At 56.3% G+C, this 114,956-nt stretch carries 99 protein-coding genes, 2 rRNA genes and 10 pseudogenes (2 of these 111 cut by a window edge); 61 read left to right on the forward strand and 50 right to left on the reverse strand.

The features are described from left to right. From AC3IUA_RS03915 to recD, 5 genes are all read left to right on the forward strand, one after another. Nucleotides 1–659, forward strand: a 23S ribosomal RNA gene (locus AC3IUA_RS03915); it begins 2,232 nt to the left of the window's first position. Nucleotides 660–822: 163 nt separating this feature from the next. Beyond that, nucleotides 823–938, forward strand: a 5S ribosomal RNA gene (gene rrf / locus AC3IUA_RS03920). Nucleotides 939–1,158: 220 nt separating this feature from the next. Continuing rightward, nucleotides 1,159–4,611: an exodeoxyribonuclease V subunit gamma gene (gene recC, locus AC3IUA_RS03925; protein WP_489359211.1), complete on the forward strand. Its 3,453-nt coding sequence runs from the start codon at nt 1,159–1,161 to the stop codon at nt 4,609–4,611. After that, complete coding sequence (gene recB / locus AC3IUA_RS03930) at nt 4,608–8,300, forward strand: exodeoxyribonuclease V subunit beta (protein WP_489359212.1); 3,693 nt, start codon at nt 4,608–4,610, stop codon at nt 8,298–8,300. Before recC ends, recB begins: the two co-directional genes overlap by 4 nt. Then, nucleotides 8,297–10,384 (forward strand): exodeoxyribonuclease V subunit alpha, encoded by a 2,088-nt coding sequence (gene recD / locus AC3IUA_RS03935; RefSeq protein WP_489359213.1) that lies wholly within the window; start codon nt 8,297–8,299, stop codon nt 10,382–10,384. The genes recB and recD overlap by 4 nt, the downstream gene beginning before the upstream one ends. A 127-nt stretch (nt 10,385–10,511) precedes the next feature. Here the strand turns inward: recD and AC3IUA_RS03940 are convergent, their stop codons facing one another. The 4 genes from AC3IUA_RS03940 to AC3IUA_RS03955 all read right to left on the reverse strand — a co-directional run bounded on the left by AC3IUA_RS03940 (nt 10,512) and on the right by AC3IUA_RS03955 (nt 14,926). Beyond that, the gene (locus AC3IUA_RS03940) at nt 10,512–12,053 is read right to left on the reverse strand and encodes an amino acid ABC transporter permease/ATP-binding protein (RefSeq protein WP_489359214.1); all 1,542 of its coding nucleotides are present in this window, start codon (nt 12,051–12,053) and stop codon (nt 10,512–10,514) included. A gap of 108 nt (nt 12,054–12,161) precedes the next feature. Then, nucleotides 12,162–12,959, reverse strand: a complete 798-nt coding sequence (locus AC3IUA_RS03945) for an ABC transporter substrate-binding protein (protein ID WP_489359215.1) — start codon at nt 12,957–12,959, stop codon at nt 12,162–12,164. A gap of 44 nt (nt 12,960–13,003) precedes the next feature. Further along, nucleotides 13,004–14,062 (reverse strand): isopenicillin N synthase family dioxygenase, encoded by a 1,059-nt coding sequence (locus AC3IUA_RS03950; RefSeq protein WP_489359216.1) that lies wholly within the window; start codon nt 14,060–14,062, stop codon nt 13,004–13,006. A gap of 12 nt (nt 14,063–14,074) precedes the next feature. After that, a complete protein-coding gene (locus AC3IUA_RS03955; RefSeq protein WP_489359217.1) occupies nt 14,075–14,926 on the reverse strand; it encodes a sugar phosphate isomerase/epimerase family protein in 852 nt (283 codons plus the stop codon). 458 nt (nt 14,927–15,384) lie between these two features. Here AC3IUA_RS03955 and dgcN point away from each other — a divergent pair, with 458 nt between their 5' ends. Next, on the forward strand, nt 15,385–16,653 hold the full coding sequence (gene dgcN, locus AC3IUA_RS03960) for a diguanylate cyclase DgcN/YfiN (protein WP_489359218.1): 1,269 nt from the start codon (nt 15,385–15,387) through the stop codon (nt 16,651–16,653). 22 nt (nt 16,654–16,675) lie between these two features. On the opposite strand, the pseudogene AC3IUA_RS03965 reads toward dgcN, so the two are convergent. Then, nucleotides 16,676–16,816, reverse strand: a pseudogene (locus AC3IUA_RS03965) (LysR family transcriptional regulator); the annotation flags it as partial. A gap of 41 nt (nt 16,817–16,857) precedes the next feature. On the opposite strand from AC3IUA_RS03965, the gene AC3IUA_RS03970 reads away from it, so the two are divergent. From AC3IUA_RS03970 to AC3IUA_RS03985, 4 genes are all read left to right on the forward strand, one after another. Then, nucleotides 16,858–18,336: a tyrosine-type recombinase/integrase gene (locus tag AC3IUA_RS03970; protein ID WP_489359219.1), complete on the forward strand. Its 1,479-nt coding sequence runs from the start codon at nt 16,858–16,860 to the stop codon at nt 18,334–18,336. A 156-nt stretch (nt 18,337–18,492) separates the two neighbouring features. Next, on the forward strand, nt 18,493–18,777 hold the full coding sequence (locus AC3IUA_RS03975) for a hypothetical protein (RefSeq protein WP_489359220.1): 285 nt from the start codon (nt 18,493–18,495) through the stop codon (nt 18,775–18,777). Nucleotides 18,778–19,123: 346 nt separating this feature from the next. Then, on the forward strand, nt 19,124–19,657 hold the full coding sequence (locus AC3IUA_RS03980) for a hypothetical protein (protein ID WP_489359221.1): 534 nt from the start codon (nt 19,124–19,126) through the stop codon (nt 19,655–19,657). A 527-nt stretch (nt 19,658–20,184) separates the two neighbouring features. Next, the gene (locus AC3IUA_RS03985) at nt 20,185–20,550 is read left to right on the forward strand and encodes a hypothetical protein (RefSeq protein ID WP_489359222.1); all 366 of its coding nucleotides are present in this window, start codon (nt 20,185–20,187) and stop codon (nt 20,548–20,550) included. 247 nt (nt 20,551–20,797) lie between these two features. Here the strand turns inward: AC3IUA_RS03985 and AC3IUA_RS03990 are convergent, their stop codons facing one another. Further along, complete coding sequence (locus tag AC3IUA_RS03990) at nt 20,798–22,585, reverse strand: ATP-dependent nuclease (protein ID WP_489359223.1); 1,788 nt, start codon at nt 22,583–22,585, stop codon at nt 20,798–20,800. Between the two features lie 651 nt (nt 22,586–23,236). Between AC3IUA_RS03990 and AC3IUA_RS03995 the strand changes: the two genes are divergently transcribed. Further along, on the forward strand, nt 23,237–24,460 hold the full coding sequence (locus AC3IUA_RS03995) for a lysozyme inhibitor LprI family protein (protein WP_489359224.1): 1,224 nt from the start codon (nt 23,237–23,239) through the stop codon (nt 24,458–24,460). A gap of 461 nt (nt 24,461–24,921) precedes the next feature. Then, a complete protein-coding gene (locus tag AC3IUA_RS04000) occupies nt 24,922–25,866 on the forward strand; it encodes an abortive infection family protein (RefSeq protein ID WP_489359225.1) in 945 nt (314 codons plus the stop codon). Between the two features lie 267 nt (nt 25,867–26,133). On the opposite strand, the gene AC3IUA_RS04005 is transcribed toward AC3IUA_RS04000, so the two are convergent. Beyond that, nucleotides 26,134–27,081: a LysR family transcriptional regulator gene (locus AC3IUA_RS04005; protein WP_489359226.1), complete on the reverse strand. Its 948-nt coding sequence runs from the start codon at nt 27,079–27,081 to the stop codon at nt 26,134–26,136. Nucleotides 27,082–27,243: 162 nt separating this feature from the next. On the opposite strand from AC3IUA_RS04005, the gene AC3IUA_RS04010 reads away from it, so the two are divergent. Then, nucleotides 27,244–28,770 (forward strand): CoA-acylating methylmalonate-semialdehyde dehydrogenase, encoded by a 1,527-nt coding sequence (locus tag AC3IUA_RS04010; RefSeq protein WP_489359227.1) that lies wholly within the window; start codon nt 27,244–27,246, stop codon nt 28,768–28,770. Between the two features lie 14 nt (nt 28,771–28,784). Beyond that, entirely contained in the window at nt 28,785–29,672 is an 888-nt protein-coding gene (gene mmsB / locus AC3IUA_RS04015; protein WP_489359228.1) for a 3-hydroxyisobutyrate dehydrogenase, read from the forward strand. Between the two features lie 256 nt (nt 29,673–29,928). On the opposite strand, the pseudogene AC3IUA_RS04020 reads toward mmsB, so the two are convergent. Continuing rightward, a pseudogene (locus tag AC3IUA_RS04020) lies at nt 29,929–30,072 on the reverse strand (cupin domain-containing protein); the annotation flags it as partial. Nucleotides 30,073–30,144: 72 nt separating this feature from the next. Here AC3IUA_RS04020 and AC3IUA_RS04025 point away from each other — a divergent pair. From AC3IUA_RS04025 to AC3IUA_RS04040, 4 genes are all read left to right on the forward strand, one after another. After that, entirely contained in the window at nt 30,145–31,434 is a 1,290-nt protein-coding gene (locus AC3IUA_RS04025; protein WP_489359229.1) for a tyrosine-type recombinase/integrase, read from the forward strand. Nucleotides 31,435–31,442: 8 nt separating this feature from the next. Further along, nucleotides 31,443–33,119: a hypothetical protein gene (locus AC3IUA_RS04030; protein WP_489359230.1), complete on the forward strand. Its 1,677-nt coding sequence runs from the start codon at nt 31,443–31,445 to the stop codon at nt 33,117–33,119. After that, nucleotides 33,116–35,137, forward strand: coding sequence for a hypothetical protein (locus AC3IUA_RS04035; RefSeq protein ID WP_489359231.1), 2,022 nt, complete (start codon nt 33,116–33,118; stop codon nt 35,135–35,137). The genes AC3IUA_RS04030 and AC3IUA_RS04035 overlap by 4 nt, the downstream gene beginning before the upstream one ends. Nucleotides 35,138–35,228: 91 nt before the next feature. Beyond that, nucleotides 35,229–35,570: a hypothetical protein gene (locus AC3IUA_RS04040; protein WP_489359232.1), complete on the forward strand. Its 342-nt coding sequence runs from the start codon at nt 35,229–35,231 to the stop codon at nt 35,568–35,570. Between the two features lie 929 nt (nt 35,571–36,499). Here the strand turns inward: AC3IUA_RS04040 and AC3IUA_RS04045 are convergent. Further along, a complete protein-coding gene (locus AC3IUA_RS04045; protein WP_489362226.1) occupies nt 36,500–36,754 on the reverse strand; it encodes a helix-turn-helix domain-containing protein in 255 nt (84 codons plus the stop codon). A gap of 113 nt (nt 36,755–36,867) precedes the next feature. Here AC3IUA_RS04045 and AC3IUA_RS04050 point away from each other — a divergent pair, with 113 nt between their 5' ends. Together AC3IUA_RS04050 and AC3IUA_RS04055 are read left to right on the forward strand one after the other, a co-directional pair. Further along, nucleotides 36,868–37,458, forward strand: coding sequence for a hypothetical protein (locus AC3IUA_RS04050; protein WP_489359233.1), 591 nt, complete (start codon nt 36,868–36,870; stop codon nt 37,456–37,458). Continuing rightward, the gene (locus AC3IUA_RS04055; protein WP_489359234.1) at nt 37,455–38,843 is read left to right on the forward strand and encodes a DEAD/DEAH box helicase; all 1,389 of its coding nucleotides are present in this window, start codon (nt 37,455–37,457) and stop codon (nt 38,841–38,843) included. Before AC3IUA_RS04050 ends, AC3IUA_RS04055 begins: the two co-directional genes overlap by 4 nt. Before the next feature lie 147 nt (nt 38,844–38,990). Here AC3IUA_RS04055 and AC3IUA_RS04060 read toward each other — a convergent pair whose 3' ends face one another. Beyond that, a complete protein-coding gene (locus AC3IUA_RS04060) occupies nt 38,991–39,293 on the reverse strand; it encodes a histidine kinase dimerization/phospho-acceptor domain-containing protein (protein ID WP_489359235.1) in 303 nt (100 codons plus the stop codon). An 87-nt stretch (nt 39,294–39,380) separates the two neighbouring features. On the opposite strand from AC3IUA_RS04060, the gene AC3IUA_RS04065 reads away from it, so the two are divergent. The 10 genes from AC3IUA_RS04065 (at nt 39,381) to AC3IUA_RS04110 (ending at nt 46,107) form a co-directional block, all read left to right on the forward strand. Beyond that, a complete protein-coding gene (locus tag AC3IUA_RS04065; RefSeq protein WP_489359236.1) occupies nt 39,381–39,776 on the forward strand; it encodes a hypothetical protein in 396 nt (131 codons plus the stop codon). Between the two features lie 104 nt (nt 39,777–39,880). After that, nucleotides 39,881–40,288 carry a hypothetical protein gene (locus AC3IUA_RS04070; RefSeq protein WP_489359237.1) on the forward strand — a complete coding sequence of 136 codons (408 nt, stop codon included), beginning with the start codon at nt 39,881–39,883 and terminating at the stop codon, nt 40,286–40,288. Nucleotides 40,289–40,506: 218 nt separating this feature from the next. Next, complete coding sequence (locus tag AC3IUA_RS04075; RefSeq protein ID WP_489362228.1) at nt 40,507–40,701, forward strand: DUF2933 domain-containing protein; 195 nt, start codon at nt 40,507–40,509, stop codon at nt 40,699–40,701. Next, nucleotides 40,698–41,384 (forward strand): methyltransferase family protein, encoded by a 687-nt coding sequence (locus tag AC3IUA_RS04080; RefSeq protein ID WP_489359238.1) that lies wholly within the window; start codon nt 40,698–40,700, stop codon nt 41,382–41,384. Before AC3IUA_RS04075 ends, AC3IUA_RS04080 begins: the two co-directional genes overlap by 4 nt. Then, on the forward strand, nt 41,381–41,650 hold the full coding sequence (locus AC3IUA_RS04085) for a DUF5676 family membrane protein (protein WP_489359239.1): 270 nt from the start codon (nt 41,381–41,383) through the stop codon (nt 41,648–41,650). The genes AC3IUA_RS04080 and AC3IUA_RS04085 overlap by 4 nt, the downstream gene beginning before the upstream one ends. Before the next feature lie 25 nt (nt 41,651–41,675). Beyond that, a complete protein-coding gene (locus tag AC3IUA_RS04090; RefSeq protein WP_489359240.1) occupies nt 41,676–43,859 on the forward strand; it encodes a heavy metal translocating P-type ATPase in 2,184 nt (727 codons plus the stop codon). Further along, nucleotides 43,856–44,074 (forward strand): hypothetical protein, encoded by a 219-nt coding sequence (locus AC3IUA_RS04095; RefSeq protein ID WP_489359241.1) that lies wholly within the window; start codon nt 43,856–43,858, stop codon nt 44,072–44,074. Before AC3IUA_RS04090 ends, AC3IUA_RS04095 begins: the two co-directional genes overlap by 4 nt. Before the next feature lie 156 nt (nt 44,075–44,230). Continuing rightward, nucleotides 44,231–44,539 (forward strand): DUF2933 domain-containing protein, encoded by a 309-nt coding sequence (locus tag AC3IUA_RS04100; RefSeq protein WP_489359242.1) that lies wholly within the window; start codon nt 44,231–44,233, stop codon nt 44,537–44,539. Nucleotides 44,540–44,844: 305 nt separating this feature from the next. Then, nucleotides 44,845–45,771: a universal stress protein gene (locus AC3IUA_RS04105; RefSeq protein WP_489359243.1), complete on the forward strand. Its 927-nt coding sequence runs from the start codon at nt 44,845–44,847 to the stop codon at nt 45,769–45,771. A gap of 3 nt (nt 45,772–45,774) precedes the next feature. Continuing rightward, nucleotides 45,775–46,107: a hypothetical protein gene (locus tag AC3IUA_RS04110; RefSeq protein WP_489359244.1), complete on the forward strand. Its 333-nt coding sequence runs from the start codon at nt 45,775–45,777 to the stop codon at nt 46,105–46,107. A gap of 140 nt (nt 46,108–46,247) precedes the next feature. On the opposite strand, the gene AC3IUA_RS04115 is transcribed toward AC3IUA_RS04110, so the two are convergent. From AC3IUA_RS04115 to AC3IUA_RS04135, 5 genes are all read right to left on the reverse strand, one after another. Next, complete coding sequence (locus AC3IUA_RS04115; protein WP_489359245.1) at nt 46,248–47,477, reverse strand: MFS transporter; 1,230 nt, start codon at nt 47,475–47,477, stop codon at nt 46,248–46,250. A gap of 116 nt (nt 47,478–47,593) precedes the next feature. Further along, nucleotides 47,594–47,848 (reverse strand): heavy-metal-associated domain-containing protein, encoded by a 255-nt coding sequence (locus tag AC3IUA_RS04120; RefSeq protein WP_489359246.1) that lies wholly within the window; start codon nt 47,846–47,848, stop codon nt 47,594–47,596. 190 nt (nt 47,849–48,038) lie between these two features. After that, the gene (locus AC3IUA_RS04125) at nt 48,039–48,536 is read right to left on the reverse strand and encodes a TPM domain-containing protein (RefSeq protein WP_489359247.1); all 498 of its coding nucleotides are present in this window, start codon (nt 48,534–48,536) and stop codon (nt 48,039–48,041) included. A gap of 2 nt (nt 48,537–48,538) precedes the next feature. Beyond that, nucleotides 48,539–49,378, reverse strand: coding sequence for a TPM domain-containing protein (locus tag AC3IUA_RS04130; protein WP_489362230.1), 840 nt, complete (start codon nt 49,376–49,378; stop codon nt 48,539–48,541). A gap of 5 nt (nt 49,379–49,383) precedes the next feature. Continuing rightward, a complete protein-coding gene (locus AC3IUA_RS04135) occupies nt 49,384–50,016 on the reverse strand; it encodes a LemA family protein (protein ID WP_489359248.1) in 633 nt (210 codons plus the stop codon). Nucleotides 50,017–50,554: 538 nt separating this feature from the next. Here AC3IUA_RS04135 and AC3IUA_RS04140 point away from each other — a divergent pair. From AC3IUA_RS04140 to AC3IUA_RS04155, 4 genes and pseudogenes are all read left to right on the forward strand, one after another. Then, nucleotides 50,555–50,890: a DUF2790 domain-containing protein gene (locus AC3IUA_RS04140; protein WP_489359249.1), complete on the forward strand. Its 336-nt coding sequence runs from the start codon at nt 50,555–50,557 to the stop codon at nt 50,888–50,890. A gap of 217 nt (nt 50,891–51,107) precedes the next feature. Further along, nucleotides 51,108–52,433, forward strand: coding sequence for an OprD family porin (locus AC3IUA_RS04145; protein ID WP_489359250.1), 1,326 nt, complete (start codon nt 51,108–51,110; stop codon nt 52,431–52,433). Between the two features lie 542 nt (nt 52,434–52,975). Continuing rightward, entirely contained in the window at nt 52,976–53,461 is a 486-nt protein-coding gene (locus tag AC3IUA_RS04150) for a hypothetical protein (protein WP_489359251.1), read from the forward strand. A 462-nt stretch (nt 53,462–53,923) separates the two neighbouring features. Then, a pseudogene (locus AC3IUA_RS04155) lies at nt 53,924–54,205 on the forward strand (TraU family protein); the annotation flags it as partial. A 13-nt stretch (nt 54,206–54,218) separates the two neighbouring features. On the opposite strand, the gene AC3IUA_RS04160 reads toward AC3IUA_RS04155, so the two are convergent. From AC3IUA_RS04160 to AC3IUA_RS04220, 13 genes are all read right to left on the reverse strand, one after another. Further along, entirely contained in the window at nt 54,219–54,545 is a 327-nt protein-coding gene (locus AC3IUA_RS04160; RefSeq protein WP_489359252.1) for a DUF6957 family protein, read from the reverse strand. Between the two features lie 251 nt (nt 54,546–54,796). Then, nucleotides 54,797–57,952, reverse strand: coding sequence for an efflux RND transporter permease subunit (locus tag AC3IUA_RS04165; protein ID WP_489359253.1), 3,156 nt, complete (start codon nt 57,950–57,952; stop codon nt 54,797–54,799). After that, nucleotides 57,949–59,424: an efflux RND transporter periplasmic adaptor subunit gene (locus tag AC3IUA_RS04170; RefSeq protein WP_489359254.1), complete on the reverse strand. Its 1,476-nt coding sequence runs from the start codon at nt 59,422–59,424 to the stop codon at nt 57,949–57,951. The genes AC3IUA_RS04165 and AC3IUA_RS04170 overlap by 4 nt, the downstream gene beginning before the upstream one ends. Next, nucleotides 59,421–60,677: a TolC family protein gene (locus AC3IUA_RS04175; RefSeq protein WP_489359255.1), complete on the reverse strand. Its 1,257-nt coding sequence runs from the start codon at nt 60,675–60,677 to the stop codon at nt 59,421–59,423. The genes AC3IUA_RS04170 and AC3IUA_RS04175 overlap by 4 nt, the downstream gene beginning before the upstream one ends. Nucleotides 60,678–60,778: 101 nt before the next feature. Further along, nucleotides 60,779–61,114 (reverse strand): hypothetical protein, encoded by a 336-nt coding sequence (locus AC3IUA_RS04180; protein WP_489359256.1) that lies wholly within the window; start codon nt 61,112–61,114, stop codon nt 60,779–60,781. 248 nt (nt 61,115–61,362) lie between these two features. Then, on the reverse strand, nt 61,363–62,232 hold the full coding sequence (locus AC3IUA_RS04185) for a sterol desaturase family protein (protein ID WP_489359257.1): 870 nt from the start codon (nt 62,230–62,232) through the stop codon (nt 61,363–61,365). Nucleotides 62,233–62,300: 68 nt separating this feature from the next. After that, nucleotides 62,301–63,047, reverse strand: coding sequence for an AraC family transcriptional regulator (locus AC3IUA_RS04190; RefSeq protein ID WP_489359258.1), 747 nt, complete (start codon nt 63,045–63,047; stop codon nt 62,301–62,303). Nucleotides 63,048–63,229: 182 nt separating this feature from the next. Beyond that, complete coding sequence (locus AC3IUA_RS04195; protein ID WP_489359259.1) at nt 63,230–63,697, reverse strand: DUF411 domain-containing protein; 468 nt, start codon at nt 63,695–63,697, stop codon at nt 63,230–63,232. After that, a complete protein-coding gene (locus AC3IUA_RS04200) occupies nt 63,687–64,502 on the reverse strand; it encodes a c-type cytochrome (RefSeq protein ID WP_489359260.1) in 816 nt (271 codons plus the stop codon). The genes AC3IUA_RS04195 and AC3IUA_RS04200 overlap by 11 nt, the downstream gene beginning before the upstream one ends. 9 nt (nt 64,503–64,511) lie before the next feature. Further along, nucleotides 64,512–65,567, reverse strand: a complete 1,056-nt coding sequence (locus AC3IUA_RS04205; RefSeq protein WP_489359261.1) for a copper resistance protein B — start codon at nt 65,565–65,567, stop codon at nt 64,512–64,514. Continuing rightward, entirely contained in the window at nt 65,539–65,811 is a 273-nt protein-coding gene (locus AC3IUA_RS04210; RefSeq protein ID WP_489359262.1) for a hypothetical protein, read from the reverse strand. Before AC3IUA_RS04210 ends, AC3IUA_RS04205 begins: the two co-directional genes overlap by 29 nt. Before the next feature lie 12 nt (nt 65,812–65,823). Beyond that, complete coding sequence (locus tag AC3IUA_RS04215; protein WP_489359263.1) at nt 65,824–67,677, reverse strand: copper resistance system multicopper oxidase; 1,854 nt, start codon at nt 67,675–67,677, stop codon at nt 65,824–65,826. Nucleotides 67,678–67,897: 220 nt separating this feature from the next. Then, nucleotides 67,898–68,104: a co-regulatory protein PtrA N-terminal domain-containing protein gene (locus AC3IUA_RS04220; protein ID WP_489359264.1), complete on the reverse strand. Its 207-nt coding sequence runs from the start codon at nt 68,102–68,104 to the stop codon at nt 67,898–67,900. 176 nt (nt 68,105–68,280) lie between these two features. Here AC3IUA_RS04220 and AC3IUA_RS04225 point away from each other — a divergent pair. After that, nucleotides 68,281–68,474 (forward strand): annotated as a pseudogene (locus tag AC3IUA_RS04225) (metal-sensing transcriptional repressor); the annotation flags it as partial. A gap of 49 nt (nt 68,475–68,523) precedes the next feature. Here the strand turns inward: AC3IUA_RS04225 and AC3IUA_RS04230 are convergent. The 6 genes and pseudogenes from AC3IUA_RS04230 to AC3IUA_RS04255 all read right to left on the reverse strand — a co-directional run bounded on the left by AC3IUA_RS04230 (nt 68,524) and on the right by AC3IUA_RS04255 (nt 72,599). Beyond that, entirely contained in the window at nt 68,524–68,724 is a 201-nt protein-coding gene (locus AC3IUA_RS04230; protein WP_489359265.1) for a heavy-metal-associated domain-containing protein, read from the reverse strand. Between the two features lie 112 nt (nt 68,725–68,836). Then, a pseudogene (locus tag AC3IUA_RS04235) lies at nt 68,837–70,940 on the reverse strand (copper-transporting P-type ATPase). A 117-nt stretch (nt 70,941–71,057) separates the two neighbouring features. Further along, nucleotides 71,058–71,195: pseudogene (locus AC3IUA_RS04240) on the reverse strand (hypothetical protein); the annotation flags it as partial. Between the two features lie 2 nt (nt 71,196–71,197). Beyond that, complete coding sequence (locus tag AC3IUA_RS04245) at nt 71,198–71,449, reverse strand: DUF2933 domain-containing protein (protein ID WP_489359266.1); 252 nt, start codon at nt 71,447–71,449, stop codon at nt 71,198–71,200. 97 nt (nt 71,450–71,546) lie between these two features. Beyond that, entirely contained in the window at nt 71,547–72,080 is a 534-nt protein-coding gene (locus tag AC3IUA_RS04250; protein WP_489359267.1) for a cupredoxin domain-containing protein, read from the reverse strand. Between the two features lie 165 nt (nt 72,081–72,245). Then, entirely contained in the window at nt 72,246–72,599 is a 354-nt protein-coding gene (locus AC3IUA_RS04255; RefSeq protein WP_489359268.1) for a co-regulatory protein PtrA N-terminal domain-containing protein, read from the reverse strand. Between the two features lie 208 nt (nt 72,600–72,807). Between AC3IUA_RS04255 and AC3IUA_RS04260 the strand changes: the two genes are divergently transcribed. The 4 genes from AC3IUA_RS04260 to copD all read left to right on the forward strand — a co-directional run bounded on the left by AC3IUA_RS04260 (nt 72,808) and on the right by copD (nt 76,584). Then, entirely contained in the window at nt 72,808–73,497 is a 690-nt protein-coding gene (locus tag AC3IUA_RS04260) for a heavy metal response regulator transcription factor (protein WP_150644475.1), read from the forward strand. After that, nucleotides 73,494–74,882 carry a heavy metal sensor histidine kinase gene (locus AC3IUA_RS04265; RefSeq protein ID WP_489359269.1) on the forward strand — a complete coding sequence of 463 codons (1,389 nt, stop codon included), beginning with the start codon at nt 73,494–73,496 and terminating at the stop codon, nt 74,880–74,882. The genes AC3IUA_RS04260 and AC3IUA_RS04265 overlap by 4 nt, the downstream gene beginning before the upstream one ends. 343 nt (nt 74,883–75,225) lie before the next feature. Continuing rightward, a complete protein-coding gene (copC, locus tag AC3IUA_RS04270) occupies nt 75,226–75,609 on the forward strand; it encodes a copper homeostasis periplasmic binding protein CopC (protein WP_489359270.1) in 384 nt (127 codons plus the stop codon). Nucleotides 75,610–75,612: 3 nt separating this feature from the next. Then, nucleotides 75,613–76,584 carry a copper homeostasis membrane protein CopD gene (gene copD, locus AC3IUA_RS04275; protein WP_489359271.1) on the forward strand — a complete coding sequence of 324 codons (972 nt, stop codon included), beginning with the start codon at nt 75,613–75,615 and terminating at the stop codon, nt 76,582–76,584. Nucleotides 76,585–76,664: 80 nt separating this feature from the next. Here copD and AC3IUA_RS04280 read toward each other — a convergent pair whose 3' ends face one another. The 3 genes and pseudogenes from AC3IUA_RS04280 to AC3IUA_RS04290 all read right to left on the reverse strand — a co-directional run. Then, nucleotides 76,665–77,678, reverse strand: coding sequence for an IS30 family transposase (locus AC3IUA_RS04280; protein WP_033900015.1), 1,014 nt, complete (start codon nt 77,676–77,678; stop codon nt 76,665–76,667). Between the two features lie 613 nt (nt 77,679–78,291). Further along, the gene (locus AC3IUA_RS04285) at nt 78,292–78,636 is read right to left on the reverse strand and encodes a cupin domain-containing protein (protein ID WP_489359272.1); all 345 of its coding nucleotides are present in this window, start codon (nt 78,634–78,636) and stop codon (nt 78,292–78,294) included. 261 nt (nt 78,637–78,897) lie between these two features. After that, nucleotides 78,898–79,098, reverse strand: a pseudogene (locus AC3IUA_RS04290) (cupin domain-containing protein); the annotation flags it as partial. A 301-nt stretch (nt 79,099–79,399) separates the two neighbouring features. Between AC3IUA_RS04290 and kynB the strand changes: the two are divergent. The 3 genes from kynB to AC3IUA_RS04305 all read left to right on the forward strand — a co-directional run bounded on the left by kynB (nt 79,400) and on the right by AC3IUA_RS04305 (nt 83,959). Next, nucleotides 79,400–80,065, forward strand: coding sequence for an arylformamidase (kynB, locus tag AC3IUA_RS04295; protein ID WP_489359273.1), 666 nt, complete (start codon nt 79,400–79,402; stop codon nt 80,063–80,065). Then, entirely contained in the window at nt 80,062–80,916 is an 855-nt protein-coding gene (gene kynA, locus AC3IUA_RS04300) for a tryptophan 2,3-dioxygenase (protein WP_489359274.1), read from the forward strand. The genes kynB and kynA overlap by 4 nt, the downstream gene beginning before the upstream one ends. A gap of 184 nt (nt 80,917–81,100) precedes the next feature. Continuing rightward, on the forward strand, nt 81,101–83,959 hold the full coding sequence (locus tag AC3IUA_RS04305; protein WP_489359276.1) for an RHS repeat domain-containing protein: 2,859 nt from the start codon (nt 81,101–81,103) through the stop codon (nt 83,957–83,959). Nucleotides 83,960–84,077: 118 nt separating this feature from the next. On the opposite strand, the gene AC3IUA_RS04310 is transcribed toward AC3IUA_RS04305, so the two are convergent. The 4 genes from AC3IUA_RS04310 to antA form a co-directional block, all read right to left on the reverse strand. Continuing rightward, nucleotides 84,078–85,481: an amino acid permease gene (locus AC3IUA_RS04310; RefSeq protein ID WP_489359277.1), complete on the reverse strand. Its 1,404-nt coding sequence runs from the start codon at nt 85,479–85,481 to the stop codon at nt 84,078–84,080. A 79-nt stretch (nt 85,482–85,560) separates the two neighbouring features. Beyond that, complete coding sequence (antC, locus tag AC3IUA_RS04315) at nt 85,561–86,583, reverse strand: anthranilate 1,2-dioxygenase electron transfer component AntC (protein WP_489359278.1); 1,023 nt, start codon at nt 86,581–86,583, stop codon at nt 85,561–85,563. 18 nt (nt 86,584–86,601) lie between these two features. Continuing rightward, nucleotides 86,602–87,093, reverse strand: coding sequence for an anthranilate 1,2-dioxygenase small subunit (gene antB, locus AC3IUA_RS04320; RefSeq protein ID WP_489359279.1), 492 nt, complete (start codon nt 87,091–87,093; stop codon nt 86,602–86,604). Between the two features lie 2 nt (nt 87,094–87,095). Further along, a complete protein-coding gene (gene antA, locus AC3IUA_RS04325) occupies nt 87,096–88,484 on the reverse strand; it encodes an anthranilate 1,2-dioxygenase large subunit (RefSeq protein WP_489359281.1) in 1,389 nt (462 codons plus the stop codon). Between the two features lie 493 nt (nt 88,485–88,977). Here antA and AC3IUA_RS04330 point away from each other — a divergent pair, with 493 nt between their 5' ends. Beyond that, nucleotides 88,978–89,991, forward strand: coding sequence for an AraC family transcriptional regulator (locus AC3IUA_RS04330; protein WP_489359282.1), 1,014 nt, complete (start codon nt 88,978–88,980; stop codon nt 89,989–89,991). 6 nt (nt 89,992–89,997) lie between these two features. On the opposite strand, the gene AC3IUA_RS04335 is transcribed toward AC3IUA_RS04330, so the two are convergent. Continuing rightward, on the reverse strand, nt 89,998–90,873 hold the full coding sequence (locus tag AC3IUA_RS04335; protein ID WP_489359283.1) for a LysR family transcriptional regulator: 876 nt from the start codon (nt 90,871–90,873) through the stop codon (nt 89,998–90,000). A 137-nt stretch (nt 90,874–91,010) separates the two neighbouring features. Here AC3IUA_RS04335 and AC3IUA_RS04340 point away from each other — a divergent pair, with 137 nt between their 5' ends. The 8 genes from AC3IUA_RS04340 (at nt 91,011) to AC3IUA_RS04375 (ending at nt 98,489) form a co-directional block, all read left to right on the forward strand. After that, nucleotides 91,011–92,159 (forward strand): muconate cycloisomerase family protein, encoded by a 1,149-nt coding sequence (locus AC3IUA_RS04340; RefSeq protein ID WP_489359285.1) that lies wholly within the window; start codon nt 91,011–91,013, stop codon nt 92,157–92,159. 12 nt (nt 92,160–92,171) lie between these two features. After that, nucleotides 92,172–92,462, forward strand: coding sequence for a muconolactone Delta-isomerase (gene catC, locus AC3IUA_RS04345; RefSeq protein WP_007936026.1), 291 nt, complete (start codon nt 92,172–92,174; stop codon nt 92,460–92,462). A gap of 52 nt (nt 92,463–92,514) precedes the next feature. Then, nucleotides 92,515–93,444 carry a catechol 1,2-dioxygenase gene (catA, locus tag AC3IUA_RS04350; RefSeq protein ID WP_489359286.1) on the forward strand — a complete coding sequence of 310 codons (930 nt, stop codon included), beginning with the start codon at nt 92,515–92,517 and terminating at the stop codon, nt 93,442–93,444. Nucleotides 93,445–93,713: 269 nt separating this feature from the next. After that, a complete protein-coding gene (locus AC3IUA_RS04355; RefSeq protein WP_489359287.1) occupies nt 93,714–94,667 on the forward strand; it encodes an AraC family transcriptional regulator in 954 nt (317 codons plus the stop codon). Nucleotides 94,668–94,811: 144 nt separating this feature from the next. Then, nucleotides 94,812–96,170, forward strand: coding sequence for a benzoate 1,2-dioxygenase large subunit (gene benA, locus AC3IUA_RS04360; protein ID WP_489359288.1), 1,359 nt, complete (start codon nt 94,812–94,814; stop codon nt 96,168–96,170). After that, nucleotides 96,170–96,658, forward strand: coding sequence for a benzoate 1,2-dioxygenase small subunit (gene benB, locus AC3IUA_RS04365; protein ID WP_489359289.1), 489 nt, complete (start codon nt 96,170–96,172; stop codon nt 96,656–96,658). Before benA ends, benB begins: the two co-directional genes overlap by 1 nt. 10 nt (nt 96,659–96,668) lie before the next feature. After that, nucleotides 96,669–97,682, forward strand: coding sequence for a benzoate 1,2-dioxygenase electron transfer component BenC (gene benC, locus AC3IUA_RS04370; RefSeq protein ID WP_489359290.1), 1,014 nt, complete (start codon nt 96,669–96,671; stop codon nt 97,680–97,682). A gap of 27 nt (nt 97,683–97,709) precedes the next feature. Further along, entirely contained in the window at nt 97,710–98,489 is a 780-nt protein-coding gene (locus AC3IUA_RS04375; protein WP_489359291.1) for a 1,6-dihydroxycyclohexa-2,4-diene-1-carboxylate dehydrogenase, read from the forward strand. A gap of 140 nt (nt 98,490–98,629) precedes the next feature. Here the strand turns inward: AC3IUA_RS04375 and AC3IUA_RS04380 are convergent, their stop codons facing one another. Further along, nucleotides 98,630–99,103, reverse strand: a complete 474-nt coding sequence (locus AC3IUA_RS04380) for an Lrp/AsnC family transcriptional regulator (RefSeq protein WP_150642429.1) — start codon at nt 99,101–99,103, stop codon at nt 98,630–98,632. A 220-nt stretch (nt 99,104–99,323) separates the two neighbouring features. Here AC3IUA_RS04380 and kynU point away from each other — a divergent pair, with 220 nt between their 5' ends. Both kynU and AC3IUA_RS04390 read left to right on the forward strand, forming a co-directional pair. Next, the gene (gene kynU, locus AC3IUA_RS04385) at nt 99,324–100,574 is read left to right on the forward strand and encodes a kynureninase (RefSeq protein ID WP_489359293.1); all 1,251 of its coding nucleotides are present in this window, start codon (nt 99,324–99,326) and stop codon (nt 100,572–100,574) included. A gap of 45 nt (nt 100,575–100,619) precedes the next feature. Next, on the forward strand, nt 100,620–102,032 hold the full coding sequence (locus tag AC3IUA_RS04390) for an amino acid permease (protein ID WP_489359294.1): 1,413 nt from the start codon (nt 100,620–100,622) through the stop codon (nt 102,030–102,032). A gap of 85 nt (nt 102,033–102,117) precedes the next feature. On the opposite strand, the pseudogene AC3IUA_RS04395 reads toward AC3IUA_RS04390, so the two are convergent. Both AC3IUA_RS04395 and AC3IUA_RS04400 read right to left on the reverse strand, forming a co-directional pair. Beyond that, nucleotides 102,118–102,243 (reverse strand): annotated as a pseudogene (locus AC3IUA_RS04395) (NAD(P)H-dependent oxidoreductase); the annotation flags it as partial. Between the two features lie 66 nt (nt 102,244–102,309). Beyond that, entirely contained in the window at nt 102,310–103,194 is an 885-nt protein-coding gene (locus AC3IUA_RS04400; RefSeq protein WP_489359295.1) for a LysR family transcriptional regulator, read from the reverse strand. Between the two features lie 130 nt (nt 103,195–103,324). On the opposite strand from AC3IUA_RS04400, the gene AC3IUA_RS04405 reads away from it, so the two are divergent. Further along, complete coding sequence (locus AC3IUA_RS04405) at nt 103,325–104,089, forward strand: sulfite exporter TauE/SafE family protein (protein ID WP_489359296.1); 765 nt, start codon at nt 103,325–103,327, stop codon at nt 104,087–104,089. Here the strand turns inward: AC3IUA_RS04405 and AC3IUA_RS04410 are convergent. Then, nucleotides 104,079–104,393 carry a putative quinol monooxygenase gene (locus AC3IUA_RS04410; protein WP_489359297.1) on the reverse strand — a complete coding sequence of 105 codons (315 nt, stop codon included), beginning with the start codon at nt 104,391–104,393 and terminating at the stop codon, nt 104,079–104,081. The two genes, AC3IUA_RS04405 and AC3IUA_RS04410, sit on opposite strands and share 11 nt — an antisense overlap. A gap of 201 nt (nt 104,394–104,594) precedes the next feature. Between AC3IUA_RS04410 and mdaB the strand changes: the two genes are divergently transcribed. The 3 genes from mdaB to AC3IUA_RS04425 all read left to right on the forward strand — a co-directional run bounded on the left by mdaB (nt 104,595) and on the right by AC3IUA_RS04425 (nt 107,295). Next, on the forward strand, nt 104,595–105,185 hold the full coding sequence (gene mdaB, locus AC3IUA_RS04415; protein WP_489359298.1) for an NADPH:quinone oxidoreductase MdaB: 591 nt from the start codon (nt 104,595–104,597) through the stop codon (nt 105,183–105,185). A 200-nt stretch (nt 105,186–105,385) separates the two neighbouring features. After that, a complete protein-coding gene (locus tag AC3IUA_RS04420) occupies nt 105,386–106,297 on the forward strand; it encodes a LysR substrate-binding domain-containing protein (RefSeq protein WP_489359299.1) in 912 nt (303 codons plus the stop codon). 104 nt (nt 106,298–106,401) lie between these two features. Next, the gene (locus tag AC3IUA_RS04425) at nt 106,402–107,295 is read left to right on the forward strand and encodes an NAD-dependent epimerase/dehydratase family protein (protein ID WP_489359300.1); all 894 of its coding nucleotides are present in this window, start codon (nt 106,402–106,404) and stop codon (nt 107,293–107,295) included. A gap of 90 nt (nt 107,296–107,385) precedes the next feature. Here AC3IUA_RS04425 and AC3IUA_RS04430 read toward each other — a convergent pair whose 3' ends face one another. Then, the gene (locus AC3IUA_RS04430) at nt 107,386–108,885 is read right to left on the reverse strand and encodes a SulP family inorganic anion transporter (protein ID WP_489359301.1); all 1,500 of its coding nucleotides are present in this window, start codon (nt 108,883–108,885) and stop codon (nt 107,386–107,388) included. Nucleotides 108,886–109,028: 143 nt separating this feature from the next. Continuing rightward, nucleotides 109,029–109,415 carry a lysozyme inhibitor LprI family protein gene (locus tag AC3IUA_RS04435; protein ID WP_489359302.1) on the reverse strand — a complete coding sequence of 129 codons (387 nt, stop codon included), beginning with the start codon at nt 109,413–109,415 and terminating at the stop codon, nt 109,029–109,031. A 137-nt stretch (nt 109,416–109,552) separates the two neighbouring features. Here AC3IUA_RS04435 and AC3IUA_RS04440 point away from each other — a divergent pair, with 137 nt between their 5' ends. Together AC3IUA_RS04440 and AC3IUA_RS04445 are read left to right on the forward strand one after the other, a co-directional pair. Further along, nucleotides 109,553–111,010: an N-acyl-D-amino-acid deacylase family protein gene (locus AC3IUA_RS04440; RefSeq protein ID WP_489359303.1), complete on the forward strand. Its 1,458-nt coding sequence runs from the start codon at nt 109,553–109,555 to the stop codon at nt 111,008–111,010. Between the two features lie 209 nt (nt 111,011–111,219). After that, a pseudogene (locus AC3IUA_RS04445) lies at nt 111,220–111,369 on the forward strand (glyoxalase superfamily protein); the annotation flags it as partial. A gap of 166 nt (nt 111,370–111,535) precedes the next feature. On the opposite strand, the gene AC3IUA_RS04450 reads toward AC3IUA_RS04445, so the two are convergent. Both AC3IUA_RS04450 and AC3IUA_RS04455 read right to left on the reverse strand, forming a co-directional pair. Then, nucleotides 111,536–112,399 (reverse strand): methyl-accepting chemotaxis protein, encoded by an 864-nt coding sequence (locus AC3IUA_RS04450; protein ID WP_489362232.1) that lies wholly within the window; start codon nt 112,397–112,399, stop codon nt 111,536–111,538. Nucleotides 112,400–112,441: 42 nt separating this feature from the next. Further along, nucleotides 112,442–113,455 (reverse strand): annotated as a pseudogene (locus tag AC3IUA_RS04455) (methyl-accepting chemotaxis protein); the annotation flags it as partial. Nucleotides 113,456–113,770: 315 nt separating this feature from the next. Here AC3IUA_RS04455 and pmrG point away from each other — a divergent pair. After that, a complete protein-coding gene (pmrG, locus tag AC3IUA_RS04460; protein WP_489359304.1) occupies nt 113,771–114,454 on the forward strand; it encodes a lipopolysaccharide core heptose(II)-phosphate phosphatase PmrG in 684 nt (227 codons plus the stop codon). A gap of 26 nt (nt 114,455–114,480) precedes the next feature. Next, nucleotides 114,481–114,956, forward strand: the 5' portion of a protein-coding gene (locus AC3IUA_RS04465; protein ID WP_489359305.1) for a phosphatase PAP2 family protein. 358 nt of this gene lie beyond the right edge of the window; only the first 476 of its 834 coding nucleotides appear in the window; it begins with the start codon at nt 114,481–114,483; its stop codon lies off the right edge, out of view.

The raw sequence follows: 114,956 nt of genomic DNA on the forward strand, positions 1-114,956 counted from the left end.
GACTGGGGCGGTCTCCTCCTAAAGAGTAACGGAGGAGTACGAAGGTGCGCTCAGACCGGTCGGAAATCGGTCGTAGAGTATAAAGGCAAAAGCGCGCTTGACTGCGAGACAGACACGTCGAGCAGGTACGAAAGTAGGTCTTAGTGATCCGGTGGTTCTGTATGGAAGGGCCATCGCTCAACGGATAAAAGGTACTCCGGGGATAACAGGCTGATACCGCCCAAGAGTTCATATCGACGGCGGTGTTTGGCACCTCGATGTCGGCTCATCACATCCTGGGGCTGAAGCCGGTCCCAAGGGTATGGCTGTTCGCCATTTAAAGTGGTACGCGAGCTGGGTTTAGAACGTCGTGAGACAGTTCGGTCCCTATCTGCCGTGGACGTTTGAGATTTGAGAGGGGCTGCTCCTAGTACGAGAGGACCGGAGTGGACGAACCTCTGGTGTTCCGGTTGTCACGCCAGTGGCATTGCCGGGTAGCTATGTTCGGAATAGATAACCGCTGAAAGCATCTAAGCGGGAAACTAGCCTCAAGATGAGATCTCACTGGGACCTTGAGTCCCCTGAAGGGCCGTCGAAGACTACGACGTTGATAGGTTGGGTGTGTAAGCGCTGTGAGGCGTTGAGCTAACCAATACTAATTGCCCGTGAGGCTTGACCATATAACACCCAAGCAATTTGCTGACTCGAAAGGGCGCCAGATTGCGGTGTGTGAAGACGCAACAGTCGAAAGTTTGCAGCACTCACAAAAGCAGCACAAATCTATTACATACCCATTCGCTGGAGCGTGATCTCGCAAGAGAAGACGACCCGGCTACCGAATTTCTTGACGACCATAGAGCATTGGAACCACCTGATCCCATCCCGAACTCAGCAGTGAAACGATGCATCGCCGATGGTAGTGTGGGGTTTCCCCATGTGAGAGTAGGTCATCGTCAAGATTGAATTCCGAAACCCCTATCTGCATCTGCAGGTAGGGGTTTTGTTTTTGCGCGCGATTCGTAGGCGCTGCCGCCAGGCTGCGATAAGGCCGGAACGGCCTTCAAAATAGAGCCGGCATCAGAGATCTACAGTCGATCCGCATTTCTCCCGGCTACTCCTTCCTTCTGCCGACGGTGTTAAAGTCCCTCCCTCGCTTTTGCATTTTTCAAGGAAGCCGTTATGCCGGATGCGACGTCACTCAATGCTGCTTTTATGGTGGTTCAAAGCAACAGCCTGGAAGAACTGCGCAGTCTGGTGATCAACGTAATGCGGCGGTATCCGCTGGCCCCCCTGGAAAATGAAATCGCTCTGGTGCAAAGCAACGGCATCGCCCAGTGGCTGAAGCTGGCATTGGCTGAAGACCCGGAAGCCGGGGATACGGGCGGCTGCGGCATCGCGGCGGCGATTGATGTGCAGTTGCCGGGCAGCTTTATGTGGCAGCTCTATCGCATGGTGTTGGGGCGTGATGAGATTCCGGCCAAATCCCTGCTGGATAAAGCCCCACTGACTTGGCGGCTGATGCGTTTGTTACCCGAGCTGATCGATCAGCCGCACTTCGAACCCCTGCAACGCTTCCTCAGCCACGACACCGACCTGCGCAAGCGCTACCAACTGGCCGAGCGCCTGGCGGATCTATTCGACCAATACCAGGTGTATCGAGCCGACTGGCTGGAAGACTGGGCAGCCGGTCGCCATCAGCTGCGCAATGCCAGGGGCGAACCCAAGGCGCTGACGCCCGCCAACTGCTGGCAGGCCGAATTGTGGCGCGCACTGTTGCTGGATGTCGGTGCAGAAGGCATGGCGCAAAGCCGTGCCGGAGTTCACCAACGCTTCATCGAGCGAATCAACAGTCTGCAAGCAGCGCCAAAAGGCTTGCCCTCCCGAGTGATCGTTTTCGGCATTTCTTCACTGCCTGCTCAAGCCCTCGAAGCGCTTGCCGGGCTGGCACGTTTCAGTCAGGTTCTACTGTGCGTTCATAACCCATGTCGGCACCATTGGGCGGACATCGTCGCCGATAAAGATCTGTTACGGCACCAATACAAGCGTCAGGCGCGCAAGGCCGGAATGCCTGTGGTCCTCGACCCGCAAAGCCTGCATCAACACGCCCATCCCTTGTTGGCTGCCTGGGGCAAACAGGGGCGTGACTACATCAATTTGCTCGACAGTTATGACGACCCCAGTAGCTATCGTTCGGCTTTTCGCGATGGGCGAATCGATCTGTTCAGCGAAAATCAGCCACAGAACATGCTCAACCAGTTGCAGGACGATATCCTCGAGTTACGTCCACTGAATGAGACCCGCGAGCTCTGGCCTGCGATTGATCCTGCACAGGACCACTCGATCCGATTTCACATTGCCCACAGCGCCCAGCGTGAAGTGGAAATCCTTCACGACCAACTGCTCGAGCGCTTCAGCGACGATCCACACTTGAACCCTCGCGATGTGATCGTGATGGTTCCGGATATCGACAGTTATGCGCCGCATATCCGTGCGGTATTTGGCCAGATCGAGCGAGATGACCGACGCTTCATTCCCTTTACTCTGGCCGACCAGGGCCAGCGTGGCCGCGATCCGCTGCTGATCGCCGTGGAGCATCTACTGAAGCTGCCGGACAGCCGTTTCCCGGTCAGCGAGATTCTCGACCTGCTGGATGTTCCGGCCTTGCGCGCTCGCTTTGGCGTCGAGGAGCGCGACCTGCCGACCTTGCATCGCTGGATTGAAGGCGCCGGTATTCGCTGGGGCATGAACGCCGAACAGCGCGCCGGGCTCGGTCTGCCGGATGAGCTGGAGCAGAACAGCTGGCGGTTCGGCCTGCGCCGGATGCTGCTCGGTTATGCCGTAGGCAGCGGCGCTGCGTGTGACGGCATCGAACCTTACGATGAAATCGGCGGTCTGGACGCGGCATTGATCGGCCCGTTGGTGGCCTTGCTCGATGCATTGCAGATCGCCCATCAGCAACTCGCGTTACCTGCACCTCCACAGCAATGGGGCGAGCGTCTGCAGGCGCTGGTTCAGGTGTTCTTCCTGGCCAGTAATGAACATGACGACTACCTCCTGGGTCAGCTCGAAACGTTGCGCGAAAGCTGGCTGGATACCTGCGAGTCAGTCGGCTTGCAGGACGAGCTGCCGCTGACCGTGGTCCGTGAGGCCTGGCTGGCCGGTCTCGACCAGGGCCGGCTGTCACAACGCTTTCTGGCCGGTGCGGTGAATTTCTGCACCTTGATGCCGATGCGCGCGATTCCTTTCAAGCTTGTGTGCTTGTTGGGCATGAATGACGGCGACTATCCGCGCGCGCAGCCGCCGCTGGACTTCGATCTGATGGGCAGCGATTACCGTCCCGGCGACCGTTCACGGCGCGAGGATGATCGTTACCTGCTGCTCGAGGCTTTACTCTCGGCGCGAGATCAGCTGTACATCAGTTGGGTCGGACGGAGCATTCGCGACAATAGCGAGCGTCCGGCTTCGGTGTTGATCGGCCAGTTGCGCGATCATCTGGCCAGCGGTTGGCGGCTGTCCGATAGCGATGAATCGCTGCTTGAAGCAATGACCCAGGAACATCCACTGCAACCCTTCAGTGCACGCTACTTCCATGAAGGCGATGCGCTGTTCAGTTACGCTCGAGAGTGGCAGTTGCTTCATCAGCCATCGGCACCGGCCAGCGAGCTTCCAGCGCTGGCGGCCTACCACCAGGAGGAGCCGCTGAGCCTCGGTTTGTTGCAGGATTTCCATCGAAACCCGGTGCGACATTTCTTCAGTCAGCGGCTCAAGGTGTTTTTCGAAGCTGCCGAGGTGCCGCTGGCGGACGAGGAACCCTTTGTCCTCGATGCGTTGCAGCGCTATAGCCTGAGCGACAGCTTGCTGGAAGCCGCTCTTGGCCATACGGATCAACCGGACCGGGCGTTGGCAGCCCAGGCAAAACGCCTGCAGGGTTGCGGTCTGTTGCCAATGGCCGGGTTCGGTGAACGCCTGCAACTGGAACTGATCGAGCCTTTGCCGGATTTACTGCAGCGCTATCAGCAGCTGTTGGCGTTATGGCCGACACCTCTCAACAGTGCTTTGCCAGTGAGCCTCGAACTGCACGGGATTGCTCTTGAAGGCTGGCTCAGTGGTCTGCATGAACGCAGTGATGGCGGACTATTGGCTGTCACCACGATCCCCAACAGCATCGGTTCGATCAAGACCCGCAAATGGCATCGGCTGAGCCGCCCTTGGGTCAATCATCTGGCGGCCTGTGCCAGCGGGTTGTCGATGACCACGGCGCTGGTGGCCAGTGACGACACCTTGTTGTTGCCTCCCCTGGAAAAGAGCGCAGCCCTGAAAACCTTGGGCGATCTGTTGCAGGCCTGGCAATCCGGCATGCGTCAGCCATTACCGGTCGCGGTAAAAACCGCCTTCGCCTGGCTGGGCCAGACTGATCCGCTCAAAGCCGAAGCGGCCGCGCGCAAAGCCTATGAGGGTGATGGTCAAACCACCGATGGCGAGCGCCGCGAAAGCCCGGCCCTGGCCCGGCAATTTGCCGATTACAACGCTCTGGTTGCAGACGAAACCTTCGCCAACTGGTGCGACGCGCTTTATCGTCCGTTGCTTGAAGCCCCGTGGCGATCATTGGCCAGCGAGGAGGCTCGCTCATGAGCACCAAGACACCTCTGGCACTGGCTTTCCCCCTGCGTGGCAGCCAGCTGATCGAAGCCAGCGCCGGGACCGGCAAGACGTTCACCATTTCGGCGCTCTATTTGCGTCTGGTGCTCGGCCACGGTGGTGAGTCCACCGGTTTTGGCCGCGAGTTGCTGCCACCGCAGATTCTGGTGGTGACCTTCACCGATGCCGCGACCAAGGAACTGCGTGAGCGTATCCGCACCCGGCTGGCCGAAGCGGCGCGGTTTTTCCGCGATGAAACGCCGGCACCGGATGATCTGATCAACCAGTTGCGCGAGCAGTACAACCCGGAGCAATGGCCAGGCTGCGCCAATCGCCTGGACATCGCGGCGCAATGGATGGACGAGGCGGCGGTGTCGACGATTCACAGTTGGTGTCAGCGCATGTTGCGCGAGCACGCCTTCGACAGTGGCAGCCTGTTTACCCAGACCCTGGAAACCGACCACAGCGACCTGCTGGGTGAAGTGCTGCGCGATTACTGGCGGCTGTTTTGCTACCCGATGCAAGGTGATGCACTGAACTGGGTGCGTGCCAACTGGGGTGGCCCGGCTGCTTTGTTACCGCGCGTCCGCGCCTTGTTTGCCAGTGAGCGCGACAACGCCCACGGGAAAGCCCCGGCCGAGCTGATTGCCGATTGCCTGCAAGAGCGACGCGCGGCTCTGGTGCAACTCAAGACGCCCTGGCTGCAATGGGCGGCCGAGCTGCGTGATATCTGCCTGCAAGCGGTGGCCGACAAGGCCGTCGATGGACGCAAAATGCAGGCGCGTTACTTCGAGCCCTGGTTCGAAAAACTCAGCGCCTGGGCCGCGGATGAATCTCAGGAACAACTGGATATCGGCACCGGCTTCAGTCGCCTGACGCCGGACGGCATGGCCGAAGCCTGGAAAGGCCAGGCCCCGAGCCATCCAGGGCTGGAGGCGATGCCCGGGCTCAAAGCCAGCCTGGATGCCTTGCCGACCCCGGATGCCGCAGTCCTGCAACATGCCGCGCAGTGGGTCGGTGCGCGCTTTGAAGAAGAGAAGCGCCGTCGCGCCGAGATGGGCTTCGACGACATGTTGCTGCGCCTCGACGCCGCACTGCAAGCCGACGGTGGCGAGCGCCTGGCGAGCTTGATCCGCGAGCAATTCCCGGTCGCGTTGATCGATGAGTTCCAGGACACCGACCCGGTGCAGTATCGGATCTTCGAGAGCATCTACCGCATCGAGGACAACAATCCAGAAAGCGGGCTGTTCCTGATCGGAGACCCGAAGCAGGCGATCTACGCCTTCCGTGGCGCCGATATCTACACCTACCTGCGCGCGCGCCAGGCCACCAGTGGCCGCTTGCACACCCTGGGCACCAACTTCCGCTCCAGTCATGGGATGGTCAAGGCGGTGAACCACGTGTTCGAGCGCGCCGAGTCCCGTGAAACGGGGCGTGGTGCGTTTCTGTTCCGGGAAAACAGCGGCGAGAACCCGGTACCTTTTCTGCCCGTTGCCTCCCAGGGACGCAAAGAGTTACTGCAGGTCGATGGCCAGCCGCTGCCTGCACTGAACATCTGGCAGTTGTCCGCCGAACAGCCATTGTCCGGTGTGGTTTACCGACAACAACTGGCCGCCGCCTGCGCCAGCGAAATCGTCGCGCTGCTCAATGGTGGTCAGCAGGGCCGAGCGGGGTTTGTTCGAGACAGTGATGAGTCGCGCGGCCTGCTCCCGGCCGATATCGCGATTCTGGTGCGCGACGGTAAAGAAGCCCAGGCGGTCCGTGCCGAACTGTCCGCTCGAGGCGTACGCAGCGTCTACCTGTCGGACAAGGACTCGGTATTCGCCGCCCAGGAAGCCCATGATCTGTTGGCCTGGCTCAAGGCCTGCGCCGAGCCGGATGTCGAACGGCCGTTACGTGCGGCATTGGCCTGTATCACCCTGAACCTGCCGCTGGCCGAGCTGGAGCGATTGAATCAGGACGAACTGGCCTGGGAAGCGCGGGTCATGCAATTCCGTGGCTATCGGGCAATCTGGCGCAGCCACGGGGTGTTGCCGATGCTGCGGCGTTTGCTGCATGACTTCCGGTTGCCTCAAGCATTGATTGCTCGCAGCGATGGCGAGCGGGTGCTGACCAACCTGTTGCACCTGTGCGAATTGCTGCAGCAAGCCGCCGCTGAACTCGATGGCGAACAAGCCTTGATCCGGCATCTGGCCGAGCATCTGGCATTGTCGGGGCAGGCGGGCGAAGAGCAAATTCTGCGGCTGGAAAGTGACGAGCAACTGGTCAAGGTGGTCACCATCCACAAGTCCAAAGGCCTCGAGTACCCCTTGGTGTTTCTGCCGTTCATCTGCTCGGCTAAACCGGTGGATGGCAGTCGCTTGCCGCTGCATTACCACGACGCCGCGGGCAAGGCGCAGGTGTCGTTGAAACCAACCACCGAGCTGATTGCCCAGGCGGATGAGGAGCGTCTGGCGGAAGACCTGCGCTTGCTCTACGTGGCACTGACTCGTGCGCAACATGCTTGCTGGTTGGGCGTCACCGACCTCAAGCGCGGCAATAATAACAGTTCAGTCCTGCACCTCTCGGCATTGGGTTATCTGCTGGGGGGTGGTGCTCCCCTGACCGACTCGGCCGGCTTGAACCGCTGGCTGGAAGACTTGCAGCAAGGCTGCGAGGCGCTGAGCTACCGCGAAATGCCGCAAGCCACCGATGAGTGCTTCCATCCGCCGCGCAACGAAGCGCGCTTGCTCGCGCCGCTGATCCCCAAACGCAAGGCTGCCGAGAACTGGTGGATCGCCTCCTATAGCGCCTTGCGCATTGGCGAGAGCATGAGTGCCGGCAGCGCCGAAGCGCCGGAAAGCCCGCAAGCGCAGAAGCTCTTCGACGATGAACGACTCGATCCGGATGCACCTCGGGAAGTAATTGCCAGCGGTGGCGATATCCACCATTTCCCCCGTGGACCGAACCCGGGGACCTTTCTCCACGGCCTGCTCGAGTGGGCCGGTGACGAAGGTTTTGCCGCGGATCGGCAAAGTATCGAAGACGCCATTGCCCGGCGCTGCAACCGTCGTGGTTGGGAAGGCTGGATCGGCACCTTGAGCGACTGGCTGCAGCACCTGCTGCAAGCGCCATTAGCGATCGGTGCCGGACAGCCGCCCGTGGTGTTCGAACAATTGACCCAGTACCGGGTCGAGATGGAATTCTGGTTCGCCAGTCATAAAGTCGACGTGCTCAAGCTCGATGAACTGGTGCGCCAATACACCCATGACGGCGTGGCCCGGGTGGCGGCCGAACCGGTGTTGCTCAATGGCATGTTCAAGGGCTTTATCGACCTGACGTTCGAGCACCAGGGGCGTTACTACGTCGCCGATTACAAATCCAACTGGCTGGGCGTCGATGATTCGGTCTACACCGGGCAGGCAATGGAACAGTCGATTCTCGACAATCGCTACGACCTGCAATACGTGTTGTACCTGCTGGCCCTGCATCGCCAGCTCAAGGCGCGGCTGGCCGATTACGACTACGAGCGGCACATGGGCGGGGCGCTCTATCTGTTTTTACGTGGCACCCAGGCCGCGAGCCGGGGCGTGTACTTCAGCCGTCCGCCCAGGGAATTGATCGAACGTCTGGACCGGCTGTTCCAGGGCAAACCGGAACAACCCAAGGCCGAACCCGCCTGGGAACAGGGAGAACTGCTATGAATCGTTCCTTTGCCGATTTGCTGCCGACATCGCTGGCCGCGCAGAGCCTGGCCGAGCTGGCGCCCTTGAGTCGAGCCGACGACCTGTTGCTGTTGCTGGAGCGCTGGGTCGAGCGCGGCTGGCTGAGGGCTCTGGACAAAGCCTTTGTCGCCTTCCTGCATGAACTGGATCCCCAGGGTGACCCGCTGGTGTTGCTGGCGGCGACGTTGACCAGCCATCAACTGGGTCACGGGCACGTCTGCCTGGATCTGTTCGAGACCCTCAAGGAGCCGGACTTCGCCCTGTCGTTGCCACCGGAAGGCGAGGTGCCGAGCGCTGCCATGTTGTTGCCTTCGCAACTGCTCGAAGCGTTGGAAGGCGCGCACTGGTGCAAGGTCCTGGCGTTGAGCAAATTGGTCGCGCTGGCCGTCGATGTCAGTGAAGACGCGCAGCAGCGGCCGTTGGTGTTGTCCGGCAAGCGATTGTATTTGCGCCGCTACTGGGCTTACGAACGGCGCATCGATAGCGCCCTGCGCCAGCGTCTGGCGGCCGACGAAGCTACACCCGATGATCTGCCGGAACGTTTGAGCCGCTTGTTTGGCGTGACCGCTAGCGAGGCGCCGATCGACTGGCAGAAACTCGCCTGCGCCCTGGCCACTCGCGCAGCCTTCAGCATCATCACCGGTGGCCCCGGCACCGGCAAGACCACCACCGTGGTGCGTCTGCTGGCACTGCTGCAGGCGCCGGCGGTGGAATCCGGCAAACCGTTGCGCATCCGCCTCGCCGCCCCCACCGGCAAGGCCGCCGCACGGTTGACCGAATCCATCAGCCAACAGGTTCGTACCCTGGCCGTCCCGCAAAACGTGCGGGACAAGATTCCCACGGAAGTCACTACCGTGCACCGCTTGCTCGGCAGCCGTCCGGGCACCCGGCACTTCCGTCACCATGCCGGCAACCGCTTGCCGCTGGATGTGCTGGTGGTCGACGAAGCCTCTATGATCGACCTGGAAATGATGGCCAACCTGCTCGACGCCTTGCCGGCCCATGCCCGGTTGGTCTTGCTCGGCGACAAGGACCAGTTGGCCTCGGTGGAGGCCGGTGCGGTGCTCGGTGATTTGTGCCGCGATGCCGAGGCCGGTTGGTACAGCCCGCAGACTCGCCAATGGCTGGAGTCGGTCAGCGGTGAAAGCCTGAGTGCCAGCGCTTTGCATGAAGACACCGAAGGCGCTCATCCGTTGGCCCAGCAAGTGGTGATGTTGCGCCACTCCCGGCGATTCGGTGAGGGCAGTGGCATTGGCCAGCTGGCTCGCTGGGTCAACCAGCAACACGCCGACGAGGCCCGCAAACTGCTGGCCGCGCGCAGCCATGCCGATGTGTTTTCGCTGGCGCTCAAGGGCGAGCAGGATCGCGCTCTGGAGCAACTGGTGCTGGAAGGACAGGGCGAAGGCCCGCAGGGTTATCGGCATTACCTGAGCCTGCTGCGCAGCCAGCGCCCTGCAGTCGACACCGCGCTCGAGAATCCGCGCTGGACCGAATGGGCGCGCGAGGTGCTGCAGGCGTTCGACCGGTTTCAGTTGTTGTGTGCAGTGCGCAAAGGACCTTGGGGCGTCGAAGGCTTGAATCTGCGCATCACCAGCGCGCTGCTCAAGGCCCGGCTGATCGACAGCGACCAGCAGTGGTACGAAGGTCGTCCGGTGCTGATGACCCGCAACGATTACGGCCTGGGGTTGATGAATGGTGATATCGGCATCGCCCTGAAACTGCCGGAACGCGATGGTCCACAGGCGGGTCGTCAGGTGCTGCGTGTGGCATTCCCGCGCAACGATGGTCAGGGCAGTGTGCGTTTTGTCTTGCCCAGCCGGCTCAATGATGTGGAAACCGTGTTTGCCATGACCGTGCACAAATCCCAGGGGTCGGAATTCGCCCATACTGCGTTGATTCTTCCTGACGCACTGAATCCGGTGTTGACCAAAGAGTTGATCTACACCGGAATCACCCGTGCCAAGGACTGGTTCAGTCTGATCGAACCCCGGCCGGGAGTGTTCGAAGAGGCGGTGCGGCGCAAGGTCAAACGCCTGAGTGGGTTGATGCTGGAGTTAGGGTGATATTAGGTGCCGGGCACATAACCTGTGGCGAGGGAGCTTACTGTGGCGAGGGGGCAAGCCCCCTCGCCACAGGGTATGTGCCCGACCCCTAGAGACAAAGTGAGAGCTTGCCTCCAAACCTGGCGATCTACCCCGCCAACGCCAGCGGCATTTCAGTCGCAGCGGGCAGCCCCATAAAGCGTCGGACCCGCTCCCCCTCTTGCTCATTGCGTATGGCGTAGGGGCTTGCATCCAGCTGAATATGCCCGCCTTCCATGAAGATGACCCGATCGGAAATCGACATCGCGAAGTCCATCTCGTGGGTCACGATCAGCATGGTCATGCCTTCCTTGGCCAAATCGCGGATCACGTTCAATACGTCGCCCACCAGCTCCGGATCGAGGGCTGAAGTCGGTTCGTCGAACAGCATGATTTGCGGCTCCATGGCCAATGCCCGGGCAATCGCTACGCGCTGCTGCTGGCCACCGGACAGCTGATGCGGGTATTTGTGGGCGTGGGCGAGCAAGCCGACTTTATCCAGCAGCGCATAGGCCCGTTGTTCACTCAAGGTTCTGGCACTGCCGTGGAAGCGCGGCGCCAGGGTGATGTTGTCGAGAATGCAGCGATGGGGGAACAGGTTGAAGCTCTGGAAGACCATCCCGATATGCCGCACGCCCTGACGGATTTTACTGCTGTTGAGGGTGTCACCGGCGTTGATGAAGCTTTCGCCGAACAACATGATTTCACCTTGATCGATGCTCTCAAGGCCATTGACGGTGCGAATCAGCGAGGTCTTGCCCGAGCCGGAAGGACCGATGATCGAGACCACCTGGCCGCTGCCGATCTTCAGGTCGATGCCCTTGAGCACTTCATGATCGCCGTAACTTTTATGAATGTCCTGCAGGTGCAGGATCGAGTCCGCTCCAGAGTCAGTCTGTGTGCGAGCCACAGTGACCTGCGACGAAATGGCCGACTTGAGTTCCGCCACAGCAGCGTCGTCGAGGGTTTTCGGTTTGCGTTGGTTCAAGTCCAGTGAGTGTTCCAGGCGCTGCAACAGCCAACCGAATACGCTGACGATCAGCACGTAGTACACCGCCACCGCCGCCAGGGTTTCCATCACCAGGAAATTTTGCGCGTACAGGCGTTGGCCGACAGTGAGCAGTTCGGTCAGGGAAATCACCGAGACCAGCGACGTCAGTTTCACCACGGTGATGTATTCGTTGATCAGCGTTGGCAAGGAAATACGAAAGGCCTGGGGAATCACGATCAGCCGTTGCAGCCCGAGCAGACCAATACCCAGGGCACGTCCGGCTTCTTTCTGGCCCTTGGCGACCGAGATCAGACCGCCGCGATGGATTTCCGCCATGTACGCCGCTTCGGTCACCACCAGGGCGAACAGTCCGGAATAGAACGGGTTGGACAACACCGAACCGGTGGCCGGGAACAGCTGCGGCAGGTTGTAGACAAAGACCACCAGCACCAGTAGCGGAATACTGCGAAAGAACCAGATGTACACCGACGCGGGTGTCCTGAGCCAGGCAGCGCTGGACAGCTTGGCCGACGCCAGCAAAAAGCCCAGAAGCATACCGATGAACCACGCCAGGGCGCTGAGTTCAATTACCGTGACACAGGCGTGCCAGAAGCTCGACATTGAGAACAGGGAAAAAAAGTAAGACCAATCGAATTGCATAAACACCTCAAGCCGCCGTATGTCGCTGAAGTCGTGGCGCGCGGGCAAGCCACGCTCCCACAGGTTGGGGACAGTCCTTGTGGGGGCGGGCTCGCCCGCTATAGCTCGTCAGTCAGCTATGGGTTCCAGGTTGTACTTGCTCAGGATCGTCGCGTACTCGCCGCTTTTCTTGACTTCTACGAAGGCCTTGAGCAGCGCCTGATAGGCCGCGTCGTTACCTTTCTTGACGAAGATCCCGAGGGTCTGCTGATAGATCGGGTGTTTGGTGGTCACCACCACTCGACCATTGGTGCGCTCGGCGATCATCTTCGCGGCGCCGGCGATTTCCACCTGGGCCTGGATGTTTTTCGACAGCAGCGCCTGAGTGACTTCCGGTGCCGACGGGTATTCGCTCACGCTGATGGCGCCCTTGTTGTTCGGCACGCAGTAGTTGGTCGAGAGCTTCTGCAATTCGCCGACCCAGGTGGTGCCCTGTTCCAGTCCGACTTTCAGGCCGCAGAGGTCTTCCGGGGTTTGCGGATTCAAACCGCTGTCTTTCGGGGCCATGATTGCCGCGCCGGTTTTCGCGTAGGCAATGGTCATCGCCTGAGTCTGGCGCTCTGGAGTGATGTACATGCCGGAGATGATTGCGTCATAGCGCCCGGCATTCAGGCCAAGGATCAGGCTAGGGAATTTTGTGTCGACGAACTCGGCTTTCGCTTGCAGATGTTTGGCCAGGGCGTGACCGAGCTCCGGGTCGGAACCGACGACGTTTTTCTCGGCATCGTAGGACTCGAAGGGTGGGTAGGTGATTTCCATGCCGATCTTCAACTGGCCCGGGGTTGCGGTCGTGGCAAGGCTGGCAGTGGCGCAGAGCAGGCCGGCGGCGAGGAGGGTCAGGCGCGATGCGGTGTTTTTAGTAAACATGTTCAGTGACTCCAGTGTAGGGACGTAGTGGCCGACGACAGGTTTCAGGAAGGCTGCGCCTGGTTTTTCAAATGGCCGAAGCTCGATGGCTTGCGGGCTTTTTCCGGAAGGCGGATTTCGCCGTTTTCGACCCGCTTGCGCAGGTATTGGTAAGTCTGCAAAGCCTGGCCGTACATGTGTTCGCCGATAGCGATCTGTTCATAGTCGTGTTCGGCTTTGGCAAAGCTGGGCAGCGGTTTGATCTGGGTATGAAAGTCGCAGGCGTAGAACAGCGGGAAGGAGTAGCGTTCTTCGCTCACCGTGCGCACGCGGTGAGCGGTCGCCACGAAGGTGCCCGCGGTCATGACTTCGAGCATGTCGCCGATGTTCACCACGAAAGCGTCTGGAACGGGCGGCGCATCAATCCATTGGCCAAGGTTGTTCATCACCTCCAACCCTGGTTTGTCAGCCAGCAAAATGGTGAAACACTCATAGTCGGTGTGCGCGCCAATCCCGGGTGCGTCCTGGACTGTGTCGTCGAAAGGGTAGTGGATCAGCCGCAGCTTCGATGGCGGGCGGGTGACCATGCTGTCGAAATAGTCTTCTTCCAGACCCAGTGCCAGGGCAAAGCCACTGAACAGCCGGCGACCGAGGGCGAAGATCGCCGTGTAGTAGGCCTGCACCGCTTCCTTGAAACCGGGGAGTGGCGGCCATTCATTCGGTCCGAGCAGCGGGGTATTGGCCAGCACCAGCGGGTCGTTTGCCGGGACTTCGAAGCCGATATCGAAGGCTTCCTTGTGATCCGGCTTGCCCTTGGCGTAAACCTCTTCACCCTCCGGGACATACCCTTTATGCGTCTTCGAAGTGCCGATGTAATGCTGCATCTTGGTGTCGAAGGGCTGAGCGAAATAGTCCTTGGCGGCCTGACGCAAGTTGGCGATCAGCTGCGGATCAATGCCGTGGCTGGTGATATAGAGAAAGCCGACATCGCTGGCAGCCAGCCCCAGCTGCTCGGCGACGGCCAGTCGATGTTCCAGTTCGATGCTGAACAAGCCGGCGATATCCACCACCGGAATGCTCTTGAAGTTGGCTTGGGCCGGACTGTCATTGATCTTCTCAGGCATGACGCAAAAACCTCACAGGCGGGTTGAGTGGTTGAAGCGATCGAAGTGTTCGCGCTCGGTCCTGGCCATCCAGACATTCAGCGACCACAGGTCGGCGACCGGCACATTGGTGAAGGGCAAGTGATGCAAATAGCCATCGGCGCCGAACTCCGGCGTCAGGGTGCTGACCTGATAGCCGCGAGCCTGCTGGGAGCGCCAGATGGCTTCCCAGTGCTGTTGATGAAAGGCCAGTTCCCGGGCGTATTCCGGGGCGGCGGGATGGGGAACCTGCGGGCCCTGGTCATAACCGACCCGGGCCTGGATATGGTGCACGCGCTCGACGAAGGCGCTCAGGTCATCCGCCGGGTCATTCAACAGGCGTTCGCAGGTGACCACCCAATGGCTGATGTCGCTGGTGAAACGCAAGTCGGGCAGCTGGCGGATCAGCTCAAGGGTCAGCCAGGGGTTGAACAGCGAGCGCGAACGGTGAGTTTCGAAGCTGCAGAACTGCCCATGCTTGCGCGCCAACTCCATGGCCTGCCCGAAGAACTCCACCTGCTGCGCCAGTGGCCAGCGGTCATTGCCGGCCAGCACATTGACGAAGCGTGGGTTGAGCTCGGCGGCCCAGGCGAGTTTTTTGTCCAGATCAAGGAGGTGTTCGGCAGGCGCTGCGGATTGTTCCGGCAGCACGTCATAGGCGGTAAACACCGTGCTGATATAGCCGACTCGATTGGCCTGTAAAAAGGCCCCGAACTCGGCTCGCTCGCGGGTTTCCAGTGGCAGGCGGGCTTCCATGCCGTCGAAGCCGGCTCCCAGCAACTCATCGAGTGCCTGAGCCTTGCTCGCGGTATAGCCCCAGAGGGTACGGAATATTTCAAGTTTCATCGGCGAACCTCCACGATTCCTTCAGCTACTCAAGGCTCGACGGCGGTCCATGACCGAGTCGGGCTGTTACGGCAGTAGTCAAAGGTTTCCATGAGCCGGATCTCTGGGTATCCGTGCTCAATCGATCGTTGTTAATTTTTATTGTTATCAGGGCCGCTGGCGGCCGCAGGTACGTTGGCGCCGATGGTAGGCAGGACGCACGGCCGGGAAGAATAGGAAACTCAAAATTGTTACTTCAGACTTTTCTAAACAGTTAGCCACCTATCCATGAGCGCAGTTTCGTGAAGGTTTCAGCGGCTGTGCTACCGTTTCGGCATCGCCCTGACAATTGAAGAGAATCCCTGCATGGACCTGGCTGACTCGACGACAAAGCGAATGTTCCTCGACTCGGTGGCCCGCAGCTCTGCGCGCATTCTCCCCAGCGATCTGCAGCTATCCCTGCGCCCAGCGGCGGTCTCATGAAGCGCTTGCGCCAGCAAAGCCGTCCCACCCTGTACTCGGTCATTGGCCGCGGGCGTCGGATCGTTGCGTTGGTGGCGGTGGCCATGGCCAGCCTGTCCTTGAGCCTGCTCGGCGTTCTGGCCTTGCGCGTCCATGCCGATCACAACCTGCATTTGATTGCCCGCTCGATCAGCTACACCGTCGAGGCCGCAGTGATGTCCGACGACAAGGTCGCGGCCACTGAAGCGCTGGCGTTGATCGCCACTACCGAAGAGGTCGCGCAGGCCCAGGTCTTCGATGCGCGCGGGCGATTGCTGACGCGTTGGCAGCGCCCTGAATCCGGACTGCTCTTTGATCTGGAAACGCAGATCGCCCGGGCCTTTCTGGAAAAACCGATCACCCAGCCGATCCTTCATCAGGGCCGGGAAATTGGCAGCATCCTGCTCACTGGACACGGCGCCAGTCTGCTGCGCTTATTGCTCAGCGGTCTGGCCGGCATTTTGTTGTGCACCGTCGTGAGTGCGTGGGTTGCGTTGTATCTGGCGCGCCGTCAGCTTCGAGGCATCGTCGCTCCGCTGCGTCAGTTGGCCAGTGTCGCCCACTCGGCGCGCATCGAACGAGCCTTTGACCGGCGCGTGCCAGCGGTCGAGATTGCCGAGCTCGATAGCCTGGGCAACGACTTCAATGCCTTGCTCAATGAGATGGAAACCTGGCAGACGCACCTGCAAAACGAAACCCGGTCACTGGCTCACCAGGCCAGCCATGACAAACTCACCGGCCTGCCGAACCGGGCGTTTTTCGAAGGCCGACTGATCCGGGCGTTGCGCAATGCGAAGAAGTTCGACGAGCGGGTCGCGGTGTTGTTTCTCGACAGTGATCAGTTCAAAGGCATCAACGACAATTTCGGCCACGCAGCCGGTGATGCGGTACTGGTAGCTGTCGCCACGCGAGTCAAAGCGCAGTTGCGCGAAGAGGATCTGGTGTCGCGTCTGGGCAGTGACGAGTTCGCTATTCTGCTGACGCCCCTGCACAAGAACGAGGACGCCGAGCGCATTGCCGAGAAGATTATTGCCAGCATGGACCTGCCGGTGCAGCTGTCGGGCAGCACCTCAGTCCTGACCTCTCTCAGTATCGGCATTGCCATCTACCCCGACCATGGCGCTTCCCCGGGCGCGCTGCTCAATGCCGCCGATGCGGCGATGTATCAAGCCAAATGCCTTTCCCGAGGCGGGCAACACACTGCGGGGGCGGACCTGCAGGCTATCAATGTTCAAACCAGGGGCTAATCCCCCTCGTGGTGAGCGCAGATTAGTCGGCGAACACCATCGACCGGGTTTCCCCCATCAGCAGCCCGCGATTCTGCTCGGTCACGCTGCGGATATAGTCCCACAACAGGGTAATCCGCTTGAGCTTGCGCAGGTCCTCGCGGCAGTACATCCAGAACTGCAAGTACGTAAGGGTTAACCCAATGAATACAGGGGCTAACCGCCATGAACACCCTTACAGAGCGCTTTACTGTCACAAGTCTTGTGGTTCCTTTGAGGCCGACCACAAGGCTCGCTAAGCCCTATCACTACAGGCGTAACGGCATTTACTATCTGCGCCTTCGAGAGACCGGTAGCACGCTTCAAGCCGCTTCAGTTTCACTCAAGACCACCGACAGAAAGGCCGCTATGGACGCTTCACGACGACTTGCCGAGACCATTAAGGCGTTCCACTTGGATCACCCTCAGGCGACTTGGCTTGAGCTTCGAGAGCATTTGCTTTGGGTTGCTGAGGAGCTCTTGTCATCTGCCCACGATGTTCACTCTCTCCGTGACTGGGGCGACCTCTACGAAGACGTTAGGACGAACCTGACTGAGATCGCAGCAACGATGCCGCTCAGCGTCGATCAGCATGAACACGTAGCGAGAGCGAGGCAGGTGATGGCTGCTGCTCAGGTGCGGCTACAAGGCGACTCAGTGCCATTGGTGACCATCATTCGGGATCTTGAGGGCGACAAAACGAAGCCTGGAGAGAGTGTCCCTTTGTCCCTATCTGTTTTAGTTCCACCGATGACCTTTGAGGTTCTCTCGGGGCTCTACTTGGCTGACCGTGGGCAAGACCAGAAGGCTTCGACACTGAAGGAAACCAAGCTGTGTCATGGCACGCTCTCCGCGCAATTGGGCGATCTTGATCTACGGAATCACTCAAGGGCTGACCTTGTTGCTCTCCGAGATCGCCTGTCGGAAGGTCGGATGTCTTCAACGGTTAACAAGCTGATTGTGAAGCTCTCTGCTGTGTTCGCTTGGGCTGTCGAGAATGGTCATCTGGTTAAGACATATGACAAGAAGCTGAAGCTTACCAAGGGCCTTGAGTCGACCCGTAAGGCGTTCTCTCAGGCTCAAGTGGTCAAGGTGATGGAGTACGCGAGCAACCTCCCAGAGACCTCATGGAAGCGCTGGCTGCTCAGCCTTGGTGTTATCACTGGCGGGCGTCTTAACGAAATCTCTCAGCTAACCACGAGTGACATTCAGACCCTTGGGTCCAGCATTACGGCCATCCATATCAACGAGGCTGGAGAAGGCAAGTCCATCAAGAACAAGCGCAGCGAGCGACTGGTGCCGTTGACCGATGGTGCTTACGGATTCGACCTCGCGGCGTTCCTGCGATACGTCGAGTCATGCAAGCTCAGTGGATCAGAGTCGTTGGCTCAGATCGGATACAAGACAGCGGGTGACTGGGTTAACCGTCAAGCGATCCCTGAGGCTCTTGGAGATGACCACAAGGCAGGCCTTACCTTCCACTCTCTCCGTCATTCCTTGGCTTCACTAATGCAGGTAAAAGGCGTTCCTACAGTCCACGCTCAGGCGGTTATGGGGCACGCCTCGGGAACCATTACATTCGACACGTATGGCTCCGGTGTTCCCGTTGAGGTTATCGCTGAGATGCTGAGTGGTTTGCTTGGCGGGCACCTTGAAGACTGCTGAGTCAATCCTTGGGCATTCGTCGGGCTTGATCAGTAACGACTTATTGGGGCGCGAGTGCCGTGCGGGTGGGGCTGATGGCTGAGGCTCTGAGGAAAGCCTTTTCTGTCCATCGTCAGTCTGCTTTACTCGCAGTTCATTTAATTGTAGGAGCAAATCATGAACGATAAGACTGTCCAGATAACACTGTCGGGTGGGGATGTTGTCTCTTTCGAAGACACGGAGTATTCGTTAAATATTCCAGCCGCTGATCTTTACACTTCTGCTGACGGCTTACAGAGTTACGTGCTGAAGACCGGTACATTCTCTATTCGGACACCCGAGTTCAAAGGCTGGTATGGAGCTGAGGGTGTTACGGTAGAAGGTGTCTTCTACGAGGTAAAAAGGAACTTTAATAATCCACAGCAGAATGGAGAGTGGCTCGTGTACCCAGTTGGGCAGTAGCTCAATATTCGGCTTGAATGGCCTGTGGCTTTTCAAACGTCAGTTTATGGGCATCCAGTTCGATGCCATCGTGGTTCAATCTGATATGAATCCCTGTCTGTCTACACTTTCCAGCCGCTGAGCTTCCTAAATATGTCACTGAGGCGGTCGCTACGGAGATCCGTAAGTACTGCGCAATCTCTGCGCGTTTTTACATGAAATCTGATCGACTCGGTGGGCCCTGGCCTTGGAGATTTCAAGTGGCGCGTCATTCTGGAGTCTCAGAGGTTACTCCGCGGTAACCTTAAAAACCCTCACTATGGCTACAGGTACTCCTGCTTGTTGCTCAGCCATAGGGGGGCCGTCAATGACCATCGTTTCAAATCGACTTCGCACCGTCATCGACACCATCACCAACCATGAATTGACTGTCGACACCCAGACCGGCGAAGTCCTTATGTGCCGAAAGGAGATCATAAAGAAACACGGCATCACCACCGACGTGGGCAAACAATGCCGACATCCAGTCGATGCTCGTAGCTCTGAGGAACTCGCTGAGATCCTTTCCGTTCACGATCACTGGGCTGACAATCTGACCGTCGAGGCCGACAAGCTGCTGGACCTACTGGAGACAGGGGAAATCACACCGGGCGCCGTCAAGTTGTTCCGGCAAATCCTCCTTGGATTGGCTGGTCGGAATATTTGGTTTGGCAAGCTGGCCGACATTGGGACCAGGCGGGAAATCGGAGACTTGAGCCGGGCGGACTTAATCCGTGTGACTCGACAGGGGAAGACACTTCCGACCAAGGTAACCGTTCATCCGTGGTACGGCTGGCGTGGCGACCTGACCAGTCGGCAGTCCTACATTGGCGGCTGGATCAACATCGCCAGCGAGGATTGAGGTCAAGGTTCCGAAACTGTTACCAACACATGGCTGGAGACCATATCCCCCGTGGGCTCTCGAATCCACCTATATATATAAAAGACCAACTTGGAGGACCCATGAGAATGCCCGGTAAGACGGAGGGGAGTGATGATTATCACCCTCCATCGAAAAGGGAATCCTTAGGGAACCCCGCCCGCTTCAACTCAACGAGCCCAATTCTGGGCAGATTGAATTCTCATGCCCGTCGCTGGGCAATTAATCAAACAGAGTCTTTCTGATTGTTACCTGTGCCACTCGCGAGAACCCTTGTCGTGGGTCTCTGTGCTGGCCGGTGGGAGCGAACTCAGGGAGCAATTAAAAGGAGTAACGACATCGATGACAATCGACATTAAACACAAGCACGCCGGGCATCTCATCATCATCGAAGACCAAGCATTCAGGCAAACGACGCAGGAATGTGGAACCTGACCGACATTTGACAGACCCTGAAGTTACCCAAGACGAAACGACCAAGCCGGTGGCGTGACAAGGATGCGAAGGCTATGGAGCGTATCCACAATTTGGACACGGTAGGCGATGGATCCACTCGGGTAACCAAGGCAACCAAAAGGGCAGCGCGGAAGTACACCGCATGGGTCTCCCAAGAATTCGAGACAATGGTCTATGACGCCTTCGAGGCTATCCTTGAGATGCCCGAGGTGGTCCTACTGGTGGCCGAGAAGATGCGCAGCATGGGTAATATACACAGCGCTGCAATCCTTGAACGTCATGTCTTCAATGGCCGCTGCGACTGGAAGGCCTTCAAGGGGTTACGCAAGAACACCCAGAAGGACCTACGCGCTGCCGTAGCAAAAGGCAATCTGACCGCTGCAAGGGCCGTTGAGCTTGGTCTAAAGACAACCCATTAAGTGGTGAGTTCTGCCTTTTATGCCATCAAGAAGCTTCCCCAGCTTCCCCTGAGCTCTGCCGACAAGACGCGCCAGCATCTGAATCGACTGGCCTACAGAAAGTTCGAAAGAGGCCGGTGAGGCCGTCCGACCAAACCTAATTGTCGAGTTACAGGGTTCTGGGAATAAAACGTTAGCTGCTTTATTCAGGGACTTAACCCACGTCGAGTGCATCAACATGACACAAGGACGTGTGTCCGTTCCCACCTTAGTTTCCTTCCAGAATTCGAACTATTTCTTCAAATATCATCCGTAGTGGTTCAAGAGTTTCTGGTTCCGCGTCTGCTATGCTAACAATCCAGTTAGCGAACTGGACCTTATAATCTTCGTGTGTTGTGAGAATATTAAAGTGATTAAGGTCTTCTCGTGATGTGAGATACGGTTGGATGCGGACAAAGTGCTCTGGGGAAATTATTTCAGCATGGGGAGACTCGGTGAGTTTTAAAGCTCCAGATTCCAATGCGCGATTTCGTATCGTAGGACTAAAAAGATTTTCAAGGCTTCCAGGCCAGATTGTGTTAGGTAATCCGATTCCCTTCATAAATCTCTCAAACTCTGGAAGGAAGGGTAGTCTGCACCAATACACTTTATTTGAGTTGTGTTGTACCCATCGGCCTCCTTTGTTGAGTCGTGCATTGCTATAGAGCGCTCGACCTTCAGTGTCATTGTCTACAAGTGCAAATATTTTTCGTGCAGGGGCTAAGCCTGACAAGACCTTCCCATCACGCGCAAGACTCTCCATCTTTGTGGTGCCACCTGCTGGCTCAAATCGAAACGGCATCTCACCACCAATAAGAACTTCCCATGCTTTAGTGAAGATTGTCACATCAGACACACCTTCGACAAATATGACTGATTGATTATGCATGTCCAACATTTGCGAAAGTGCAAGTCTGTCCTTTTCTTGTTGGAGTATCCTTTTATGTGCATCTCTTAGATAAACACTAATTACGGGAAGGTGAGGCGTTTCTCCCATTAACTCGCTGGGCAAAGGGTCAGATGGGCCGCCAATCTTAACTATGGAAGAGTTAAGTCGTCCCTCGATTGTTTGTGAGCGCGTTACAAAGTATCGAGAGGTGTCATCTTGCTCTAATGAGAAAAAGGCAGGGCTGTGACTTGTTAGAAAAATTTGCTTGTTGGATTGCTGTCCAAAAGAGCGAAATCTTTCGGCTTCCTCAATTGCATTCGCCAGCTCCAATGAGTTTTCCGGCTCTTCGAATGCCCATATATGGAAGTCTTCTGAACTATGGTCGGCGAGAAATGAAAGAATAGGAGCTATGTGACGTACCTGTACTCCATCGCCCCGCTGCAAAGTCAGACTGTACGAGTCGCCAGCTTCTGATGTCGTTTCGAAGTCGAGCGAGCGGAACAGATCAGTAAGATCCTTGGGGGTCGTTACGACACTCGTAATTTTGAGGTCATCAAGAAGTTGCTGGCTTAAATCTTGAGTTCTTTCGCGCAAGGCATTCGTAAAGTCAACTAACGATCCGGAGAATTCTACGTTTTGCGAAATAACTTTATAGATGTTGGCTTGAAGGCTCTCGAAGATTTTTCGATCTTTGATGGCAGGGATGTAATAAAGACGTATATTGTTTAAAAGGCGTGTCAGATAGTGGCGCTTTATCTCTGGAATAGAGCTGGTTATTTGAGCTTCAGATCCGAATGAAATGCTCCACTGCTTTTTAACCCAAAACCGATTCCCTAATGATGGCCTCCATGTTCGCGGTGTATTAAACCAGATTTTCACATAAACAAATTTCCGGATGTCACCATCTCCGCCTGCTTCAGCCCGACGAGAGTGGTTAAAGTCCTGAGGGAAATTGAAGTCAAGGTCGGGGCTGGTATTATTGTTGAAGAAGAGATTCAATGCTCTGAGTATATTGCTTTTTCCGGAATCGTTTCGACCAAATATAATATTGGTGTCGGCGCAGTTATTCAAACTGTCTTTGTAGATTGATCTAAAGTATGCAACTTCGACTTGGTCAATTAAGCGCATTTTAACTCCGTGTAGTGTAGTGTTTCGCAGTATTTTGTTCTTTTGGTCTGTATTACGGACTCAATTGTATTTAGCTGCCAAAAATTGAATGATGATCTTTTCTGATTGCAAACCGTAAATTAAAGCAAAATGCCATCATAACAGCCTTTCTCTTGTATTCTGTAGATTCGCTTAACGGAAAGCTGACAGAAATTCCCGAGACATAACCTCATCATTCATTCCCTCGCAGGTTTACCCCGTAGGCCCTCGCGCAGGTGCTCAATCTGACGCCCTAATGGAGCCTGTGGGTATGCACAGGGTGAAAGTCCGGTGGCTGCTCGAAAGGCTACAAGCGCGCCCAAATAGGGCTCCCTTTGGTGGACTGGAAAAGCATGTGACTGGGTCAGGTATGGTCACCTTTAGCACCCATTTAAAGCACCTATTATAAGCAGTGGGGTGCCCCTACAGCCTCACTTGAAGGTGACTCTGTGTCTGTCTGGTGATGAATATCCATGACCGGAAAAAATCATCAGATGAGCTTTGCGATGATGTCGTGTGTGTTTTACTTGGTGGCTGTGACGCTGACCTTGTTGCGCTACTGACGCTGTGCCAACGTCTGGTAATCGGGTAGCCTCCTCAGTCAACCACTCCCAAGGAAGGAACAGCCAGACCATGGCAGTCCCGAATGATCTTTTGCCTACCATCACTGCAATCCTTCAATCACCTTGGTTTACGATTGTTTTGTTGCCTATGGGCTACGGCGTAGGCCGTTTAATTCAGCACGCAATCACACGAAAAATGGAAGGGAAGCCTGAAAGCGAAAAGCTGGATCAATACCATAAATTGGTCGATCTCCACGAAAAGCTTCAAAAGGCCGGGGCGTCTATGGCCGATCTTGATGCTCTCCGTGCGCATGCTTTCGGCGAGGTGGCCGATAACGCAATCACCTTAGCGCAAACGTACACAACTTTTGCCCAACGATTGGTCTCTGACTACGAAACTGCACGGGACAATGACGTAGGCTTACTTGATGGGGCGGATAGCGAGCTTACTCAGACAGAAATGAATTTGCTGTCCAGTAAAAAGGCAGCACAGGCAGACGACGAGCTTGCTACGGTAATCGCAACAAAAATTAGGCGAATGGATCAACAGACAAGCCAAGCACTACTTCAGTCGCAAGCCGCTTGGGACTCTTTCCGCCAAAAGGAAGCATTGAGAGAGTCACTACGATGGGAAGGGGGTTCTATAAGTCCCCTTATGGCTAACTCAAGGTATGAGGCGCTTACTCGGGAGCGAATAGCCATGCTCTCTTCGGAAGAAGAGGGTGGAAATGGGCAAACTGATATTGCCGTCGTTTTTTCTAAAACGCCGCGTAACCTCTTTGAAATCGTTGAGTTATCAGTGCCTTTCGAAAAAGTCCGAGAGTGTTTGGGGCCTCCCAGCTATCAGCATGGCCGCAGTTGCCAGTATCGGTACGAAGAAACGCAGGTCGAGATCTCATTTAATGACAACAATGCGGTCAAGGAGATGGTCGTAGCGCTAATACATGGGCAGGTTTATGAGGGCTCATCACCAGCCTACGCAGTGGGTGCTCCTCTCGGCACATTGACCTTACATGATGTGCTGGCTATTGATGAGAGCTTGGTCGTCGAGCACTTCTTTAGCGCGAGAACAGAAGAGGTTTCGGTGCGAGGGAGAATGGGCCCGTCGGGAGCATGGACACCATTTCGTTTTGGAGCGCTTAAAGTTTTCAGTGGAGCAGGACTACTTCAGGACACCGAGTTCGAATGGGATTACGAGTCCGAAAAACTGCTGACTGATCCGAAAAAGGTGCTCATCAACTGGATGGCCTTCGGTTCTGAGGAGTTTACGGGGTTCAGCTGGTTCATTAAGTAGCCTGCTCCCTCCATCGAGGTTCTGACAGAAAAATCTGAATGATCACCCACTACATATACGTGCGCAGATTCCCTGTAGACCCTCGCGTCTGAGCCTTATCGCGTGCCTGCTTGGCCTTGACCGATGACGCAGATCACCTGGGTCGACCTACAGGACCCGGAAAGGCGACTCGACGATGACCGGCATTGGCTTTTTGGGGATTATCTTTAGGCCCCACACTGCAAAAGCTCATACATATGCGATGACTACTCAATAGAAGGGTGGGATGCTGTGATCACTCCGGTGACCCAACGTGCTATCTATCGATTGGTCTTGTTACTTCGGGAGTTGCTCAAGGTGGTCCTTTCGTCGAAGGCCTTGGGGATGTCGTCTGCGTTCTGCTTGGCGGCTGTTCTGGGTGACCTTGCGGGATAGCTGTATGATGCCAACACGATGAATCAAGCTCGGGGCGGAAAATGGGAGTGTTTGACTTGTATTCAAAACGTCAGAAGCGACTGCGCGGCGAGGTTGTTGACGTATACGTCTACGATACGTTGCCCGTCACGCTTCGAGTGCAATTCTCATTTATGATCAAAGAGCTTCTGGGTGATGAGAAACACTATCGTCAATACGATCAGCCCAAGCGGGTTTACAATGAGATTGTCAAAATTTTAAAAAAGGAATATGGGCAGCAAGCCTTAATGCCTGGGTTAAACAAACTTAATTACGACGGTGCATATGACGAGCTGCACGATTTCCTTCTGCTTGAGCCGGACATTGAACGGTGTCTTGACGCGGTAGAATTATGTTATTCAGTTGGTGATGCTTTCGCTCGAAAGCATTCTTATATGAGTAAAAATGGCGCCGATGCACATGTTACTGAGTGTTTGCAGGAGCTGAATGAAAGATTTAAAGAGGCAGGGTGTGGCTACGAATTAGTCGACGGGAAAATTATTCGCATTGATTCGCAGCTTCTACATTTGGAAATCGTAAAGCCTGCCATTGGGTTCCTCAATGCTGACGTGTATTCAGGTCCACGCGATGAGTTCTTGGGGGCGTATGAGCACTACCGCCATGGCAACCACGAAGAGGCGTTGGTCGATGCCCTCAAGGCCTTTGAAAGCACCATGAAGGTCATATTGACCGCCAACGGAAAACCCTATGGTGCTGGCGACACCGCTTCGAAGTTGATCTTGGCGTGCAGGGATGCTGAACTCATGCCCGCGTACAACGAAGCGCAACTCCAAGCCTTGGTCAACGTACTCACCAGCGGCATACCGACGCTGAGAAACAAGAACGCTGGACACGGGCAGGGTGAAGAGATCAGAACTGTAGAACCAGAGATTGTCGCCTATGGATTGCACTTAACGGCTTCCGCAATAGTCATGCTGGCGGGTCTTGAGTCAAAACGCAGATTGGCTGTTTGAGAATCTGACAGAAAAATCTGAATGACCACCTCACTACCTGTACACGCGCAGGTTCCCCCGTACGCCCTCTCGCCTTAGCCTTAACGTGTGTCCGCGTGTGTCCGCGTGTGTCCTTAGCGGGCTCGCGGGCTGCTCTGGAGGATGGCTTTTCGGCATGTGTGGGTTTGTAGCGAGGTGTCACAAGTTCTGTCATAACCCCTGTCACAAGTCGTTGCAATGGTGTTCCCGATCTCGCTACGATGGAGCTCCCTTACTCCTTGTGGACTCTCAGTCTGCAAACCGAAGATCCCGCGTCTCACCCAGCAACAACGGGCGATTCAGCTCAGTGACCTCCCTGATATAGTCCCACAGCAGGGTGATCCGCTTGAGCTTTCTCAGGTCCTCCCGGCAGTACATCCAGAACTGTCGGGTGATGTTGATCTCTTCTGGCAGCACCGGCAGCAGGCGCGGGTCCTGAGCGGCCAGAAAACACGGAAGGATCGCCAGTGAGCGGCCCTGTTGCGCGGCGACATACTGGGCGATCACGCTGGTGCTGCGCAGGGTGGCGCTGGCGCCGGGCAGTACGTTGGCCAGGTAAAGCAGCTCGGAGCTGAATGCCAGATCGTCGACATAGCTGATGAACTGATGTTTGCCCAGGTCTGCCGGGCGGCGTATTGGCGGGTGTTTGTCGAGATAATCCTGGGTCGCGTACAGCTGCAACCGGTAGTCGCAGAGTTTGCAGCACACGTAGGGGCCGTGCTCCGGACGTTCGAGGGCGATGACGATATCCGCCTCGCGCTTGGACAGGCTGATGAAGTGCGGCAGCGGCAGGATGTCCACCGAGATCGCCGGGTAGGTGTCGACGAAGTGGCTCAGCTGCGGGGTGATGAAGAAGCTGCCAAACCCTTCGGTGCAGCCCATGCGCACATGGCCCGAAAGCGCCACGCCAGAGCCCGAGACCTGCTCGCAGGCCATGTGCAGTGTGCTTTCGATCGACTCGGCATAGCCCAGCAGACGCTGGCCTTCGGCGGTCAGCACGAAGCCGTTGGTCCGCGATTTTTCGAACAGCAAGGTACCCAGCGCACCTTCCAGTGAACTGATGCGTCGCGACACAGTGGTGTAATCCACCGCCAGGCGCTTGGCGGCCGTGCTGGCCTTGCGGGTACGGGCGACCTCGAGGAAGAACTTCAGGTCGTCCCAGTTCAAAGAGCTTAAAGACGTAATGTTTTTTTGCATGTTGGACCGGCTTTTATGTGCGTTCTTATTAGAAGTTTGCACATCTATACTCCAAAAACAGTCCGATAACCAATTCGAGACGCACCCTCATATCAAGGCGACGACACGCCTTGGCTGTCTGCCTCACCACTCTCTTCAATAACAAGAAGCCAGGAGACCATCATGAACGCATCTCTCACGCCAGACGAAACCACCCTGCAACGGGTCAAGCTGCTGATCGACGGCGAATGGGTCGAGTCGCAGACCACCGAGTGGCACGACATCGTCAATCCGGCCACCCAGCAAGTGCTGGCCAAAGTCCCCTTCGCTACCGCCGCTGAAGTCGACGCCGCCATCAGCGCCGCCCATCGCGCCTTCCAGACCTGGAAGCTGACGCCGCTCGGCGCGCGGATGCGCATCATGCTCAAGCTCCAGGCGTTGATTCGCGAACACTCCAAGCGCATTGCCGTGGTCCTCAGCGCCGAGCAGGGCAAGACCATTGCCGACGCTGAAGGCGATATTTTCCGTGGCCTGGAAGTGGTCGAGCACGCCTGCTCCATCGGCAGCCTGCAAATGGGCGAATTCGCCGAGAACGTCGCCGGTGGCGTCGATACCTACACCCTGCGTCAGCCGATCGGCGTCTGCGCCGGGATCACCCCGTTCAACTTCCCGGCAATGATTCCGCTGTGGATGTTCCCGATGGCCATCGCCTGCGGCAACACCTTCGTGCTCAAGCCTTCCGAGCAGGACCCGATGTCGACCATGCTGCTGGTGGAACTGGCAATCGAGGCCGGGATTCCACCGGGCGTGCTCAACGTGGTGCACGGCGGCAAGGACGTGGTGGATGCGCTGTGCACCCACAAGGACATCAAAGCCGTGTCGTTCGTCGGTTCGACCGCGGTCGGTACCCATGTCTATGACCTGGCCGGTAAACACGGCAAGCGCGTGCAATCGATGATGGGCGCAAAAAACCACGCGGTGGTGCTGCCTGATGCCAATCGCGTACAAGCGCTCAACGCTTTGGTCGGTGCCGGGTTCGGCGCTGCCGGCCAACGCTGCATGGCGACTTCGGTGGTGGTGCTGGTGGGCGCGGCCAAGCAATGGCTGCCGGACCTCAAGGCACTGGCGCAGAAACTCACCGTCAATGCCGGCAGCGAGCCAGGCACCGATGTCGGTCCAGTGATTTCGAAAAAGGCCAAGGCACGTGTGCTGTCGCTGATCGAAGCGGGCATCAAGGAAGGCGCGAAGCTGGAACTCGACGGTCGCGATGTCAAGGTTCCGGGGTTCGAACAGGGCAACTTCATTGGCCCGACCCTGTTCTCCGGGGTGACCACCGACATGCAGATCTACACCCAGGAAATCTTCGGTCCGGTACTGGTAGTGCTGGAAGTCGATACCCTTGATGAAGCCATTGCGCTGGTCAACAGCAACCCGTTTGGCAACGGCACTGGCCTGTTCACCCAGAGCGGTGCGGCAGCGCGTAAATTCCAGACAGAAATCGATGTTGGCCAGGTCGGTATCAACATCCCGATTCCAGTGCCGGTGCCATTCTTCAGCTTCACCGGCTCCCGTGGTTCCAAGCTCGGCGACCTCGGCCCGTACGGCAAACAAGTGGTTCAGTTCTACACTCAGACCAAGACAGTCACCAGTCGCTGGTTCGACGATGAAAGCGTAAACGACGGTGTTAACACCACCATCCATCTGCGCTGATCGAGGAGAAGAACATGAAGATTGCATTTATCGGTCTGGGCAACATGGGCGCGCCGATGGCGCGCAACCTGATCAAGGCCGGTCACCAGCTGAACCTGTTCGACCTGAACCAGGCGGTGCTCGCCGAACTGGCTCAGCTGGGTGGCACCATCAGCACTTCACCTCGTGAAGCGGCTCAGGGCACCGAGTTGGTCATCACCATGTTGCCGGCCGCCGCCCATGTGCGCAGTGTCTGGCTGGGTGAAGACGGCGTGTTGGCCGGGATCGCCAAGGGTGTGCCCGCAGTGGATTGCAGCACCATCGACCCGCAAACGGCTCGCGATGTAGCGCAAGCTGCTGCCAGGCAAGGCGTGGACATGGCCGATGCCCCGGTCTCCGGCGGCACCGGTGGCGCCCAGGCAGGCACCCTGACCTTCATGGTCGGGGCGACGCCGGAGCTGTTCGCCACCTTGCAACCGGTGCTGGCACAAATGGGCCGCAACATCGTCCTTTGCGGTGAAGTCGGCACCGGGCAAATCGCCAAGATCTGCAACAACCTGCTGCTGGGGATTTCCATGGTCGGCGTCAGCGAAGCCATGGCGTTGGGCGACGCCTTGGGAATCGACACCCAGGTGCTGGCCAGCATCATCAACAGCTCGACCGGGCGTTGCTGGAGTTCGGAGATGTACAACCCATGGCCGGGCATCGTCGAAACGGCGCCAGCCTCGCGCGGTTACACCGGCGGTTTCGGTGCCGAGCTGATGCTCAAGGACCTGGGCCTGGCCACTGAAGCCGCGCGTAAGGCGCACCAGCCGGTGGTACTCGGCGCAGTGGCCGAGCAGCTGTATCAGGCAATGAGCCAGCGTGGGGAAGGTGGCAAGGACTTCTCGGCGATCATCAACAGCTATCGCAAACCCCTGTAGCTGCCACAGGTTCGGGCCGCGTTCGGACGATCTTTTCGCAGGCAACCCGGTAGCAATCTTCCGAGAGCCCACATAGGGTGGGCTCTCGGATTTTTTGTGTTTGATGAGGCACTGATCCCTCAGTAGCAGCTGCCGAAGGCTGCGTTCGGCCGCGAAGCGGTCGCCATTCTGAATGTCATATCCATCTGACTAACTGTGGTCTCAGGTTTTACGACCGCTTCGCGGCCGAACGCAGGCTGCGCCAGCTGCTACAGGATTAGGCAAACACAAAATACTTGCGCACGGTCTCGACCACTTCCCATGTGCCAGTCATCCCCGGTTCGATAACAAAAATATCACCCGCCCGCAGATGGATCGGCGCCATGCCGTCCGGGGTGATCACGCAGTAGCCTTCCTGGAATACCGGCTTCATACCACCTATTGACACCTACCGAATTCATGCCAGCCTATGGACATTCATAGGAGACCGCGCATGGCCCGAATTGAGTACATCAGACTCAGACTCAGACTTAGAACCACGGTGAAAACGAACTCGATCTTCGTTGCGCACTCGGCTAGCTCAGAAAGTTTTGAAGTAGTAGAAAACGTCCCCCAAGCCTACTGGATTGATGGAGCGCCCTGGCATGAAGCAAACCTTTGGTTTCTTCATCTAGTTCGAGCGGTTCAGCTACGAATGAACTCGATTGCAACCGCGCACGCTTATGCCACATCTTTAAAGCTCTACATGGCTTTTCTAGAAGAAGAAAAAGTTGAATGGTGGTGCTTTCCGAAGCAATGGAGCGATAACGTGCTCCTTCGCTATCGTGGATATCTTATAGGCCTGCGACAGGAGGGTAAGTTAGCATCGTCCACTACCAAAAGACGTATGAATGACATTATAGTTTTTTATAAGTGGATTATGGCAAATGACCTGATTAATCCCGAGTCCGCTCCGTTTGAAGAGGAAATTGTACATAAGCGTATCGAATCCTGTGCGGGATTTAAGAAAACGTTAACAATCCGGAAAAGTCGCATATCAATCCCAGATGTACGGGATCGTAACGGATTGGAGGATGGGTTGCTACCTGTTACTAAGCTGCAGAAAGGGCGGATTTTAGACGTTGCTAAAAACTACTCGAGCGTAGAACTTTATCTAATGCTGCTGCTGGCATTTTCTACTGGTTTGCGCTTAGGGTCTGTCTGTGATTTAAAAGAAAAGACTATTCATGATGCTTTAAAAATTGCTGGCGAGAACGACCTGTTTGCTTACTTGCATGTAGGGCCAAATGTCAAGGGGGCACCAGTCAAGACCAAATTCGATAAAGAAGGAAGGGTAATAATTCCAATAGAGGTATTACGTGCGCTTAAAGATTACATCGCCTCGGTGAGGCGAATTGAGCGGCAGGCCAAAGCCAGTGATGCAAACAAAAGTATCGTTTTTCTAAATCGCTTCGGCCGGCCTTATGTTCGTGGTGGAAAAGATAAAAGCAGTGTGGTCAATGTAGAGATTTTACGCCTCAAGACACACGCGAGGTTACTCGGTTTCAATTTCGATGATTTTAAATTCCATCGAGCGAGAGCGACCTTTGCTAGCGAAGTAGCTGCAACGGGACTCTCCGTCTTCGGAGTGAAAAGAATGCCTTTGGTTATTGGTCTGGTTCGAAAACTTTTGATGCATAAAAAAGAGGAAACTTCATTAGCGTACGTAAGCTTTGTTTTGGAGGACAACCTCCTCGAAGAGTGGGCAAATGAATATTTTGCGAAGCACATCATGGCTGAGTAATAGAATTAATGACTAGTGTGATTCCTGATTTGACATTTCCCATGATGCGCTACAGCTCTCTTCATGTTCCGCACGACCTACGGGTTTTTCTCTATGTTGGAGCTTCAAGCTTGACAGAGAGAGAAGCTCATCGGCAGTTGTCGGAGGGCGTACTAGAAGATCTTTCAGTAGAACGATTAGAGCTAGTCGAAGGCCTGCATGATTTTTTGTCTTGTATTGTTATTGGGGGGCGCTCAGAACGGACATTTAGAGCCCACTACAAAAGCTTAAAGGGGTTTTTCGCATATGTTGATGTCGGAGGTTATCAAGTAAATATTTATAATGTTGAAGGAGTATTCATCGCTTGGGCAAATGGAGTTTCTCAGCGTCTACAGCGATCGGAGATATCTAAAAATACTGCTAGTTACTGGGTTTCAAAAGTTGCTAAATCTCTTGAGGATATTTTAAGTATAACTTCAACGGCGCTTTTGAAGAAGACTCGGCTAGGCAAAACAAAAAGCCAAGATAGTAATTTCTCTGTATCAGCGAAGCATAAAACATTCGATGAGACTCGAGAGTTTGTATCAGATTTGTTGGATCTGATAGCGCTGTTATCACAAGGCGAAGCGCTATCAACGCTGCCGCTCCGATTGACAACAGCACTTAGTGATAAGGTTGATTTCAATCGCGGTGGTAGTGGACGTAACTTTACTGCAAACAAGGGCAGCGAGTCAGAGCTGGTGTTGGAGATTAAGGAGGGCAACTCGAAGAGTGAGCGTACATTCATGAATCTGCGGTTGTTGTGTGAGCTTCACTACTTTATTTTTTATACAGGAACAAATCTCGAGGATGCCAAAAAGCTAGATTTGGCTAACATAAAAGGATGGACAGAGGAAAGTGGAAGGCGCTATCGTACTTACAAAGAGCGCAAGGGAGGGTCAGTTAATTATAAAGTATATGAAAAGTTTGTAGCCCATTTTGAGGCTTTTTTAGAATTTCGATCACGCGTTGTCTTTAGGCGTCCGTCATCAAGACTTTTTCCTTTTATTAAAGATGATAATGTAAACCAGTCTGATGTATTTCATGCTTCCTCGTTGCGTTTGTTGTTGCAACGTTTGGGTCGTCCGTATATCTCGCCCAGTGCGATTCGTACGTACTTACTCAATGATGTCTTCGAGTATGCGGAGAGTGCCAAGCTTGCTGCAGGTGTGGGTCAGCATAATGTGCACACTTTTGTTAAGTCATATATGCGACCGAAGTTGGAGGTGGCCGCTACTCAGTGGACCCAATTTTTCGCTACAGTGGAAGAAGAGTTGAACGCCATCGCGCCTGGTCGTTGTAGCTCATCGATACCAGTTAAAATAGTGACGCTGGAGCATCTAGGCGCTGAACCAAATTGCTCTAATTCGGCCGGCTGCTTATTTTGTGAACAGTATCGGGGTGTGACAAGTTTTGATTATATATGGTCGTTATTAAGTTACCGTAAGGTAAAAAATAATGAAGGGTTTGTTGATGTTGGAATGGCATCTAATAGCGCGTTGTCTTCGGTTCAGGCTGTCCTGTTAAGAATCGATCAGATCGTAGAAGAGTTTCGAAGAGTTAGCAGTGCGGCTGAGGAGTTTTACTTAGATGCTTTGTCCCGGTGCGCGGACAGCGATCATCACCCAAAATGGGCAGGATATTTAGAAATTATGGACTTAGTATGAAGCTTGAATATTTTAGCAATATCCTTCATGAAAGTATCGATGAAGCTAATCCTAGCTACAAGCTCACAACTTTTCCGCCGTCTAATGATTTTCCAATGGCGACTGATTTGAGCGGGAAAGTGATCAGCAGATACGGTGACGATTACTATGATCACTCAATAACCTGTGGTCGGCCAGTATTGATCAGCATAGCAAATGGAACGCGTCATAAATATCCAATCTCGCGTAAAAATCAAGATGTTCTTAGAGTGTTCGCAGCTTATATGCAGTTCGGCGACTTGGGGAATCTATCGCCGAGAACGATGAAGAATCATGTGGATTGTCTAAGACAGATACTCTACTTTTGTCAGCTGAAGTTTGTTGAGGTTCAAGACTTGCAGCGATATCCGCTCGTTCAGCATGAATTGGTGAAATGGTTTTCAGATAAGTCGCCGTCTAGAATGAAAGTTTTTAAAAGCGTATTTCGGGAAATAAATGACGGACGTCAAATGCTGGGGTTTAACATCTTTGACTCCGAAGAATTGGCGAGATTTGAACTTTACATCAACGATGAACACGAGACGGTTCAGACTGCCTATATTCCATTGAGAGTTTGGAATTATCAATTAGGCCGATTGAGTTATTTTCTCCAGAGATATCTTGATCATCAAAGCGTGTTCGAGCAAATGTTTGAGGAGTTTCTTGCTGCTTATCTGACCAACTGTGGGAGTATTGAGGCCGCCACAAGGTCAGGAGCACTCGGAAATAAATCCCCCTTTAAAAAAAGCAAACGTAAAAATATTGTCTATCTTGGGACATTTTCAAAATATGCCGAAAAAATGGAAGTCTTAGATGTTATCTCAGAGCTCATTTATGCCCAACCATCGGGCGAGATATCTGTGAAGGCTGGGGCTAAGCCGTTCGGGAGATACTTAAATGCGTTGTGCTTCATAGGTCAAATTTTCCTAATTAATTTTAGTGGTGTACGTGTCTCTGAGGCTGCTGGATTGCGCAGTAACGCTTTCTTCAAAGATATTATTGGCGGCGAAACTGTTTACTTTCTTAAGGGGGCTACGAAAAAAACGTTAAGGGATGACAATGCGTTATGGGTCACATCTCCAGTTGCGGAAATGGCAGTTCGTGTCATGACTTCGATAGCTAAAATGAGGATGAAGGTTGCGTCCTTAGATTCTAGAATTAATATGTCACCAGAAGAGATAGATAATCCCTATCTGTTCGTTTATGGAATAGAGCCTTGGTTGCCATCAAAAATTGATATTTCTGAAAGGCCTGTAAGTATTCGAGCTTGGATGTCATACGGCCAGTGGCGTGAGAGATGTGCTGGTCTATTCGATGAGAAATGTATAGCGATAACTCCAGAGGATCTTAATAAAGCATTGCTTGCAACTCCAAACCTAGACCCCGAAAAATACGCTGTTGGTCAACCCTGGCCTTTTGCTCATCACCAGTTACGACGCACTTTATATGTTAATGCATGCCGGTCAGGCCTAGTGACTGAATACTCTGGCCAGTGGCAACTAAAGCACTACTATCTTGGTATGTCTAGTTATTACGGGAGAAATTACTCAAGCCTTGAGTTAAATCAGGGGGTTGGAGATGAATTCCTGATTGAGCTCCATAAACAGTTGGCTTGTACGGCGCTTGAATTGAAAAGTGAGAATTACATATCATTAATTTCCGAGAAACATAAGCAGTCGGTTCTAAATTTTTTGCAAGATGATGAAGTGAAGAAGTTGCTTAAGCTTGTCAAGGAGGGGAAGTTTAGCTTTCGTAGGAACCTGTTGGGGCTGTGCTTTTCAACGTCACCCTGTCAGTATGGAGGATTCGACAATATTGTAAATTGCGCGGTGTGCAAAGAGGGACTGGTTGATAAAAGAAATCTTTCAAAGCTAGAGCGATTTATCAAGATAGTCGCTTTTGAACTCGAGCATGAACTCGCGGACACCCCGCGATTTGAAAGTCTTCAATCTCAGCATAAAGTAGCAACAAACGCTATCGAGGCAATCACAATTGGCTAATCATGAGATAGGCGAAGCGGAAAAGCTGTTCAGAGCTGCTTTCGAAAGGCTGAAGGGGAACGTACCGGTTATTTTGCCCCCGGGAACTGAGATGTCCCAAAATAATGTGGCGAAGGAAGCTGGCAGAGACCCTTCAGCTTTGAAGAAGGAGAGGTACCCCCTCCTGATCAAGGAGATCAAGGCATACGTCGCTAATGCAGTGTTTCTCAAGCCTGAGTCCGCAGGGCAGCGGTTGAAGGTAGCGAAGCGAGTTAACCAAAACCTCAAAGAACGAGTCGCATTACTCGAGTCGGATAGAGATCTCGCGCAGAGTCTATTGGTGCAAGCACACGAGACCATCCTAGCGCTGACGAAAGAGAACGAAGCTCTCAAGTCTCAGCTGCCGCCTTCAAATATCGCTGAGTTCAGCACGCATCCGCGTCTTCCGCGCTAGTAACTGGAAAAATTGACTCCAAGGGAGACGATGGATTCCCGGATGCCGGCTATTACTGTCCAAAAGGCTCAAGTGACTATGCCGTTTGTAGTGGGTTAATAAGTTGTAAGCGATCCATAAACCACAAATTCAAAGTCACCACCTGATCCACGATGCTGTGCTCCCGATTCCTTTCCGGAGCCAGTACCTCATGATGCGTCCCGCTGCAAAAGTCGAAAAAGTCTATCTCTACCCCAAGCCCGTCGACTTCCGAAAATCCATTGATGGCCTCGCTGCGCTCTGGTCGAGCGGGACATCAAGGTCGTGGTGTTTGACCGTAACCGTCCGGCCAACACACCTTCCTGATCCCAACGCTTAGGGCGATGGTGTTCACCTGTTTAAGTGGAGACCATTTTTAGCCTCTACAAGCGGATCTCCATGCGCCAACGAACCTCTTAACCCAAGCCCTTCAAACCTCAAGTCGTCCAGGAATACCTGCAACCAGGCGCATCTGTGACCAGCATTGCGCTGAGCCGACATCAACGCCAATCTCGTGCGCAAATGGTTCCTACCGCGACCATTGTGGAGTGCATAGGCGATGTGGGCCGCGATGCTGACGCTCATTAGGCCGTCACTCAGGGTACAGTTGACCCCAAGGGACAGTTTCGAGGATCGTAGTTACCATAGCGCACGCGGCCTTTTACTGCCTGCACCTCGCGGTTGGCCAACTTGGTTATGTAACTGATGGAGCTAATACGAGAAGCTCGTTGTTGGACGTTTTGAACAACGTAACCAATAGTCGTCCATTTGCGATGGCGATCTTCAGGAAGCAAACGGCTGCGTGCGGTCTGGGTGAGGCTTATGCAAAGTTTGTGGCCATCCGATATTGCGGTGCTCGTGCACAACTCAAGCGGGGGGGGGGACTCACCGTCCTGAAGGCTCAACGCGGATTAGCTATGTACTCGTGAAGTCGAAGACAACTCATGAAGGGGAAACATATCGGGTAGGAGGCATTTAGGCTCGCATTCCAGTGTGCCTGCTATCCGATACAGCTTCTCCACAGTGATGTTTACCTCGCCGCGTTCAATACGTCCCATGTAGCTACGATCGACTCTGCAGGCCAATGCTAAGGCGTCTTGGGACAGTCCTTTAGCCTTCCTCTGTGCTCGTATTTTTTCGCCCAGTGCCTTTGCCAGCTGATGCATAACCGCCTCGGTTCCCACTAAGGCGGCACTATCCTGCGTTTGCGGATGAATCAGCCACGGACTATAATCCGTTCTTTTGGTTGTTTCGCGAATTTCCCCCCTCAGGTGCCTGCATGAAATCGGATTCATTCATCTTCGACAGGCGGCTCTACAACCTATTTCAGCGGGGGGGATTTGGGCAGTTTACAACCCGTGAATTACGCGATGCCTACGCCAAAAACTTGGAGGAAATGACCTTCAATGTCAGTGACCTGCGAAGATATGTGTACGAGCAGATCCGTCGCATGCTGCGCGCTGGGTGGGTCATTCAGGACGAAAAACGCCGTATGCGAGGCCAGGTCTACCACCTGCAGCCAAAACCAGAGCATCTGCAGTTGGAACTCATCGATAACGGGTTTGAGAACAGCCTCAAGCCTGTGAGCAAGCAACTGCAAGAGCAAGCTCAGTACGCTCAGAATGTAAGCTTGGAAACACCAGAGTTAGATGTGACTCAGCATTTGGAGTCAATTCTTAAGGAAATTCGTCTCGACTTCCTTTCGTCGATGGGAGAGGCAGAGCGTTACAAGCAGCTTCTCGACGAAATGCCGCACCTCAAAGACCGGGTTGAGGGTGAATATCTTGAAGCACGGGATCGCAGCTCTCGTCTTCTGGGCCACCTCCGTGCAGTCGAGAAGACTCTCAAGACAATTACGTCGACACGATGAGAGCGTCGCTGAGAAAGTGGCAGAGTCGATGCGTTGAGACGGCGCTGGAGCACTACATCGCTACACCGCACTTCTTCTGTCAGGCAACACCTGGCGCCGGGAAGACGCGTATGGCCGCAGAGTTGGCCCGATGTCTGTTACAGCAGGATAAGATTGATCTGGTGCTCTGTTTTGCGCCGTCATGCCAAGTTGTGGACGGCTTTCGGTCAACATTCTCTGCAGTGCTTGGCAGACGCTTGGATGGTTTGATAGGTGCCGTCGGCACTGCCAGCACCTATCAGGCGATGGAATACCAAGAAGAGGCTTTTTGGAAGCTCTTCGATGACTATCGCGTTTTTGCTGTATTCGACGAGATTCATCATTGCGCCGGCCACGATCCGCTATTAAGCAATGCCTGGGGGCAGCACATTCTCCAGAGGATGCAAGATCGTGCGGCCTTTACCCTGGCTCTATCTGGTACGCCATGGCGCTCCGATGATAAGGGCATTGCTCTTGCCCGTTACTCCAACCCAGAAGGGCGTGTGATCTGCGACTATCGCTATGGGCTAAAAGAGGCCATTGCTGACGGAGTCTGCCGATCACCTCGTATCGTTCTGCTGGATAACCACATGTTGAGGCTTACGGAAGAGCTCAATAATGGCAGCACCATCAGGCTTTTTCCGAGCATCACTAAGCTTTTGCGTGAGTCTCCCGTCTCATACGAGGATCTTCTTTGCCATGATGACGCGCTCAACCAGATGCTCAGTCTGGGGAGTGAGAAGCTCGATGAAGTCCGAAAGATAAAGCCGGATGCCGCCGGCCTAGTAGTGGCTACCAACATTGAGCATGCCCATCAGGTGGCTTTGGTACTGGAGGCCAAGGGAGAAAGTTGCCGGGTCGTGACCAACAGAACCCCAGATGCTCAGCAGGTGATCAACGAATTCAAAAGCAGCAGCTGCCGCTGGATAGTTGCTGTAGGAATGATCAGCGAAGGGACTGATATTCCTCGCTTGCAGGTTTGCTGCTACCTAAGTCGTATTCGCACAGAACTGCACTACCGACAGGTATTGGGGCGAGTTCTTCGGCGCATGGGCGAAACTGACGACCAAGCGTGGTTATTTGTGTTAGCGGAGCCAACGCTCGAGCGATTTTCCCTGCGTATTGCGGATGATTTGCCTGAAGATTTGGCAGTTTTAAGCCATGTTCATGCGCCTAAGGTAGGTGCCTGTTCGATAGCTGATGATATTACTGTCGCTAGGCAAGATGGGGGGGCTGAAAATTTTGGCTCCGTATCTACCAGTATTGGTGCGGGTCACGTTTTATTGCAGAGCGGTTTGGCAGCGACACCGTCCTATCAAGTCAGTTTTTCGCAACATTACCGCCAACAGTTGTTGGCAGTTTTCTGATGTTTTTTGGTATCCGTCCGGCAAAGTCATCTAGCCCGCTCGGCGAAGCCAAGACATGGTGTGCACTCAAAATTAGGTGGACACCATCGCCTCAAGCGACGGCGTCAGGAAGGTGTGTTGCCCAGACGGTTACAAACCGGCGTCAACTCAAACTGGCGAATGCGCGTCAGGTTCCAAGCGAGCCAAGGTCAACCGCTGCTGTGTATGGTGAGTAAGGCGCATGACACCCGCCTGTGCCTCAGAAAGTGATACCTGCCTGTCTACTTCCTGAGTGGCACGTTGCGCCAATTCAACCTGGATGCTGAGCGCTGCTAACGGGCTGCGTAATTCGTGCGCTGCATCAGCGATGAACGATTGGTTTCCGGCTCTGGAAATCTTCCGCCCACCTCCATGCCAAGTTTTCCAACCGGAATGCCTGAGACAGCTATTCTCACCAGGCCATAGAGTCATCCACTAGTTTGATTTGGATCAATCTCTCCGTTGCTTTGCGAGCTAGACTGAAAGCTGATACGACGTAATAAGTCGAGGAAGGACTCCATGTACTGGTCCCGCCGTCACCGCCGAAGCCTATTGCACCTTACCCTTGTGGTATGGGTGCTGGCATTGGTCGTGATGGCATTCCAGGGTTGTTTGGTACAGCCGGATCACAATATAGCCGAGCCACACAATGCCGATCAGTATGTGGTGGATGGCCATGACCTCCACGCCAGTGGTTGCCTTCAGAACTGTGAAGACACTGCCTCCGCAATAAAACCTGCATCGCAGGTCCCAGCATTAGACCCCATCGACGGGGCAGTCCTTTTGCTGTTAACAGCGGCAATTCTAATGCTGCTTAACCCCGAGGAAAAATCCTCCTTCGCTGCTCTTGCACTGAAGCGCCCCGCACCGCCGGGAAGGCCAGTCCGCCTGACTTTCGTTCGTTCCAACGATTAACCCCCTACTTCAAAGTGGCCGGGCACCGGTCGCTCTGTCTTGCTGCGCCGCTTTTTCGCGACTCAGTTATTCCTGCTTATCCCTCACAATCTCTGGAGTTCATCATGCAAGCGCATTCTAAATTGGTTCTAGCTGCCATCTTGGCTAGCAGTGCATTCATTGCCTCTGCCGAGGATGCGCATCACCCGGCCGACGCACCAGGTGGCTCAACCGCGAGCACCACATCAGCGCAGCCAGCCATGAGTAAAGCCATGACCGAACAAATGCAGAAAATGCAGGTTGCGCATGACAAAGCTGCGGCGGCTAAAACCCCCGTCGAGCGTCATGCCGCCATGCAAGAAGGCATGAAAACGATGAAGGAGAGCATGGCCATGATGAGCAAGGAGCACGGCGCAATGGGTTGTATGGACATGTCTGGGACTAAGGACGGCGGAGGCAGGGAAATGATGGACATGATGATGAATATGATGGAGCAGCAGTCGTCCATGATGGAAATGCCAATGAAGAAGTAAATAAGCAGTAGCGCTGCTGCAAATAGCATAGCACTGGTGCTGGCTGGCTTAGTACTGACAGCGTCCCTCTGATTTGTGTTGTTGCTAAAGGCTCAACCCATGAATAACAGGTGACCGGCATGACGAGGTCGCTTACAGAGCAGTCAATGATGAGTCCTTGGCAGTAGGAGGTCGAGATGGATCACGAACCACAAGCGGACAACACTCAGAACCGCTGGATGCGCTGGGCCTTGGTCGCTATTGCCAGTTCCTTTCTGCTAAGTGAGCGCACAACACACGTGCAGAGAGTCTTGCCCTACCTGCTATTAGCCGCCGGCCCACTGATGCACCTGTTTACACCCCAAGACCACGGCGACCATCAGCAAAGGCACGAACAGCAATCACACCCGGCAAGCGAGGAGAACCAACCATGAACCATACTCAATCGGCCTACGGTCTCTGGTCACTGGTCATCATCAACTCATTAGTGTTTATCTTGTTCGCCTTCAGCTTCACCCGGCCTAAGACGAGCCGCGATTGGCGCTCCTTTGGTATGTTCTCGGCTTTCCTGGTGGCTCTGTTTACCGAGATGTACGGTTTCCCGCTGACTATCTACCTGTTGATGCCCTGGCTCACTCGTAACTTCCCTGCCATCGACTTCCTCTCGCACGACGCAGGGCATTTGCTCGAAACAGTTATGGGCTGGAAGGTCAATCCGCACTGGGGTCCATTCCACATTATCAGCAACCTGCTGATCGCTGGCGGCTTCTGGTTATTAGCGGCCGCCTGGCGTGTGCTCTACAAGGCCCAAGGTACTGGGCAACTAGCGCTCGACGGGCCCTATGCGCGGATCCGTCACCCGCAGTACGTTGGCTTCGTGCTGATCATGTTTGGCTTTCTGTTGCAGTGGCCGACATTGATCACCCTGGTGATGTTTCCAATCCTCCTGTTCGTCTACGCCAAGCTGGCGAAGCGGGAAGAACGGGAGATGCTTGCGCACTTCGGCGATGCCTACCGCACTTACTGCGAACAGACTCCGGCGTTCCTGCCCTGGTCAGCCCCCCACAGTCCCAACACCCCTACTGACGCCCCTCCAAGCTCAGGAAAACAGCCATGAACGCTCCCTGGAAAACCGGCATTTCTCTGGCCCTGACCATGGCCATTTCCTACACCATCTGTGCGCTGCTCTATGCGCTATGGCCGGCGCAGGGTATCGCCTTTCTCAGCGCATTGTTCCATGGACTCGACTTCGGTCGTCTTCAAGCTCCGCAAGACTACAGTGTGACGACTTTCGTCGGGCCACTGCTGGTCTTGAGCGGATGGGGAGCGTTGGTCGGCACCTTGTTTGCCTGGCTATCCGGCAAGCTCCATGGCAAGTCTTGATAGCCGCTTCAGGCAGGAGACAGTGATGAACGAATCACACATGCAGCACAGCCAACATCAGCAGACGCTTGCATCAGGGAAAATGGCGAAAGATCCGATCTGCGGGATGATGGTAGATAAGACCACTGCGTTGTCACGGGAACGTGGCGGGCGCAGCTATTACTTTTGCAGCGATACCTGCCTGCGTACCTTCGAGTCGCCAGAAAGTGAACTGAAGGCGATGAAAACCCGCGTCACTATCGCCCTGACTGGGGTACTGGCTTTGGCGCTACTGCGTGCGGGCGCCTTCATCGCGCTGGCCGCCGGTGCCACACTGCTGACTTGGGTGCCGATCCCGGCGCTCCCGTGGTTCACATGGGGTATATGGCTATTTCTGCTGGTAACACCGGTGCAGTTCATCGGTGGCTGGAGTTTCTATAAGGGGGCGTGGAACGCCATTCGCACCCGTAACATCAACATGGATTTTCTGATCGCCCTAGGCACGTCGGTCGCCTATTTCTACAGCGTCGCGGTGTTGTTCTTCCCGGACGTTTTGCCGGTCAAGGTGGCCGAGCGTGACGTCTATTTCGAGGTGTCGGCGGTCATCATCGCCTTCGTCCTACTTGGTAAGTACATGGAGGAGATCATCAAGAAGAAGTCCTCAGCCGCAGTACGGCGCTTACTTGATCTCAAACCAGCAATCGCGCACGTGATTCGTGATGGGCAAGAAGTCGATCTGCCCGCTGAAAACGTCATGGCCGGTGAGTTCCTAGTGGTCAAACCTGGCGAAAAAATCCCCACCGATGGCGATGTAAGTGAAGGTCAGTCAACGGTGGACGAGTCCATGCTGACCGGCGAGTCGATGCCCGTCGACAAACACCCAGGCAGTCCGGTGATCGGAGGTACGCTCAATGGCAGTGGCGTACTCACTTTCAAGGCGAGCAGGATCGGTGCCGATACCGCACTGGCGCAGATCATCAAGATGGTCGAGGAGGCACAGACCAGCACGGCGCAGATCCAGCGGTTGGCCGATCAGGTCACTGGCTACTTTGTGCCGGCAGTGGTGGCGGTCGCTCTGCTGGCCTTGGTCGGCTGGTCTCTTGCGGGGAGTTTTCCGCAGGGGCTATTGGCCTTTATCGCGGTTTTGATCATTTCCTGCCCCTGCGCACTGGGCGTGGCGACGCCCGCCGCGTTAATGGTCGGTGTCGGTAAGGGGGCCGATAACGGCATCCTTATCCGAGGCGGCGAAGTATTAGAGCGGGCAGAAAAACTGAGTACGGTAGTGTTCGACAAAACCGGCACTATTACCCGAGGCGAGCCAAATGTAACCAATGTGATCCCGCTCAGCACGGCCCTGGAGACCGAGGTCTTGATGCTCGCCGCCGCCGTGGAGTCCGGTTCAGAACATCCGCTCGGCGAAGCGATAGTGCGCGCCGCCCGGCATCGCGGCATCAGCCTGCCGAAAGCGACCGGCATCAACGGAATCGCCGGTCACGGCATCGAAGGCAGTATAGATAGTCGAAAAATCTGGCTGGGTAATCGGCGTTTATTCGCCCGCCAAGGCATTTCGACCGAGGCTGCCGAGGAGATACTCTTCAGCCTAGAAGCCGATGGCAAGACTGCCATGCTGGTCGGTGTCGACGACTGCTTGCTCGGGGTGATTGCTGTTGCTGATACCGTTAAGCCTGAAGCGGTTGAAGCCGTCGCGGCATTGCTGGCAAGCGGCATCAAGGTCGTGCTGCTGAGCGGCGACAACCGCCGTACTGCCGAAGCTGTCGCGCGGCAAGTCGGCATCGAGCGAGTTATTGCCGAGGTCTTGCCGGACGACAAGGCCGCAGTGATCCGACAACTGCAAAGCGAAGGGCAGGTCGTGGCCATGGTTGGCGATGGTGTCAACGATGCACCAGCCCTGGCCACCGCTGACATCGGCATCGCCATCGGCTCGGGTTCCGATGTAGCCAAGGAAACCGGTGGCATCATCTTGCTTAAGAACGATGTGCGCGACGTCGTCACCGCGATCAAGCTGTCGCGCGCAACTATGGTCAAGATTAAGCAAAACCTGTTCTGGGCTTTCATTTACAACAGCATCGGTATTCCAATCGCGGCCTTCGGCCTGCTTAATCCCATCATCGCTTCCGCAGCTATGGCACTCAGTTCGCTGTCTGTGATCGCCAACTCCGCGCTGCTGAAACGTGCCCGTATTGGCTTAAGTCAGGAGGCCAAATCATGAAGCGCGAAGTTTTTATTATCTGCCTCCTGGTGAGTGTTGTGGGTATCGCAACGGTGGTTTACCTGTTGGGGCTGACTGGCAAATCGTTTGTCATAGCAGCGATTTTCTTGCTGTGCCCGGTCTTGGTCGGGGTGCAACTTTTTCGCGGCGTCCGCCAATTTGATAAGGACATGGCGGAGGCTCACCGGCAACTGAAAAGGAAGAATCTGCCTTGACACATTATGCGATTCACCATCCTAAGGTGCCGACGCATTGGACACGTAAACCGCTGCTCTGGCTCCCTATGCTCACACTTGCGATAGCCCCTCAGCAGAAGTTGAAGTTGCCTTGCGTTACCGCTGTCCCTCTCATTCCCCCCAAGGAGTGCCATCATGAGTCGACATAAATTACCCCAGCGCAGTGCCGGGAGTGCCAACTGGTACTTTTTAGGCTTCCTAGCCATCGCCGGTTATTTCCTATTCACCGAGCACAGGGCCCACGTCGTTCCGTATCTGCCATTCCTGCTACTACTGGCCTGTCCACTGATGCATTTGTTCATGCATCGTGGGCACGGTGGGCGTGGCGAACATGGCGGTGGCGGTGGCCATCAGCACACCAGCGAGCGCAATAGCCTAGAGCATCAGCACGAGCAAGTTGCTGTACCCGATAACAAGACGGAACGTCCCGATCGCCCTGCATGATGGACTCGTCATATATGCATAATGCCACTGAGCTAGTCGATCTTCGGCTGGCCCATGGTTCGAATTTTTTGAAACGGGGCATGAGTAGAATCAAGACGTAGCCGTTGATCATGGTCAAAAAGCCGGACTTTGGGCTCCCATTGAACGACCACACGTCGGACACTATCAGCGGCCCCCCCCGACATTGATACAGATCAAACAGATGAACCCGGCTGGCGACACGATTGGGCAACAGTTCCATAATTCTACGACCCGTCGCTGCCAGGCACGACCGCGTCTCTTCGTCACCGTTTAGGAGGTTTGTCATGTCCAGACAACAACGTTTCCTGCTGGTCGTTTCGCCATTGATGCAGCACAGTGCAGCCTTCGACAGGGCTGCCGCGCTGGCCAAGGCCGAAGGTGCGGTGTTGCACATCGTGGCTTTTGACTATCTCGAGGGTCTGGCGACAGCCGGCCTGGTCAATGAGCAAGCGCTGGAACAAATGCGTGTGGGCTACATCGAGCGACACCGCCAGTGGCTTGAGGAACAGGCCAGGCCCCTGCGCAAAATCGGCGTCGAGGTGACCACTGAGGCGGTATGGGTCGAACGTCCTCTGGAAGAAATCCTGATACACCTCAAAGAACAGCCCATGGACATGCTGATCAAGGCGTTGGAACACGAATCGCTGTTGACGCGGATCATGTTCACGCCCCTTGATGTGCACTTGCTGCGCGAGTGCCCTGTGCCGTTGCATTTTGTTAGCAATGCCCGTCACGCCTTGCCGCGCAAGATCGTCGCCGCAGTAGACCCCTTCCATCACGTTGACCAGAACCAGGATTTCAACGATCGGATCATCCGTGAAGCGTTGAAACTGGCAATGAGTTGCAATGCCGAAGTCGAGGTGTTGTACGCCTACGACCTGTCATCGATCACCTCGTCGGAGTTCGGCTTTGGCCGCGGTACAACCTTTTTTTCCTCAACCATGGCCAAGACCGTGTACGACGCCCAAGGCGAGGCCTTCAACGCATTGGCTGAGCGCAACGGCATACCGCCCGCGCAACGCCACCTGATCATGGGCAATCCGGCCAAAGTCCTGGCCAGTTATGCTGATGCATATGACGTCGATGTCATCGTCATGGGCAGAGTGAGCCGTCGAGGACTGGGCAAACTCATCGGCAGTACAGCGGAGCACCTGCTCTACAAAATGCCTTGCAGCATGTTGGTGGTCTCTGCTGAACAACTCGAGGATTGAATCATGCCGGAGTCGCGCATTATTCGTTCCCGGTTGCGTAGTGCCTGTCGACGTTTTAGTAGCGAAGTATCGTTTTCCAGTACTTCCCTGCGCCAGGCCACTGAACAGCGCCAGCAGCGCCTGGAACACGAACTGACTGAACTCCGGCAGCACCTACTCGCTCAGCAAACCCGCCTAGGTGGACTGCAAACACAGGAACAGCGCCTGGCGCAAGACAACGATCGCCTACAAAACACCCTGCTCAGGGCCAAGGAAGCGCTCACCCAAAGCCGCAGCGCACATGAGCACCTGGTATTTCAATTCGCCGCGGCAGCTGAAAACGCTGCACCCGCGTAGGAAGTTACTACTGCGCCGTAAACTTAAAAGATTGACAACGTTTTATCGCTTTATCATTCGTTAAACGAGTCAGCATGATGTTCGTGATCGAAATCAGACTGGGCTTTTAATACCTCGAGAAATCTAACACCCTACTTTTTTCATTTTTGCTTGCTCGATCGCGCGGATAACGAACGAGAGCATAAATCAGGAAGCATTAGTAAATGCGGCAGTCCAAGGCTTAGCAAGAAGCCAAGCACTGTGAGGCTCGCGCTCAGAACGAAAGAGGCACCAGGCAGAAAGACCGTACTGTAGAGGATTCCACCGGCCGCCGACCCTAAGGTTGTCCCAAGACTGGACGCTGCCGTTTGCTTGCCGAGTTCCCAGCCCTGCGCGCTGCCAGCCTTGGCCGAGATCCAGTAAGTGAGGATCGGCGACAGGATGCCCGCGCTGACAGCGACCGCACCGATCACGACCAGCATCAACATAAAATTAGATGCCCAAGGGACGAGGAGCAATCCAGCTGCCAGCACAGAGAGTGCGGGTGCGATGAGCCAGCGGGTCGTGTCCGGCTTAAACCAGGGTGAGAATACGATTGCTTGCATCCCAAACATGACCAAGCTGCACTCGGTGAACATCAGCGCAATCTGATATGGACTCAAACCAAGTTCCTGTTTACCACGCAGTGCGAGCCCGACCTCGAAGGCCCCGACGCCGACCGAAACGATGAAAGTGAGGATGAGGAGTTTTGGCACGAGCCATGTTTTTTTATCGGCCGAGGTATTAGATATCTGCTTTGACCGACTAAGGCCTTCGATACTTGGTACTGAAAACGCAACTCCAGCGGCCACTAGAAAGGCGAGCAGTCCCGTCGCCGCGAGCGGAACCGCGATTGATCCTGCCGGCAAGGCGAGGCTGAAGGTGTCTGCGGCAAAGCGCGTTACGAACACGCTCAGCATCGGTCCAAGCAGGAAGCCGCTAATCCCTGTCATGCTGACGAACGCAAGCCGACGGGCCCGTCCCTGCTCGGTCGTCGTGGCGTTGCCGAATACAGCCGCTGCTACGGGCGTCACCGCTGCGGCAAACATACCGCTTATGAAGCGCTCGGCGTAAACAGCGACGAGACTCTCAACAAAAGAGAAAACCAACATGGTTACGCCAAAGCCGAGAAGTCCAACAAGTAGTACACCTCGCGGGCCGTGTTGATCGGAAAGTCGGCCCCACATGGGTGCAAACAGAAAAAGTGAGAGAGTGTAGACAGCAGTCAGTAACCCGGTGTGCTGGGAAACTAGCGCAGCATCACCTTCAGCTCCCAAGAGCCGCTCAATTAGGTAGGGTAAAAGCGGAAGCACGATGCCAAAGCCAACCGACACAGTGAACACGCTGAGCATAAGCGCGGCCGTAGTCGCTACGGGCAAACGTGCTGAGCGCGCGCTGGTGGCCCTCATCTAGCCGCAGGCCATCGAGTCATGCCTGCGGTCCGACGTCTGAGCATCATAGGGGCGAGTTAACCGCAGCAACCACCCTTGGATTGATGATTGGGCCTGGCCTTGGCCGCATTCACTCCATAGCCCGCGCCTTTCACGGCCGATTTCAGTTGATCGAGCGAGGTGTGTTGCTCGTCATAACGCACGGCAGCCTCGCCGGTCGAGAGCGACACTACTACGTCATCGACTCCGGGAATTGCTTTCAGCGCGTTCGCCACGTTGCTGGCGCAGCCGCCACACGTCATACCGGTTACATTCAACGTTTCACTTTGCATGGTGATACTCCTTTTCATGATAGGGGATACAAACATCGTTGTAATACGTTCTTAGTCTCCCGTCTGTGGCTCACATTTGTATGCAGATCAGTTTGCTCAGGATTACTTGACTCGAGGATTGCTTTGGATCTAACCACGTCGTCTGAGCGTGCTTGAGTTTTTTGGTCGGCTATCAACGATAGAGGGCTCCTCAGAGAACCATTGGTTTATCCGGTAATTCATTCTGGTCACCACCGGCAGCGGGGAAGTGTTTCGTCAGATGTTGTGTAACCGCCTGAACACCGCTGACTACGCCGCCTTCGTAATTGGATTGTTTGAAGGCGGCTTCCATCTGGAGGCAAATGCTTTGCCATTCTTGAGAGCCTGCTTTCGCGTGTATCCCGCGATCGGCAACAATCTCCACGTCCCGGTCAGCGAGCAAAAGATAAATCAGCACACCGTTATTGTGAGCGGTGTCCCATACACGCAACTGCGAAAAAACATCGACAGCGCGCTCTCGCGCGGACTGGCCCTTGAAAAGCGGTGTGCTATCCAGGGCGCCCTCAACAACGAAACGGATTTCTCCGGTGTGTGCAGCCTCGCTGGCCTTGATCGCTTGTTCGATCACGATCAACGTTTCGCGGGGAAAAGCCCGATTGACCTGCCAGTGGGTCATAACAAGATGGTTCAGAATGCGTTTGATATTCATGTTTACCATCTCCCCGATGCGCCGCCACCGCCAAACCCGCCTCCGCCTCCGCCGAAGCCACCACCACCGCCTCGACCGAATCCTCCACGATGCCCCCCCATACCGTATCCGCCCATACCGCCGCCGATCAACGTGAACAAGAGCGCCATCACGCCCGCGCCCAACGCGATGAACAGTGCGCCAGCCACCAACCACGCGATAACAGCCACAACCCCGCCAGTGACTAGCGCGCCTGGAAATCTGCCCAAAACGGGGCGCAAAACTCTGCCTATCACGAGCGCAAGAATAAAAACTAACGGACCATACTGCTGAATATCTGTAATACCGCCGATTGTTTGTGCGTTGGATGCAGGCAACGGTTCGCCATCAATTACCCGAATCATCTGGTCGAGCCCGGCAGCAATGCCACCATAGAAGTCTCCTTGCTTGAAGCGCGGCGTGATGATCTCGCTGATTATGCGCTTGCTGGTGGCGTCATTGAGTGCGCCCTCAAGCCCGTAGCCTACTTCGATGCGAAGCGCACGGTCGTTCTTGGCGACGACCAGGATTGCGCCGTCATCCACTTTTTTTCTGCCTAACTTCCATTGCTCCGCAACGCGCAAAGCGTATTGTTCGATTGTTTCCGGCTGGGTGCTGGGGACAATGAGAAGTGCAAACTGGCTGCCTTTTTTGGCTTCAAACGCCCGTAAAGTTTGCTCTAGACCAGCCATCTGCTCTGTGGTGAGCGTAGCGGTCTGGTCGGTGACCCGTCCGGCCAGAGGAGGTACTGCGACTTGAGCGCCCGCGAGGAAAGACCAGCAAAGCACAAAGGCAAACAATGCCGCTGCGCTTGTCGTGCGCATCGTCGTCACTTGACTGCTCCCTGAGACCCGCTTGGGGGATCAGCAGGCGCCGACCCAAAATCTACTGCGGGCGGCTTAGCGATTTCCTTTTCGTTTTCTACAGTGAAATTAGGCTTCTCTTTGTATCCGAATGCCATCGCCGTTAGATTGGAGGGGAACGAGCGTACCGTGACGTTGAATTCCTGCACTGCCTTGATGTAGCGGTTGCGCGCCACCGCAATGCGGTTTTCGGTACCTTCCAGTTGCGCCTGCAAATCGCGAAAACCGGCGTCGGCTTTTAGTTGTGGGTAGTTTTCACTAATTGCCAACAATCGGGACAACGCTCCGGATAGCTCACCTTGTGCAGCCTGAAACTTGGCAAAGGCGGCCGGGTCATTGAGAACCCCTGGCGATACCTGTATGGAACTCGCCTGAGATCGGGCTTGCGTCACTTGGATCAATACTTCTTTCTCATGTGAAGCATAGCCTTTGACGGTATTGACCAGATTAGGTACCAGATCCGCCCGCCGCTGGTATTGGTTTACGACCTCGGACCAGCTCGCTTTGATTTGCTCGTCGTTGCTCTGGAATGTGTTGTAGCCGCAGCCATTTAGGTTTAAAACAACCAGCGCTGCCAGGATGACCCATAATTTGCGCATTTTATTTTTCCAAAAAGCAGGTTTTTAAACCGGACAACATTGTGACTGTTGCGTCCTTCGGCAATATTCTTGCCATGTTTTGATTTCGATGACTAAGTGTTACTTATAAAAAATCGAGCCCCATCTCTTCTCATATAGTGCATAAACTCACAGTAAGAGGAGGAAGAAGAGGACAGATTGATCTAAGTCAAAATAACCACAATGGACCTTATCCGTTTGTCGCTTGTGATCCGGACGTTTGTTGGGAGGATCCAAATGGTGAAGGGCACGACACACAATGAGCATTTAAGCAGTCTGCTGTCGACAGAATAAATATTACATCCCTGTCAGCTTCTAGACAGCTAGCATTGTGTTGCGAATAGCGTTTAGCACCACCCAAAGCTTATTAGGTGAAAAAGCAACCATAATAAGTGCGCTGTCAAAAACATCATTAAAAGCAAAGATCATACCTGACACATCAGTAATGTTAGCGGCAGCTTTCTGACAGGTATCACCAGCTACCATCTAATTACAAGTTAGATAGCGCTCGGAGAAAATCATGAAAACATTGAATGCAGGCATCGCTATTGCGATATTGGCAGCTTCCTCCGCGGTCATGGCTGAAGGCGGAGGGGATCGCGTCTTCGGTCAGATGATGCAAGAGAACCAGCAAGCAATGGAGCAATATGCCATCAAAAACGGTAAGGCCGTGCCTGAAATTGTCCACTATAAGTATGGATTGGACCTCGATATCGCAAAAGTGGTTAGTGTGACTCCAACAGTCGCTAAGTATTGTGGGTTGGTCCCTTCGCGTATGACCTACGAAGACTCGAGTGGCAAGCTCAACACTATCGAATATCAAGTGTTGGGAAGCAACTGTCCTCATGGCGGCTGATCGCTTGCCAGCCAGACACAGGGAACCGTACAAAGAAACCAAGTACACACTCAATAAACTTACTTCTCGCTGACAAAGAAGTAATTTTCAGGTCACGCTACAGTTATGTTTCATGTGGAATTATCGACGACGGAACGCAGGGTAAATCACCTGCACTCCCATAATCATAAAAATATTTCACATAGAAACTCTGCCAAGCTATAGCCTGGAGTGCTACATGAACAATAAAAGCTTTTATGGGCTTTCCCTCATTGCCCTTGGCATGAGTATGGGGCAGGTTGCTGTGGCCGTTGAGCAAAAGCCAGAGGGGTTCATTGAGGGGAGCAGCTTAAACATTCTCAACCGCAACCTCTATTTCAATCGGGATTATCGCAAGGGACAGTCCAGCCCAACAGGAAATGGTTATTCCGCAGAATGGGCCCATGGGATTATTGGTCATTTTGAGTCGGGTTTCACTCAGGGCACTGTGGGCTTCGGCATTGATGCATTCGCAATGCAGGGGTTCAAGCTTGACTCGGGTGATGGACGCTCTGGAGCTGGTAGCTCAGTAGACGTCCTACCCCATAACAGTAAAGGTCAACCTGAAGACAGTTATTCAAAAGTTGGCGGGGCAGCCAAGCTTCGGTTCCTAGATACCGTGGTCAGAGTCGGAGACGTCTTTCCGTCCACACCAGTTGTGGCGTATGGGGATACTCGACTGTTACCGGAAAGCTTTCGTGGCGCCACATTTGCCAGTTTCAGCATTGAAGGCCTGACCTTGAAGGGTGGTCGGCTGCACGCGATGAGCCAACCGAACTCAAGCAGCATGCGCGATGGCTTCGCCACGTTCTATGCGGGTCCGGTAAACGCGCCTTGGATCGCCTACCTGGGTGGTGATTACACCGTCAACGAACATATCGGTGTGAGTCTCTATACCAGCCGCTTCAAAGATGTGTGGAACCAGTACTATGCAGGCACCACGTTAAGCTACCCACTTTCCGAGAATGTCGCGCTGATTGGTGGCCTGAATTACTACCGGGCAGTCGACGAAGGAAAAAAACTGCTGGGCAGCTTCGATAACAATATCTGGAGCGGTAAGGCCGGTGTCCAGTTTGACGCCCACACCCTGACCGTTGGCTACCAGCGCAGCAATGGGGATGACGATTTCGATTACCTGCGCCAATCTGATTCGATTTTCCTGGATAACTCTATCCAATATAGCGACTTCAACTCCCCGAAAGAGCAATCCTTGCAGCTACGCTATGACTTGAATATGCAGCCCTTTGGCATTCCTGGCCTGAGTTTCATGACTCGTTACGCAAAGGGCTGGGATGCTGACTACTCGAATGCGAATAGTGTCTACATGCGCCGAGGAGCTGATGGCGCCCCGCTGCAGGACCAGAAGCGTTGGGAGCGTGACATCGAAGCTATGTACATTATTCAAACCGGCTCTCTGAAAGACATGTCCTTCCGTGTGCGCCAAGCGACGACTCGGGCTACCGTCTTCGAATCTGATTTGGATGAGGTTCGTCTGATTGTGGAGTACCCGCTGCAAATTCTATAAATCGAGCATTAGCAATGCTCGCTCACCAGGTACACCCCCGTCTCCTTGTTATTCCTTTGGTGGGAGGCGGCTTAGGCGCCCTTGTGGCGCCTTTTTTTATTTCCTGATCATGGCCTTACACGAATTGTGAGCAGGCTTGGTCAACAAACGACCATCAACGTAAATACCAGCTCTCCGCCTGCTAGCCACTGCCCATTGACCACCATGAGCGTCGCCATCACGCGTCGCTCTCCTTTGACAAGTTCGATGCGTGATAAGGCAGAAAAACCTTCCGAGCGGCAGACATGACAATCCCGTGGCATGAACGCCGCCTGCTGGTGGGTATCGATGCCGAGCCGGCGGACGCGAAACTCAAGAACACTGTGCAGCGATGCGCAAGCTGTTGCACATCATCTTTGGTGTGCTCAAATCGGGCCAACCATTGGGCCCGGACTTCTTGATCAAGATCAACCCGAGAGGCGATCCGGAGCTATATTTTGAGTTGTGCTGTTCCTTCGCGCAGAGCGGTTAAGTTGCGCGTTCCCATTGAACGGAAACATGATATGAAATTGACAAAGCTAGCCGCGTTCCTGATAGGCGTATCGCTCACCCCAGCCTGGGCATTGGCCGCGCAAGGCACTGAAGGAAGCCCCATGCCCCTAGCACAACAACCAGCCGTCAATGTCGAAGAATTTGATAAGCACATGGCACAGGCTCAAGAGCATCTGAAGAAGATGGAGGAGCTTATGACCGAGATCCAACAAGCCAAGGACCCCAAGGAGCGTCAGAAACTCTTGCAGGAGCATCAAGCGATGATGCAACGCGGCATGGGAATGATGGGTGACTTGTGGGGCAGAGGGATGACGGGGCGTCAAATGATGAAAAGCGGGATGATGGGCTGGAAGGATATGGGGGACCGATACTCAGCGATGACCCCGGAGCAGATGAAGCAGCACCAGTACATGATGGATCGGTACATGGGCATGCAGCAGATGATGATCGATCAGCTGATGCAGCGCCAACACCAAATGGACATGCAGACGCGTTAACCAGCTCCACAGCCGCCGGAAAGGCGCTGACCAATGCCTTTTTGATTTTACACTTTGAACTCAATACGTACCCTCGGGCTGCGAGATTGGCAAGTTCATTGCGATCTTGGAAGAAGGTTCGAATCTGAAAACTCTTTCTCGGCTGGGGAACGTCAATGAAGAGGGAACCCGGCGGCTGAAGTTCCTAAAGAAGACCCTGCTTAAAGCCAATCCTGCACCCCAGATGTTGGCCTTGGAGCGCTTGGCAACACGCCTGGATCAAGCACAGCAACGTGCGGTGGCTGCACAGCGCTGGGTGAGCAACAAGGCGTGCGCGTGAGAAAAAGCTGATCGAGACGGAGACGGCGGCTCACATCGACATGTAACTGGCGCAAGCGACGCTTAAAGGTGCTGTCGCGCAGGACGGAGTGACGTCCCGCAAACTCCCATGCATACCTCCACGCTACCGGAGGGGTAACGTGTGCCGTTGTGGCGAGCTATTCGGACACGGGGTTGAATCCCTGGACAGAAATATCTAGCCTCGGCTCGCCGAACGCAATTTCCCAAGCTGGCAACGACGGAACCACGAACCACATCGGCGAAAACAATATCGCAAAATTCAAAGAGGCCGATGTAATCGGGCACCCTGGGGGAGCGACTTTCAGTCAATTCTCCAGCGCGTCGGGGTATGTGTGCAAGGGAACAATCATGCCTCTCGTGCCTTATTTCCTCAGTTCATTGGACCCCAATTGTCGACACCATGGCGATGGCGCAATGCTCAAGCTGAAGCACTCGGAGAATGGCTATTAGCTAGGCATCCGTGAGTGAACGAAACTTCATATGAGCTTTTAACCCAGTCTCCTAGAAGAAAACGCCCATGACTGTCTTCAATGACGCAAAGCGCATAAACGATGCTGGCCGCGAGGCCCAGCGTCGCAAGGATTCTGGCCTGCTCGTCGGAAACGGACACATCGATCAACGTCCAATCAGCTACCAGGCAATACGCTCTGCCCGGAAAATTCGCCATAACAAAAACCACCGTCTCGGCATCACTCAAAACACTACCGATCAAGCTGTTTCCTTTGCCCGCCAACAAATCGATCAAGCCTGACATCTCCATATACCGGGTCTGCCTCAGAGGAAACACACCTTCACTCTTGCAGTTAATCCGCGTCGAGAAGGGCCTATTAGCCCCTAGTGTCGATCTCTATCAGCCGTGTTTTGACGCAATGCCGATAGAGTTCGAACCCAGATTGATTATAAGGGTCGTCCCCTGCCCAACCAGAAAACCAGACCGCTGGATGATGTTGCACAGGCAATCAGGGGCCGTGCAAAGGCACAGTCGGACAAGATCACTTATTTGCTTCCTTGCAAAAGTGTGGATTCAACAGCGAGGCGTCGGCGGCGCATCAAGCGGTAAGCTGCCGGGATGACAAACAGGGACAACAAGGGCGCGGTGACCATACCGCCGACCATGGGTGCGGCGATGCGGCTCATCACTTCGCTCCCGGAACCGCTGCCCAATAGGATCGGTAACAGGCCAGCAATGATGACCGCCACCGTCATCGCCTTGGGTCGAATCCGCTGCACGGCTCCTTCGCTAATTGCTGCGATTAGCCCACGCTCGGTACTGTCGCCGGCCTCTACACGTTCGGCCCAGGCGTTTTTCAAGTAGAGCAGCATGATCACGCCGAATTCGGCAGACACACCCGCCAGAGCGATAAAACCGACGCCAGTAGCTACCGACAGGTTGAATCCCAGCAGGTAGAGGAACCACGCCCCACCTGTAAGGGCGAATGGCAAGGTGGCCATGATTAGCAAAGCCTCGTCGAATCGGGAAAACGTCAGGTACAGCAGCACGAAAATGATTAACAGCGTGGCTGGCACCACCAGTTTGAGCCGTGCGTTGGCTCGTTCAAGAAACTCAAACTGCCCTGAGTAACTCAGGCTCATGCCTGGCTGCAGCTTGACCTGTTCACTTACAACCCGACGTAGATCAGCAACCACAGAGGCAATGTCCCGACCACGCACGTCGATATACACCCATCCGGAAGGTCGGGCATTTTCGCTCTTGAGCATCGGCGGACCTTCACTGACCTTGACCTTCGCCACCGTGCCAAGGGTGATCTGGCTCCCCAGCGGGGTGTAGATCGGCAGTTGCTCCAGGGCGCCAAGCGAATCACGCCACTCTCGGGGATAACGCACATTGATCGGGAAGCGGGCGAGCCCTTCAATGGTCTCGCCAACGTTTTCACCACCAATAGCACCGGCGACGATCGACTGCACATCAGCGATATTCAACCCGTAGCGGGCTGCGGCTTTGCGGTCGATATCCACATCGATGTAGCGGCCGCCCGTCAATCGTTCAGCCAAGGCCGAACTGACCCCCGGCACGTCCTTGGCCGCGCGCTGGACCGCCTGGGTGGCCGCATCGATCTCCGTCAAGTTGCTGCCGGCAATTTTCACTCCGATCGGACTCTTGATCCCGGTGGCGAGCATATCGATGCGGTTGCGGATCGGTGGTATCCAAATATTAGTCAGCCCAGGGACGCGCACCACTCGATCCAGCTCTTCCACCAATTTTTCCTGGGTCATACCAGGACGCCACTGCTCACGTGGTTTGAACTGGATAGTGGTCTCGAACATCTCCAGCGGCGCTGGGTCGGTCGCGGTTTCGGCACGACCAGCCTTACCAAAAACGTGTTCGACTTCGGGTACCGTCTTGATCAAGCGGTCAGTCTGTTGCAGCAGCTGCGCCGCTTTCTGCGCCGACAACCCCGGCAGAGCCGAAGGCATATAGAGCAAATCGCCCTCGTCCAGCGCAGGGAGGAACTCGCCACCCAAGCGCGAGATCGGCCACAACGCGCTGAGGAAAACCATTAATGCGATCAGTAGGGTGACTTTGGGCCGATGTAACACCGCATCCAGAGCCGGCTGATAGATCCTGATCAACCAGCGGTTCAGCGGGTTCTGGTCCTCTTTAGGTATCCGACCACGAATCCAGTAGCCCATCAGCACCGGCACCAGAGTTACCGACAGTCCGGCCGCCGCAGCCATGGCATAAGTCTTGGTGAAGGCCAATGGACCAAACAGACGACCCTCTTGAGCCTCCAGGGTGAACACCGGGATGAACGACAGGGTGATGATCAGCAGGCAGAAGAACAGCGCCGGTCCAACCTCCGCCGCCGCTTCGGTCATCACATGCCAGTGACGTTCGCCCTTCAACTCCTCCCCAGGATGGGCCACATGCCAGGCCTCGATCTTCTTGTGGGCGTTCTCGATCATTACCACAGCGGCATCCACCATGGCGCCGATGGCAATGGCAATCCCGCCAAGAGACATGATGTTGGCGTTGATTCCTTGGTGCCGCATGACGATGAAGGCAATGAGCACCCCAACCGGCAAAGAGATAATGGCCACCAGGGATGAACGCAGGTGCCAGAGAAATATCCCACAGACCAATGCGACGACGATGAACTCCTCAAGCAGTTTGTAGCTGAGGTTTTCCACGGCGCGGTCGATCAGCTTGCTGCGGTCGTAGGTGGTGACGATTTCCACCCCGGGCGGCAGGCTGCTTTTCAGGTCATCGAGCTTGGCCTTGACCGCCGCAATGGTTTCGCGAGCGTTCTTGCCGCTGCGCAGAATCACCACGCCGCCGACGGTCTCGCCTTCGCCGTCGAGTTCAGTGATGCCACGACGCATCTCCGGCCCCAGCTGGATCGTCGCCACGTCGCCGAGGGTCACTGGTACGCCACCAGCGCCCAGCTTAAGCGGAATCGCACGAAAGTCGTTGAGTGTCTTCAGATAACCGGAAGCGCGCACCATAAACTCGGTCTCCGCCATCTCCAGCAACGCACCACCGGTTTCCTGATTGGCCTTGCCGATAGCCTCAGTCACCGCTGCTTGAGTGATGCCTAGGTTGGCCAGTTTGAGTGGGTCGAGCTGCACCTGGTACTGCTTGACCATGCCGCCCACGGTGGCCACTTCCGCAACGTTGGGCAGGGTCTTGAGTTCGAACTTGAGGAACCAGTCCTGCAAGGCGCGCAGTTGCGCCAGGTCGTGTCCGCCACTGCGATCCACCAGGGCGTACTGATAGATCCAGCCCACGCCTGTGGCGTCGGGTCCCAAGGACGGTTTGGCGGAAGCCGGCAGGCGGCTTTGGACCTGACTCAAGTATTCCAGCACCCGCGAGCGGGCCCAGTACAAGTCCGTACCGTCTTCAAACAACACGTACACGAAGCTGTCGCCAAAAAAAGAATAGCCGCGTACGGTCTTAGCCCCCGGCACCGAGAGCATGGTGGTGGCCAACGGATAGGTCACCTGATTCTCAACTATTTGCGGCGCTTGTCCCGGATAAGGGGTGCGGATAATCACCTGAACATCGGAAAGGTCTGGCAATGCGTCGATGGGAGTGCTCTGAACCGACCAAACGCCCCAGACCGTGACGAACAACGTGGCCAGCAGTACCAGAAAACGGTTGGCGACTGACCAGCGGATAAGGGCGGCGATCATGGCTGGCCCCCTAGTTTTTCCAGGCGTTCAACGCGCAATCCATCATCGGTTTGGCTCACCGCAACCCGAACCTTGTCGCCCGTCTTGAGTCCTTGCTTGAGAGCAGGGTCAGCCAATGGGAAGGTCATAGTCATACCAGGCATGCCCAGCGTCTTGAACGGACCAAGGGCGATAGTTACGTCTTGGTTATTGATCTCGACGATCTGCCCATCCGCCTCATGAAAGCTGGAGGCTGCTGCGCTGGGTGGTGACATTTCCAGCGTGCTCGCAACAATGCCCTTGAGACTGGCCTCAGAGTCGAGCAGGAACTGTCCAGAGCTGACTACCTGCTGGCCTTCTTCCAACCCCTTCAACACCACCGTCTTGCCTTCGTTTTCCTGCCCGAGTTGCACTTCTACGGGTCGGTAGCGACCAGCGTCTTCGGCGAGCATCACCAAGACGCGTCGGCCGGTGCGAATGATTGCCTCGCTCGGCACCCACAGCACACTTTGTTCGGTTGAACGATTCAGGTGCACCAGGGCCGTCATACCCGGTCTGAGTCGCCCATCAGGGTTGGGCAGTTCGACCCGCACACGCACAGTTCGGCTGTCGGGGTTAGTTTCGGGCAGAATCGCGCTGACCGTGCCCTTGAGCACTGTTCCCGGAAAGGCTGGCAGACGTGCTTCTACAGCTTGCCCCATGATGATCGACCCAGTTTCCGACTCTGGAACGGCCACTGCCAGCCAGACGCTGCTCAAGCCATTGACTCGAGCCAGAGTCTCGCCGGCCGCCACGGTCATACCCGAACGTACATTCAACTCTTGCAGCACACCGCTTATGGGGCTGGTGAGCGTCAGGACCGGCTGGGTCTTGCCGCTTCGCTCCACTTGAGCAATCAACGTCGCTGGCATCCCGGTCAAGCGCAAGCGTTGGCGCGCTGCCGCCAGCAAGTCGGCATCGCCACTGCGTTTGAGTGCGAGAAACTCTTCCTGAGCAGCGGCCCACTCCGGGACCAGGATATCGGCCAAAGCCGCATTGGCTTTGAGCACATCACCTGGAGCATGGGCATACACCCGCTCCACAAAGCCAGCAGTACGCGATTGAATCACCGCAACATCCCGCTCGTTGAATGCCAACACACCGACCACGTCCAGGCTGGAAGCAAGCACGCCGCGAGTGACGGTAGCCAGTCGCAAGCCGAGATTCTGGGTCAGGCTGGGGTCGATACTGATGGCCGCACTGTCCGCTGCAGCATCAGCGTAGCGGGGCATTAACTCCATATCCATGAAGGGAGATTTGCCTGGTTTATCGAACTTCTGCTGCGGGGACATCGGGTCGTACCAATACAGTACTTTGCGTTCGTCTTGGGCTTTAGGGGCCTGTTCGGCTGTGCTATCAGGCATGCGCTGTTGAGCGAACCAGTAACCGCCGGCAGCGCCCAAGGCAATCGAGAGGCCTGTCAGCAAAGCCCCTTTCCAGATTCGAGAGCTCATTGATTGGCGTCCCCATAAGCAAAATACAGGCGAGCACTGGTGAGGGCTCGCTGTTCTTCGAAGTCGATCTGTTTGAGGCGGGTCTCGATGAGTTCACGTCGGGCAGCGATGACAGCCGCCAAGTCGCTTTTACCGGCGCGGTAGCTGGCCATGGTCAGCCCAACCTTTTCCTTGGCCAGGGGTAACAGGCTGTCCTGGCTGCGGCGCACAGCACGGTTCAGACGGTCGTATTCGGCCAGATCGTCCTCCAGCTGCTGGGTATGTTCACGTACGAGAGCTTCGCGCTCGGCCTCCAACTGATTCAGTTCGGCGTGTTTGGCGGCGATCTTCGGGTTTTGTCGGGAGTCGGGGAACAGTGGCAGGTCGAACGTGAATTGCACGCTGACCATGTCGCCGAACTGACGGTCGCGGCGCTGGTAATCAAGCTCCCAACTCCAGTCGGACTGCTTTTCCGACTCTGCTTCATGGACCTTGGCTTGCGCTTCGCGAGTCATCGGAACGAACGCCGCCAGTGCGGGGTGATATTGCAGCTTATGGGAGTAACCCGAGGCGTGAATGGGCCATTCAGGCAAGCTGCCGACGGGCTGGTCATTGGCGGCCGGACCTATCCAGCGTCTGAGAGCCGCTCTGGCTTGGGCCCGCAGGCGGATCAGGTCGTCTTGTTGTTCCGCCAACTGAGCCGCTTCCTGTTTCGGCGTTACCGCATCGGCAGGCTGAGCAAGACCACCGGCGATCTGCGCCCGGACGGTATCAGCCAACAAACGGTTCTCCCGGTAAAAATCCTGAAACAGCGCCTCTTTACGCTCGACGGAATAGCTGCTGATCCAGGCCAATGCCGTGGCCTGTCGGACATTCAGCCGCTCGACACGGCTTTCGGCCGCGGCTCGATCTATCGATGCTTCAGCAACTTCGATGCGCGCCCTACGCTTGTCACGGTTGGGCACCTCCTGCATGACGCCGACCATCTGCATGGTCATGAAGTCCTGCTCGAGGCGCCAGCGGTCAGGTCCGCCGATGGGGTAGTTTTGTACGCCCAGCAGGAGCTTGGGGTCGGGTAGTTCGCCGGCTGGAATGGCGGCGCTGCGTGCGGCTTGCAGTTTGGCTGCTTGGGCGGTCAGCGATGGTGCATTGTTTTCAGCAAGGCGCAAGGCTTCGTCGAGTGTCAGCGGCGCAGCAAGGCTCGGCAATGCCAGCACGCTTGCCGCCAGGGCAACCACGAGGGGCCAACCGGTGCAGTAGCACTTGGAATTCATGTTCACGATTCCTGTGATGATCCACTGCGCGCCTCTTCAAACATGCGCGCAGATATGCCATCCCGCGTCAGAGCGGGATGAGACTCAGTGTGGTGCAGGTATCAAGCGCGAGGCGGTCGCCACACCCCGGACGGGGTATAAGTAGGCAGGAAGTCGCTGAAGATTGTTAGCATCTGCGGACTGGACAAACGGGTGGCAGGTTTCCCAAACGACACTTGTAACAGACTGGCGCTCCTGCATTCCTGGCCAGGTTTGCAGGGTTTACCATGATCGGCGGAGCTGCTCATGTCACGGTCCTGGTTCATATCATCCATCATGGTCATGCCCGTCGTGTTCATCGGGCAAGGTTCTGTCGGTGACTGAATCCCCGCCATCCCGCTCAGGGGAAGCGCCAAGCTGATCAGAAAAATGAGGAAAAACCGCAGATAGCGTTTCATGCGAGGGAGTCTAGTCGCTGGGAATGGGCTATACAATTACGAATCTGTCAGGAAGAGCCAGCCAGATAGCGCCTGCAGGTCAACATGAATACCCTCTCTCAGAAACAATGAATCGCTAAACAGCCGAGCCCAACTCCCTGAGCATGGAAGTAGTTACAGCTTACAGCATGCCGTTCGGATCATCTTTGGTCGGTTTTACCTTCAGTGCGGCATCACTGGTTGCCATAGCTGCAAAGCGAGGGAGCCCACTAGCCTTTGTTTACCCGATCTCGCTCAAAGGGTTCGATGAGCTGTCCAAGGTAGTTTTGGGGGTAATCCTTTTCATGCAATCCGACCTCGGCTTGGCCTAGTTTCCCCACACTGTCGTAGAACGTGCCAAACAGTCGGTCCCACACCATCAGAAACTCACCAAAGTTGACCTGGGCGTCCTCAAAGTCGCGCTTGTGATGCCAGCGATGAATTTCAGCAACACCGATAATGTGGCGCAACCATCCCAGCCGGTAGTCCAGGTTCGAATGCTGAAAGGCCAAGTGCACTGTTAGAATTCCAAACCAGATGGCCACAACTGCGGAGGGTGCGCCTGATGCGAACAGAATCACCAGCCCCGGACTCGCCATAAGCACCGCGTGCAACGGATGTCGTCGCTCCCCGTTCATCCAATACAACCGCTCGGCGCTGTGATGAGGCATGTGAAAACGCCACAGCCAATGCACTCGGTGACTGATCCGGTGCATGGCATACAGGCTCAGATCGAGCACAGCGATGACCAGTAGCAACTGTAACCACAGCGGGCTCTCGATCGGAAAGAGACGAACCGAAGCTGGCACCGCATCACCAAGCTTGACCAGGATTCCAGCTGTGAATTGAATGACGGAAAGGTTCACCAGCATGTGCAGCAGGTCTGTCGCGGTGTCTTGATGATCCTCAAGCCAGGCTTCGCGGAAAGGTTGGATGCGCTCCAAACCAGCAATGATCAAAAGTCCCACTGCAGCGACAAGGGGAATCGTGGGCCAATACGATACGCCGGTATACAGCGCCCAGATCATGAAGGCAGCAGAGCCGCCAAACACAAGTGGATAGCTCACCCACCGTAAGGCGAATCGGAGAAAGGAAGGCATTGCTCAGCTCCTGGATATGGAACCATCACAATATGTGAAGAGGCCAGCTTTCGACTTGAACGAAAGAGCTAAACCTCCTGGAGATGAACTTCAGCCAAGGCGGATGACGGATCGATACCCAGTAGCGCCCGGAATGTCCGGGAGAAATGAGCCGAGTCTGAAAAGCCCGCCTCATGAGCAGCGTCGGTCAGCCGTACACCTTTGGCCAAATGCTGCAGAGCTTGCGTGAGACGTAACCATCTCGCGTAACTACGAAGCGGCAGCCCCGTCTGCTCCACGAACCAATGAGAAAACCGCGTGGGGGATAGATGCACCACAGCGGCCAATTCTCTGCGTCCCATTTGGCCTCTGCGCAGCGCCTCAATTACCTTGATCAAGCGAGGATCTGGGGGCGGAAGATCGGGGAGTCGCAGCGCCTGGCGCACCCCGGTCCTAACCTGGAGATCAGTGTGTCCTATCGCGTGCAGCGCGTTGATAATCGGCGCTACGTCCGCCGGAGTGATCCAAATCACCCTCGCTTCTTCGGCACCCTGCAAAGCACGGGCTTCCTCGGACAGCGCATCCACATAGATCGACAGAACGTGACCGGCGATCAGCCGGTGTTTCAAGCCGGCCGGAATGAAGATGGCACCCCCTGTTTGAACACCCATCGGGGTTTGAACCGATACAGTTGAGTCGAGGCCAACTGAGATCTGATGCGCTTGATGAAGGTGCCATTCCTGGTGACCGGCGCGGCCATGAAAGACACCGATACCGGGACCTACCCATGCATGACCTGCCCAGCGCACGGTCTCTGCTGTAACCCAGCTCTTCATTCTCTAGCTCGGCCCACTTCCGCTTTTGTCCGTGCCGACTGCACACGTATAGTCATTCGGCATCTGACGGCGGCATCGTATTGATGCTGGGCCATGATGGGCTATTCGTACCCGGACATTTTAGTGTTTTGCCGATGCCGGATCGACCGGTTTACCATCGTTCGGGTTATGAACGTTTGTGATTAGTTTGCCGGGTACTCAGCGATCACTTGGTCGGTACCTGCTTTGCTCAGGCCGATGACCTGATACGCATCCTGCTTCCCACCGACCTCCATACCAGGCGAGCCTGCCGGCATGCCCGGCACAGCAATCCCGATAAGGTCATCGCGTTTGCTCAAAGCAACTATTTGCTCGGCAGGTACATGGCCTTCAACAAATTTTCCGTTGATCACCGCGGTGTGGCATGACGAGAGACGCGGAACAACACCCAGGTCCTGCTTGATCGCGCTCATGTTGGTTTCTACATGATCAACGACCGTGAAGCCGTTAGCTTCAAGGTGCTGCATCCACTTCTTGCAGCATCCACAGTTAGCGTCACGATGGACATCGATTGTCAGCGGTTCTGCTGCATGACCAGCGGAACTGATAAACAGAGCCGCGAATGCAGCGAGGCGAAGTGCCCGACCGGGACGAAGAAAGTTATTTCGCATGGGTATGTTCCTTCCCATCAGCATGGGTATGAGTTTTTGGCTGAGCGGCCGGAGTTGCAGAAGCGTCATGTGAAGCCTCGGCACCCAGAGAATTGGCGTGTTCGGGACTTTCATCCTGAGAAGGCGCTGCGGCAGCCTCATGGGCATGGGCGCGGTTCCTCTCGCCATGATGGTCGCCTGCTTCGGCTACTTCTTCGGCTGCCCCCGCATCATGATGTCCAGAGGCAGCCCCCTTTTGACCTTCATGCTGACCTTCATGGTTATGCATTTTGCTCTCGCCGCCACCGTGTTGATGACCACCACTGCTGACTGCTAGAGCGGTGTATTGCTCTGCATTCAGGGTGGGAAGCTGCTTAAGAAAAGCGACCATTCCCCAGATGTAGGGATCAGCCATGCTTTTACCCCAGGCGGGCATGCCTGTGGATTTGATTCCATGCTTGATGATCCAGAACGCTGCGGCAGGGTTTCCATCAACGCCCAGTTTTGAAAGATTTGGAGGTGCAGGGTAAAGGCTATTACTTAACTCGGTTCCTGCGATACCCGGAGCAAGGTGGCAGCCAATGCACATTGAGTTGTAGTTACCAGCACCTGCACGAATCAGAGTTTCATCGCTCAGGTCGGGAACTTCAATATCGCGTGAGCGCACTGCTATCGAGCGATCCCGAGCAGTGGACAGAAGTGAGTAAACGGGTTCGGAATGCGGATCATCCGCCCCAACATTAATCACACCAAAATACACCACGCCGGCACCTGCTATTGCGGCGACCACACCAGCAGCAGTCAATGTTTTCAATGTTCTTTTCATGTCAGGCTCTCAAAACCACATCCGAATACCGGCGACAAATCGCGCCTCGTTCGTATCTTCCCCTTCATCGCTAGCAAGGTCGGCGGTCTTGCCATAGGAGCGACTCCAGGTAACCCCGATGTAGGGGGCAAACTCCCGGACAATCTCGTAGCGCAACCGCATACCCACTTCGGTATTGGCCAAACCAGAGCCAATGCCCCGTTGAGGATCGTTTTTCCCGTAAAAGTTCATTTCGGCTGTGGGCTGCAGGATCAGGCGATTGGTCAGCAGAATGTCGTAGTCGCCCTCTAACCGAGCTGCGGTCTGGCCGTTCTCACCGATGAAAGCGGTGGCTTCAGCTTCAAAGTTGTAGAGGGCCATGCCCTGGATGCCGAAGGCGCCCCAAGTCTGCGGCGAGCCGGGTTTGAAGTCCTGGCGTACGCCGGTGACGACATCCCACCATGGACCAATTGAGTGCCCCCATAGCGCCTGGAGTTCGGCGTCTTCAGTCACACCGTTGGTACGCTCCCCCTCCGACCGCAGCCATAAACGATCAATGTCGCCGCCAATCCAACCTTGTGCATCCCAACTCAGGGCACTGCCGTTATCAGCATCCTGATACTCGAACTGATCAAGGAGAAAGAACGTGTTGAGGCTTTTGTCATGAACACCATGGCCTGCCACAGGCGGAAAAGCAGCTTTACGATCAGCATCTGTTAATACGGGAATGGGAGTTCGACTCGTGCTGGTCGCCCCAGTATTCATATTCATTTTGCTGTGATCCATGCCTTCCATTTGGCCTTGGTCCATCTGCCCATGATTCATTTTGCTGTGGTCCATCGCCTCCATCGAACCATGATCCATCTTGGAATGATCCATCTGGCCGTCTTTGGCGGGGATCGGCTTTTGAGATACCGCCGGTTTCGACTCGGTTCCAGAGGACATGGTCATCGACGGATCCATCTCTTCAGCGGCGCTGGCCAAGCCAACAAAAGTGGCACTGACTGAGACCGTCATCGCCATCAGAGTTGGACGTAGAAGCTTACTGGTCATGATCTCAATCCGCTTTTTTGGTTTTTTGGTCATGATCCATCGACTCATCACTCATCTTGCTGTGATCCATCGAACCATGATCCATGGAACCGTGATCGGTTTTGGATTCATGGGCCTTGGAATTTTGGGTTGGTTCTGGCTTTTCCGTTGAAGATGCAGGAGCAGAGTGGGAATGACCGCCACTGCTTTCTCCTGCCAGTGCAAAGGGCACTCCCCCTAACAGGCCAATGGCAAGGGTGCAACCGATCAGCGACTTACGATTCAGATATTTGCTCATAACCCGTCTCCTTTACTCATCAACCCGTACTTCACGGAACATGCCCATTTCCATGTGAAATAGCAGGTGGCAGTGATAAGCCCAGCGCCCTAGCGCATCAGCTGTTACTCGATAGCTTCGCTTAGTGCCTGGCGGCATATCGATCGTGTGCTTGCGCACCATGAAATTGCCGTTCTCATCCTCCAGGTCGCTCCACATGCCGTGGAGGTGGATGGGGTGGGTCATCATGGTGTCGTTCACCAGTGTGATGCGCAGACGCTCGCCATACTTGAGGCGCAATGGCTCAGCGTCAGAGAATTTGATACCGTTAAATGACCAGGCGAACTTTTCCATATGACCGGTCAGGTGCAGCTCAATGGTGCGATTGGGCTCGCGACCATCCGGGTCCTGGAAAGTGCTCTTAAGGTCAGAGTAGGTAAGAACGCGACGGCCGTTGTTCCGCAAGCCAATACCGGGATCGTCTAGCTTCGGTGCTGTGCTCATGGCTTGCATATCAACCAACGGGTTGTTGGTTTCGGAAGCCGGGTGAGACTGTATAGCTCCTCCGCCCATGCCCGCCATCTTGCTGTGGTCCATGCTGGCCATATCACCCTGATCCATGCCGGCCATCTTGCTGTGGTCCATACCGGTCATGCCAGACATATCGCCCTGATCCATGCCAGTCATCTTGCTGTGATCCATACCCGCCATGTCGCCCGGTTTCATGGTGCTGTGATCCATGCCTGCCATGTTGCCGTGATCCATTCCTCCCATCCCCATATCATCCATGGTCAAAAGAGGACGTGGATCGATCGCTGGAACGGTCGCCTTGATCCCTTCGCGTACCGCCAGGGTTCCGCGGGCATATCCGGTTCGATCCATGGACTGGGCGAAAATGGTGTAAGCCTCCTGACTGACAGGCTCCACAATCACGTCATAGGTTTCTGCCACGGCAATGCGGAACTCTTCGACGCTGACAGGGTTGACGTGCTGGCCGTCGGCGGCCACCACGGTCATTTTCAAGCCTGGGATACGGACGTCGAAGTAGCTCATGCCCGAACCGTTAATAAAGCGCAGGCGCAGCTTCTCACCCGGTTTGAAAATCCCGGTCCAGTTACCGTCAGGGGCCTGGCCATTCATGAGATAGGTGTATGTATCCCCACTGACGTCTGCAAGATCGGTGGGGTTCATTTTCATTTCGGCCCACATCTTGCGATCCGCCACCGTCGCGGACCAGCCTTTCTCGCTGACATCGTTGATGAAGTCGCTGACAGTAGGTTTGTGGTGGTTGTAGTAGTCCGACTGTTTCTTGAGTTTGGCCATAACGCGACCAGGATCTTCATCGGTCCAATCGGTCAGCATTACCACATAATCACGGTCGTATTGAAAAGGCTCTGGCTCTTTCGAGTCGATCACGATGGGCCCGTAGACACCAGCCTGTTCCTGAAAACCCGAGTGGCTGTGGTACCAGTAAGTACCATTCTGATGGACTTTAAACTTGTACTCATACATGCCATCGGGTGCGATGCCGTGAAAGCTTAAGCCTGGAACACCGTCCATATTGGCGGGCAGGATGATCCCGTGCCAATGGATAGAGGTGTCCTGATCAAGGCGGTTTTTCACCCGCAGAGTGACCGTTTCCCCTTCACGCCAGCGCAGCAGCGGTCCCGGCAAAGAGCCGTTAATGGTCATCGCTGTGCGCGCCGAGCCGGTGATGTTCACTGGGGTTTCGCCAATGAATAGATCAAATTCGTTGCCGGTGAGTACGTTGGGAAAACCGGGACTGGTCACCGCCCATACGGGAGTGCGCCATAGGCCAAGCCCGCCGAGAATGCCACCAGCGGCCAGGCCTTTAACGAATGTCCGCCTAGAGGTTTTGGAATGCATGCCGTGTTTGTCCAATCAATCAAAAGGGAAGCCGTGCGCAACAACCTGTGAGTTGCACTTACAGGTTGAAGGCGTTCTCTCGGAGAATCGTTTTAAGCCCGGATGAGCTTTTTCCGCCGCCACTCAAGACGAAGTCATACGGCAAGCGAGTTTAGAAATTGCCACATTTGAACCATCGCGGTGATTACATTTCTGTCAGCTTGGGAATGCGCCAATCATTTCAGCACTTAGCGTGATCGGCGGCTTTGGTTTTGCTCTCGGCTACGGGGGCTTGAGTGCCTTGCTTTTGGGCAATTTGGTACGACTCCATCGAGTCTTTCTTGGCCGCTTCCATACGTGCAAATGCCCGGTCACCACCGCCTTCGGCTATGGCCAGGGAAGAGACGGTCAACGCGGCAATAACAAATAGGGTTTTCATGGATTTCATTTGGGTAGCCTCGGATAAGTATTTGGTTGCCCCGTAGAATCCACATCAATAAATGATTCTGGGGGCTGAGCCTTAGGCTCGATGCCACCTTAACCGTCATTCCCTGTCAGAAGCCTTAGGTGAAAATTACAGTTGCGTCAGGTTGCGCTTTCCTCCTGAACAACCGGCTGTGTACGTTGGAACAGGAAGTAGAGTGCTCTGCAGTTTTGCAACAGATTGCAGTGGTGAGAGGCGCTGTAAAAGAGGGTTGATGGCAGAAGTGCTTGAAGGGCATATCCGGGAGCACCTGGGTGCTAAATTTGTTACTCCTGAACAACGCCAAGAAGACTTGGATCAGGTCATCTCGGCCCTGCGCTCATCTCTGAAATGAGTCAGGAGAGTTGTGCATGAGGGCGTTAACGCTGGGGCAGAACACCGCCTCAGACACTGACCTTGGAAGGAAAACCCAATGCTTCAACAGCAGCGCGGACTCGCTCCGGGTTTTCGATGCTTTTAACGTTGACCTTGCCGGCAGCACGATCCACCGAAACTGTTGCCTCGTCATCCAACGATTGAATCGCTTTGGTAATTTTGCTAACACAGCTACCGCAGCCAATGCCTGAAACGTCTAAGACGAACATAGTTATTCCTCTCATGGTGAGTGGCCTCTTTGGCCGCAGGCACAGCATCAACGTTGACACGATAGGAAGGTCAAGGGGTGTCTGCACCCCCGGTTTGAATGGTTCCAAAGCCTCAATCTATACGGATGTTTCTCAGCCTCAATGCATTGAAAACAACAGATGCAGAGCTGACACTCATCGCGATGGCCGCGACCATCGGTGATAAGAGATGCCCGGTCAGTGGATACAGCAGACCCGCCGCGAGTGGTATACCCATCGAGTTGTAGAGAAAGGCGAAGCCCAAGTTCTGCCGCATGTTTTTTACTGTCGCGACAGAAAGAGCTCGCGCTCGAAGAATTCCCATCAAGTCGCCTTTAACCAGAGTCAGTTGCGCGCTGTTCATCGCGACGTCTGTCCCGGTCCCCATGGCGATGCCCACATCTGCTCGGGCCAAGGCAGGCGCATCATTAATACCGTCGCCAGCCATTGCTATCCGCCGGCCGTATTGCTGAAGGTCCGCGACCAGACGCTCTTTGTCCTGAGGCTTCACTTCACCGTGGACTTCTTCAATGCCCATTTCCTTGGCGACAGCTCGTGCCGTGGTGAGCCCATCACCAGTGGCCATGATGACTTTTACATTGTCAGCCTTGAGCTTGGTGACGGCCTCTTTGGAGGTCGGCTTGATCGGATCTGAGACTGCGAGCAACCCAGCCAGTACTCCGTCGACCGCAACATAGATGATGCTGATACCTTCAAGTCGTAACAGCTCTGCACGGTTTTTGAGGGGGCTGATGTTCACACCAGCCTCTTCCACCAAGGCAGTATTACCCAGCTGGATTTTCTTTCCATTTACCAAACCTCTGACCCCAATTCCAGAACCGGACTCGAATGAGTCAGGTTTTGTTAGAACAAGATTTTCAGCACGAGCATGATCAACAATGGCATGAGCCAAGGGATGCTCACTGCCTTTATCGAGGCTGGCAGCGAGTTGTAGAGCATCATTGGGGTCGAAACTCGGAGTGACCTCCACGCTGTGAAAAACTGGACGCCCCTCTGTGAGGGTGCCGGTCTTATCAACGATCAGCGTGTCGATCTTGCAAAGGTTCTCGATAGCACTGGCATCTCTGAACAGCACGCCCATGCTGGCCGCCTTACCGGTGGAGACCATAATCGACATCGGCGTCGCGAGCCCTAGGGCGCAAGGACAGGCAATGATCAGCACAGAGACCGCATTGATCAAGCCGAAGACCCAACTGGGCTCAGGACCAAAAAGCCCCCAGCCCAAGAGCGTCAGTACCGCAATAGCGATGACGCCCATCACAAAGTACCCGGCAATGGCATCAGCCATGCGTTGCATTGGTGCTTTGGAGCGTTGAACGCGGGCCACCATCTGTACGATTTGCGACAGCATGGTCTCGGCCCCAACCTTCTGTGCCTCCATCACCAGACTGCCATGGGTATTTAGCGTGGTCCCTATCAGACTATCACCAACTCTCTTCATCACCGGCACGGGCTCACCGGTCAGCATTGACTCGTCGACCGCGCTTTCACCTTCCAGTACGGAGCCATCAACCGGCACCTTCTCACCCGGCCTTACCCGGAGGTGGTCACCCTTGTGCGCATGCGTCAGAGGGATATCTTTCTCTTGGCCATCGGAATTGATTTTGCGTGCCGTTTTGGGAGAGACCCAGAAGAGATTTAATAGCGGCTGAGGTTTGCGAGCGGGCTTTGAGCTCGAGCATCTACCCAAGTAGGGTGAGTGAGACGATGACCGCGGCGGCTTCGAAGTAAACGCCGATGCGTCCCTCTTGCATAAAGGTGGCAGGAAAACTCTGGGGAAATAGCGTGGCCACAACGCTGTAAAGATAGGCCGCTGCTGTACCCAGACCTATCAAGGTCCACATATTGGGACTGCGCTGACGAATGGACGCAACGCCCCTCACAAAAAAGAGCCAACCTGCCCATAGGATCACGGGGGTAGCAAGGACCAGTTCCACCCAGTTCTGTGTGGCTCCGTGGAAGAGTTGCAACGAATGTCCCGCCATAGCGAGTACGGTCACGATCACGGTTAACGGCAACGACCACCAAAAGCGACGGGTGAAGTCCATGAGCTCTGGGTTTTCTTCCTCTTCCAGCCCTGGCATGACAGGTTCCAATGCCATTCCGCATTTAGGACAGGTGCCGGGGCCAGGCTGACGTATCTCTGGGTGCATGGGGCAAGTGAATTCAGTGCCCATTCGTGGCTCAGCCGCGGGATCAGTGTCACCAGGGGGATTGGTATCAGACGGATCCGCAGCATAACGCCGGGGTTCTGCTCGAAATTTCTCTTGGCACTTCAGGCTGCAGAACTGATAGGCCTGCCCCTCGTAAAGCTCACTGAACGTGCTCAGCGGGGTAACAGCCATGCCGCACACTGGGTCGCGTAGACCACCATCGTGGGGTTTTACCGGATGAGCCTGATCATGAACGCGGTGACTCATGGCGTTAGACATGACTAGTTTCCTTTATCGTCCTTGTTGGTTTCCGAGCTCACGTGTCGACCATGACCGCCGTGACCGTGCCCGAAAAAATGCATCAATGGGCAGATCAACAGAATCAGATAGGGCAGATAAGGTGAAATATGGCCGAAGTGTTCCCGGAGGACGTAGAAAACACCGATTGCTACCAGCATGATCAGTACGACACCCGTTTTGCTCCTCCAGAAGGAAGAAGGCGAATTTTCAACCGAATGCGGATGGTTAGTCATGATGTGGTCCTCAGTGTCCTGACAAGAACTGCGGTGACGTTTGCGACAGAGAGTAGTCAATGCTCGCTCTGAGGCTGTGATATCGATCAAACAACGCTTATTTCACGTCAAACTGACCAACCATCCCCGACTGATAGTGGCCCGGAACGTTGCAGGCAAACTCCAGGCCTGTGGTCTTGGAAAAGGTCCAGACAAGCTCTTTGGTTGTCCCAGGTTCGATCAGAACGCTGTTGGGATCGTTGTGCTCCATCCCGACCATCTTCATCCCTCCCATGTGTCCCATATCGCTCATGGCATGCGCTTGTCCGGTAGGACTGAGTGTGCCGTTCTGGACCATAGCTGCCATATCTTTTTGATGCGCGGCATGGGCAGCTGCTTTGCCGATGTTGAATTCATGCAGCAGCGAGCCTTCGTTGCGCAGGACAAAGCGAACCGTCTCTCCAGGTTTGACATCTATGTTTTTGGGCTCGAAGGAGATATCGCCCATTTTCACTTCAACCGTGCGGGTAGCCTCGGCCGCTGCTCCAGGCTGACCAATGTCATCTTTCCCGTGGCCAACGCTGGCTATGGCTGTAGAACTGAGGAAAAGAGTTATTGCAGCGCAAACCGGGATAGCAAATTTCGCATTCATAGAGACCTCAAAGTGAAAGTGAGTAGCACGGGTTATGCTAAGGAAATTGAGTTGCCGGTTAACTGACCTGAACACTACTTTCGGTCAGTTTCTGAAATAAAACACGGCGTCGAAGCGACGCCGTTTGAACCTGATGAGGCGCGGGAAACCATGAACGTAGAGCCTTTACTGATGCTTTTCTGAAAGCATCAATTTGTGCTCGCGTTGCATTTGGCTCAGAACGTCATCGACGATTTTGTCGTGCTTCTCCATCCAGGCGAGGTGCTGTTGAGGTGTCATCGATGCGTCGGGATGGTCCTTGTGAAGTTCGCTCATGAGATCGCCAAGCATCTTCATGTGTTCTGTCATGTGCGCAAAGCGTTGTCCCTCGGGGGCTTTTTCGGCTTGAACCAAAACGACTTCGGCTTTATCCCGCATATTTTCCATGCGTACCATCACTCGATCTCCGCCGCCCTCAGCCCATACCGGAGCCGAAAGCAGGATCGAGCCAACCAGAAACAAGGTTTTAAGAGAATTCATGGGGCTGCTCCTTGATAGGGATGTTGTCCGACTCCGGAGGATTTTTCTCGCTGGAGAGCCGGATGAGCACTTGAAAGTGCTCATGATCCAACCCTAGACAACGCTTGCTGACATCTACCTGAAGCCAGGATTACATTTCTGTCAGTTTCTGGTTGGCCGGACCTATTCAATGCAAACTCAGCCCATGATCACTTCGAGAGGCATCCCCATGAGACTTCTGGTTGCTGAAGACGAACCGAAAATAGGTATCTACTTGCAACAGGGCCTGACTGAGGCAGGGTTCAATGTTGATCGTTTCACCAACGGCACTGAGGCTCTTCAACACGCCCTCAGCGAGGCGTATGACCTGCTGATTCTGGATGTCATGATGCCGGGACTGGATGGGTGGGAAGTCCTTCAGAAGGTGCGTTTGTCAGGGAAGGACGTGCCCGTACTTTTTCTGACGGCGCGAGACCGTGTTGAAGATCGAGTCAAGGGGCTTGAGCTCGGGGCAGATGATTACCTGATCAAACCTTTCGCATTTTCTGAGTTGCTGGCTCGGGTCAGGACGCTGCTTCGTCGCGGTAATAACTTAGCCTCACCAACCCATATGAAATTGGCCGATCTTGAGGTAGATCTGCTCAAGCGCAGGGCTATTCGGGCAGGTAAACGCATAGATCTTACGGCCAAAGAGTTTGCGCTACTGGAGCTGTTGCTCCGGCGCCGAGGCGAAGTGCTGCCAAAATCGCTCATCGCCTCGCAAGTTTGGGACATGAACTTCGACAGCGATACCAACGTAATCGAGGTTGCGGTGCGCAGGCTCAGAGCGAAGATTGATGACGACTTTGAGGTCAAGCTGATCCAGACCTGCCGCGGCATGGGCTACATGCTCGATGCACCTGATTCGGAATCGGAATGAACCGTCTATCCCTGACTACACGCATGAGCCTGATGTTCATGCTTGCGGTGACCGCGGTGCTCACCGTCGCCGGCCTCAGCTTTAATAATCTCAGCCGGCATCACTTCATAATGCTGGATCAGCAGGCCCTGAACGAAAAGCTCCACTCGACCCAAAGAATTTTGGGAGAGCTGAAGAGTATTGATCAATTCGACGAGTTAAAGCCCGAGTTACAGGCGTTGCTCGGAGCTCACCGTGATTTGACGGCCCTGATCCTGGATAGTGACGGGAGGCTGATTTTCGCTGATCCAGAGCCAGTAAATGTGCCGGAAGAGTTCATCTCGACGACAAACAACACTGTGTGGGAATGGCAGGACCAAGAGCAGATGTTCCGTGGCTTGACCGCACCTGCGATGGTCACCGGTCAGGATAAGCCGTTGACCGTCATTTTGATCTTCGATGTTACACAGCATATGTCCTTCTTCGAGACGCTCCAGCGATGGTTCTGGGTAGGGCTGGTGATCAGTGCGCTCGTCAGTGCCGCTTTAGGCTGGATGGTTGCACGCAGTGGCTTGCGTCCTATTCGTCAGGTGACCATGGTCGCGGCGTCGATGTCAGCCAAATCACTGAAAGAACGCATCCCCTTGGCGCCGGTCCCAAAAGAGCTGCAACAGATGGTGTCCTCGTTCAATGCGATGTTGTCCCGGCTGGATGATGCTTTTGTACGGCTATCCAATTTTTCAGCGGACATTGCCCACGAACTACGTACCCCGCTCAGCAACCTGATGACCCATACCGAAGTGGTGCTCTCGAGAAAAAGGGGTATTGAGGACTACGAAAATAATCTGTATTCGAATCTGGATGACTTGAAACGCATGTCGCGGATGATCGATGACATGCTTTTCCTAGCGAAATCTGACAATGGGTTGATCAAGCCTGAGAACAAACCGATAAACCTATTGGAGGTCGTGGAGAAATTGCTCGAATACTACCGCCTGCTGGCTGATGAGCGCGGTATCGAATTGACCGTTTCGGGAGCAGGACGTGTCCGGGGGGACGTGTTGATGTTGCACAGAGCCATCTCGAACTTGCTGTCGAACGCTCTACGGTACACCCCTGAGGGACGAACCATCAGCATCGACATCCAACAAAAAAATACGTCGACAATGGTGACGGTCGAAAACCCTGGAGAGACTATCGCGCCCGAGCATCTTGAAAAGCTCTTCGATCGCTTCTACCGCGCAGATCCGGCCCGACGCGAAGGAAGCCCCAGCAACGCCGGGCTGGGGCTCTCAATTACGCGGTCGATCATAGAAGCCCATGAAGGCAAGATCTGGTGTACCTCATTCAATGGAAAAACAGCCTTCCACATGGAACTTCCGAGTGCCGGATTGAAACGTGCCTGAACCTCGTTCAGGCGCCGCATCGGAGCAAAGATAGGCAAAGGCGCTTGCTTCCTAGACGGATGACCTACCTGCAGCTCTCAGAGAGCTGCAGTTAGGGAAAGACAAAGTAATGTAAGTCGTGAAAAAAACACGCGCAAAGCTTACTGAAATGTAATCCAACAGTCGGCAGTCATGTGGCATCGTGTCCTAGCTCTATAATGCGGTCACCCTGATCTGTTACCTAGCCTCAGTACGCGGCATACGCTTGGTATTCGCCTGTGGTTTTGAACCGGTATTAAGAAGTAAAAACTAGATCTACTCCACCAAACCTCGAACCAACAGCTTATGCTGTGAGGAGTCTTGCATGTCCTTCTTTAAAAATACTACCGTTGCAGTTGCACTAACCGCCGGTTTGCTCATGAGCGCTATCGCCCAGGCGCATCCAAAGCTGGTGTCTTCTACCCCTGCGGAAGGCTCGACGTCCGCGGCGCCTTCCAAGATCGAGTTGCACTTCTCGGAGAACCTCACGACTCAGTTCTCGGGAGCAAAACTGATCATGACTGACATGCCGGGTATGCCAAATTCCCCCATGGGTGTTAAGGCTGGCGTCGCAGGCGGTGAGGACCCAAAAATGATGGTGATCACCCCCGCTGCTCCGCTAACCACCGGAACTTATAAGGTCGAATGGCGGGCGGTCTCTTCCGACACTCACCCCATCACAGGCAACTTTTCTTTTAAAGTGAAATGATTCATGAGCGACTCAATCAACATCGCCCTTCGCTTCGCTCTTTATTTAGACCTGATGTTGCTGTTTGGATTAGCAATATTTGGCTTGTATAGCCTCAGGGGAAAGGAGCGGGTATCTGGCACAGTCTTGAACTTTGAGTCGCTCCTTTTCAGTACAGTCGTTGTTGGTGTACTTCTGTCTCTTGCCGCGATGTTGCTGCTTGCGAAAGCAATGAGCGGTGTTTCAGAGTTTATGGAGCTTCGCCAACACATCTTCGAAATGGTGCTTACTGGTACTGACGTCGGGCTCACTTGGATGGTCCGAATAGCAACCCTTGTGCTGGCAGGTATCGCCGTCACACTTAACAGGCGCTTCCCAACCCTCAGTCTTTGGGCGGTTACTGTTTTCGGTGCTATTGCTCTCGCTACCCTAGCGTGGACAGGGCATGGCGCTATGGACGAAGGCAATCGTCGTTATATTCATTTCATTAGTGATATCCTTCACCTTTTGGCAGCCGGCGGTTGGATGGGAGCTCTGGCCGCATTCGCTTTACTGCTGCGTGCGAAAAGACTAAACGGTAGCCAAGAAGTACGGGTTCTCTCCCGAGTCCTGACTGGATTTGAATCAGTTGGTGCGCTGATTGTAGTGATTTTGAGCATTACTGGCGTAGTGAATTATCTCTTTATCGTCGGCCCAACCCTGGACGAAGTGATGCTCACTACTTATGGCGTTCTGCTCTTTCTGAAAATTTTACTCTTCGCGGGGATGATTGTATTAGCGACACTAAACCGTTTTCATTTGAGCCCACTGTTAGAATGCTCAATCAGGGAAGGAGACCATGCCGTCGCCGTCAATGCCTTGCGACGCAGTATGATCCTTGAGTTCTCCGTTGCAGTAATCATAGTATGTCTTGTCGCTTGGCTAGGAACTCTTAGTCCGGAAATGGAGATGGATATTGAAATGAAAATAGATATGAGTACGATGCAGAGTCAATAACAGGCTGAATGGTCCAGCAATTAAATGGTGAGGCTGACAGGCCAATAAAGTGGCGGTTGCAGGAGCTGAGTGCAACACGGTTATTGAATTGAAGCAGGAGCCTCATGTTGCAAGCCCATCAGCTGAGTGAATACCTCGATCGGACACAGCCAGTTAAATCGCTTGCGTGGTCGGATGTTCAGCAAATACGCAAACTTGTCCAACTCCTCTTGGGTGTACCTGGACAGGTCAGTTCCCTTGGGCAAAAACTGGCGGACAAGGCCGTTGGTGTTCTCGTTGGTTCCACGTTGCCATGGGCTGTGTGGGTCAGCAAAGTAAACAGCAATACCCGTCTTCTGAGTGAGTTCGGCGTGCCTGGCCATTTCCTTGCCCTGGTCATACGTCATGCTTTTACGAGCGGCCAGCGGCATGCCATTGAGCGCCGCGCTGAACCCTTCGACTGCCGATGTCGCCGTAGCGTCATTCATTTTCACCAGCATCAAATAGCCGCTGGAGCGCTCAACGAGTGTCCCGACCGCCGAGGCGTTGTTCTTCCCCTTGATCAAGTCGCCCTCCCAGTGCCCTGGCATCAAACGGTCTTCAACCTCCGGCGGGCGCAGGTGAATACTGACCATATCCGGAATCTGGCCGCGACGATCAACGCCCCCAGCGCGCGGTCTACGTGTGCTCTTGCCTTGTCGCAGACACTGCACCAGCTCCTTGCGCAACTCCCCGACGGGCATCGCATAGATCGCTTTGTAGATGGTTTCCCGGCAAACGTAGGCTTCTTCGAAATTGATTTTCATGACACGCAGCTTGCCCGCGATTTGCTCTGGGGAAAAGCGTTCTCGAAGCAAATGAAGCACCAGCTCGAAGCGTTCATTGCCCAGAACCAATTTTCTGGCAGGGCGGCAAACTTTACGGCGCTCGCGAGTGTGAGCCTGTGCAACGTGGGCAACGTATCTCCCATTGAGGGATCGATTGCGACGCAACTCGCGGCTGATCGTAGAGGGGCTTCGGCCAAGCATTCGAGCTATCTCGCGCTGACTAAGACCTTGATATTGCCCGACCTGGATCGTGGCGCGTTCTTCGACGCTGAGTTCTGTATAGGACATGGCGGCACCTTACCGGAGGGTGAGGTGTTGCACTCAGTTTTTGCGGCCGCCAGTCAATTGATTGCGTTGAATCAGCTATCAATTAAAATAAATAGAATGTGACACTTGGCGTGCGTCAGTAACAAGAAGATGGCGATTTTCAACAAGGGTGTGACATTAATCACAAAGCTAAAAGGCTAATGCCTCGCTTGACCATTCGACTAGCCGCTGTGGACACATACGCTTTGGCCACGACGGTAAAGTGTTTTATCACTAATCTGGAGAACATGAAAAAGGCTATGCGGTATGCATGACGTGCGGTCGAGCCGAGTCGATGACTATTTCCGGCGATGTTCCTATGGTGCTACGGGCTGATAAATCCCATCGCCACCGTTGGTGGTATTACTGGTGGCCGCAAAGAGAAAGACTATTTTGGAGCAGCCGTTAAAGCAAATGTTTACCTCGGTTATCAGATTCAGACTGATGTGTTAGAACTGTGCTTGAAAAGCCCGAAACCGGCTTATGATTATCTGACTCTGACTCTGACTCTGACTCTGACTCTGACTCTGACTCTGACTCTGACTCTGACCAGTTCGGTTTTAGAGGGCCAGTTGGCCCTCTAATTCATTGAGTTTTATGCAAAGACAAAGTATTTGCGGACTGTCTCGACAACTTCCCAGGTGCCTTTCATGCCGGGTTCAACTATAAAAATATCACCAGCCTTCAAGTGAATAGGATCCTGCCCATCAGGAGTAATGATGCAATACCCCTCGCGAAAGTCGCAGTATTCCCATTTTACGTACTCAACTCGCCATTTGCCTGGCGTGCATATCCAAGTACCCATGATCTTACTTCCATCTTCACTAGTGTAGGCATTGAGGTTGACGGTGTGCGGATCACCTTCGAGCTTTTCCCATTTGCAGGCGTCGAGTACTGGCAACGGGTGGGTATCACGCAATACAACTATGGATTGGGACATGTTGTTACCGAGCTAGTGATTGAATGAATCGCTACGGTAATGGGACTGAAGGAGGGTAGGGTGCCTAGGGTCGACATCTAGGTGTCTATAAGCGCAATCAGCTAGTTATTGCTGGATTTTTTGAGGGTGCAGATCAGGGGGAATGAAGTTTTTTTGAAAATAAAATTGCTAGGTATGGACATGATCACGAAGGGACTTCGACCCTTTATTTGTGGGGGCTCCAGCTTATGTCCATAGACTGGAATGAAACCGGTGTGGCGCATGGCAGTATTCCCACTTCACGTACTCGACCCGCCATTTGCCCGGCGTGCAGATCCAGGTGCCCATGATCTTGCTGCCGTCTTCACTGGTGTAGGCGTTGAGGTTGACGGTGTGCGGGTCGCCTTCGAGCTTTTCCCATTTGCAGGCATCGAGCACGGGCAGAGGGTGGGTGTCGCGAAGAACGGTAATCGGTGCGGACATGATGACTCCGAGCGGTAGGGAGAACTGAAGTCGCACCCTATAGCGCCTGGCGAGGTGCCAGTTGTCTGTACTCGACATTCAGCTGTCCAGAAACGCAGCGGCCATTCTGTATCCACGCAACCGCTCGACGGATCAAATCAGGCGTTTGAACTGGCGGTTTTTTTCATTGAAATTTACGCTCGTTAAATGCCTGATTCTTGGCAGTATGTGCGAAAAAATCGAGTCTTCCCGAAGGCTTTTGCAAGAATATTCACAGGTATCACTCGTATCATTCACATCGGAACAGGCCGAGAGCTTTGCAATGGAAAACACAATGTCGTGGTGGGATATCAGCCCGCCCTTGAGTATCGCGACACCTACCTGGCCGGGTGATACACCTTTTCAGGAAGAGCGGGTCTGGACGTTCGGGCCCGATTGTCCGGTGAATGTCGGGCGCATCACCCTGTCGCCGCATACCGGTGCCCATGTCGATGCGCCGTTGCATTACAGCGCTGACGGTGCGGCGATTGGCGATGTGTCGCTGGATATCTATATCGGCCCTTGCCGCGTGCTGCATTGCCTGGACAGTGGCCAGCTGGTGCACCCCGAGCAGCTTGAAGGTCGTTTGCAAGACCTGCCCGAACGCGTGCTGCTGCGCACCTATCGCCAAGCGCCGTTGACCGTCTGGGATCCGCACTTCTCGGCAGTCGCCAAAGAAACCGTCGACCTGCTGGCGAGCCTTGGCGTGCGCTTGATCGGCATCGATACGCCGTCGTTGGACCCGCAACAATCCAAGACCATGGATTCGCACAATGCCGTGGCCCGCCACGGCATGGCCATCCTCGAAGGCATCGTGCTCGATGAGGTCCCGGAAGGCGACTACGAATTGATCGCGCTGCCGCTGCGTTTCGCCAACCTGGACGCCAGTCCGGTCAGGGCGATTTTGCGTCCACTGAATAAACCGCCACTTGAGGAGCCTGCTCAATGAGCCAATGTCCCTATTCACCTGCCAACCAGACAGAGGAATGGCATAACGCCGAGCTGAATTTTTCCGACTCTATGAGCTACGGCGATTACCTCGACCTGGGCCGTATTCTCAGTGCTCAGCACCCCTTGTCGCCGGACCATAACGAGATGCTGTTCATCATCCAGCACCAGACTTCGGAGCTGTGGATGAAGCTGATGCTGCACGAGCTCAAGGCCGCTCGCGAACACCTCAGGCTGGGAGAGTTGCCGCCCGCTTTCAAGATGCTGGCACGGGTCTCGCGGATTTTCGATCAGCTGGTGCATGCCTGGACAGTGCTGGCCACCATGACCCCCACCGAGTACCACGCGATACGGCCGTTTCTGGGGCAGTCCTCGGGTTTCCAGTCGTTCCAGTACCGCGAAATCGAATTTATCCTGGGCAACAAAAGCGCGACCCTGTTGCGTCCCCACGCCCACCGGCCGGAGCTATTGCAAGAACTTGAAAAGTCGATCGCCACCCCTTCGCTGTATGACGAAGCGATCCGCTTGATGGTCGATGCTGGCCTGACCATCGATCCGCAACGCTTCGAGCGCGACCCGAGCGGCCCTACGGTGCATGACGCCTCGGTAGAAGCGGCCTGGCGCGTGGTCTACACCGACCCTTCGCAATACTGGGACCTGTATCAATTGGCCGAGAAGCTCATCGACCTTGAGGATTCATTCCGGCAATGGCGCTTCCGCCATGTGACCACGGTAGAGCGAATCATCGGCTTCCAGCCGGGAACCGGCGGCACTGAAGGCGTCGGCTATCTGCGCAAGATGCTCGACACCGTGCTGTTCCCGGAATTGTGGCGGGTGCGTTCGACCCTCTGACCCGGATAAAAGAAAACGGTCCGGCATTCATCGAATGCCGGGCCGTTTTTATTTGGGCGGATGATCGCCGTTGGGTCACTTGCATATCCCTCTGCGACCGCTGGTCGACACTGTAGTTTCTGACAGTAGCCAGGAATGGCTTTTCAGCCTTAGCTGTCTTGAAGCACAAGGATGACCACAAGCCATGCTGGCTCAGACACCGACATTACACAGCCGCACCCCGACGCTGACTGCCACTGACCCGCGTGGCCTGACGGTGCGTTCGGTGGATTATTGCCGCATTGCGCAAGGTGGACCTGCCGAATCACGCGTCAATCGCACAGCCCATGACCCGACGGGGCGCGCCATCGCCCAGTGGGATCCGCGACTGTTCAGAGACGCTTCGGCCCCGGCCAACCTCGCCTCGGTGTATTCCCTTTCCGGCAAAGTGCTGAGCACGATCAGCGTCGATGCCGGGTGGCGCGTCAGCTTGTTGGGCGAAGCAGATCATCTGCTGCATCACTGGGATGGCCGGGGCAGTCAGCGGCGGATGGAGTACGACACGCTGCTGCGGCCGCAGGCGGTGTTCGAGCAGGCCCTTGATGAGGAGTTTTCCTGTACGGAGCGTTATCTGTACGGTACTGCTGATCCCGCAATCGCCGATCACAACCAGTGCGGGCAATTGATTCGACACGATGATCCGGCCGGCACGCAGCAGTATGAAATCTTTGGTTTGACCGGGGTGCTGCTGGAGCAGATTCAGCATTTTTTGCGCCTGCTGGGCTCGCCCGACTGGCCCGTGCCTTTGGAAGAGCGCAATCAGCTGCTGGAACCCGGCGAAGGCGCAACGACCCGCTCGCGCTTCAATCCGCTGGGCGATGTGCTCGAGCAGACCGATGCCAAAGGCAATCGACAGTTCTTCCGCCAGACCGTTGGCGGTCAGTTACGGGAGGCACACCTGCAACTGAACGCACAGGCTAACCGGCAAACCTTGGTCAGTGCCATCCAGTACAACGCCCACGGCCAGACTGAGCGGGAAACCGCGGGCAACGGTGTCATCACCACCCTTGAGTATCGTCCCGAAGACGGTCGCCTGATCCGGCTGCAGGCCAAGCGCGACAGTAAATCCCTGCAAGACTTGCGATATGACTATGACCCGGTCGGCAATGTGCTGAGCATCGAAGATGCGGCGCAACCGATCCGCTACTTCGCCAACCAGCGCATCGACCCGATCAGCCGCTATCTCTATGACAGCCTCTACCAGCTGATTCAGGCCACGGGCTGGGAGGCGGGCGGTCCGAATAAAGGCCCGCAATTTTCCGCTTTCGACGATCCCGCGGCGCGCGCCAATTACCGCCAGACCTACCGCTATGACGAGGGCGGCAATCTGTTGGAGCTGGCCCACGACGGCCCGCAACAGCATGGCCGGACCCTGACTGCCGCCAGGCACAGCAACCGCTGCCTGCCCGAACACAACGGCCGGCCACCGAGCGAAGCAGAGATCGCCGCAGCCTTTGACGCCAACGGCAATCTGCTGAACCTGCAACCGGGGCAGGCGCTGAGTTGGGGCCTGCGAAACCAGTTGAAGGAGGTGCGGCCGGTGGAGCGCGACTCCGGCCTCAATGACCGCGAATGGTATGTCTACGGCGCCGACGGAAGGCGCCGGCGCAAAGTCCGCTCGACCCAGACCAATGTACGCACGCTGATCGCTGAAGTTCGTTACTTGCCGGGTCTGGAAATCCGTACCCACAGCAGCAATGGCGAAGAGCTGCAGGTGATCGTCGTCCAGGCCGGCAGAAGTAGTGTGCGGGTGTTGCACTGGGAGACGGAGCCGCCCAAAGACAGTGCCAATAATCAGTTGAGATATAGCGTCGCGGATCATCTGGGCTCCTGCACCTTGGAACTCGACAACGCAGGCGAGGTGATCAGCCAGGAGCGCTATCACCCCTTTGGCAGTACCGCATGGTTTACCGGCAGAGGGGAAGTGGAGGCCAGCTATAAAACCGTGCGCTATTCAGGTAAGGAGCAGGATGCGACGGGACTTTATTATTATGGCTTCAGGTATTACATACCGTGGTTGCAGCGGTGGGCTTGTCCAGATCCGGCTCTAAATCTGGACGGCCTGAATATGTTTGCCTTTGTGGGTCATAACCCCATCAGGTATGTCGATAAACAAGGGATGATGAAGTATGAAGTGGCCAATTTGTTTCGCGGTGCCAAGATAGATGCGCCGCCCGCCATGAGGGAATTAGTTCAACACAACGTCGCTGCGCCACCGCACGGCATGACCGTGGACAGTGCTCTCCATGCAGGATTTGAGTTTGCCTACGACATGATATGGGCGACCAAAGGGCTGTTGGTGCTGGGTGCAGGCAATCAGATTCCGGATCTATTGAGTAGCCAGAACGGTTCAGAAAGTCATACCAGCCAAGTGCGGGATCTCAGCTTTATGGGAAGGTCCAGATACGAGCATGCATTGGCTGCGGGAGCGGGGCTTTGTAATGAATTTGCGGGGGTAACAGCGTACCTGGCTTCTTCTTCGAACAGGTGGCCTGGACTCCCGGTATCCATTGCTTCCTTTCCGGGGCATATGTTTTCACTGTTAGGCGATTCGCGAATCAGTGACCCTATCGTTATGGACAGTTGGGTGACCTTTCCGATACCTCATTTGTTTTCTCAAAGTCGCTATTCCGCGTATCCGGTGACTTCCGTTGATCACTCTCCGCGTATGCCGGGTGACCCCTTTTACGAGCTCGATACCGATGTGGTCGATCAGTTGCGGACCCAGCATTATGGGAACATCCAATCCCTGACTGGAAGTGATTGGATAACCGCTATCATTGAGATCGAATTGGCCCTGGGGAGAACGCAAAGCAACGAAGTTTGGTATCAACACACAGCAATGAATCATTCCCAGGATTTATTTGCGATCAGTGACAATCTGGATCATGTGAATTTTGCTGAAGTACCCGCTGATCAGGCGCCAGTGATAGAACAATCAGTTGTCTTGGCCCGGCACTTTGAAAACTCCTCGCCGCTGGCCAGGCTCTACAAGAGAATATGAACTGTGGTTCGGGTTGCTGAAAAATCAGACACCTCGGTCATACAAGTACAATCGAGGTGCCTGGTGACGGCCGCTGTGTGGCCAATCGCAGCCTGCGCTAGCGATTACAGGTTCTACATTACTGCATCACGCTCAGGGCCCGACTCCTGGCCACCCGCAGCCGATAAAAACCGTAAATAACCAATACCCAGACTGGCATGGCAAAGACCGAAGCCCGAACCCCCGGGATCATCAACAACACGCAGATGATCATCGCCATGAAGGCCAGGCACAGGTAGTTGCTGAAGGGAAACCAGAACGACTTGAAGCCCGGCACTATGCCTTGCTGGCCCATGATTTTGCGAAACTTCAGATGGGTCAGGCTGATCAGCGTCCAGTTGATCATCAGCGATGCAACCACCAGCGCGAACAGCAACTCAAGCGCATTCTGCGGGGCAACGTAGTTAACCACCACGCACAACATGGTGACCAACGCCGATATGCCCAACGCCCGCAACGGCACACCCTGTTTGTTCAGTTTCATCAGTGCCTTGGGCGCGTCGCCCTGTTCGGCCAGGCCATAGAGCATGCGGCTGTTGCAGTAGACGCCGCTGTTATAGACAGAGAGCGCCGCGGTGAGCACCACGAAGTTGAGGATGTGCGCTGCGGTATCGCTGCCGATCAGGGAGAAGATCTGCACGAACGGGCTGCCGCTGTAGGCGTCGCCGGAAGCGCCCAGGGTCTGCAGCAGCTGATCCCACGGATACAGCGACAGCAGCACGGTGAGTGCGCCGACGTAGAAGATCAGCACGCGATAAACCACCTGGTTGATCGCCTTGGGAATCACCTTCCTCGGTTCGCTGGCTTCGGCGGCGGTGATGCCGACCAGTTCCAGGCCGCCGAAGGAGAACATGATGAACGCCATCGCCATCAGCAGGCCGCTGCTGCCGTTGGGGAAGAAACCGCCGTGGCTCCACAGGTTGCTGACCGAGGCCTGCGGGCCGCCGGTGCCGCTGAACAGCATGTAGCAGCCCAGGACAATCATGCCGATGATTGCCACGACCTTGATGAGCGCGAACCAGAACTCCATCTCGCCGAAGACTTTGACGTTCATCATGTTGATCAGGTTGACCAGCACGAAGAACACCGCCGCACTGACCCAGGTGGGGACCTCCGGCCACCAGAACTGCACGTACTTGCCCACGGCCGTCAGTTCCGCCATGCCGACCAGTACATAGAGCACCCAGTAGTTCCAGCCGGACAGAAAGCCGGCATAACCGCTCCAGTATTTGTGGGCAAAGTGGCTGAAGGAGCCGGCCACCGGCTCTTCGACAATCATCTCGCCCAACTGACGCATGATCAGGAAGGCGATGAACCCGGCAATTGCATAGCCGAGGATCATCGACGGTCCGGCTGACTTGAGCACTCCGGCGGAGCCCAGGAACAGCCCGGTTCCAATGGCTCCGCCCAAGGCGATCAGCTGAATATGACGATTTTTCAACCCCCGCTTGAGTTCGCCCTGTTGCAAGATTTCATCCGCCATCTGGATCCCTTCTCGTTGTTATGGTCTGGCTTGGTTTGGTTGCGTAAGTTTATTCAATCCCGGCGCTTTTTTTCAGCGTTCAGACATTACTCTCGGTAAATTTCTCGTCATACAGGTGCACGCTGTCGAGTTCCTGGCTCTGTAGCCAGTTCTTGATCGACTCGACCATGGGCGGCGGCCCGCAGACGTACATGTCGACCGCCGCGTCGCGCAGTTCGCTGGCGTCGAAATGCTCGGCGATGTAGCCGCGTTTTCCGCTCCAGTCGGGCTCCGGCTCACTGACCACCGCGGTGTAGCGAAACCCCGGGATGCGTTCGGCATAGGCCTCGATGCGCGCGCTTTCGCACAGGTCGGCAGCATTCCGTACGCCGTAGTACAGGTGCACGGGTTGCTCGCAGCGGCGTTCGGCAATTTCATCAAGCATACCCAGCAACGCGGACAACCCGGTGCCACCGGCCACCAGGATCAGCGGCCGGGTGATGTGACGAAGATAGAACGCCCCCAGCGGCGCTTCCAGGCCGATTTCATCGCCCACCTGGCAGCGTTCGCGGATGTAATTGCTCATCACCCCGTCGGGCAATAGACGAATCAGGAACTGCACTTGATTGCTGGCGCCTGGCCGGTTGGCGAACGAGTAGGAGCGCTTGCTCCGGGTGCCCGGAATCAGCAGTCGGGCGTATTGCCCCGGGAGGAAATCCAGTGGCTGACCGGTTGTACCCAGATCCAGATGCAGGATCGCCGTGCTCGCCGAGACCTGACTGACTTCAGTGACTCTACCGCTCAGTTGTGCAGGGCCTGAGGCATTGCACAGGCTGGAGGCGAAGTCGAAATAAAACGCCGCATCGGATTTTACCCGGGTCTGGCAGGTGAGCATCTTGCGTTGTTGCAGGTCCTGGCTGGAGAGGGTCTCCTCATCCACATAGTCCTGGCTGTAGTCGCCCGATTCGCAGCGGCCCTGGCAGGTGCCGCAGACGCCCTCGCGGCAATCCAGGGGGATATTGATGCCGTTGCGCAGGGCGGCGTCGAGCAGTATTTCATTGGCCTGTACGGGAAAGAACAGCGTTTTGCCGTCGGCAAAGCTGAACGCGACCTTGTGATTCATGCCCCGGTCTCCATGGATTCAGAGGTGGTAGAAATCGAGCACCGAGTTGATGGTGTCGTTGAGCAGCAGCACATGCTTGCGGGTGATCTTCCAGCTGTCTGCGACCGGCTTGAGCTGGTAGGTGGCGCGGCCGTAGAACTGCTCGGAAGTGGCCAGGCGATAGAACAGGGTGTGCCAGTTCAGCCGCACTTCGAGGTCACCGCCCTCGAGTTCGCTGATGCGCAGGTTATTGACCAGGTGCAGCGTGCGCGGCATTGGCGTGGCCGAGGCGGCCTTGCCGGTGCGCAGGCGGAACACCCGGTCTTCCAGGCCAGAACGGTTCGGGTAATAGATCAGCGACATCTCGCGCTTGGGATCCTGGGTGTAGACGTGCTCCGAGTCCCATTGCGGCAGGTGGAGCTCGCTGTGCTCGTCGAACAACTGGATGTAGGCGTCCCAGTCCTGGGCGTCGCACAACTCGGATTTGCGATAGAAAAACTGTTCGATCCGGTACTGCAATTGCGCATTCATCTTCACACCTCACGCTGCTTCAGGGATTTCGCTTCCAGGCCATCGAGCAGGAATTTCTGCCAGTTGCTGTGCTGGTTGACGTAAAGCCCCTCGTGGGTGAATTCAGTGCCGGTCATCGCCGGCATGATGCCGATCGACTCGCTGTTCGGTGTCGCGCCGGTCGCCCATTGATGGCTGCCGCGGGAAATATCGCTCCAGCGCTCCAGCCGTGCCTGGAACCCGCGCTGGGCTTCACGGAATTCCACCAGGTCATCCGGGGTGCCGAGCCCGGACACGTTGAAGAAGTCTTCGAACTGACGAATCCGGTTTTCGCGGTCGGCGTCCGACTCGTCTTTGACCCCCAGGCACTGGCTGATGATTTCGGTCTTGTTCCAGGCCACCGGGCGAATGATGCGCAGCTGCGAGCTGATCTGATCGAGGAAAAACAGGCTGGGATAGATGTTCAGGTTGCGCAGGCGATGCATCATCCATTCGGCCTTTTGCTGGCCATGTTCTTCGATCAGCCGCGGCATGATCGTGGCATAGCCGGAGCGCACTGCAGGATTTGGCATGTCGCTGAACAGCAGGCTATGGCCATTATCGAAGGCGAACCAGCCGTCGTCGGTATTGGCGTCACCGGCACCGAGTTTGCTGTAGTCGAGGGTGGTGGCGCTGCTGGTGCCTTTCTCGCTGTTGACCTGCTGGCGGTGCTGCACGGTGGCCACGTAGTTATAGTGAACGGTGCTGACGTGATAGCCGTCGAGGCCGTTTTCGTTCTGCAGTTTCCAGTTGCCGTCGTAGGTGTAGGCCGACTTGCCGGGCAGTACTTCCAGCTCGCCGGTGGGCGACTGGGCCACCATCATGTCGAAGAACACCCGGGCATCTCCGAGGAAGTCTTCGAGGCTGTCAGCGCCGTGCACATCCAGGCTGATGAACACAAAACCCTGGTAACTCTCGATGCGCGCCTTCTTCAGGCCGCGAGTGGCCTTGTCAAAACCTTCCGGGTATTCGCCGGGAGCCTTGACCTTGACCAGGCGGCCATCGCTTTTGTAGCACCAGGCGTGGAACGGGCAGGTGAAGGTCGACTGGTTGCCCTTGCCGACCCGGGTCAAGGTCGTGCCGCGATGCTGGCAGGCATTGATCAAGGCGTTGAGCTGACCGTCGCCGTCACGGGTAATGATCATCGGCTGGCGCCCGGCACGCAGAGTGATGAAGTCGTGATTGTTGGCCAACTCGCTTTCATGGCAGGCGTAGATCCAGTTCTTCTCGAAGATCAGCTCCATCTCCAGATCGAACAACTGCGGTTCGGTAAAAATATCCCGGGCAATCCGGAATACGCCGTCTGCCGGACGAAAGTCCAGGCAGCCTTCAATAAACGCTTTCCACTGCTCGACGTTTTTTGCGCCATTCATGGGTGTGTACCTTTTTTATTCAGGCCAATCGGTGTGCTCATTAGAGAGAGTGGGGCGGGCAGGGGTCTATCCGGTTAATCGGCGAAGGCAGTCCATAAAGTTCGGTGGCGGGTCAGTCGAGCAATGGGGTGGCCCCAAAAGATCGCAGCCTGCGGCAGCTCCTACGGGATCGCGTGTTTCTGCCAATTCACGGGTGTACCCGGTCTTGGCGATCTCGCGGGCACCGGGTAACACCCTCGTGTACCGAACTGAGCAGCTACTACTCAACCCCGCACCAAACGATGAACGGCTGCCCCTGTTTGCCGCAATCAGGTACTGTTTTGCGGGGCGTCGATGGCCTGCCCCAGCTCCAAACCGGCCGCGTTATCCGCTTAGTCGATGATTGCTATCCACTGGGTTGGCACCGCCGGTTTGTGGCGTGGAACTTGCTCTTTTCAAGCCTGATGCGTGCCGTTAGAGCGCGCTAAAAAAATATTGCCGTGGGTGCGCCGTGATGAGTAGCAACGCTGATCCGCAGTTTCGCGACATTCGTATCGATCGCTATGACCTCGAGGGGGCACGGAACTGGATGTCCGGTATCTGCGGGCCGCACCGACTGCAAACCTCGACCCCCGAGCGGATCCGCTTTCATCACAGCGCCAATGTGTTCAAGTCCATGGCCACGACCCTGGGGACTATCGAATACGGTACCGATGTCACCGTCGATATCGAAGATGCCGAGCACTTCAGCAGCTATAGCCTGAGTCTGCCGCTGGTGGGTGAGCAGGAGTTGAGCAAGAACGGCACGTTGTTGAAGTCCAACCGCGATCAAGGGGTGATCATTGCCCCGAACGAGAGCCAGATGCTGGCGATTTCCGGCGACTGTCGCAAAGTCCAGGTGGTGATCACCCGCGCGGCCATGAGTGAGTCCCTGGAAGGCATGCTGCAACGACCGCTGGATGCGCCGCTGCGTTTTGAACCGGTGATGGATGCGGTCGACGGGGCGTCGGCCTCGTGGTGGCGCATGGCGCGTTATTTCATCGCCGAGCTTGCACACAGCAGCGAATTGTACGAGCAGGTGGCCTTCACCCGGGATATCGAAAGCTCCTTGATCAAAGGCTTGATTCTCGCCCAGCCGAACAACTACTCCGAAGAACTGAGGGACGTGTTGGGGGTGAAACTGCCGCATTATCTGGTCAGGGCCAAGCAGTACATTCACGACAATGCCCGGGAAGCGTTGCACCTGGAGGACATCGAAGCCGCGGCCGGGGTCTCGCGCTTCAAGCTGTTCGAGGCGTTCAAGAAGTACTTCGCCCTGTCGCCAATGGTCTACCTGAAAAAATACCGCTTGAACGCCGTGCGCCAGGACCTTCTTGAGCACGGCTCGGCGCGCAATATCTCCGAAATCGCCATGGGCTGGGGCTTCACCCACCTCGGTCGGTTTTCCGCCGAGTACCGCAAGCTGTTCGACGAGTCTCCGAGCGTGACCGTGCAGCGCAACGAGGCCCGGCGCATGCGTGGGCTGTGAAGAGCGCTAGAGCAATTCCTCGATCAACGAAAGGCAGTGATTGAGCCCTGGCGACTGGTCGGCGACGCGTCGACTGAGAATGATCGGCGAGGTGGCGGTGGCCTCGATCACCGGGGTGTAGCCGATATCGGCGCGGTGCAGCACCTGCACCGAGGCCGGCACCAGCGTGGTGCCCATGCCGGCCGCGACCAGGCCGATGGCGGTCTGCAACTCATTGGTCCATTGCGATACCTTGATACTCAGCCCGTGGGCATCGAAGAGCGCGATCACATGGTCGGCGTAGCTCGGTCTGGGGTTGCCCGGATAGAGCACAAAAGGCTCCTTGGCCAACTCGGCAAGGCTCGTCGGCCCGGCCAGCAGCGGGTGACCGGCAGGCAGCACGGCGACCAGCCGATCCTCGATCAGCACCCGTTGCTGGATTGCCGGATCGTCGATGCGGATGCGGCCGAAGCCGACATCGATCCTGCCGGCCTTGAGCGCCTGGACCTGTTGCAGGGTGGTCATTTCCGACAGACCCAGTTCCAGTTCCAGGGCGTCGTTATTGCGCAGCCGACGAATCAGCTCCGGCAATATGCCGTACAAGGTCGAAGGGGCAAAGCCGATGCCCAGCCAGGTCTTCTCGCCCAGCCCTATGCGGCGGGTGTTGTCGCAGACCTTGCCCAGTTGCTCGAGCAGGACGTTGGAATGTTCATAAAAAAACCGCCCGGCTTCGGTCAGTCGCAGCGGCCGGCCGCGCTCCAGCAACACCACGCCCAACTCGTCTTCCAGTTGCTGAATCTGTCGGCTGAGGGGGGGCTGGGCGATATGCAGGCGCTCGGCGGCGCGGGTGAAGTTGAGGGTCTCCCCCAGAACCTGGAAATAACGCAGATGGCGAAGCTCCATGGAGACTCCTCAACGACAATGGGGTGAATGTCTTGCATACCCTTGGGGTATGGACCGAGACCAATTCTATATTGGAACCTAAAAACAATGGCGATCAGAATCGGGGGAAACAAGCAAAGAACCTGACGGGTATCGACATGCACGCTAGCGCCATTGAATCGATCGAGACGATCATCGTCGATCTTCCGACCATCCGCCCGCACAAGCTGGCAATGCACACCATGCAGAACCAGACCCTGGTGATCATTCGTGTGCGGTGTGCCGACGGTATCGAAGGTATCGGTGAATCCACCACCATTGGCGGCCTGAGCTACGGCAACGAAAGCCCGGACAGCATCAAGACCAACATTGATAGCCACTTCGCACCGCTGCTGATCGGACAGGATGCCTGCAACATCAACGCCGCCATGCTGCGACTCGAGCGCAGCATTCGTGGCAATACCTTTGCCAAGTCCGGCATCGAAACCGCCTTGCTCGATGCCCAGGGCAAACGTCTTGGCCTGCCGGTCAGCGAGTTGCTTGGTGGGCGGGTTCGTGATGCCCTGCCGGTGGCCTGGACCCTGGCCAGCGGCAACACGGCAAAAGACATCGCTGAAGCCGAACAGATGCTCGACCTGCGCCGTCACCGGATCTTCAAGCTGAAGATCGGCGCTGGCGAAGTGAATCAGGACCTGGCGCATGTCATCGCCATCAAAAAGGCCCTGGGTGATCGCGCCAGCGTGCGGGTCGACGTCAACCAGGCCTGGGATGAAGCTGTCGCCTTGCGCGCCTGCCAGATCCTGGGCGACAACGGCATCGATCTGATCGAGCAGCCGATCTCGCGCAACAATCGTAGCGGGATGGCCCGGCTCAACCTGTCCAGCCCGGCGCCGATCATGGCCGACGAATCCATTGAATGTGTCGAGGACGCCTTCAACCTGGCCCGCGAAGGCGCGGCCTCGGTGTTTGCCCTGAAGATCGCCAAGAACGGCGGCCCGCGCGCGGTATTGCGTACCGCGGCGATTGCCGAAGCAGCCGGGATCGGCCTGTATGGCGGCACCATGCTCGAAGGCGGGATCGGCACGCTGGCCTCGGCCCATGCCTTCCTGACCCTGGCCAAGCTGGCCTGGGACACCGAACTGTTCGGCCCGCTGCTGCTGACCGAAGACATCCTCGCGACACCGCTGGTGTACCGCGATTTCCAACTGCACGTGTCGAACGAGCCGGGCCTGGGCCTGAGCATCGACGAGGAGCGCCTGGCGTTCTTCCGCCGCGACAAGTCTTCCCTGACCACTTCTCACGCCTGAGGACATACTGCCATGTTGTTCCACGTAAAAATGACTGTGAACCTGCCGGTCGACATGAATCCAGAGCGCGCCGCGCAGCTCAAGGCCGACGAAAAGGCCCTGGCCCAGCGTCTGCAGGAGCAAGGCAAATGGCGGCACCTGTGGCGGATCGCCGGTCTCTACGCCAACTACAGCGTATTTGACGTCGACAGCGTGCAGGAACTGCATGATCTGCTGATGCAACTGCCGCTCTATCCGTACATGGCCATCGAAGTGAATGCACTGTGCCGGCATCCTTCGTCGATTCGCGAAGACGATCGCTGAGCCCTGTGAGCGTTGTGCTCTAGCCTAATAAATACAAGATGAGGAATGAATCATGTCAGTCAGAATTTCCCACACTGCCAACGCCCAGAAGTTTCTCGAAGAAGCCAGTGGCAACCTCAACGACGGCGGCAACCCACGGACTAAAGCGCTGATCTACCGGATCCTGCGCGACTCGGTGAACATCATCGAAGACCTGGAGGTGACCCCGGAAGAGTTCTGGAAAGCGGTCAACTACCTCAATGAACTGGGCAAAAACCAGGAAGCCGGATTGCTGGTGGCAGGTCTGGGCCTCGAGCATTATCTGGACCTGCTGATGGATGCCGAGGACGAGCAGGCCGGCAAGTCCGGTGGTACGCCACGGACCATCGAAGGGCCGCTGTATGTAGCCGGCGCGCCGCTGTCGAAATACGAAGCGCGACTGGATGATGGTCTGGATCCGGGTGTGGTGTTGTTCATGCAAGGCCAGGTCCGCGACACCGACGGCAAACCGCTGGCCGGCGCTATTGTCGACGTATGGCAGGCCAACACCGGTGGCACTTACTCCTACTTCGATGGCTCGCAGTCGGAGTTCAACCTGCGTCGGCGTATCGAGACCGATGAGCAGGGGCGTTATCGCTTCCGCAGTATCGTGCCGTCCGGCTACGGTTGCCCGCCGACCGGACCGACCCAGCAACTGCTGGATCAGTTGGGCCGCCACGGCCAGCGCCCGGCGCATATCCACTTCTTCATCTCGGCACCGGGCCATCGTCACCTGACCACCCAGATCAACCTGTCAGGTGATCCGTACCTGCACGACGATTTCGCCTACGCAACCCGTGATGAGCTGATCGCTGATATCCGTTTCAGCGAGGACCAGGAAATGGCCCGCGAACTGGGCGTCGAAGGGCGTTTCGCGCAGATCGACTTCGACTTCACCTTGCAGCCTGCCGCTGCCCCGGTGGAACAGAAGCGTATGGAGCGTGTTCGCGCCCTGGAAGACTGACCACCCATCGGCGTAGGAGCTGCCGCAGGCTGCGATCTTTTGATCTTGCTGTTAGGCAATCGCCGAAATCGCCAAAAGATCGCAGCCTGCGGCAGCTCCTACGGGATTGGGTGTTTCTGTCAATCCGCGGGTGTACTCGGTCGGCGTAGGAGCTGCCGCAGGCTGCGATCTTGGCAGAGCCGCGAGATAACCGACCGTTTATCTCGCGGCATTACTTATTCTGCGCAACGGCTTAGAATCACGTCATAGAACAATAAGAGTGACCGGTTATGGAAAGTCTGCTGAGCGAGCGCAGTCTGGTGTTTGAGCGTGCCGACCCCTATGCGGTGTCCGGCTACGTCAATCAGCACGTCGGCGTGCATTGCATCCACCTGCCCAAGGCGTCCAACCCGCAGGCCAGCCTCAATCACCGAAAATTCGCCAGCCTCGACCTGTGCCGCATCAGCTATGGCGGCAGTGTTCATGTCACCTCACCGGCACTGGAAACCATCTACCACCTGCAAGTGCTGCTCAGGGGCAATTGCCTGTGGCGCGGGCATAAACAGGAACACTACCTGGCGCCTGGCGAACTGTTGCTGATCAACCCGGATGACCCGGTCGATCTGACCTATTCCGCCGATTGCGAAAAATTCATTCTGAAAATCCCTACCAACCTGTTGGAATCGGCCTGCCTGGAGCAGCGCTGGTTGTACCCGGAGCCCGGGGTGCGCTTTTCGCAGAATCGCTACAACCTCGGCGAGCTGGATGGATTCGTCAATTTGCTGGCCATGGTCTGCATGGAGGCCGAGGCGAGCGAACCGATGCTCAAGGTCCAGGAACATTACGCCCAGATCGTCGCCAGCAAGATGCTGAGCCTGATGAAGTCCAACATCCAGCGCAGCCACCTGAGTTCGCGGGACGCCACCTTCGAGCACATCGTCGACTATATCGAGCAGAACCTGAAACAGGACATCGGCAGTGAAGAGCTGGCCTTTCAGGCCCGCATGAGCCTGCGTTCGCTGTACTCGCTGTTCGAGCGCCACGCACGAACCACGCCGAACAACTACATCCGCCTGAAGAAGCTGGAACGGGTACGTGCCTGTCTCAGCGATGAGACGTGCAACGTGCGTAACGTCACGGAGCTGGCCATGGACTATGGCTTCCTGCACCTGGGACGGTTCTCGCAAAGCTATCGTCAGCAGTTCGGTGAATTGCCGTCGGATACCCTCAAGCGTCGTCACTGAATCTTCGCGCCACCCCTCTGGAAACCTCCCCCCGTCCCCCCCGTGCAGAAAACGGATAACGATCTGCACTCAGCGGATATTGCCGTTTGCGCCACCTCCCTAGCATGAGTCTTGCCTGAATAACAACAACGGAGGGCTGTGACCATGTCATTGCGACCTGAATACCTTCATTCACTGCTTGAAGAAGACCCGGATCAAGGCGTCTACCGCTGCAAGCGCGAGATGTTCACTGACCCGCGGTTGTTCGATCTGGAAATGGAGCACATCTTCGAAGGGAATTGGCTGTACTTGGCCCATGAGAGCCAGATCCCCAACAAGAACGACTTCTACACCACCACCATGGGCCGCCAGTCGATCTTTATCGCGCGGAACAAGGACGGTGTACTCAATGCCTTCCTCAACGCCTGCAGTCACCGCGGCGCGATGCTGTGCCGGCACAAGACCGGCAACAAGGCGTCCTATACCTGCCCGTTCCATGGCTGGACCTTCAACAACTCCGGCAAGCTGCTCAAGGTCAAGGATCCGTCCGAAGCGGGCTACCCGTCGAGCTTCAACTGCGAAGGCTCCCACGACCTGACCAAGGTCGCGCGGTTCGAGTCCTATCGCGGTTTTCTGTTCGGCAGCCTGAACGCCGACGTAGTGCCGCTGGTCGAGCATCTCGGTGAGTCGGCGAAGATCATCGACATGATCGTCGATCAATCCGCCGACGGCCTTGAAGTGCTGCGCGGTTCGTCCAGCTACATCTACGAAGGCAACTGGAAACTCACCGCCGAGAACGGTGCCGACGGTTATCACGTCAGTTCCGTGCACTGGAACTACGCGGCCACCCAGAGCCAGCGCAAACAGCGCGAGGCCGGCGACAGCAATCCGACCATGAGTGCCGGCAGCTGGGCCAAGCAGGGCGGTGGTTTCTATTCCTTCGAGAAGGGCCACATGCTGCTCTGGACCCGTTGGGCCAACCCGGAAGATCGTCCGCTGTACGAACGTCGCGATGAACTGGCCCAGGACTTCGGCAAGGCTCGCGCCGACTGGATGATCGAGAACTCTCGCAACCTCTGCCTGTACCCCAACGTGTACCTGATGGATCAGTTCAGCTCGCAGATCCGTATCGCCCGGCCGATCTCGGTCAACCAGACCGAAATCACCATCTACTGCATTGCGCCTAAAGGCGAGAGCGACGACGCCCGTTCCAAGCGCATTCGCCAGTACGAGGATTTCTTCAACGTCAGTGGCATGGCCACGCCCGATGACCTGGAAGAGTTCCGCTCCTGCCAGGTCGGTTATCAGGGCAGCGGTGGCTGGAACGACATGTCGCGCGGCGCCATGCATTGGGTCGAAGGGGCCGATGCGGCAGCACAGGAAATCGATCTGCACCCGCTGCTCAGCGGCGTGCGCACCGAAGACGAAGGTCTGTTCGTGCTGCAACACAAGTACTGGCAGGAGACCATGCTCAAGGCGCTCGCGGCCGAGCAGTCGAAAACCATTCCCGTGGAGGCCGTGTGATGAGCATTTCTCACGATGCGGTGCGCGACTTTCTCTACCGCGAAGCGCGCTACCTGGACGACAAGGACTGGGACAACTGGCTGGAGCTGTACGCCGCCGATGCGAGTTTCTGGATGCCGTCCTGGGACGACAACGACGAGCTGACCGAAGACCCGCAGCGGGAAATTTCGCTGATCTGGTACGGCAATCGCACGGGTCTCGAGGACCGGATCTTCCGGATCAAGACCGAGCGCTCCAGCGCCAGCGTGCCGGACACCCGGACCTCGCACAACATCAGCAATATCGAGCTGCTGGAAGTTGCCGATGGCCAGTGCAAGCTGCGCTTCAACTGGCACACCCTGAGCTTTCGCTACAAGACTGTGGACAGCTATTTCGGGAGCAGTTTCTACACCCTCGACGTGCGTGGCGAGACCCCACTGATCAAGGCCAAGAAAGTCATCCTGAAGAACGATTACGTCCGTCAGGTTATCGACATCTACCATCTGTGAGGTCGTCGTCATGAGCCATCAAATTGCATTGAATTTCGAAGACGGGGTGACCCGCTTCATCGCCGCAGATGTCGGCGAAACCGTTGCCGACGCGGCCTATCGCCAAGGCATCAACATTCCGCTGGACTGCCGCGACGGCGCCTGCGGGACCTGCAAGTGCTTCGCCGAAGCCGGTCGTTATGATCTGGGCGATGAGTACATCGAAGACGCCCTCAGCGAGGATGAAGCCGCACAGGGTTACGTGTTGACCTGCCAGATGCGCGCGCAAAGCGACTGCGTGGTGCGAGTACCGGTGTCTTCGGACGTCTGTCGCACCCAGCAGAGCAGCTACAACGCGGCCATCAGCCAGATCCGCCAGCTCTCCGACAGCACCCTTTCGCTGTCGATCAAGGGCGAGGCCCTGAGCAAACTGGCATTCTTGCCCGGGCAATACGTCAACCTGCAAGTGCCCGGCAGCGAACAGACCCGCGCCTATTCCTTCAGCTCGTTGCAGCGCGATGGTGAGGTCAGCTTCCTGATCCGCAATGTGCCAGGTGGGCTGATGAGCAGCTTCCTGACAGGCTTGGCCAAGGCTGGCGACTCGATCAACCTTGCCGGACCGCTGGGCTCCTTCTACCTGCGGGAAATCCGTCGGCCGTTGTTGCTGCTGGCCGGTGGCACTGGCCTGGCGCCCTTCACCGCGATGCTCGAACGCATTGCCGAACAGGGCAGCGACTATCCGTTGCACCTGATCTACGGCGTGACCAACGACCACGACCTGGTGGAGCTTGAGCGTTTGCAAGCCTTCGCGGCGAACATTCCAAACTTCAGCTTCAGCGCCTGCGTGGCCAATCCGGACAGCGGACATCCGCTCAAGGGCTACGTCACTCAACATATCGAACCGGGGCATCTCAACGCCGGTGATGTCGACGTCTACCTCTGCGGGCCTCCGCCGATGGTCGATGGGGTCAGCCGTTACCTGGCCGAACAGGGCATTGCGCCAGCGAACTTCTACTACGAGAAATTCGCCGCCAGCGCGGCCTGAATTCAATCCCATGGTTGAGGAGATGACATGAGCATTTCACGTTTCACCGGCAAGGTTGCATTGATCACCGGCGCCGCCCAGGGCATTGGTCGGCGGGTTGCCGAACGCATGGCGGCCGAAGGCGCGCGACTGGTGGTGGTCGATCGTTCGGAGCTGGTGTTCGAATTGCGCGATGAGTTGGCTGCCGGCAGCGAAGTGCTGGCGCTGACCGCCGACCTTGAGCAGTACGGCGAGTGCGGCCGGGTAATGGCCGAGGCTATCGCGCGCTTCGGCCGCCTGGATATTCTGGTCAACAACGTCGGCGGGACGATCTGGGCCAAGCCGTTCGAACATTACACACCCGACGAGATCATGAGCGAGGTGCAGCGTTCGCTGTTCCCGACACTCTGGTGCTGCCATGCCGCATTGCCCTACATGCTGGAGCAGGGCAGTGGAGCGATCGTCAACGTTTCGTCGATTGCCACCCGCAGCATCAACCGCGTGCCCTATGGTGCGGCCAAGGGTGGGGTGAATGCGCTGACGGCGTGCCTGGCATTCGAAACTGCCGAGCGCGGAATCCGGGTCAATGCCACCGCCCCCGGCGGCACCGAGGCACCACCCCGGCGCATCCCGCGCAACAGCGCCGAGCAGACGCCCCAGGAGAAAATCTGGTATCAGCAGATCGTCGACCAGACCTGCGACAGCAGCCTGATGAAGCGTTACGGCACGATCGATGAACAAGCCGCGGCGATACTGTTCCTGGCCTCCGACGAAGCGTCCTACATCACCGGCATGACCCTGCCGGTGGGTGGCGGTGATCAGGGCTGATCACCTGTTGCTCAAAAGATCGCAGCCTTCGGCAGCTCCAACGCCGACCGTGTTGACCTACGGCCTCGGGGGTGTATGCAAATCCCCTGTAGGAGCTGCAGCAGGCTGCGATCTTGGCGATCTCCCTTCTGGCGCTGCCCTCACTTGCGCACCACCAAATCAAGCAACGCCTCCTTCTCCTTGATTTTCTGCAGGACGATTTCCGAGCGGATATCGGTCACCCCCGCCGTGCGATTCAGCTGGTTGACGATAAAATCCGAGAAATGTTTGAGGTTGCGCGCCTGGACCCGCAGCACATAGTTGCTCGCGCCGGTAATCACGTAGGCGGTGACCACCTCCGGCCACAACTGGACCTTCTTGATGAAGGTCTCGTGCCAGTCCTCGACGTCCTGTCGCAATGACACATGGACAATGGCTTCGAGCTCGATTCCGAGCTTTTCGGCGTTCAGCACCGCGCGATAACCGGTGATGATTCCCTCACTTTCCAGCAGGCGCAAACGGCGTAAACAGGCCGACGGCGACAGGGCGACTTTCTCCGCCAATTCCTGATTGCTGATACGGCCATCCTGTTGCAGGTGATGCAGGATCCGCAGGTCTGTCGAGTCGAGAGTCATGGTTTGAATAAATCCGCGATTTTTGTAGTTTGATTCGAATTTTATTCGAGATAACTACTATATGGCCGCTCACTTTGCACGAAAATTCTGCATTACTTCGTTCATTATCTTCCCGTCGTGCAGCCGCGGATAATCCCTGAAACGCGGTTCTCGGACCCCTGCTCGAGCCGACTATCGCGATCTGCCCGGACGGCATGTCATTCAACAAACAGGACACTCAATGACTACAAGAAACGATTGCCTGGCGCTTGATGCACAGGACTCGCTGGCGCCCCTGCGTCAGCAGTTTGCACTCCCCGAAGGAGTGATTTATCTCGACGGCAACTCCCTCGGTGCGCGCCCGGTTGCAGCGCTGGCACGGGCTCAGGCAGTGATCGCCGAGGAATGGGGCAGTGGCCTGATCCGCAGTTGGAACAGCGCGGGCTGGCGCGACCTGCCGGAGCGTCTGGGCAATCGCTTGGCGGGGCTGATTGGTGCGCGTGAGGGTGAAGTGGTGGTGACCGACACCACCTCGATCAACCTGTTCAAGGTGCTCAGTGCCGCCCTGCGGGTGCAGTCCGCACGGGCGCCGACCCGGCGGGTGATCGTCACCGAGACCAGCAACTTCCCGACCGATCTGTACATCGCCGAAGGTCTGGCGGACATGCTGCAACAGGGCTACTCCTTGCGTCTGGTCGACAGCCCCGAAGAGCTGCCGCAAGCGATTGACCAGGACACCGCGGTGGTCATGCTCACCCACGTCAACTACAAAACCGGCTACATGCACGACATGCAGTCCCTGACCGCGCTGACCCACGAGTGCGGCGCGCTGGCCATCTGGGACCTGGCGCACTCCGCCGGCGCGGTGCCGGTCGATCTGCATCAGGCCGGCGCCGACTACGCCATCGGCTGCACCTACAAATACCTCAATGGCGGTCCTGGCTCGCAAGCTTTCGTCTGGGTTTCACCCGAACTGTGCGATCTGGTGGCACAACCGCTGTCCGGCTGGTTCGGCCATTCGCGTCAATTCGCCATGGAGTCGCGTTACGAGCCGAGCAGCGGCATCGCTCGCTATTTGTGCGGAACTCAGCCGATCACCTCCCTGGCCATGGTCGAGTGCGGTCTGGATGTGTTCGCCCAGACCGACATGGCCAGTCTTCGCAGCAAATCCCTGGCCCTGACGGACCTGTTCATCCAGCTGGTCGAGCAGCGCTGCGCCGCTCACGAGCTGACCCTGATCACCCCGCGCGAACATGCCAAACGTGGCAGCCATGTCAGCTTCGAACATCCCGAAGGCTATGCGGTGATCCAGGCCTTGATCGCCCGTGGCGTCATCGGTGATTACCGCGAACCGCGGATCATGCGTTTCGGCTTCACCCCGCTGTACACCCGCTTCACCGAAGTCTGGGATGCGGTGCAGATCCTCGGCGAGATTCTCGACCGGAAAACCTGGTCGCAGGAGCAGTTCCAGATCCGTCACAGCGTGACTTGAGCGATCTGCCGCAAATCCAATCACAATAATAAGGGGGCACCCAGAGTGACCACGACCGACACCGGTTTCGAAAGCATCTCCAAGCGTGAACAGGGCCTGCGGCGCCAGCTCACCTCGGGGCAAATGAGCATGATCGCCATTGGCGGGGCGATTGGCACCGGGCTGTTCATGGGCAGTGCCTACGCCATTGGGTATGCCGGGCCGAGCGTGCTGCTCAGCTATGCCATTGGCGCGATCATCACCTTGCTATTGATGGGCTGCCTGGCGGAAATGACCGTGGCCCATTCGACCTCGGGCTCGTTCGGCGCCTATGCCGAATTCTACGTCAGCCCGCTGGCCGGGTTCCTGGTGCGCTACGCCTATTGGGCGGCGATCGTGCTGGCGGTGGGCACGGAAGTGACGGCGGTGGCGATGTACATGAAGTACTGGTTTGCCAATGTCCCTTCGTTCCTCTGGATCGTCTCCTTTTCCAGCATCCTGATCCTGCTCAACGCCATCAGCGTGAAAACCTTCGGCACCTTCGAGTACTGGTTCTCGACCATCAAGATCGGTGCGATTGTCGGTTTCATCATCCTTGCGGTGTATGTGGTGTACGGTTCCGGCAACCCGGACTACGGCGTGCACAACTACACGGCCCATGGCGGTTTCTTTCCCAATGGTCTGCAAGGGATGTGGATCGCGGTGATCGTGTCGATCTTCAGCTACCTGAGCGTGGAGATGATCGCGGTCGCCGCCGGTGAAGCGCAGGACCCGGAGCGTGCGGTGAAGAAGGCTTTTCGCGCAACCATCGTGCGGCTGGTGGTGTTCTACCTGCTGACCCTGGCGCTGATGCTCGCTATTGTGCCGTGGGTCCAGGCTGGTCATGCCCAGAGCCCGTTCGTCACCGTCATGCAGACCATCGGCATTCCCGGTGCAACCGGGGTGATGAACTTCGTGATTTTGATCGCGGCGTTGTCGGCGATGAACAGTCAGCTGTACATCACCACCCGCATGATGTTCAGCCTGTCCCGTGGCGGTTATGCACCCAAATCCATGGGCGTGTTGAGCAAGACCGGGATCCCGCTCAATGCCTTGTTGCTGTCGAGCTCAGGCATTGCCTTGGCCACCTTGCTCAACGTGCTGTACCCGCAAAGCTCCTTCACCTTGATGATGGCGATCTCGATGTTCGGGGCGATCTTCACCTGGTTCATGATCTTCCTGACCCACTACTGCTTCCGGCGTTACCGCGAGCGCCACGGCGAGCGGAAACTGTCCTTCCGCATGCGCCTGTTCCCCTACAGCACCTTGTTGGGGCTGGTGCTGATGGGCGCGGTGATGATCACCACCTACTTCACCGAAGCCTTCAAAATGACCCTGGTATTCGGTGTGCCTTTCCTGCTGGTCCTCACGCTGGTCTACGGGGTTTTCTTTAGAAAACCCAAGGCCGCCGCAGCCTTGAATCCACTGCCAAAGGTTTAGCGCAAAGAGCCGTCAACAGCTGGCCCGGTAGTGTTCAAAGGCTGCCGAGCCGGCATTGATCCCGGGTGGTCTCGAGACTCGTTTTTCCCAGGCGTAACTGACGGACCTCATGCCCGGCACGTTGCGCGGCCTGCACGTAGCTGTCGGTGAGCGCACTACAGAAACTGTCGCTGGAAGGGTGGCCAGGAATCACCAGCATGCGTTTGCTCATCAGACTGCTCCGGAACAGGAAGCCCGCAGGATAAAGTCTGTCCTTGGGGGGAGAGTCAAGCTTGCGCTACCCGGCGATCAAGGCCTCAAGCAAGGCACTGGCATAGCCGGGCAGGTTGTCGAATGAGCGCGCGCACAGCAGCAACTTTCGCTGAGCCCAGTCTTCCTGCAGGGCGAAGTTCTTGAACGGTTGCTCGACCGTCCAGCGCTGGATCGCCGCCTGCGGCACGATCGCCACTCCGGCGCCGCGAGCGACCATGCGGATCACCCCGTCGAAGCCTTCGGCACGGATGCGGATTTGCATGCGGATGCCGACGTGCAGCGCCTGTTCTTCGAGGTACACCGCCAACGCGCTGTTGGCGGCCAGACCGACGTAGTCATGCAGCAAGGTGTCGCTGAAGCTCGGTGGCCCGCCAGTGGCCAGGGGGTGATCGGGCGGGATGATCAGCACCAGTGGGTCGTCGCGAAAGGGCCGGGTCTCGAGGTCGTGAGTGTCCACGGCGTCGGAGACAATACCCAGGTCGGCCGAACCCTGGCGCAGGGCGTGGGTGATGCGCAGGCTTGGCAGTTCTTGCAGATCAATGTCGAGATTGGGGTGACTGCGCAGAAAGTCCGCGAGCAATTCCGGCAGGTACTCGGTGATCGCCGTGGTGTTGCACAACAGCCTTACCTGACCTTTGACGCCCTTGGCGTATTCGGCCAGATCCTGCTGCATGCGCTCGGCCTGTTGCAGCAGCACCCGGGCATGTTGCGCCAGGGCCTTGCCGGCTGGAGTAGGGCTGACGCCACGCCGCCCGCGCTCGAGAAAGGGCGTGCCCAACGAAGCTTCCAGCGCCCGGATCCGCGCACTGGCCGCCGCCAGCGACAGATGACTGCGGACGGCGCCGGCGGTGATATTGCCGGCTTCGAGGATGTTCAAGTAGAGCCGCAGGTCGGTCAGGTCGAAGTGCATGTTGGGGCGCCTGAGATAGGAGAGTAATGAGTTGGCAGCCTCAGCAAAGTCTACAGGCTCTTGCTGAGCAAGAGGCTGCCTCAGTATATGGCGAATTTTCAAGATCGATCCAAGGTCCCAGGATAACGCCATGAATACTCTCGTCACGTTCTACCATAACCTCGGTCTGGCCTTGTCTCTGTTGGTCATTGGCACTTTCCTGCTGGCCGGCATGATCAAAGGCGTGATAGGCCTCGGCCTGCCGACCATCGCCATGGGGCTGCTCGGCCTGGCTATGCTGCCGGTGCAGGCTGCGGCGCTGCTGATCATCCCGGCGACGGTGACCAATGTCTGGCAACTGGCCTTCGGCGGGCATTTGAGTGAGCTGCTCAAACGGCTGTGGCCGATGCTGCTGGCGATTTTTCTCGCCACCGCTGCAGGTACCTTATGGCTGGGGATCGAGGGTGGGTATTGGGTGGTGCGCGCGCTGGGCGCGGCGTTATTGCTGTATGCGTTGAGCGGCTTGTTCTTGCCGACACTGCGTGTGAGCCCCGGCACCGAGGGTTGGCTTGGCCCAGTCTGCGGCGTGCTGACCGGCATCATCACTGCGGCCAGCGGAGTTTTCGTGATTCCGGCCGTGCCGTATCTTCAGGCGTTGGGATTGAGCAAGGATGAACTGGTGCAGGCACTGGGCCTGTCGCTCACTGTTTCGACCCTGGCGCTGGCCGCAGGTCTGCTGTGGCGCGGGGCATTGGGCGGTGGCGAGTTGGGTGCTTCGCTACTCGCCCTGATGCCGGCGCTGCTGGGCATGTTGCTGGGGCAGTGGCTGCGCCAGCGCATCAGTGCCGTGTTGTTCAAGCGGGTATTCTTCATTGGCCTCGGCGTACTCGGCGGCCACCTGTTGATCAGTGGCTAGCGGACGACGGGCTGAGCATGTCGATGCGACGTATATCGAAATCGCGCTCCAGGTAATCCATGCGCTGCTCGAAGAACTGCTTCATGTGCGGCAGGTTCGAATGCACATCCAGATGCGCCTGCGATTGCCAGATCTCGTAAAAGATGAACAGCGTCAGATCCTGCCGGTCGCGCAGCATGTGGTACTCGATACAGCCGGGCTCGGCGCGGCTCGGTTCCACGTAGGCGCGGAACAGCGCTTCGAAGGCCTCGGCTTTTTCCGGTTTGGTCTGGGCATGCAGGATGAAGCCGTGCAACTCACTCATGTCGATCTCCTCAAGTCTGGGTTCGAGAAGTCTACGACAACAATCCATGGGTGATTCGTGCGTATGGGTCAAATGTATTTTGCCGGTTTCTGGCTTATTCCCGCAGCGCTCCATCGATAACCTGCCGTCATCATTTTTTAACCCTTCTCGATCCAGCGACTTATCCACAGCGCTGCCGATTGGACCCTGATGAGGCTCCCCATGAAAAAAGTCCTGTTGCTCAACGGTGGCAAGAAATTCGCCCACTCCGATGGCCGCTACAATTCGACGCTGCACGACGCCGCGCTGAGCGTGCTGGACCGCGGCGGTGTCGATGTGAAAGTCACCCACATCGACGAGGGTTACGACCTCGCTGAAGAAGTCGCCAAATTCGTGTGGGCCGACGTAATCATTTATCAGATGCCGGGCTGGTGGATGGGCGCACCGTGGACCGTCAAGAAGTACATCGATGAAGTCTTCACTGAAGGCTACGGCAGTCTGTATGCCAGTGATGGCCGCACCCGTTCCGATGCCTCGCAGAAATACGGCAGCGGCGGCCTGTTGCAAGGCAAGCAATACATGCTCTCGCTGACCTGGAACGCGCCGCAGCAAGCCTTCGACGACCCGACCGACTTTTTCGAAGCCAAGGGCGTGGACGCGGTGTATTTCCCGTTCCACAAGGCCAATACATTCCTCGGCATGACCGGTCTGCCGACGTTCCTCTGCGTCGACGTGATGAAGCGTCCAGCTATCGAGGCCGACGTGGCGCGCTACGAACAGCACCTGAAAGAGGTTTTCAACCTGCGGGCGTAAGCGTTCCTTTTGTGTGACATCCGGCTAGTATCGGGTTTACCGCTGAAAAGATCGCAGCCTGCGGCAGCTCCTACGCCGACCGTGTGGACCTGCGGCTTTATGGGTGTACCCAAATCCCTGTAGGAGCTGCCGCAGGCTGCGATCTTGGCTATTTTTGTCACGCAGCCGGTCTTGCGGGCTAACCGATAAAGAGGACACACGTGAAAGCCAGATCCGATGAGTTGCAGATTTTCGTCTGTGTGATCGAGTGCGGCTCGATTTCCGCGGCGGCCGAGCAGGTCGGACAAACGCCCTCGGCGGTCAGCCGCACGCTGTCGCGGCTCGAGGCCAAGCTGGATACCACGCTGATCAACCGCACCACGCGGCGCATGGACCTGACCGAAGAGGGCAAGTACTTCTTCGAGCACGCCAAGCGGATTCTCGAACAGATGGATGAACTCGAAGAGCGCTTGTCCTCGCGCCAGCAAACCCCCACGGGTCGCTTGCGAATCAACGCCGCCTCGCCGTTCATGCTCCACGCCATCGTGCCGTACATCGACGAATTTCGCCGTTTGTACCCGGACATCCAGCTGGAACTCAACAGCAACGACTTGATCATCGATTTGCTCGAACAAAGCACCGATATCGCCATTCGCATCGGGCCCTTGGCGGATTCGACCCTGCATGCCCGCTCCCTGGGTTGCAGCCCGTTGCACATCCTCGCCAGCCCCGGGTACCTGGAAAAACACGGCACACCGATGACCGTAACGGAACTGGCCGGGCATTCGCTGCTGGGCTTTACCCAGACCGAAAGTCTCAATCATTGGCCATTGCGGCATGCCCAGGGTGACCGCTGGCAGATTCAGCCGGGACTCTGCGCATCCAGCGGTGAAACCCTGCGCCATCTGGCGCTGGAGGGGCAGGGCATTGCCTGCCTGTCGCATTTCATGACCATCGATGACATCAAGGCCGGTCGCTTGATGGTGCTGTTGGCCGAAGCCAATAGCGGTTATCGGCAACCAATCAACGCGGTGTACTACCGCAACTCGCAGTTGGCGTTGCGCATCCAATGCTTCCTCGACTTCATCCAGAGCAAGCTGGCGGCCTACGCCATGACGGTGTTCGAGGGCTGATTCGTGACCTCTGCGCAAGATTGAATTGGGCAATCCGGACTTTTTCAGCAGGGATCAGTCCTCGATACTCGTTCCATCACTTACTCACGCAGGGAGTTATCTCCATGAAAGTATTCGTAACCGGCGCCGCAGGTTTTATCGGTGGCTCCATCGCAACCGGCCTGGTCAAGGCCGGCCATCAAGTCACCGGCCTGGTACGCAGCGCCGAGCAAGCCGCCGAGCTGAGCGCACTGGGCATCACCCCGGTGCTCGGCACTCTGGACGACAGCGCCCTGCTGGCCGAGCAGGCTCGCGCCGCTGACGCCGTGATCAACGCCGCCAGCAGCGATCATCGTGCTGCGGTCGAAGCCTTGCTCGGTGCGCTGCGCGGGTCGAACAAGACCTTCCTGCACACCAGCGGTTCGAGCATTGTCGGCGATGCCAGCGGCGGCAAATCCAGCGATGTCATCTACTACGAAGACAACTTGCCGGAGCCAACCGTCGACAAGGCTGCCCGGGTGGCCATCGACAACCTGATCCGCGCCGCGGCGCACGAAGGCGTGAACTCGGCGGTGATCTGCAACACACTGATCTATGGCCACAGCCTCGGCGTCAAACGCGACAGCGTGCAATTGCCGCGCTTGCTCAAACAGGCGCGTAAAAGCGGCGTGGTCCGGCATGTCGGACCGGGTCAGAACATTTGGTCCAACGTGCACATCGAGGACGTGGTCGCGCTGTACCTGCTGGCGCTGGAGAAGAATCTGCCCGGCACTTTCTACTTCGTCGAAAGCGGCGAAGCGTCCTTCATCGAGATGACCACGGCCATCGCTCAGGCGCTCAATCAGGGTGAACCGCAAGACTGGCCGCTGGCCGATGCCGAAGCCGAGTGGGGTTATGAAATGGCCAACTATGGCCTGGGTTCCAACAGCCGGGTGCGCGGCAAACATGCCCGTGAACTGCTCGGCTGGGCGCCGAAGCGTACGTCGGTGGTGGAGTGGATTCTTAACGAGATGGTCTGAAAGCGTCCACTTAAAACCGTGTAACGACCTTCGCGGGCATTTGTGGCGAGGCGGCTTGCCACCTCGCCCGCGTTTGATGGGATTTTTTTCTTAACTGACTGGCATTGGGGCTTGCCACCGCTCAATCCCCTGCGGCTTATCATGCACGCCGAAGCGATCCACCAGGGTCGCGCTGGCTTCATTCAATCCCAGTACCTCAACCTCGGCGCCAGCGCTGCGCAACTTGAGCACCACCTTGTCCAGCGCAGCGACGGCGGTGATGTCCCAGAAGTGTGCGTGGGTCAGGTCGATGCAGACTTTGCGCAAGGTCTCCTTGAGATCGAAGGCGGCGCTGAATTTGTCGGCGGAGCTGAAGAACACCTGGCCGATTACTCGGTAAGTGCGCTGCTGGCTGGCGGCATCGACCGATGATTCCACCGCCAGGTAATGGCCCATCTTGTTGGCGAAAAACATCGCTGCCAGGAGTACCCCGGCCAATACGCCATACGCCAGGTTATGCGTGCCGACCACCACCGCCACGGTGACCACCATCACGATGTTGGTCGAGAGCGGATAGCGCTTGAGGTTGCGCAATGAGTCCCAGCTGAAGGTGCCGATGGAGACCATGATCATCACTGCCACCAGCGCGGCCATCGGAATGCGACTGACCCAGTCGCTGAGAAATACCACCATGAACAATAAGGCGACGCCGGCAATCAAGGTCGACAGCCGCGTGCGGCCACCGGATTTCACGTTGATCACCGACTGGCCGATCATCGCGCAACCGCCCATGCCGCCGAGCAAGCCGGTGGCGATATTGGCCAGGCCCTGGCCTTTGCATTCGCGGTTCTTGTCGCTCAAGGTGTCGGTCATTTCGTCGAGGATGGTGGCGGTCATCATCGACTCCAGCAGGCCGACCACCGCCATCGCCGCCGAGTACGGGAAGATGATCTTCAGCGTCTCCAGGTTCAGCGGTACATCCGGCCAGAGGAAAATCGGCAGTGTGTCCGGCAGCTCGCCCATATCGCCGACGGTGCGGATATCCAGCCCCAGCCACATCGCCACGCCGGTCAGTACCAGGATGCACACCAGCGGCGAGGGAATGGCCTTGCCGATCTTTGGCACATAGGGGAACAGGTAGATGATCCCAAGCCCGGCGGCGGTCATGGCGTAGACAGGCCAGGTGACGTTGGTCAGCTCCGGCAGCTGTGCCATGAAAATCAGAATCGCCAGCGCGTTGACGAAACCGGTGACCACCGAGCGCGAGACAAAGCGCATCAACGAACCGAGCTTGAGAAACCCGGCGCCGATCTGCAGCGCGCCGCACAGCAGCGTGGCCGCCAGCAGGTATTGCAGGCCGTGGTCTTTGACCAGGGTCACCATCAGCAACGCCATGGCACCGGTCGCGGCGGAGATCATCCCCGGCCGACCACCGGCGAAAGCAATCACCACCGCCATGCTGAACGAGGCATACAAACCGATCTTCGGATCGACCCCGGCAATGATCGAAAAGGCGATGGCTTCGGGGATCAGCGCAAGCGCGACCACCAGACCGGCCAGCACGTCGGCGCGGATATTGGAGAACCAGTGTTGTTTGACGGTTGAAAGCATCGGGGTGTCCAGGGCAGAGCGGGGGGAATGCGAAGGGCGCGAGTTTACGGGACTGGGGAAGAGGGTGCGACCAACCAGTAAAAGTCGAACGCAACCCCCTCGCCACAAGTGATCACCAGACGGGATATTCGCGTTTCAGTTATTTAAGGCCCAACCAGATTCTCCAGCTCCTGGGCCCGGGTCCTGGTCATCTCCAGCATGCAGGAACCGGCGTTGAGACTGTCGATGGTCCCGCCCGTCAAACTGCCGAGCAATCCGCAGTTGGCGTCACGGTATTTGATCCACATCCGCTGGACGTTCTGCAGTTGACCCTTCTTGTCAGCCTCCAGCGCCGCAATGGCCGCCTTGTAGCCTTTGTTCAGCCGGACATCCTGCAGTTCGATTTCAGCAGCGATGCAATCGAGCATGTTAACGGTCACGCCTCCCGACGCGTCCATGCATTTTTTATAGGCAGGACTGTCAACAGCATAAGCCGCACCGCAAAACGCCCCTGACAGGACGCTGGCAGCAAACAAGGAGCGGTAGTTCATAATTGGCCTTTCCTGGTCAATGAGCCGTAAAGTGTAAGGTCTGCAGTCTAAGCCAGTTTCCCCGATTCAGCGCCGGGCCAAACTGGCGCTGAACGACTACCGCGGTGGTGTCGATTGCCTGCCGCCGGGAGACTGACATGAAGTATGACACGCTGATCCGCAATGCCCTGGTCATCGACGGCAGCAACACACCGGGTTTCCTCGCCGATGTGGCGATTCTGGATGGTCGCATTCAACGCATCGACAGCTTGAATGGAGCCTGTGCCGATGAAGAGATCGATGCGGGTGGTCGAGTGTTGGCGCCGGGCTTCATCGATGTGCATACCCACGACGATACCGTGGTGATCCGCCAACCACAGATGCTGCCCAAGCTCAGCCAGGGCGTGACCACCGTGATCGTCGGCAACTGCGGGATCAGCGCATCCCCGGTGAGTTTGCGCGGCGAGCCACCGGACCCGATGAACCTGCTGGGCGCCGCCAGCGCTTTTGTCTACCCGCGCTTTCGCGACTACCGCGCCGCGGTCGAAGCGGCGAACCCCACCCTGAATGTGGCGGCGCTGGTCGGTCACACGGCATTGCGCAGCAACCACATGGACGACCTCTATCGCAGCGCCACGCCTGGTGAAATCAGCGCCATGCGAGAACAACTGCGCTCGAGCCTTGAGGCGGGCGCTTTGGGTTTATCCACAGGTCTGGCCTACGCCAGCGCCTTTTGCGCCGAGACGGATGAAGTGCTGCAACTGGCCGAAGAGCTGACGGCGTTTGGGGCGGTCTACACCACCCATTTGCGCAGCGAGTTCGAGCCGGTGCTGGAGGCGATGGACGAAGCGTTCCTGATCGGCCGTCATGCCAGGGCCCCGGTGATCATCTCCCACCTCAAATGCGCCGGTGCCGGCAATTGGGGGCGCAGCCCGCAACTGCTCGCCTCCCTGGAACGCGCCGCGCTGAGCCATCCGGTGGGCTGCGATTGTTATCCCTATGCGGCCAGTTCTTCGACCCTGGACCTCAAACAGGTCACCGACGCCTTTCGCATTACCATCACCTGGTCGACGCCTCATCCCGAGGTGGGGGGCCGCGACCTGATGGACATCGCCGCCGAATGGGGTCTCCCGCTGCTGGACGCCGCCCGCCGCCTGCAACCGGCGGGCGCGGTGTATTACGGCATGGACGAAACCGATGTGCGGCGCATCCTTTCCCATCCTTTGTCGATGATCGGCTCCGATGGCCTGCCGGAGGATCCGTTTCCCCATCCGCGTTTGTGGGGGGCATTTCCACGGGTACTGGGGCATTTCAGTCGCGACGTGGGACTGTTCCCGCTGCACACCGCCGTACACAAGATGACCGGGCTTTCGGCAGCGCGTTTCGGTCTGCAAGAACGTGGTGAACTTCGCGAAGGGCATTGGGCGGATATGGTGCTGTTCGACCCGCTACGGGTGTGCGACGTGGCCGACTTCAGCGACCCGCAACGGGCGTCTGAAGGTATTGATGGGGTGTGGGTCAATGGTGTGTGCAGTTATGCCGATGGCAAAGCCACTGGACGCAGTGAAGGGAGATTTCTGGCTCGCACAGGGGATTTGCGGTTGGGGTTCCATTAAAAGATCGCAGCCTGCGGCAGCTCCTACAATGACCGTGTATATCCACGAATTCTATGTGAACACAAATCCCGTAGGAGCTGCCGCAGGCTGCGATCTTTTGATTCTGCTTGCCGGACCCCATGCTCGTACCAGGCATTCTGCTTGTATAGGATGACCCCATTTCAACCAGGGAGCAGCACCATGAGTTTTGGAAAAACCACCCCCATCCTGAACTGGAAGCGTTCCAGCAGCAATTGTCAGCCAGGCACTATCGCTTCGCCAAGCCACAGATCCAGACAATGCCCTGGGGCAGCCGGGACATGACCATCAGCGATCCATTCGGCAATCGGTTGGTGTTTACCAATGCGATCAGTGTCTGACTGAAGTTATAGGGTGCCTGCCAGATAGTCATCGCGAGCAAGCCCGTTCCCATAGGTTATGTGTCGATCACATCATGTGATCCGACGCAGATCCAGTGTGGGAGCGGGCTTGCTCGCGATAGGGTCGCCAATTCACCCCCTATTCAACTGCCCACAATGCGATCAATCACACCCGAAAATGGCTGACCATCATCTGCAACTGGTTGCCCAGCCGTGCCAGTTCAACACTGGATTTAGCGGTTTCGTCGCTGGCGGCGGCAGTCTGTTCGGAGACGTCGCGCACGTTGATGATGCTGCGGCTGATTTCTTCGGCCACGGCGCTTTGCTGCTCGGCGGCTGCGGCGATCTGCTGGTTCATCGACTGGATGTTCGACACCGTGCGGGTGATGTTTTCCAGTGAGGTGCCGGCCTTGCGGGTCAGTTCGACACTGCTGTCGGTCAGGCTGCGGCTGTTGTTCATCACCGCGGCCACTTGCTGGGTGCCGTTCTGCAAGCCGGCGACCAGCCCCTGGATTTCTTCGGTGGATTTCTGCGTGCGCTGGGCCAGGCCGCGGACTTCGTCGGCGACTACCGCGAAACCACGGCCGGCGTCACCGGCGCGGGCTGCTTCGATGGCCGCGTTGAGCGCCAGCAGGTTGGTCTGTTCGGCCACGGCTTTGATCACGTCCATGACGCTGCCGATCTTGTCACTCTCTTGTTGCAGCAAGGTCATGGCGTCGGTGGAGCGCGCGACTTCAGTGGCCAGACGCTCGATCTGGACGATGGCTTCGGCAACCACCTTGTCACCTTCGCGGGCTTCACCGTCGGCGGCCGCAGCAGCCTGCGAGGCTTGCTCGGCATTGCGTGCGACTTCCTGCACGGTGGCGGTCATTTCGTGCATGGCAGTGGCCACCTGATCCGTCTCGATCTTCTGGCTGTTGACCCCCGCACTGGTTTGCTCGGTGACGGCCGACAGCTCTTCGGCGGCGCTGGCGATCTGCGCGACACCGTCGCGAATGCCGCTGATCAGCTCGCGCAAGGTCACGCCCATGCGCACGATGCCTTGCTGCAACACGCCGAGTTCGTCGCGACGGGTGACGTGAACGTCGTGGGTCAGGTCGCCCGAGGCAATGCGTTCGACCACGGCCAGGGTTTCGCGCAACGGGCGGGTGATCTGCCGGGTGATGATCACCGCGGCCAGCACGCCAACCAGTAACGCCAGCAGAGTGCTGACCAGTTGCAGCGTGCGTGCACGAGCGCTTTCGGCATCGCGACGATCGAGCTGGATCTGGTACAGCGCATCGCTGCTGGCGACGATGGCACTGCCTTGCTCGGTCATTTCCTGGCGCGCCTGAATCGCTTCGCTGTTCGCTGCTTTGTAGTCCAACAGTGCGCTGCGGTAGCGGGTCAGGGCACCTTCAAGCTGACGCAGGGCGTCATTCTGGGTGTCAGCAAAATGCACATTCAGGCCTTTCAGGCTGGCGATGGCCGCGTCCAGTTGTGCGGCGGCTTTTTGCTCGGTTTGCGGGTTGCTGCTGGCGGTGTAGCCACGCACCTCATAACGGGCAAGCTGAAACTCTTCCTTGGCCTGGGAGATGGCCTGGAACTGTTCGAAACGCTGGTCGCTCAAGGGCATCTGCTGCACACGAGAGTCGATCGCGCTGATCAGTGCATTGGCGCTTTCGGCGCTGTCGCCCATGACCTGGCGAGCGGCATTGCCGGTGCGGTAGGCGTTGCGCATTTTGTTCAACGATTGCTGGTAGGCACTGATGGTCGCGCTTTGCTCTCTGAGCAGCTTGAGGTTTTCCGGGCTCTTGAAACTACTGAGCAGCGACTGTTGCCGGGCAACGAAACCATCGAGGGTGGTTTGCACATTCTGCGCGGCGGTTTCATCGCCGTTGGTCAGCATGTACTGCAAGCGGGTGATGCGCAGTTTGGTCAGACCGGCGTTCAGCTGAGTGATGTCGCTCATCCAGTTGCTGCGATCGATCAGCCCGCCAAGGCTGGTCCAGCCAGTCAGGGCGAGGAGGGTGGTGAGCGTCAGTACCAGGCCGAAACCCAGGCCCAGTTTCAGGTTGACGCTGATGTTGCCGAACCAGCTATTCATCGAATTCCTCCAGGAACAGTGCGAGTGTTGATCGTCAGTAGCTGGAAGGTTGTTGTTTTTGGTAGCCAGCAAGGGGGGTCGTAGGGGGTATCGGCAGCAAACGCGAGAGCTGAAACGGTTATTTCCCGGTCGCTCAAGCTTTTTTTCACATTCATTTCACTCAGCCCCTACCTCCTGCTCCCTAAAGTTTCGCTCAGCCGTTGAGCGGTGGGTGCCGGTCTATCACCTCAAAAAACAGACATTCTCAAGCGCGCAGTGGTCATCGCTGTGCTGTGCGGTTCATTGCCAGGGTTTGGCCAAAGTGGCGGGTTGGTTGTGGAGTCAAGACTCAATCTTTTTGGTTTCAGACGTTCAGTCGCCTTGAGCAGGATTGCCAGGTATAAAAATGCGGCCGTCATACTGGTGTCTGCCTTGATTGTTTTGGCGCTGACCCTGTTTCTTCTGAAACCCGCGGCAGTCCCCGATCTGGCCAATGGCAATGCTTCGGTAGTGGCGCAGCTGAAGGCGGATTGGGCCAAGGGCGAGATGATTGTGCTGGTTCGTCATGTCGAGCGTTGTGACCACTCCAGTGCGGCGTGTCTTGGCAGTGCCGACGGTATAACCGAGCGCTCGCGCAGTGTCGCCGCGGCAGTTGGCTTGCAGTTCGAACGCCTGGGTCTGAGCAAGGCGGATATCTACAACAGTCCGTTGACCCGGGCGGCGCAGACGTCTTCCTACATGTTCAATAAGGTCACTGCGGGCCAGGACTGGTTGATCCGCTGTAAGGGGCGCATGTTGAGTGATGCCCTGCGCTACAAGGTGGCCGGGCGCAACCTCGTTCTGGTGACGCACAGTGAATGCATGTCGCAGCTTGAAAGCGACATGAAGTTACCTTCGGCCACGCTGGGCTACGGCGCCTCGCTGTTCGTTTCAACCGCGGGAATGACTGGAAAACCGCAGATGCTCGGATTCATTGAAGCCAGCGACTGGCATTCAATTCAATCGTTATCAGACAGATAGACTTGCCTCTTCAATCAGGAAAAAAGATGCTGATTTTTTCTCGCTACCGATTTTATTGGGTGAATTTCGGTATTCCACTGCTCTGTGCCGCCGTGGTGTTTTTGTTGTTTGATCTGACAAAAATAGATATTGCCTTCAGTGATCTTTTTTACGATCCGGCGACGAAATTGTTTCCGTTGAATCACGTTCGCTTGTTCGAACAAATCACCCATAAATGGGCACGGATCATTCCGAACTGGACAGGCGAAGCGGCGATCATTGGCGCGTTGTTGTCGTTTCTCTGGCCGCGGTTAAAGGTAGAGAAACACTCCAGACTCATCGCGTTCCTGGAGAAGGTGCGGATCGCTCCATTGCTCAGGTTTGCGGCCAGGCACCGCCGGGACTTCCTGTTCGTGGTGTTTGCATTCTCGATCAGTACCGGGGTCATTCATTATCTGAAAGGCCACACCAGTGTGTATTGCCCGGTTGAAACCACCCAGTACGCCGGCAAGATCGAACACAA

The sequence above is a fragment of the Pseudomonas sp. KH_050 genome, from assembly GCF_057838875.1.

Coding starts and splice junctions, on each gene's coding strand:
- AC3IUA_RS04085 (WP_489359239.1), top strand. CDS start 41,381: ATGAACGCTCCCTGGAAAACCGGCATTTCTCTGGCCCTGACCATGGCC.
- AC3IUA_RS04185 (WP_489359257.1), bottom strand. CDS start 62,232: ATGCCTTCCTTTCTCCGATTCGCCTTACGGTGGGTGAGCTATCCACTT.
- AC3IUA_RS04310 (WP_489359277.1), bottom strand. CDS start 85,481: ATGGCGGATGAAATCTTGCAACAGGGCGAACTCAAGCGGGGGTTGAAA.
- AC3IUA_RS03985 (WP_489359222.1), top strand. CDS start 20,185: ATGGAGCGTATCCACAATTTGGACACGGTAGGCGATGGATCCACTCGG.
- AC3IUA_RS04005 (WP_489359226.1), bottom strand. CDS start 27,081: ATGCAAAAAAACATTACGTCTTTAAGCTCTTTGAACTGGGACGACCTG.
- AC3IUA_RS04080 (WP_489359238.1), top strand. CDS start 40,698: ATGAACCATACTCAATCGGCCTACGGTCTCTGGTCACTGGTCATCATC.
- AC3IUA_RS03940 (WP_489359214.1), bottom strand. CDS start 12,053: ATGCAATTCGATTGGTCTTACTTTTTTTCCCTGTTCTCAATGTCGAGC.
- benC (WP_489359290.1), top strand. CDS start 96,669: ATGAGCCATCAAATTGCATTGAATTTCGAAGACGGGGTGACCCGCTTC.
- AC3IUA_RS04380 (WP_150642429.1), bottom strand. CDS start 99,103: ATGACTCTCGACTCGACAGACCTGCGGATCCTGCATCACCTGCAACAG.
- AC3IUA_RS04090 (WP_489359240.1), top strand. CDS start 41,676: ATGAACGAATCACACATGCAGCACAGCCAACATCAGCAGACGCTTGCA.
- AC3IUA_RS04195 (WP_489359259.1), bottom strand. CDS start 63,697: ATGCGAAATAACTTTCTTCGTCCCGGTCGGGCACTTCGCCTCGCTGCA.
- AC3IUA_RS03990 (WP_489359223.1), bottom strand. CDS start 22,585: ATGCGCTTAATTGACCAAGTCGAAGTTGCATACTTTAGATCAATCTAC.
- AC3IUA_RS04150 (WP_489359251.1), top strand. CDS start 52,976: ATGAAATTGACAAAGCTAGCCGCGTTCCTGATAGGCGTATCGCTCACC.
- AC3IUA_RS04115 (WP_489359245.1), bottom strand. CDS start 47,477: ATGCTCAGCGTGTTCACTGTGTCGGTTGGCTTTGGCATCGTGCTTCCG.
- AC3IUA_RS03975 (WP_489359220.1), top strand. CDS start 18,493: ATGAACGATAAGACTGTCCAGATAACACTGTCGGGTGGGGATGTTGTC.
- AC3IUA_RS04105 (WP_489359243.1), top strand. CDS start 44,845: ATGTCCAGACAACAACGTTTCCTGCTGGTCGTTTCGCCATTGATGCAG.
- antB (WP_489359279.1), bottom strand. CDS start 87,093: ATGAATGCGCAATTGCAGTACCGGATCGAACAGTTTTTCTATCGCAAA.
- AC3IUA_RS04430 (WP_489359301.1), bottom strand. CDS start 108,885: ATGCTTTCAACCGTCAAACAACACTGGTTCTCCAATATCCGCGCCGAC.
- AC3IUA_RS04040 (WP_489359232.1), top strand. CDS start 35,229: ATGTCCCAAAATAATGTGGCGAAGGAAGCTGGCAGAGACCCTTCAGCT.
- AC3IUA_RS04330 (WP_489359282.1), top strand. CDS start 88,978: ATGAGTAGCAACGCTGATCCGCAGTTTCGCGACATTCGTATCGATCGC.
- AC3IUA_RS03950 (WP_489359216.1), bottom strand. CDS start 14,062: ATGCCTGAGAAGATCAATGACAGTCCGGCCCAAGCCAACTTCAAGAGC.
- AC3IUA_RS04140 (WP_489359249.1), top strand. CDS start 50,555: ATGAAAACATTGAATGCAGGCATCGCTATTGCGATATTGGCAGCTTCC.
- AC3IUA_RS04070 (WP_489359237.1), top strand. CDS start 39,881: ATGCAAGCGCATTCTAAATTGGTTCTAGCTGCCATCTTGGCTAGCAGT.
- AC3IUA_RS04265 (WP_489359269.1), top strand. CDS start 73,494: ATGAACCGTCTATCCCTGACTACACGCATGAGCCTGATGTTCATGCTT.
- AC3IUA_RS03995 (WP_489359224.1), top strand. CDS start 23,237: ATGGCAGTCCCGAATGATCTTTTGCCTACCATCACTGCAATCCTTCAA.
- mdaB (WP_489359298.1), top strand. CDS start 104,595: ATGAAAAAAGTCCTGTTGCTCAACGGTGGCAAGAAATTCGCCCACTCC.
- AC3IUA_RS04100 (WP_489359242.1), top strand. CDS start 44,231: ATGAGTCGACATAAATTACCCCAGCGCAGTGCCGGGAGTGCCAACTGG.
- AC3IUA_RS04165 (WP_489359253.1), bottom strand. CDS start 57,952: ATGATCGCCGCCCTTATCCGCTGGTCAGTCGCCAACCGTTTTCTGGTA.
- AC3IUA_RS04075 (WP_489362228.1), top strand. CDS start 40,507: ATGCGCTGGGCCTTGGTCGCTATTGCCAGTTCCTTTCTGCTAAGTGAG.
- kynA (WP_489359274.1), top strand. CDS start 80,062: ATGAGCCAATGTCCCTATTCACCTGCCAACCAGACAGAGGAATGGCAT.
- AC3IUA_RS04260 (WP_150644475.1), top strand. CDS start 72,808: ATGAGACTTCTGGTTGCTGAAGACGAACCGAAAATAGGTATCTACTTG.
- AC3IUA_RS04305 (WP_489359276.1), top strand. CDS start 81,101: ATGCTGGCTCAGACACCGACATTACACAGCCGCACCCCGACGCTGACT.
- AC3IUA_RS04120 (WP_489359246.1), bottom strand. CDS start 47,848: ATGCAAAGTGAAACGTTGAATGTAACCGGTATGACGTGTGGCGGCTGC.
- AC3IUA_RS04340 (WP_489359285.1), top strand. CDS start 91,011: ATGCACGCTAGCGCCATTGAATCGATCGAGACGATCATCGTCGATCTT.
- AC3IUA_RS03970 (WP_489359219.1), top strand. CDS start 16,858: ATGAACACCCTTACAGAGCGCTTTACTGTCACAAGTCTTGTGGTTCCT.
- AC3IUA_RS04180 (WP_489359256.1), bottom strand. CDS start 61,114: ATGAAACGCTATCTGCGGTTTTTCCTCATTTTTCTGATCAGCTTGGCG.
- recB (WP_489359212.1), top strand. CDS start 4,608: ATGAGCACCAAGACACCTCTGGCACTGGCTTTCCCCCTGCGTGGCAGC.
- AC3IUA_RS04405 (WP_489359296.1), top strand. CDS start 103,325: ATGAATACTCTCGTCACGTTCTACCATAACCTCGGTCTGGCCTTGTCT.
- AC3IUA_RS04375 (WP_489359291.1), top strand. CDS start 97,710: ATGAGCATTTCACGTTTCACCGGCAAGGTTGCATTGATCACCGGCGCC.
- AC3IUA_RS04170 (WP_489359254.1), bottom strand. CDS start 59,424: ATGAGCTCTCGAATCTGGAAAGGGGCTTTGCTGACAGGCCTCTCGATT.
- AC3IUA_RS04440 (WP_489359303.1), top strand. CDS start 109,553: ATGAAGTATGACACGCTGATCCGCAATGCCCTGGTCATCGACGGCAGC.
- AC3IUA_RS04200 (WP_489359260.1), bottom strand. CDS start 64,502: ATGAAAAGAACATTGAAAACATTGACTGCTGCTGGTGTGGTCGCCGCA.
- AC3IUA_RS04250 (WP_489359267.1), bottom strand. CDS start 72,080: ATGAATGCGAAATTTGCTATCCCGGTTTGCGCTGCAATAACTCTTTTC.
- copD (WP_489359271.1), top strand. CDS start 75,613: ATGAGCGACTCAATCAACATCGCCCTTCGCTTCGCTCTTTATTTAGAC.
- AC3IUA_RS04450 (WP_489362232.1), bottom strand. CDS start 112,399: ATGGGCGTGACCTTGCGCGAGCTGATCAGCGGCATTCGCGACGGTGTC.
- AC3IUA_RS04045 (WP_489362226.1), bottom strand. CDS start 36,754: ATGCATCAGCTGGCAAAGGCACTGGGCGAAAAAATACGAGCACAGAGG.
- catA (WP_489359286.1), top strand. CDS start 92,515: ATGTCAGTCAGAATTTCCCACACTGCCAACGCCCAGAAGTTTCTCGAA.
- AC3IUA_RS04215 (WP_489359263.1), bottom strand. CDS start 67,677: ATGCATTCCAAAACCTCTAGGCGGACATTCGTTAAAGGCCTGGCCGCT.
- AC3IUA_RS04125 (WP_489359247.1), bottom strand. CDS start 48,536: ATGAATATCAAACGCATTCTGAACCATCTTGTTATGACCCACTGGCAG.
- AC3IUA_RS04435 (WP_489359302.1), bottom strand. CDS start 109,415: ATGAACTACCGCTCCTTGTTTGCTGCCAGCGTCCTGTCAGGGGCGTTT.
- AC3IUA_RS04065 (WP_489359236.1), top strand. CDS start 39,381: ATGTACTGGTCCCGCCGTCACCGCCGAAGCCTATTGCACCTTACCCTT.
- AC3IUA_RS04130 (WP_489362230.1), bottom strand. CDS start 49,378: ATGCGCACGACAAGCGCAGCGGCATTGTTTGCCTTTGTGCTTTGCTGG.
- AC3IUA_RS04210 (WP_489359262.1), bottom strand. CDS start 65,811: ATGAGCAAATATCTGAATCGTAAGTCGCTGATCGGTTGCACCCTTGCC.
- AC3IUA_RS04410 (WP_489359297.1), bottom strand. CDS start 104,393: ATGAGTGAGTTGCACGGCTTCATCCTGCATGCCCAGACCAAACCGGAA.
- AC3IUA_RS04230 (WP_489359265.1), bottom strand. CDS start 68,724: ATGTTCGTCTTAGACGTTTCAGGCATTGGCTGCGGTAGCTGTGTTAGC.
- AC3IUA_RS04335 (WP_489359283.1), bottom strand. CDS start 90,873: ATGGAGCTTCGCCATCTGCGTTATTTCCAGGTTCTGGGGGAGACCCTC.
- AC3IUA_RS03955 (WP_489359217.1), bottom strand. CDS start 14,926: ATGAAACTTGAAATATTCCGTACCCTCTGGGGCTATACCGCGAGCAAG.
- AC3IUA_RS04220 (WP_489359264.1), bottom strand. CDS start 68,104: ATGAAATCCATGAAAACCCTATTTGTTATTGCCGCGTTGACCGTCTCT.
- AC3IUA_RS04055 (WP_489359234.1), top strand. CDS start 37,455: ATGAGAGCGTCGCTGAGAAAGTGGCAGAGTCGATGCGTTGAGACGGCG.
- AC3IUA_RS04205 (WP_489359261.1), bottom strand. CDS start 65,567: ATGACCAAAAAACCAAAAAAGCGGATTGAGATCATGACCAGTAAGCTT.
- copC (WP_489359270.1), top strand. CDS start 75,226: ATGTCCTTCTTTAAAAATACTACCGTTGCAGTTGCACTAACCGCCGGT.
- AC3IUA_RS04190 (WP_489359258.1), bottom strand. CDS start 63,047: ATGAAGAGCTGGGTTACAGCAGAGACCGTGCGCTGGGCAGGTCATGCA.
- catC (WP_007936026.1), top strand. CDS start 92,172: ATGTTGTTCCACGTAAAAATGACTGTGAACCTGCCGGTCGACATGAAT.
- recD (WP_489359213.1), top strand. CDS start 8,297: ATGAATCGTTCCTTTGCCGATTTGCTGCCGACATCGCTGGCCGCGCAG.
- AC3IUA_RS04135 (WP_489359248.1), bottom strand. CDS start 50,016: ATGCGCAAATTATGGGTCATCCTGGCAGCGCTGGTTGTTTTAAACCTA.
- AC3IUA_RS04400 (WP_489359295.1), bottom strand. CDS start 103,194: ATGCACTTCGACCTGACCGACCTGCGGCTCTACTTGAACATCCTCGAA.
- AC3IUA_RS04110 (WP_489359244.1), top strand. CDS start 45,775: ATGCCGGAGTCGCGCATTATTCGTTCCCGGTTGCGTAGTGCCTGTCGA.
- AC3IUA_RS04245 (WP_489359266.1), bottom strand. CDS start 71,449: ATGACTAACCATCCGCATTCGGTTGAAAATTCGCCTTCTTCCTTCTGG.
- AC3IUA_RS04095 (WP_489359241.1), top strand. CDS start 43,856: ATGAAGCGCGAAGTTTTTATTATCTGCCTCCTGGTGAGTGTTGTGGGT.
- AC3IUA_RS04035 (WP_489359231.1), top strand. CDS start 33,116: ATGAAGCTTGAATATTTTAGCAATATCCTTCATGAAAGTATCGATGAA.
- antC (WP_489359278.1), bottom strand. CDS start 86,583: ATGAATCACAAGGTCGCGTTCAGCTTTGCCGACGGCAAAACGCTGTTC.
- AC3IUA_RS04285 (WP_489359272.1), bottom strand. CDS start 78,636: ATGTCCCAATCCATAGTTGTATTGCGTGATACCCACCCGTTGCCAGTA.
- recC (WP_489359211.1), top strand. CDS start 1,159: ATGCCGGATGCGACGTCACTCAATGCTGCTTTTATGGTGGTTCAAAGC.
- dgcN (WP_489359218.1), top strand. CDS start 15,385: ATGAAGCGCTTGCGCCAGCAAAGCCGTCCCACCCTGTACTCGGTCATT.
- benB (WP_489359289.1), top strand. CDS start 96,170: ATGAGCATTTCTCACGATGCGGTGCGCGACTTTCTCTACCGCGAAGCG.
- kynU (WP_489359293.1), top strand. CDS start 99,324: ATGACTACAAGAAACGATTGCCTGGCGCTTGATGCACAGGACTCGCTG.
- AC3IUA_RS04255 (WP_489359268.1), bottom strand. CDS start 72,599: ATGAATTCTCTTAAAACCTTGTTTCTGGTTGGCTCGATCCTGCTTTCG.
- antA (WP_489359281.1), bottom strand. CDS start 88,484: ATGAATGGCGCAAAAAACGTCGAGCAGTGGAAAGCGTTTATTGAAGGC.
- AC3IUA_RS04280 (WP_033900015.1), bottom strand. CDS start 77,678: ATGTCCTATACAGAACTCAGCGTCGAAGAACGCGCCACGATCCAGGTC.
- AC3IUA_RS04145 (WP_489359250.1), top strand. CDS start 51,108: ATGAACAATAAAAGCTTTTATGGGCTTTCCCTCATTGCCCTTGGCATG.
- AC3IUA_RS03945 (WP_489359215.1), bottom strand. CDS start 12,959: ATGTTTACTAAAAACACCGCATCGCGCCTGACCCTCCTCGCCGCCGGC.
- AC3IUA_RS03980 (WP_489359221.1), top strand. CDS start 19,124: ATGACCATCGTTTCAAATCGACTTCGCACCGTCATCGACACCATCACC.
- AC3IUA_RS04425 (WP_489359300.1), top strand. CDS start 106,402: ATGAAAGTATTCGTAACCGGCGCCGCAGGTTTTATCGGTGGCTCCATC.
- AC3IUA_RS04010 (WP_489359227.1), top strand. CDS start 27,244: ATGAACGCATCTCTCACGCCAGACGAAACCACCCTGCAACGGGTCAAG.
- kynB (WP_489359273.1), top strand. CDS start 79,400: ATGGAAAACACAATGTCGTGGTGGGATATCAGCCCGCCCTTGAGTATC.
- AC3IUA_RS04355 (WP_489359287.1), top strand. CDS start 93,714: ATGGAAAGTCTGCTGAGCGAGCGCAGTCTGGTGTTTGAGCGTGCCGAC.
- AC3IUA_RS04060 (WP_489359235.1), bottom strand. CDS start 39,293: ATGACTCTATGGCCTGGTGAGAATAGCTGTCTCAGGCATTCCGGTTGG.
- AC3IUA_RS04175 (WP_489359255.1), bottom strand. CDS start 60,677: ATGAATTCCAAGTGCTACTGCACCGGTTGGCCCCTCGTGGTTGCCCTG.
- benA (WP_489359288.1), top strand. CDS start 94,812: ATGTCATTGCGACCTGAATACCTTCATTCACTGCTTGAAGAAGACCCG.
- AC3IUA_RS04030 (WP_489359230.1), top strand. CDS start 31,443: ATGACTAGTGTGATTCCTGATTTGACATTTCCCATGATGCGCTACAGC.
- mmsB (WP_489359228.1), top strand. CDS start 28,785: ATGAAGATTGCATTTATCGGTCTGGGCAACATGGGCGCGCCGATGGCG.
- AC3IUA_RS04050 (WP_489359233.1), top strand. CDS start 36,868: ATGAAATCGGATTCATTCATCTTCGACAGGCGGCTCTACAACCTATTT.
- AC3IUA_RS04025 (WP_489359229.1), top strand. CDS start 30,145: ATGGCCCGAATTGAGTACATCAGACTCAGACTCAGACTTAGAACCACG.